The organism is Pseudomonas sp. MF09156, assembly GCF_059862305.1.
This window is the reverse complement of record NZ_JCBCUR010000001.1, coordinates 1,025,902-1,135,860: the sequence shown is the minus strand read 5'-3', so window position 1 is coordinate 1,135,860 and position 109,959 is coordinate 1,025,902. Positions and strand designations below refer to the sequence as shown.

110 protein-coding genes and 1 pseudogene (2 of these 111 cut by a window edge) are annotated in these 109,959 nt (G+C 62.0%); 46 read left to right on the top strand and 65 right to left on the bottom strand.

The features are described from left to right. The 10 genes from AC19YY_RS05490 to AC19YY_RS05445 all read right to left on the bottom strand — a co-directional run. On the bottom strand, nt 1 holds a 1-nt sliver of the coding sequence (locus AC19YY_RS05490) for an MFS transporter (RefSeq protein ID WP_170043192.1). Its footprint begins 1,151 nt before the window's first position; just 1 of its 1,152 coding nucleotides falls inside the window; its start codon straddles the left edge of the window (only 1 of its three bases is visible, at nt 1); the stop codon falls past the left edge of the window. A gap of 137 nt (nt 2-138) precedes the next feature. Beyond that, on the bottom strand, nt 139-801 hold the full coding sequence (locus AC19YY_RS05485) for a carboxymuconolactone decarboxylase family protein (RefSeq protein WP_169957020.1): 663 nt from the start codon (nt 799-801) through the stop codon (nt 139-141). 181 nt (nt 802-982) lie between these two features. After that, on the bottom strand, nt 983-2,218 hold the full coding sequence (codA, locus tag AC19YY_RS05480; RefSeq protein ID WP_169957021.1) for a cytosine deaminase: 1,236 nt from the start codon (nt 2,216-2,218) through the stop codon (nt 983-985). A 102-nt stretch (nt 2,219-2,320) separates the two neighbouring features. Then, on the bottom strand, nt 2,321-3,589 hold the full coding sequence (codB, locus tag AC19YY_RS05475) for a cytosine permease (RefSeq protein WP_169957022.1): 1,269 nt from the start codon (nt 3,587-3,589) through the stop codon (nt 2,321-2,323). A 182-nt stretch (nt 3,590-3,771) separates the two neighbouring features. Continuing rightward, nucleotides 3,772-4,395, bottom strand: coding sequence for an NUDIX hydrolase (locus AC19YY_RS05470; RefSeq protein WP_492634398.1), 624 nt, complete (start codon nt 4,393-4,395; stop codon nt 3,772-3,774). A gap of 67 nt (nt 4,396-4,462) precedes the next feature. Then, nucleotides 4,463-4,819 carry a 6-carboxytetrahydropterin synthase QueD gene (gene queD / locus AC19YY_RS05465; protein WP_003190259.1) on the bottom strand — a complete coding sequence of 119 codons (357 nt, stop codon included), beginning with the start codon at nt 4,817-4,819 and terminating at the stop codon, nt 4,463-4,465. Nucleotides 4,820-4,959: 140 nt separating this feature from the next. Then, complete coding sequence (locus AC19YY_RS05460; protein ID WP_500603924.1) at nt 4,960-5,355, bottom strand: hypothetical protein; 396 nt, start codon at nt 5,353-5,355, stop codon at nt 4,960-4,962. 301 nt (nt 5,356-5,656) lie between these two features. After that, complete coding sequence (locus AC19YY_RS05455) at nt 5,657-5,869, bottom strand: helix-turn-helix domain-containing protein (protein WP_169957024.1); 213 nt, start codon at nt 5,867-5,869, stop codon at nt 5,657-5,659. Nucleotides 5,870-5,872: 3 nt separating this feature from the next. Continuing rightward, entirely contained in the window at nt 5,873-6,454 is a 582-nt protein-coding gene (locus AC19YY_RS05450; protein ID WP_500603923.1) for a hypothetical protein, read from the bottom strand. Between the two features lie 91 nt (nt 6,455-6,545). Further along, a complete protein-coding gene (locus tag AC19YY_RS05445) occupies nt 6,546-7,625 on the bottom strand; it encodes a patatin-like phospholipase family protein (RefSeq protein ID WP_170043188.1) in 1,080 nt (359 codons plus the stop codon). 159 nt (nt 7,626-7,784) lie between these two features. Between AC19YY_RS05445 and AC19YY_RS05440 the strand changes: the two genes are divergently transcribed. From AC19YY_RS05440 to AC19YY_RS05410, 7 genes are all read left to right on the top strand, one after another. Continuing rightward, nucleotides 7,785-8,093, top strand: a complete 309-nt coding sequence (locus AC19YY_RS05440; RefSeq protein WP_169957027.1) for a PepSY domain-containing protein — start codon at nt 7,785-7,787, stop codon at nt 8,091-8,093. Then, nucleotides 8,093-8,407, top strand: coding sequence for a PepSY domain-containing protein (locus tag AC19YY_RS05435; protein WP_169957028.1), 315 nt, complete (start codon nt 8,093-8,095; stop codon nt 8,405-8,407). Before AC19YY_RS05440 ends, AC19YY_RS05435 begins: the two co-directional genes overlap by 1 nt. Then, nucleotides 8,407-9,075 (top strand): response regulator transcription factor, encoded by a 669-nt coding sequence (locus tag AC19YY_RS05430; protein ID WP_169957029.1) that lies wholly within the window; start codon nt 8,407-8,409, stop codon nt 9,073-9,075. The genes AC19YY_RS05435 and AC19YY_RS05430 overlap by 1 nt, the downstream gene beginning before the upstream one ends. After that, entirely contained in the window at nt 9,072-10,391 is a 1,320-nt protein-coding gene (locus tag AC19YY_RS05425; protein WP_500603922.1) for a sensor histidine kinase, read from the top strand. The genes AC19YY_RS05430 and AC19YY_RS05425 overlap by 4 nt, the downstream gene beginning before the upstream one ends. Before the next feature lie 203 nt (nt 10,392-10,594). Continuing rightward, nucleotides 10,595-11,548: a TAXI family TRAP transporter solute-binding subunit gene (locus AC19YY_RS05420; RefSeq protein WP_170043186.1), complete on the top strand. Its 954-nt coding sequence runs from the start codon at nt 10,595-10,597 to the stop codon at nt 11,546-11,548. 88 nt (nt 11,549-11,636) lie between these two features. Continuing rightward, nucleotides 11,637-13,664, top strand: coding sequence for a TRAP transporter permease (locus AC19YY_RS05415; RefSeq protein ID WP_500603921.1), 2,028 nt, complete (start codon nt 11,637-11,639; stop codon nt 13,662-13,664). Then, nucleotides 13,661-14,077, top strand: coding sequence for a DUF1850 domain-containing protein (locus AC19YY_RS05410; protein WP_172314225.1), 417 nt, complete (start codon nt 13,661-13,663; stop codon nt 14,075-14,077). The genes AC19YY_RS05415 and AC19YY_RS05410 overlap by 4 nt, the downstream gene beginning before the upstream one ends. Nucleotides 14,078-14,084: 7 nt before the next feature. On the opposite strand, the gene AC19YY_RS05405 is transcribed toward AC19YY_RS05410, so the two are convergent. Next, on the bottom strand, nt 14,085-16,232 hold the full coding sequence (locus tag AC19YY_RS05405) for a methyl-accepting chemotaxis protein (RefSeq protein WP_169957034.1): 2,148 nt from the start codon (nt 16,230-16,232) through the stop codon (nt 14,085-14,087). Between the two features lie 238 nt (nt 16,233-16,470). Between AC19YY_RS05405 and AC19YY_RS05400 the strand changes: the two genes are divergently transcribed. Both AC19YY_RS05400 and ctpM read left to right on the top strand, forming a co-directional pair. Then, nucleotides 16,471-17,790 (top strand): Na+/H+ antiporter family protein, encoded by a 1,320-nt coding sequence (locus tag AC19YY_RS05400; RefSeq protein WP_166647879.1) that lies wholly within the window; start codon nt 16,471-16,473, stop codon nt 17,788-17,790. Between the two features lie 91 nt (nt 17,791-17,881). Beyond that, complete coding sequence (ctpM, locus tag AC19YY_RS05395) at nt 17,882-19,561, top strand: methyl-accepting chemotaxis protein CtpM (protein WP_172314221.1); 1,680 nt, start codon at nt 17,882-17,884, stop codon at nt 19,559-19,561. A 338-nt stretch (nt 19,562-19,899) separates the two neighbouring features. Here ctpM and trhP read toward each other — a convergent pair whose 3' ends face one another. Beyond that, nucleotides 19,900-21,219: a prephenate-dependent tRNA uridine(34) hydroxylase TrhP gene (gene trhP / locus AC19YY_RS05390; RefSeq protein WP_170057902.1), complete on the bottom strand. Its 1,320-nt coding sequence runs from the start codon at nt 21,217-21,219 to the stop codon at nt 19,900-19,902. Nucleotides 21,220-21,381: 162 nt separating this feature from the next. Between trhP and AC19YY_RS05385 the strand changes: the two genes are divergently transcribed. Then, entirely contained in the window at nt 21,382-22,449 is a 1,068-nt protein-coding gene (locus tag AC19YY_RS05385; protein ID WP_169956214.1) for an AI-2E family transporter, read from the top strand. Here AC19YY_RS05385 and AC19YY_RS05380 read toward each other — a convergent pair. The 3 genes from AC19YY_RS05380 to AC19YY_RS05370 all read right to left on the bottom strand — a co-directional run bounded on the left by AC19YY_RS05380 (nt 22,446) and on the right by AC19YY_RS05370 (nt 23,508). Continuing rightward, entirely contained in the window at nt 22,446-22,625 is a 180-nt protein-coding gene (locus AC19YY_RS05380) for a hypothetical protein (RefSeq protein ID WP_169956212.1), read from the bottom strand. The genes AC19YY_RS05385 and AC19YY_RS05380 overlap by 4 nt on opposite strands. Before the next feature lie 109 nt (nt 22,626-22,734). Beyond that, nucleotides 22,735-22,929 carry a hypothetical protein gene (locus tag AC19YY_RS05375; RefSeq protein ID WP_029296627.1) on the bottom strand — a complete coding sequence of 65 codons (195 nt, stop codon included), beginning with the start codon at nt 22,927-22,929 and terminating at the stop codon, nt 22,735-22,737. Between the two features lie 231 nt (nt 22,930-23,160). Next, complete coding sequence (locus tag AC19YY_RS05370) at nt 23,161-23,508, bottom strand: hypothetical protein (RefSeq protein ID WP_169956210.1); 348 nt, start codon at nt 23,506-23,508, stop codon at nt 23,161-23,163. Between the two features lie 164 nt (nt 23,509-23,672). Between AC19YY_RS05370 and AC19YY_RS05365 the strand changes: the two genes are divergently transcribed. Beyond that, nucleotides 23,673-24,491, top strand: coding sequence for a shikimate 5-dehydrogenase (locus tag AC19YY_RS05365; protein WP_170057903.1), 819 nt, complete (start codon nt 23,673-23,675; stop codon nt 24,489-24,491). Between the two features lie 129 nt (nt 24,492-24,620). Here the strand turns inward: AC19YY_RS05365 and AC19YY_RS05360 are convergent, their stop codons facing one another. Continuing rightward, nucleotides 24,621-25,271 (bottom strand): YceH family protein, encoded by a 651-nt coding sequence (locus tag AC19YY_RS05360; RefSeq protein ID WP_169956206.1) that lies wholly within the window; start codon nt 25,269-25,271, stop codon nt 24,621-24,623. A 115-nt stretch (nt 25,272-25,386) separates the two neighbouring features. On the opposite strand from AC19YY_RS05360, the gene AC19YY_RS05355 reads away from it, so the two are divergent. After that, nucleotides 25,387-25,896 carry a DUF1993 domain-containing protein gene (locus AC19YY_RS05355; RefSeq protein WP_057439460.1) on the top strand — a complete coding sequence of 170 codons (510 nt, stop codon included), beginning with the start codon at nt 25,387-25,389 and terminating at the stop codon, nt 25,894-25,896. Nucleotides 25,897-26,056: 160 nt separating this feature from the next. On the opposite strand, the gene sstT is transcribed toward AC19YY_RS05355, so the two are convergent. Then, nucleotides 26,057-27,280, bottom strand: a complete 1,224-nt coding sequence (sstT, locus tag AC19YY_RS05350) for a serine/threonine transporter SstT (RefSeq protein ID WP_169956202.1) — start codon at nt 27,278-27,280, stop codon at nt 26,057-26,059. 209 nt (nt 27,281-27,489) lie between these two features. Between sstT and AC19YY_RS05345 the strand changes: the two genes are divergently transcribed. After that, on the top strand, nt 27,490-28,644 hold the full coding sequence (locus AC19YY_RS05345) for an MFS transporter (protein ID WP_170043180.1): 1,155 nt from the start codon (nt 27,490-27,492) through the stop codon (nt 28,642-28,644). Here AC19YY_RS05345 and nhaR read toward each other — a convergent pair. Further along, entirely contained in the window at nt 28,641-29,546 is a 906-nt protein-coding gene (nhaR, locus tag AC19YY_RS05340; protein WP_169956198.1) for a transcriptional activator NhaR, read from the bottom strand. The genes AC19YY_RS05345 and nhaR overlap by 4 nt on opposite strands. 148 nt (nt 29,547-29,694) lie before the next feature. Here nhaR and AC19YY_RS05335 point away from each other — a divergent pair, with 148 nt between their 5' ends. The 4 genes from AC19YY_RS05335 (at nt 29,695) to mnmH (ending at nt 32,954) form a co-directional block, all read left to right on the top strand. Next, nucleotides 29,695-29,946 (top strand): hypothetical protein, encoded by a 252-nt coding sequence (locus AC19YY_RS05335; protein WP_170043178.1) that lies wholly within the window; start codon nt 29,695-29,697, stop codon nt 29,944-29,946. A 29-nt stretch (nt 29,947-29,975) separates the two neighbouring features. Next, the gene (locus AC19YY_RS05330) at nt 29,976-30,725 is read left to right on the top strand and encodes a TerC family protein (RefSeq protein ID WP_057726241.1); all 750 of its coding nucleotides are present in this window, start codon (nt 29,976-29,978) and stop codon (nt 30,723-30,725) included. Between the two features lie 94 nt (nt 30,726-30,819). Next, entirely contained in the window at nt 30,820-31,854 is a 1,035-nt protein-coding gene (selD, locus tag AC19YY_RS05325) for a selenide, water dikinase SelD (protein ID WP_492634402.1), read from the top strand. Further along, nucleotides 31,854-32,954, top strand: coding sequence for a tRNA 2-selenouridine(34) synthase MnmH (gene mnmH, locus AC19YY_RS05320; RefSeq protein ID WP_492634403.1), 1,101 nt, complete (start codon nt 31,854-31,856; stop codon nt 32,952-32,954). Before selD ends, mnmH begins: the two co-directional genes overlap by 1 nt. A 117-nt stretch (nt 32,955-33,071) precedes the next feature. Here mnmH and AC19YY_RS05315 read toward each other — a convergent pair whose 3' ends face one another. After that, complete coding sequence (locus AC19YY_RS05315; RefSeq protein WP_170057907.1) at nt 33,072-34,127, bottom strand: permease; 1,056 nt, start codon at nt 34,125-34,127, stop codon at nt 33,072-33,074. A gap of 52 nt (nt 34,128-34,179) precedes the next feature. Then, complete coding sequence (locus AC19YY_RS05310) at nt 34,180-34,881, bottom strand: histidine phosphatase family protein (protein WP_170057908.1); 702 nt, start codon at nt 34,879-34,881, stop codon at nt 34,180-34,182. 255 nt (nt 34,882-35,136) lie between these two features. Here AC19YY_RS05310 and AC19YY_RS05305 point away from each other — a divergent pair, with 255 nt between their 5' ends. The 4 genes from AC19YY_RS05305 (at nt 35,137) to AC19YY_RS05290 (ending at nt 39,087) form a co-directional block, all read left to right on the top strand. Beyond that, nucleotides 35,137-35,835, top strand: coding sequence for a glutathione S-transferase N-terminal domain-containing protein (locus tag AC19YY_RS05305; RefSeq protein ID WP_172314209.1), 699 nt, complete (start codon nt 35,137-35,139; stop codon nt 35,833-35,835). 3 nt (nt 35,836-35,838) lie between these two features. After that, nucleotides 35,839-36,681 (top strand): PhzF family phenazine biosynthesis protein, encoded by an 843-nt coding sequence (locus AC19YY_RS05300; RefSeq protein ID WP_170057910.1) that lies wholly within the window; start codon nt 35,839-35,841, stop codon nt 36,679-36,681. Nucleotides 36,682-36,899: 218 nt separating this feature from the next. Beyond that, nucleotides 36,900-37,874: a porphobilinogen synthase gene (gene hemB, locus AC19YY_RS05295; protein ID WP_057959111.1), complete on the top strand. Its 975-nt coding sequence runs from the start codon at nt 36,900-36,902 to the stop codon at nt 37,872-37,874. 127 nt (nt 37,875-38,001) lie between these two features. Further along, nucleotides 38,002-39,087 carry a DUF1615 domain-containing protein gene (locus AC19YY_RS05290; protein WP_170057911.1) on the top strand — a complete coding sequence of 362 codons (1,086 nt, stop codon included), beginning with the start codon at nt 38,002-38,004 and terminating at the stop codon, nt 39,085-39,087. A gap of 2 nt (nt 39,088-39,089) precedes the next feature. Here AC19YY_RS05290 and AC19YY_RS05285 read toward each other — a convergent pair whose 3' ends face one another. Further along, the gene (locus AC19YY_RS05285) at nt 39,090-39,869 is read right to left on the bottom strand and encodes a DUF4349 domain-containing protein (protein ID WP_169956182.1); all 780 of its coding nucleotides are present in this window, start codon (nt 39,867-39,869) and stop codon (nt 39,090-39,092) included. 168 nt (nt 39,870-40,037) lie between these two features. Between AC19YY_RS05285 and AC19YY_RS05280 the strand changes: the two genes are divergently transcribed. Next, a complete protein-coding gene (locus AC19YY_RS05280; protein ID WP_169956181.1) occupies nt 40,038-40,448 on the top strand; it encodes a PaaI family thioesterase in 411 nt (136 codons plus the stop codon). Nucleotides 40,449-40,635: 187 nt separating this feature from the next. Here the strand turns inward: AC19YY_RS05280 and AC19YY_RS05275 are convergent, their stop codons facing one another. The 3 genes from AC19YY_RS05275 to AC19YY_RS05265 are packed head-to-tail and all read right to left on the bottom strand — an operon-like array spanning nt 40,636 to nt 43,221. Then, complete coding sequence (locus AC19YY_RS05275; protein WP_500603920.1) at nt 40,636-41,817, bottom strand: acetyl-CoA C-acetyltransferase; 1,182 nt, start codon at nt 41,815-41,817, stop codon at nt 40,636-40,638. A gap of 11 nt (nt 41,818-41,828) precedes the next feature. After that, nucleotides 41,829-42,488, bottom strand: a complete 660-nt coding sequence (locus AC19YY_RS05270) for a CoA transferase subunit B (RefSeq protein ID WP_027603173.1) — start codon at nt 42,486-42,488, stop codon at nt 41,829-41,831. A 34-nt stretch (nt 42,489-42,522) separates the two neighbouring features. After that, entirely contained in the window at nt 42,523-43,221 is a 699-nt protein-coding gene (locus tag AC19YY_RS05265) for a CoA transferase subunit A (RefSeq protein WP_048729618.1), read from the bottom strand. Between the two features lie 132 nt (nt 43,222-43,353). On the opposite strand from AC19YY_RS05265, the gene AC19YY_RS05260 reads away from it, so the two are divergent. Then, nucleotides 43,354-44,256, top strand: coding sequence for a LysR family transcriptional regulator (locus tag AC19YY_RS05260; RefSeq protein ID WP_169956177.1), 903 nt, complete (start codon nt 43,354-43,356; stop codon nt 44,254-44,256). 120 nt (nt 44,257-44,376) lie between these two features. Here the strand turns inward: AC19YY_RS05260 and AC19YY_RS05255 are convergent, their stop codons facing one another. Beyond that, nucleotides 44,377-44,706 (bottom strand): hypothetical protein, encoded by a 330-nt coding sequence (locus tag AC19YY_RS05255; RefSeq protein ID WP_029296579.1) that lies wholly within the window; start codon nt 44,704-44,706, stop codon nt 44,377-44,379. Between the two features lie 332 nt (nt 44,707-45,038). Between AC19YY_RS05255 and AC19YY_RS05250 the strand changes: the two genes are divergently transcribed. Further along, nucleotides 45,039-45,200, top strand: coding sequence for a hypothetical protein (locus AC19YY_RS05250; protein ID WP_169956119.1), 162 nt, complete (start codon nt 45,039-45,041; stop codon nt 45,198-45,200). A gap of 137 nt (nt 45,201-45,337) precedes the next feature. Here the strand turns inward: AC19YY_RS05250 and AC19YY_RS05245 are convergent, their stop codons facing one another. The 4 genes from AC19YY_RS05245 to AC19YY_RS05230 form a co-directional block, all read right to left on the bottom strand. Further along, a complete protein-coding gene (locus AC19YY_RS05245) occupies nt 45,338-45,778 on the bottom strand; it encodes a CBS domain-containing protein (RefSeq protein WP_169956176.1) in 441 nt (146 codons plus the stop codon). 124 nt (nt 45,779-45,902) lie between these two features. After that, nucleotides 45,903-47,852 carry a DNA topoisomerase III gene (locus tag AC19YY_RS05240; RefSeq protein WP_500603919.1) on the bottom strand — a complete coding sequence of 650 codons (1,950 nt, stop codon included), beginning with the start codon at nt 47,850-47,852 and terminating at the stop codon, nt 45,903-45,905. 229 nt (nt 47,853-48,081) lie between these two features. Further along, nucleotides 48,082-49,707 carry an MFS transporter gene (locus tag AC19YY_RS05235; RefSeq protein ID WP_170043170.1) on the bottom strand — a complete coding sequence of 542 codons (1,626 nt, stop codon included), beginning with the start codon at nt 49,705-49,707 and terminating at the stop codon, nt 48,082-48,084. Between the two features lie 94 nt (nt 49,708-49,801). Continuing rightward, nucleotides 49,802-51,448: a GMC family oxidoreductase gene (locus AC19YY_RS05230; protein WP_492634408.1), complete on the bottom strand. Its 1,647-nt coding sequence runs from the start codon at nt 51,446-51,448 to the stop codon at nt 49,802-49,804. 129 nt (nt 51,449-51,577) lie between these two features. Here AC19YY_RS05230 and AC19YY_RS05225 point away from each other — a divergent pair, with 129 nt between their 5' ends. Further along, nucleotides 51,578-52,465 (top strand): LysR family transcriptional regulator, encoded by an 888-nt coding sequence (locus AC19YY_RS05225; protein WP_169956169.1) that lies wholly within the window; start codon nt 51,578-51,580, stop codon nt 52,463-52,465. 145 nt (nt 52,466-52,610) lie between these two features. Here AC19YY_RS05225 and AC19YY_RS05220 read toward each other — a convergent pair whose 3' ends face one another. The 4 genes from AC19YY_RS05220 to AC19YY_RS05205 form a co-directional block, all read right to left on the bottom strand. Beyond that, entirely contained in the window at nt 52,611-54,470 is a 1,860-nt protein-coding gene (locus AC19YY_RS05220) for a DUF3857 domain-containing transglutaminase family protein (RefSeq protein WP_170043169.1), read from the bottom strand. A gap of 151 nt (nt 54,471-54,621) precedes the next feature. After that, the gene (locus tag AC19YY_RS05215; protein ID WP_500603918.1) at nt 54,622-55,719 is read right to left on the bottom strand and encodes a DNA alkylation repair protein; all 1,098 of its coding nucleotides are present in this window, start codon (nt 55,717-55,719) and stop codon (nt 54,622-54,624) included. A gap of 124 nt (nt 55,720-55,843) precedes the next feature. Continuing rightward, on the bottom strand, nt 55,844-57,190 hold the full coding sequence (locus AC19YY_RS05210) for a glutamine synthetase family protein (protein WP_500603917.1): 1,347 nt from the start codon (nt 57,188-57,190) through the stop codon (nt 55,844-55,846). Between the two features lie 22 nt (nt 57,191-57,212). Then, complete coding sequence (locus AC19YY_RS05205) at nt 57,213-57,770, bottom strand: helix-turn-helix domain-containing protein (protein WP_500603916.1); 558 nt, start codon at nt 57,768-57,770, stop codon at nt 57,213-57,215. A gap of 206 nt (nt 57,771-57,976) precedes the next feature. Here AC19YY_RS05205 and AC19YY_RS05200 point away from each other — a divergent pair, with 206 nt between their 5' ends. Next, the gene (locus AC19YY_RS05200; protein WP_070995670.1) at nt 57,977-58,282 is read left to right on the top strand and encodes an RcnB family protein; all 306 of its coding nucleotides are present in this window, start codon (nt 57,977-57,979) and stop codon (nt 58,280-58,282) included. Between the two features lie 175 nt (nt 58,283-58,457). Next, nucleotides 58,458-59,663 carry an MFS transporter gene (locus tag AC19YY_RS05195; protein WP_172314199.1) on the top strand — a complete coding sequence of 402 codons (1,206 nt, stop codon included), beginning with the start codon at nt 58,458-58,460 and terminating at the stop codon, nt 59,661-59,663. A gap of 129 nt (nt 59,664-59,792) precedes the next feature. Here the strand turns inward: AC19YY_RS05195 and AC19YY_RS05190 are convergent, their stop codons facing one another. The 3 genes from AC19YY_RS05190 to AC19YY_RS05180 form a co-directional block, all read right to left on the bottom strand. Continuing rightward, on the bottom strand, nt 59,793-60,041 hold the full coding sequence (locus tag AC19YY_RS05190; RefSeq protein ID WP_029296553.1) for a DUF1652 domain-containing protein: 249 nt from the start codon (nt 60,039-60,041) through the stop codon (nt 59,793-59,795). Nucleotides 60,042-60,052: 11 nt separating this feature from the next. Continuing rightward, a complete protein-coding gene (locus AC19YY_RS05185) occupies nt 60,053-60,304 on the bottom strand; it encodes a CsbD family protein (RefSeq protein WP_029296551.1) in 252 nt (83 codons plus the stop codon). A gap of 134 nt (nt 60,305-60,438) precedes the next feature. Beyond that, nucleotides 60,439-61,932: a PAS domain S-box protein gene (locus tag AC19YY_RS05180; protein WP_432755439.1), complete on the bottom strand. Its 1,494-nt coding sequence runs from the start codon at nt 61,930-61,932 to the stop codon at nt 60,439-60,441. 264 nt (nt 61,933-62,196) lie between these two features. Between AC19YY_RS05180 and AC19YY_RS05175 the strand changes: the two genes are divergently transcribed. Further along, nucleotides 62,197-63,165: a hypothetical protein gene (locus AC19YY_RS05175; protein ID WP_492634412.1), complete on the top strand. Its 969-nt coding sequence runs from the start codon at nt 62,197-62,199 to the stop codon at nt 63,163-63,165. An 87-nt stretch (nt 63,166-63,252) separates the two neighbouring features. Next, the gene (locus AC19YY_RS05170) at nt 63,253-63,873 is read left to right on the top strand and encodes a transglycosylase SLT domain-containing protein (protein ID WP_169956157.1); all 621 of its coding nucleotides are present in this window, start codon (nt 63,253-63,255) and stop codon (nt 63,871-63,873) included. A gap of 37 nt (nt 63,874-63,910) precedes the next feature. On the opposite strand, the gene AC19YY_RS05165 is transcribed toward AC19YY_RS05170, so the two are convergent. Beyond that, nucleotides 63,911-65,080 carry a hypothetical protein gene (locus AC19YY_RS05165; RefSeq protein WP_500603915.1) on the bottom strand — a complete coding sequence of 390 codons (1,170 nt, stop codon included), beginning with the start codon at nt 65,078-65,080 and terminating at the stop codon, nt 63,911-63,913. 14 nt (nt 65,081-65,094) lie between these two features. Next, nucleotides 65,095-65,982, bottom strand: a complete 888-nt coding sequence (locus AC19YY_RS05160) for a nitrilase family protein (protein WP_500603914.1) — start codon at nt 65,980-65,982, stop codon at nt 65,095-65,097. Between the two features lie 181 nt (nt 65,983-66,163). Here AC19YY_RS05160 and AC19YY_RS05155 point away from each other — a divergent pair, with 181 nt between their 5' ends. The 3 genes from AC19YY_RS05155 to AC19YY_RS05145 all read left to right on the top strand — a co-directional run bounded on the left by AC19YY_RS05155 (nt 66,164) and on the right by AC19YY_RS05145 (nt 68,695). Continuing rightward, nucleotides 66,164-66,508 carry an FKBP-type peptidyl-prolyl cis-trans isomerase gene (locus tag AC19YY_RS05155; protein ID WP_169956153.1) on the top strand — a complete coding sequence of 115 codons (345 nt, stop codon included), beginning with the start codon at nt 66,164-66,166 and terminating at the stop codon, nt 66,506-66,508. A 136-nt stretch (nt 66,509-66,644) separates the two neighbouring features. Further along, nucleotides 66,645-67,865, top strand: coding sequence for a putative DNA modification/repair radical SAM protein (locus AC19YY_RS05150; RefSeq protein ID WP_169956151.1), 1,221 nt, complete (start codon nt 66,645-66,647; stop codon nt 67,863-67,865). Further along, nucleotides 67,862-68,695 carry a TIGR03915 family putative DNA repair protein gene (locus AC19YY_RS05145; RefSeq protein WP_500603913.1) on the top strand — a complete coding sequence of 278 codons (834 nt, stop codon included), beginning with the start codon at nt 67,862-67,864 and terminating at the stop codon, nt 68,693-68,695. Before AC19YY_RS05150 ends, AC19YY_RS05145 begins: the two co-directional genes overlap by 4 nt. 204 nt (nt 68,696-68,899) lie before the next feature. Here AC19YY_RS05145 and AC19YY_RS05140 read toward each other — a convergent pair whose 3' ends face one another. The 7 genes from AC19YY_RS05140 to ctlX form a co-directional block, all read right to left on the bottom strand. Continuing rightward, nucleotides 68,900-69,397 (bottom strand): Lrp/AsnC family transcriptional regulator, encoded by a 498-nt coding sequence (locus AC19YY_RS05140; protein ID WP_029296543.1) that lies wholly within the window; start codon nt 69,395-69,397, stop codon nt 68,900-68,902. Nucleotides 69,398-69,411: 14 nt separating this feature from the next. Then, nucleotides 69,412-70,254 (bottom strand): ABC transporter ATP-binding protein, encoded by an 843-nt coding sequence (locus tag AC19YY_RS05135; RefSeq protein WP_262380948.1) that lies wholly within the window; start codon nt 70,252-70,254, stop codon nt 69,412-69,414. Between the two features lie 3 nt (nt 70,255-70,257). Then, a complete protein-coding gene (locus tag AC19YY_RS05130) occupies nt 70,258-70,971 on the bottom strand; it encodes an ABC transporter permease (protein WP_057439424.1) in 714 nt (237 codons plus the stop codon). Further along, the gene (locus AC19YY_RS05125) at nt 70,968-71,669 is read right to left on the bottom strand and encodes an ABC transporter permease (RefSeq protein WP_169956147.1); all 702 of its coding nucleotides are present in this window, start codon (nt 71,667-71,669) and stop codon (nt 70,968-70,970) included. Before AC19YY_RS05125 ends, AC19YY_RS05130 begins: the two co-directional genes overlap by 4 nt. Before the next feature lie 155 nt (nt 71,670-71,824). After that, on the bottom strand, nt 71,825-72,604 hold the full coding sequence (locus AC19YY_RS05120; RefSeq protein ID WP_169956145.1) for an ABC transporter substrate-binding protein: 780 nt from the start codon (nt 72,602-72,604) through the stop codon (nt 71,825-71,827). A gap of 257 nt (nt 72,605-72,861) precedes the next feature. Further along, nucleotides 72,862-73,908: an ornithine cyclodeaminase gene (gene ocd, locus AC19YY_RS05115; RefSeq protein WP_076962598.1), complete on the bottom strand. Its 1,047-nt coding sequence runs from the start codon at nt 73,906-73,908 to the stop codon at nt 72,862-72,864. Nucleotides 73,909-73,919: 11 nt separating this feature from the next. Next, nucleotides 73,920-74,846 (bottom strand): citrulline utilization hydrolase CtlX, encoded by a 927-nt coding sequence (gene ctlX, locus AC19YY_RS05110; RefSeq protein WP_500603912.1) that lies wholly within the window; start codon nt 74,844-74,846, stop codon nt 73,920-73,922. A 307-nt stretch (nt 74,847-75,153) separates the two neighbouring features. Between ctlX and AC19YY_RS05105 the strand changes: the two are divergent. After that, a pseudogene (locus AC19YY_RS05105) lies at nt 75,154-76,044 on the top strand (GNAT family acetyltransferase). Between the two features lie 134 nt (nt 76,045-76,178). Here the strand turns inward: AC19YY_RS05105 and AC19YY_RS05100 are convergent. From AC19YY_RS05100 to AC19YY_RS05080, 5 genes are all read right to left on the bottom strand, one after another. Continuing rightward, complete coding sequence (locus AC19YY_RS05100; protein ID WP_169956137.1) at nt 76,179-77,198, bottom strand: branched-chain amino acid aminotransferase; 1,020 nt, start codon at nt 77,196-77,198, stop codon at nt 76,179-76,181. A 230-nt stretch (nt 77,199-77,428) separates the two neighbouring features. Continuing rightward, nucleotides 77,429-78,808, bottom strand: a complete 1,380-nt coding sequence (gene lpdA, locus AC19YY_RS05095; RefSeq protein ID WP_170043155.1) for a dihydrolipoyl dehydrogenase — start codon at nt 78,806-78,808, stop codon at nt 77,429-77,431. A gap of 4 nt (nt 78,809-78,812) precedes the next feature. Then, nucleotides 78,813-80,078 (bottom strand): dihydrolipoamide acetyltransferase family protein, encoded by a 1,266-nt coding sequence (locus AC19YY_RS05090; RefSeq protein WP_169956133.1) that lies wholly within the window; start codon nt 80,076-80,078, stop codon nt 78,813-78,815. Then, on the bottom strand, nt 80,079-81,137 hold the full coding sequence (locus AC19YY_RS05085) for an alpha-ketoacid dehydrogenase subunit beta (protein ID WP_029296529.1): 1,059 nt from the start codon (nt 81,135-81,137) through the stop codon (nt 80,079-80,081). A gap of 1 nt (nt 81,138) precedes the next feature. Next, nucleotides 81,139-82,374 (bottom strand): 3-methyl-2-oxobutanoate dehydrogenase (2-methylpropanoyl-transferring) subunit alpha, encoded by a 1,236-nt coding sequence (locus AC19YY_RS05080; RefSeq protein ID WP_169956131.1) that lies wholly within the window; start codon nt 82,372-82,374, stop codon nt 81,139-81,141. 196 nt (nt 82,375-82,570) lie between these two features. On the opposite strand from AC19YY_RS05080, the gene bkdR reads away from it, so the two are divergent. Further along, nucleotides 82,571-83,059: a Bkd operon transcriptional regulator BkdR gene (gene bkdR, locus AC19YY_RS05075; protein ID WP_169956129.1), complete on the top strand. Its 489-nt coding sequence runs from the start codon at nt 82,571-82,573 to the stop codon at nt 83,057-83,059. An 81-nt stretch (nt 83,060-83,140) separates the two neighbouring features. Here bkdR and AC19YY_RS05070 read toward each other — a convergent pair whose 3' ends face one another. Continuing rightward, a complete protein-coding gene (locus tag AC19YY_RS05070) occupies nt 83,141-84,004 on the bottom strand; it encodes an MBL fold metallo-hydrolase (protein ID WP_492634418.1) in 864 nt (287 codons plus the stop codon). Nucleotides 84,005-84,173: 169 nt separating this feature from the next. Between AC19YY_RS05070 and AC19YY_RS05065 the strand changes: the two genes are divergently transcribed. From AC19YY_RS05065 to AC19YY_RS05045, 5 genes are all read left to right on the top strand, one after another. Then, nucleotides 84,174-85,418, top strand: coding sequence for an NAD(P)/FAD-dependent oxidoreductase (locus tag AC19YY_RS05065; protein WP_500603911.1), 1,245 nt, complete (start codon nt 84,174-84,176; stop codon nt 85,416-85,418). 9 nt (nt 85,419-85,427) lie between these two features. Further along, nucleotides 85,428-86,231 (top strand): sulfite exporter TauE/SafE family protein, encoded by an 804-nt coding sequence (locus AC19YY_RS05060; protein WP_170043151.1) that lies wholly within the window; start codon nt 85,428-85,430, stop codon nt 86,229-86,231. A gap of 154 nt (nt 86,232-86,385) precedes the next feature. Continuing rightward, complete coding sequence (locus AC19YY_RS05055; RefSeq protein WP_169956121.1) at nt 86,386-87,561, top strand: porin; 1,176 nt, start codon at nt 86,386-86,388, stop codon at nt 87,559-87,561. A 258-nt stretch (nt 87,562-87,819) separates the two neighbouring features. Next, entirely contained in the window at nt 87,820-88,983 is a 1,164-nt protein-coding gene (nosP, locus tag AC19YY_RS05050) for a nitric oxide-sensing protein NosP (protein WP_170043150.1), read from the top strand. Next, the gene (locus AC19YY_RS05045; RefSeq protein ID WP_169954426.1) at nt 88,952-91,213 is read left to right on the top strand and encodes a hybrid sensor histidine kinase/response regulator; all 2,262 of its coding nucleotides are present in this window, start codon (nt 88,952-88,954) and stop codon (nt 91,211-91,213) included. The genes nosP and AC19YY_RS05045 overlap by 32 nt, the downstream gene beginning before the upstream one ends. 131 nt (nt 91,214-91,344) lie before the next feature. Here the strand turns inward: AC19YY_RS05045 and AC19YY_RS05040 are convergent, their stop codons facing one another. Both AC19YY_RS05040 and AC19YY_RS05035 read right to left on the bottom strand, forming a co-directional pair. Next, nucleotides 91,345-92,010, bottom strand: a complete 666-nt coding sequence (locus AC19YY_RS05040) for a response regulator transcription factor (RefSeq protein WP_029296512.1) — start codon at nt 92,008-92,010, stop codon at nt 91,345-91,347. Between the two features lie 27 nt (nt 92,011-92,037). After that, nucleotides 92,038-92,592, bottom strand: coding sequence for a PQQ-dependent catabolism-associated CXXCW motif protein (locus tag AC19YY_RS05035; RefSeq protein WP_169954425.1), 555 nt, complete (start codon nt 92,590-92,592; stop codon nt 92,038-92,040). A 276-nt stretch (nt 92,593-92,868) separates the two neighbouring features. Here AC19YY_RS05035 and AC19YY_RS05030 point away from each other — a divergent pair, with 276 nt between their 5' ends. Continuing rightward, complete coding sequence (locus AC19YY_RS05030) at nt 92,869-93,495, top strand: response regulator (RefSeq protein ID WP_500603910.1); 627 nt, start codon at nt 92,869-92,871, stop codon at nt 93,493-93,495. Nucleotides 93,496-93,537: 42 nt separating this feature from the next. Here the strand turns inward: AC19YY_RS05030 and AC19YY_RS05025 are convergent, their stop codons facing one another. Together AC19YY_RS05025 and exaA are read right to left on the bottom strand one after the other, a co-directional pair. Then, nucleotides 93,538-94,185 (bottom strand): pentapeptide repeat-containing protein, encoded by a 648-nt coding sequence (locus AC19YY_RS05025; protein ID WP_169954423.1) that lies wholly within the window; start codon nt 94,183-94,185, stop codon nt 93,538-93,540. A gap of 86 nt (nt 94,186-94,271) precedes the next feature. Further along, nucleotides 94,272-96,164: a quinoprotein ethanol dehydrogenase gene (gene exaA / locus AC19YY_RS05020; RefSeq protein WP_169954422.1), complete on the bottom strand. Its 1,893-nt coding sequence runs from the start codon at nt 96,162-96,164 to the stop codon at nt 94,272-94,274. A gap of 254 nt (nt 96,165-96,418) precedes the next feature. Here exaA and pedF point away from each other — a divergent pair, with 254 nt between their 5' ends. Genes pedF through exaC form a run of 4 tightly spaced genes read left to right on the top strand, consistent with a single transcriptional unit; the run spans nt 96,419 to nt 100,110 of the window. Next, entirely contained in the window at nt 96,419-96,880 is a 462-nt protein-coding gene (gene pedF, locus AC19YY_RS05015; RefSeq protein ID WP_169954421.1) for a cytochrome c-550 PedF, read from the top strand. Between the two features lie 3 nt (nt 96,881-96,883). After that, a complete protein-coding gene (locus AC19YY_RS05010; RefSeq protein WP_169954420.1) occupies nt 96,884-97,639 on the top strand; it encodes a quinoprotein dehydrogenase-associated SoxYZ-like carrier in 756 nt (251 codons plus the stop codon). Next, nucleotides 97,636-98,562: a quinoprotein relay system zinc metallohydrolase 1 gene (locus AC19YY_RS05005; protein WP_500603909.1), complete on the top strand. Its 927-nt coding sequence runs from the start codon at nt 97,636-97,638 to the stop codon at nt 98,560-98,562. The genes AC19YY_RS05010 and AC19YY_RS05005 overlap by 4 nt, the downstream gene beginning before the upstream one ends. Before the next feature lie 27 nt (nt 98,563-98,589). Then, complete coding sequence (gene exaC, locus AC19YY_RS05000) at nt 98,590-100,110, top strand: acetaldehyde dehydrogenase ExaC (RefSeq protein ID WP_169954418.1); 1,521 nt, start codon at nt 98,590-98,592, stop codon at nt 100,108-100,110. 628 nt (nt 100,111-100,738) lie between these two features. Here the strand turns inward: exaC and AC19YY_RS04995 are convergent. From AC19YY_RS04995 to ccmA, 10 genes are all read right to left on the bottom strand, one after another. Then, nucleotides 100,739-101,134, bottom strand: coding sequence for a hypothetical protein (locus AC19YY_RS04995; protein ID WP_115127676.1), 396 nt, complete (start codon nt 101,132-101,134; stop codon nt 100,739-100,741). Nucleotides 101,135-101,150: 16 nt separating this feature from the next. Continuing rightward, nucleotides 101,151-102,344: a c-type cytochrome biogenesis protein CcmI gene (gene ccmI / locus AC19YY_RS04990; protein ID WP_500603908.1), complete on the bottom strand. Its 1,194-nt coding sequence runs from the start codon at nt 102,342-102,344 to the stop codon at nt 101,151-101,153. Next, the gene (locus AC19YY_RS04985; RefSeq protein ID WP_169955964.1) at nt 102,337-102,810 is read right to left on the bottom strand and encodes a cytochrome c-type biogenesis protein; all 474 of its coding nucleotides are present in this window, start codon (nt 102,808-102,810) and stop codon (nt 102,337-102,339) included. The genes ccmI and AC19YY_RS04985 overlap by 8 nt, the downstream gene beginning before the upstream one ends. After that, nucleotides 102,807-103,343 carry a DsbE family thiol:disulfide interchange protein gene (locus AC19YY_RS04980; RefSeq protein WP_169955962.1) on the bottom strand — a complete coding sequence of 179 codons (537 nt, stop codon included), beginning with the start codon at nt 103,341-103,343 and terminating at the stop codon, nt 102,807-102,809. Before AC19YY_RS04980 ends, AC19YY_RS04985 begins: the two co-directional genes overlap by 4 nt. Then, a complete protein-coding gene (locus tag AC19YY_RS04975; protein WP_500603907.1) occupies nt 103,340-105,328 on the bottom strand; it encodes a heme lyase CcmF/NrfE family subunit in 1,989 nt (662 codons plus the stop codon). Before AC19YY_RS04975 ends, AC19YY_RS04980 begins: the two co-directional genes overlap by 4 nt. 3 nt (nt 105,329-105,331) lie before the next feature. Continuing rightward, on the bottom strand, nt 105,332-105,787 hold the full coding sequence (ccmE, locus tag AC19YY_RS04970; RefSeq protein WP_169876558.1) for a cytochrome c maturation protein CcmE: 456 nt from the start codon (nt 105,785-105,787) through the stop codon (nt 105,332-105,334). Then, complete coding sequence (gene ccmD, locus AC19YY_RS04965) at nt 105,784-105,960, bottom strand: heme exporter protein CcmD (RefSeq protein ID WP_029292593.1); 177 nt, start codon at nt 105,958-105,960, stop codon at nt 105,784-105,786. Before ccmD ends, ccmE begins: the two co-directional genes overlap by 4 nt. Next, nucleotides 105,957-106,712 (bottom strand): heme ABC transporter permease, encoded by a 756-nt coding sequence (locus AC19YY_RS04960; protein ID WP_057438825.1) that lies wholly within the window; start codon nt 106,710-106,712, stop codon nt 105,957-105,959. The genes ccmD and AC19YY_RS04960 overlap by 4 nt, the downstream gene beginning before the upstream one ends. 85 nt (nt 106,713-106,797) lie before the next feature. After that, nucleotides 106,798-107,466 carry a heme exporter protein CcmB gene (ccmB, locus tag AC19YY_RS04955; RefSeq protein ID WP_029292588.1) on the bottom strand — a complete coding sequence of 223 codons (669 nt, stop codon included), beginning with the start codon at nt 107,464-107,466 and terminating at the stop codon, nt 106,798-106,800. Next, nucleotides 107,463-108,098 carry a cytochrome c biogenesis heme-transporting ATPase CcmA gene (gene ccmA, locus AC19YY_RS04950; protein WP_169955957.1) on the bottom strand — a complete coding sequence of 212 codons (636 nt, stop codon included), beginning with the start codon at nt 108,096-108,098 and terminating at the stop codon, nt 107,463-107,465. The genes ccmB and ccmA overlap by 4 nt, the downstream gene beginning before the upstream one ends. A 197-nt stretch (nt 108,099-108,295) precedes the next feature. On the opposite strand from ccmA, the gene fliK reads away from it, so the two are divergent. After that, entirely contained in the window at nt 108,296-109,867 is a 1,572-nt protein-coding gene (gene fliK / locus AC19YY_RS04945; protein ID WP_500603906.1) for a flagellar hook-length control protein FliK, read from the top strand. Further along, nucleotides 109,864-109,959, top strand: the beginning of a protein-coding gene (locus AC19YY_RS04940; protein WP_170056962.1) for an EscU/YscU/HrcU family type III secretion system export apparatus switch protein. Its footprint extends 234 nt past the window's final position; 96 of the gene's 330 nt are visible here — the first part of the coding sequence; the start codon lies at nt 109,864-109,866; its stop codon lies beyond the right edge, outside the window. The genes fliK and AC19YY_RS04940 overlap by 4 nt, the downstream gene beginning before the upstream one ends.

Here is a 109,959-nt window from a genome sequence, read left to right as displayed (position 1 = left end):
TGAAAGTCCTTGGTTTTTGCGTTCAGCGAACGATGTCCGGCGCGACATCCTTGCACATCAGGCCCTGTGGAGCGAGCCAGGTTCCCTTGGCGATCGCGAACTTTCCTGCAGCAGCAGCGGATACTGCTGGCCTTCGGGTCAGGTGGTTGCCGGCAGATACGCCCTGACTTGCACGACGTCGGCGCCGTCGACGCGCACCACGACCGTGCCACGGGGCGTCGTTTCCTGGCCGATGTAGCTCTCTACCATTACTCGGTCCGCAGCCGTGGCTTGCAGCGATAGCTTATGGGGTTTGCGCAGCAGCTTGCGAGCCTGGGCGTCCACCGGGAATGAGGGGTGGCCGCGGCGCACACTGTCGCAAAACGCTAGCGCCACGGCGCGGGGTGTCGGTGGTGGTGGCGAGGGCAGGTTGGCCCCGGCGAACAGCAGGTTGAGTTGATCGGCGGTGGCGACGGCGCGCGGGAAGCCGGTAAAGGCCGAGGCGACCAGCAGCAGTTCGGTCAACTCCCCAGGCGCCAAGCCTTGGGCCAGGCTGGTCTTGAAGTGCACGCTCAACGGTGGGCCGACCATGCCGGCGGCGACGATCGCGGCAAAAATCGCCGCTTCCTGCAGGCGCGGATCGAGGCCCGGGCGATCATGCAGATAGCCATACACCACGCCGACCGCCAATTCGCCCAGGGCCGGTGCGGTATGGAACAACGCATCCAGGCGTGCGCCGCCATCAGGTACCAGCTCAATGAACGTTTTGCGGCCTTCGCGGTAAAGCGTTTCAACGGGACTTTGCGGGGCAAGGGTCTTCATGGTGCATCCTCCGAGAAAATGAGGACGGCGTTTGCTCGACTGCGCACGGACTTCGGCCTGATGAAAACGTCCATCCAGGGGAACTAGGAGTGTAGGGCGAGTGGCTGTTTTTGCCAGGGTCATGCACACCAATGGTGCAGGTGGTGTGCGGTGTCGGCGATAGCGTGCGAATGGGGCTGACCTACATGAACTCCACCTGCGCAGGCTGGCGCTTGATCAGCACCTTGCCATTACGGATCGAATACAGCGCCAGGCCCTGGCTGCGAATCACTTCGTAGTCGCTGTTTGCCGACAGGATCAGCAGGTTGGCCGGCCGCCCGGGTTCCAGGCCGTAGCGGTCGCCCAGGGCCATGGCTTGGGCACTGTTGTCCGTGACAAGGTCCAGGGCTTTTTGCAGGTTGCTGTAGCCGAGCATATGGCAGATATGCAGCCCGGCTTCGAGCACTCGCAGGATATTGCCGTTGCCCAGTGGGTACCACGGATCGACGATGGAGTCCTGGCCGAAGCACACGTTCATGCCGGCTTCCAACAGCTCGTTGACCCGGGTCACGCCCCGGCGTTTCGGGAAGTTGTCGAAGCGGCCCTGCAAGTGAATGCTTTCGGTGGGGCAGGACACAAAGCTGATGCCAGAATGCCCCAGCAGACGAAACAGCTTGGCGCAGTAGGCATTGTCGTAGGAGCCCATGGCCGTGGTGTGGCTGGCCGTGACCCGGCTACCCATGTCGCGGCTGCGCGCTTCTTCGGCCAGCACTTCGAGAAAGCGCGAATGCGGGTCGTCGGTTTCATCGCAATGCACGTCCACCAGGCAGCCCGTACGTTCGGCCAGGTCCATGAGGAATTTGACCGAGCTGACCCCTTGGTCGCGGGTGTACTCAAAATGGGGAATGCCGCCCACCACATCGGCGCCCAGGCGAATGGCTTCTTCCATCAGTTCGCGGCCATTGCGGTAGGACTCGATGCCTTCCTGGGGAAACGCCACGATCTGCAGGTCGATCAGGTGGCCACTCTCCTGGCGCACTTCGAGCATGGCCTTGAGCGCCGTCAGGTCCGGATCGGTGACGTCGACGTGGGTGCGCACATGCTGGATACCATGGGCTGCCAGGGCCTGGATGGTCTGCTTGGCACGGGTCTTGGTGTCGGCCTGGGTGATGGTGGCCTTGCGCTCGCCCCAGCACTCGATCCCTTCGAACAGCGTGCCGCTCATGTTCCAGCGCGGCTCGCCGGCAGTGAGGGTGGCGTCGAGGTGGATATGCGGCTCGACAAACGGTGGCACTACCAGGTTGCCAGCGGCATCCAGGTCGTCCGGCCCCAGGGGCGGCGTGACGGTTTGTGGGGTAATGCTGGCGATCCGGCCATGTTCCAGGTGCAGATCATGCAGGCCTTCACGGTTGCGCAGGCGGGCGTTGATGATATGCATGGGCAAGTTCCTCTTGGGCAAACAGCAATCAGGCAGACAGCCGCCAGATCATCAGCGCGACGCCGATGTCCGACGGTCATTGGAGTGTCGGGGCTCTCAGGCTCATGCCTGGATGTCAGCCAATGGTACGCGCACCCGTAGGGCGGCAGTGAGTGCAATGTAGGTAGCGGCTGCCGCGATAATCCCCACCAGGGGCGCGACCCATGGCGAGCTGAACGCCAGCACCGTACCCACTGCATAGGCAATCAGCCCCGGCCAATTGAAGGCCGGCAAGCGCACGTCTGCCAGCCGAGGGTAGTGACCGCGATAGCGATAGAAGAAGTCGGCCATGATCACCCCGCCAATCGGTGGTATCACGGTGCCCAATAAAATCAGGTAGGGCACCAGCATGTCGTACATGCCCAGCAAGGCGAGCAGGGTGCCGATCAAGGCGCCGACCAGGGTTACGGTCTTGCGGCGTTTGGTGCGCAGCAGGTTGCAGCCGGCGACGGCGAAATTGTAGATGGTGTTGTCCTGGGTGCTCCAGATATTGAGCAGCAGCATGGCCATCGCCGCCATGGCGAAACCTTGCAGCAGCAATACTTCCACCACATCCGGTTGCTGATAGACGATGGCGCCGTAGGCACCGATCAGCACCATTAGGCCGTTGCCGACAAAAAAGCCGATCAGGCTGGCCAGTACCGCGACCTTGGCCGAGCGGGAAAAGCGCGTCCAGTTGGTGGCCTGGGTAGCACCGCTGACAAAGGTGCCGAACACCAGGGTAATGGCCGTAGACAGATCCAGCTCCGCGCTGGGCACCACCGCGAGCAAGCCTTGCAGCCCGCCGACTTTTACGGTGGCCACCCACATCGACAGCAACAGCAGCAGGCCCATGGCCGGGACGGCAATGTAGGAGAGGATTTCCAGCCCCCGGTAGCCCACGTAGGCCGTGGCGCAGAACACCAGGCCGAACAGCACCATCAGTGCCAGTACGCTGCCCTGGCCCAATTCGAAATATTTGCCCAGTACCACGGCCGCCGTGGCGGTACCCCAGGCGTACCAGCCAATCTGGGTGAACCCCAGGATCAGGTCACTTAATTTGCTACCCACTTCGCCAAAGCAGAAACGCCCCATCAGCACCGAGTTCAAGCCGCTCTTGAAGGCGATATAACCCAGGCCTGCGGCGTAGATACCCAATAGCAGGTTACCCAGGGCCACGACACCGAGCATCTGGGTAAAACTGAAGGCCACCCCCAGCTTGCCGCCAGCAAACATGGTTGCGGTAAAAAAAGTGAAGCCCAGCAACACCATGGCCGTGGAGCCAAGGCCCTTGCGTGCATGCATGGGCACTTCGCTGAGAGGGTAATCGTTGCCCGGTTCGTTCTGCGTCATGTGCCGTTCCCCTGTGAGTGACCCAGGGCTTGTTGCAGCGCCCGTGCCAAGTGGGGGCTGTGCAGGTTGCACAGTGTTCGGGCGCGGGGAAGGGCAGGAGGCTGGGATTGCTTGTTGGTTAGGCCCAGCCAGGCACAAAAGCGGTGCAGCGGTGATACAAGTTGGATCACCGTGCCAGGGTGTCAGTCGAACAGGGTCTGGCTGATTTCGCCGCGGTGAAAGGCGAAGGCTGCTGCAAGATCACTCTCGATGGTGCGCCCGCGTGATAGCGGTGGCAGGTCGTCGAGTCTGAAGAAACCAACGTCGGTGGTTTCAAAGCCTGCCACGGGGGCGGCCTGGTCGGTGCGTTCGCAGAGGAAGTACAACTTGTAGAAGTCGCGCACGTCGGGCCGGTACAGCCCCTTGGCTTTGTGGGTCACGCTGTACAGCGCCCGCGCGGTAACACTCAGCCCAGCTTCTTCACGAAGCTCCTTGACGATATTTTCTGCCGCCGATAAGCCGATATCGGCATAACCGCCCGGCAACGCCCAGCAGCCGTCCGTGGCTTCGCGCACCAGCAGGATCCGCTCGCCTTCAATCAGTGCGCCACGCACATCGATCATCGGCGTTGAGTAACGCTGGGCAAAATCCGAGACTAGTCCGGTAATGCGCTCCAGAGGCACTTGCCCCAACTGTGCGAGCATACTGTGGGCGATATGGGCGATCTCTTCGAGGCGTTCGCGCTCGAAGTCATCCGTGCAAAAGTGCAGCCCGGTAGAGGCCAATGCCTGCAAGCGCTTGGCCTGGGCCAGCCAGGTGGATTCCATGGTGGGCTTCCTTGGTGTACTTCAAGGCCTGGTTTTAATCGCTGTTGCCACCGAGCACAGCAGCGAATTACTCACCGCGATAAATACAGCCACTGGTGCAGGTCTCATGGATGCGAATAGCGCTGAGTTCCGGCAACAACGGCTTCAACTCATTCCAGATCCACTTGGCCAGCACTTCGCTGGTAGGGTTTTCCAGGCCGGGTATGTCGTTGAGGTAGTTGTGGTCGAGGCGCTCATAGAGCGGCTTGAAAATCGCCTTGATCTCCGAGAAATCACGGATCCAGCCGGTATGCGGGTCGAGGTCGCCGCTCAGGTGGATGGCCACCTTGAAGGAGTGACCATGCAGGCGCCCGCATTTATGGCCTTCGGGGACGTGAGGCAAGCGGTGGGCGGACTCGAAGGTGAACTCTTTGAAAATTTCCACGGTATGACCTGTAAGGCAGGAGTTTCTAGGGCGGTGTGCGATTGTCAGGGTCGGGTGAGCGCTTGATGGGCCCAGGCGACCGACGTGGCGCGCATTCTAACCTGTTTATCGGGCGACCTGGCGTGGTGTGTAAAGCACGGTTATTCCTGGGACCATAGCGTAGTACTGACCTTGACCCCATCCCCGCAGGCCAATGAACTCTGCGACCCGCGGCGCTCCAGTTCTGCGTGCGCACGAGCACACTGCACCTGGCCTTGGGCGGCTGCATTATCAATGCTGATATTGCCGGTGGTTTCGGACACCAGGTCGCCGTTTTTCTCCACCCGGATCAATGGCCGTTCGGGCTGGATTTCAAAGCGGCTTTTCGTCGGCTCGGTGTTCAGTGCCAGGTCGGTGGGGGCTGCCGGCAACTGGTCTTCGGTGACGCCATAGCGAGTGAGAAGCGAGAGATTGGGCAAGTCCTGCGCGTTTGCGTTGCCGGCCGCCAGAAGCAGGAACATGCCAAGGCTATACAGTTTTTTGCGATTAGAATGCATGGTTGTATCTTTCCAAAGTTGTTTCTTGATGGGCTGGATTGAAGAACAACTTGTTGTTATCGCAACCACGTTTAGGGCAGGGAGTATTCAACCAGAAAGATGAACCGTAGCGGTTGCCGAACTGCGTGCCTGGTTCATAAAACTTGAACGAGGAAGGGTCGTAACTGCTGTTACTACAGCCAGTAATCAGGGCGATAGTGAAGAGGCCCAGGAACTTTATGGGTGTCATAGGGGGGAGGTCCGCGTTAAATTGATCAGTATCTTACAGGGTTGCCCGCAAGCCAGGCAGCCCATTCCAGAGCTAGGCGTCTTCGCTCTCGAACTCCAGCAAGTCGCCTGGCTGGCAATCCAGGGCGATACACAGCTTGTTCAGGGTTTCGAGTTTGAAGCCTTTGATCTTTCCATTTTTCAATAGCGACAGATTGGCTTCGGTAATCCCAATGGCATCTGCCAGTTGGTTGGAGCGAATCTTTTTCTTCGCCATCATGACGTCCAATCGAATAATGATTGTCATGGGTTAGATGATGCTTTTGTTTTCATCGTCGATAACTTTTGATTCGGCCACTATCAATGAGAATGCGCACAGAAAGATGCCTTGTATGATTGCATAGATGGCTGCGGATGATACACCCACACTGAGGCTGAATGTGCGCTCGCCAGGCGGCATTTCAATCGCCAGGACCAAGCCTTGCAGGGTGGAAACAACCGGTGCCAGCAGCGGGGTAGCAATGAATAGGAGGCCCATCCACCACAGGATCTTGATATTGGCCTCGGTCCAGATGTGCCCCTTGGAAAGGCGCATGAAAAAGATCCCGGTCAGCACCAGCGCCAGCACTGTAAGGCTGATCGGCAGCATTTCCAGGGCCAGGACCAGGCCCATGATCCAGGGGGCCGGTTGGTAGCCAGGGGCTAACAGCGAAGGCATCTGCTCGCCGTAGGCATTGAGATACTCTGCCAGGGCGGTGGGATAGTCGAAGATCCAGTACAAAATCGGCGCGCCGAATTCGATCAGCGCGACCGACCACGCCAACAGTGCGGCAAACGCGCCTATGGACCGCAGCCGGGTGTTGGTGGAGACGGTATGCAGGTGATTGCTCATGGGTTGATCCATACGGGGTTGATGGAAGAATAATCCATGAATAATTATCGAATTACAATAATTTTTTGCGAAAAAAAACAGTGGCCGATGCTTAGAGTGCAATCAAACGCTCACCCAATCGACCGCTATCGGCCAGTTCAAGGAATTCATCGCCCAGCCGCTGGCTCTCATTCATCGCGGTTTGCCAGTACTGATTGCGCCGGGTGTCGTCCCCCATAAAGCGCTTGAAGTCGCTGCGATCCGGCAATTTGCCGTAGGGCAGGCGGGCCAGGTAGTCCCGTGAAGGGGCCACCAGCAATACATCGCGCAAACCCTGCGGACTGCTGCGCCGCCACGGCAGGCTCTTGTCGAACCAGCCGGGGATGACTCTGTCGGTGAAGTGCGGGTATAGCACAATGTCATCACCGTGGTAGGGCAGGTCGAGGTGGTAGTCCAGCAGGCCGCCATCGCGATAGGTGCCGGCACCGGCGCCCGGCAAGTCGCGCACGCCTTGCATCACCATGGGGATCGAGCCGGACGCCAGCAAGGCCTGGCGCAGGTTGCCCAGTTCCAGGTCGAGGAAGCGCGACGGGAAATCCTTGAGTGGGTGCAGCGGTGGGGCCTGGCGCGGGTCGTGGATGATCAGCCGCTCAAAGTGCCGCGACAGTCGCGCACGGCCGCGCAGGTTGTCGGCGATCACCGAAGACAGGCCCAGGCCCAGGCGCCCACGGTGGTCATCGGCGAGCAGGCCATGGCTTTTGACCACCACGATATTCAGGCGATAGTGCGGGTTATCCAGCAGCGTTGCATCGCGCCCGGCCAGCAAGTCATCGAGCATGCGCTGGCAGCTCTGGCTGACCTCGGCCATGGTCACGCCCTTGGCAAAACGTTGCTCGTTGTACAGGCGACCGAGGTCGAGCAGGCCTTGTACCGGGTCGGGCAGGCAGGCACTGGCAAAGCGCCAGGAGCCGATCGACGCGCCAATCAGCGCGCGCTCGCGGGGCGCGCGTGCCAGCCAGTCACCGAACAACGCCAGGTCCAGGCCCTGAATCCCCAAGGCCTTGGGGCCCCCGGCCGCGCCGGGCAGAATCCCCACGTCTTGAGGTTTGAGGCCGTGCTCGCGAATGCGTGTAAAGGCGCGCTGGCCAGCCTTGAGCGTCAGGGCTGGGAACTTGATGTGGATGGCCGTCATACCGATCTCTGTGCAGGCGAGCAGGGCAGTATAGGAAATTTCCCCAGGGGGCTGGCAAGGTGTTGTGGGACAATTGCCATAGTGGCAATTCAGTTTCAGTTAAGTTGCGCGTCGTACTGTGGGGGCCGTAGGTAAAACATTGTGAAATGGAGACTTGTCATGAAAAACCTCACAGCAATTGTCGCCGCCAGTATCATCGCCCTGACCACCGGCCTGGCCCAGGCGCGGGACCTGGGGCCGGATGAAGCGCTGAAATTGCGTGACGCTGGTACCATCCAGTCCTTCGAGAAGCTCAATGCCGCCGCCCTGGCCAAACATCCAGGTGGCACCGTGCATGAAACCGAACTGGAGCAGGAATACGGCAAATATATTTACCAGGTTGACCTGCGCGATGCCCAAGGCGTCGAGTGGGATGTGGAATTGGACGCTGTCACCGGGCAAGTCCTCAAGGATCATCAGGATACGTAATGAAGGTAAATCTACGCACCGGCAGTCGATTGGCGCTGGTGCTCCTGGCCTTTTGCTCGGTGGTGGCTGCCCGGGACCTCAACCAGGATGAAGCCCTGGAACTGCGCCAGCAGGGGGTGATCCTGTCCCTTGAACAACTGTTGCAGCAGGCCATGGCGCGGCATCCCGGCTCCCGGTTGCTGGAGGCCGAGCTTGAGAGCAAACACGGCAGCTATGTCTATGAAGTGGAACTGGTGACCACCGATGGCGTGGTCCGGGAAATCAAACTGGACGCGACCACTGGCGCACTGCTTAAAGACGAGGAAGATGACTGATGCGCCTGCTTCTGGTGGAAGACCACGTACCGTTGGCCGATGAACTGCTGGCCGGGCTCAAAGCCCAGGGTTATGCCGTGGATTGGCTGGCGGACGGGCGTGACGCGGTGTATCAGGGGCGCAGCGAGCCCTATGACCTGATCATCCTCGACCTGGGCCTGCCCGGCCTGCCTGGGCTTGAGGTGTTGAGCCAATGGCGCGCCGCCGCCCTGGCGACGCCGGTATTGATCCTCACCGCCCGCGACTCCTGGGCCGAGCGCATCGAAGGGCTCAAGGCCGGGGCCGACGATTACCTGAGCAAGCCGTTCCACCCCCAAGAGCTGTACCTGCGCATCCAGGCGTTGTTGCGCCGCTCCCATGGCCAGGCCAACCAGCCGACCTTGCAGGCGGCAGGCTTGCACCTGGATGAAGGCCGCCAGTGCGTGATGCGCGACGGTGCCGAGGTGCAACTGACCGCTGCCGAGTTTCGCCTGTTGCGTTACTTCATGTTGCATCCCGAACAGATCCTTTCCAAAAGCCACCTGGCCGAGCATTTGTATGACGGTGAGACCGAGCGCGACTCCAATGTCCTCGAGGTCCACGTCAACCATCTGCGGCGCAAGCTGGGGCGCAGCGTGATTGAAACCCGGCGCGGCCAGGGTTATCGCTTTGGCGCCAGCCCCGCGTGAGGTCGATCCAGCGGCGGTTGAGCCTGGGGCTGATCAGCGTGATGGTGATCGTCGGCCTGGTGCTGGCACAAACCAGCCTGTGGCTGTTTGAAATGGGTTTGCAGCGCTACCTGGAGTCGGGTTTGCGCAATGACAGCGAAAACCTGCTGGTGGCCCTGGTGCGCGGCCCTGGCGGCGTGCAACTGGATGAGCAGCGCTTGTCACCGGCCTATCAGCGGCCGTTTTCCGGGCACTATTTCCGTATCGACTTCAGCGACCACCACTGGCGCTCGCGCTCACTCTGGGACCAGGAACTGCCGCAACTGCCCCAGGCCGGCCTGCAGGGCAACCTGCAATTGGGCCCGGAAGGCCAGCAACTGTTGGTGCTGCGTTCGGACTACAAGCGTTTCGGCCAGTCGATCTCCATCAGCGTGGCCCAGGACTACACGCCCGTGCGGGAAAGTTTCCGCCTGATGCGCCAGGTCGGCCTGGTCCTCGGGCTGGCGGCGTTGCTGCTGATCCTGATCCTGCAACGGGTCACCGTGCGCCGGGCCTTGCGCCCGCTGGAAACCGCGCGTGAACAGATTGCGCAACTGCAACAAGGCCAACGCTCACAACTGGACACCCAGGTGCCAGTGGAGCTGGAGCCGCTGGTGGCGCAGATCAACCACCTGCTGGCCCACACCGAAGACAGCCTCAAGCGCTCGCGCAATGCCCTGGGCAACCTCGGGCATGCCCTGAAAACCCCCCTGGCGGTGCTGTTGAGCGTGGCCTCCAGCGAGCAGCTCAAGGACCAGCCGCAACTGGCCAAGCTGCTGCGCGACCAATTACAGCAGGTGCAGCAACGCCTCAACCGCGAACTCAATCGCGCGCGCCTTGCCGGTGAAACCCTGCCCGGTGCGTTGTTCGACTGCGACAGCGAATTGCCGGGCCTGCTGGCGACCCTGAACATGATTCACGGCGAGCACCTGGACCTGAGCTACCACGTTCGCCCCGGCCTGCAACTGCCGTGGGATCGCGAGGACTTGCTGGAGCTCTTGGGCAACCTGCTGGACAACGCCTGCAAATGGGCGGATGCCGAAGTGCGGGTGAGCATTGACGAGGCGCCCCACGGTTTTCAGTTGCGGGTCGAGGATGACGGGCCGGGGATTCCCGAGGCCCAGCGCACCCAGGTGTTCAGCCGCGGCACCCGCCTGGATGAACAGACCGATGGCCACGGCCTGGGGCTGGGGATCGTGCGCGATATCGTCGAGGTATGGGGTGGCACATTGCAGTTGCACGAGAGTGAGCTGGGCGGCCTCAAGGTGCTGATCGAGCTGCCCCGACGCCAGGTCTGATGGCACCTTGCTTCCGATCTGTAGGAATTTGCAACAAGGCTTTTCCTGTAACGCCTGGCTGGGACTATTTCGCTTATAACAGCCGCCTGGCTGGCCACGTCGAGCGGGTTTTCCCGCTCGCAACCCATGGCATATGTCAGAGCACTTGTCAGCCGGGCACTCGCTTGCTCGGCACCTAATAAGAAAGATAAAAGGTGACTCCCATGCGAATGACCAAGCGTTTGTGCGTGTTTGCTGCTGTCGCAGCCTTTGCCGCAAGTACGGCGGCACTCGCCGCTCCCACATTTATCAACGTGCTGACTGGCGGCACCAGCGGCGTGTATTACCCGATTGGCGTGGGCCTGTCGCAGCTCTACAGCAACGGCATCGAAGGGTCGAAGACCTCGGTGCAGGCCACCAAGGCTTCCGTGGAAAACCTCAACCTGCTGCAAGCCGGTCGGGGCGAGCTGGCCTTTGCCCTCGGTGACTCGGTAGCCGATGCCTGGAATGGCGTAGAGGACGCTGGCTTCAAGGCTCCGCTGCAAAAACTGCGGGCGGTTGCCGGTACCTATCCCAACTACATTCAGATCGTTGCCAGCCAGGAGTCCGGCATCACCACCCTGGCCGACCTGAAAAACAAGCGCATCTCCGTCGGCGCGCCGAAGTCCGGCACCGAGCTCAACGCCCGCGCAATCTTCAAGGCGGCTGGCCTGCGCTACGAAGACATGGCCAAGGTCGAGTTCCTGCCTTATGCCGAGTCTGTGGAGTTGATCAAGAACCGCCAGCTGGATGCCACCCTGCAGTCTTCGGGCCTGGGCATGGCGGCGATTCGTGACCTGGCGGCGACCCTGCCGGTCACCTTCGTTGCCATTCCTGCGGATGTCATCGCCAAGATCGGCAACGCGGCCTACCAGGCCGGCACGATCCCGGCGGGCACCTACGACGGTCAGGCCAGCGATGTATCGACGGTGGCCATCACCAACCTCCTGGTCAGCCATGACGGTGTGCCCGATGACGTGGCCTACCAGATGACCAAACTCATGTTCGACAACCTCGATCGCCTGGGCAATGCCCATTCGGCCGCCAAGGATATCCAGCTCGAAGGCGCGGCCAAGGGCCTGCCGATCCCGCTGCATCCAGGCGCCGAGCGCTTCTACAGGGAAGTGGGCGCCCTGTAGACCACGTGCCAGGGCTGCCAGTAAAGCCTGCGTACACCGTACGCCAGGTTTTATTGGCCTATCGACGTTGTAATGTGGGAGTGCCTCCATGAGTGAGCAAGACCAAAGCCTCGCCGCCAATCCCAGGGATTGGCCCCGAGCCCTGTTCTATGTCGCGCTGTTGTTTTCCACCTTCCAGATCATCACCGCCGCCTTCCACCCGGTTTCCAGCCAGATTCTGCGGGCCGTGCACGTGGGCTTCCTGTTACTGGTGGTGTTTATGTGTTTTCCGGCGCGGGGCAGGGCCCAGCCCTGGCAACCGCTGGCCTGGCTGCTGGGGCTGGCCGGGATGGCCACGGCGTTCTACCAGTGGTATTTCGAAGCCGACCTGATTCAACGCTCCGGCGACCTGACTGGCAGTGACATGCTCGTCGGCCTGCTGCTGATCGTGCTGGTATTTGAAGCTGCGCGACGGGTGATGGGCATCGCCCTGCCACTGATTTGTGCGCTGTTCCTGGCCTACGGCCTGTTCGGCCAGTACCTGCCGGGCGACTTGATGCACCGTGGCTACGCCATCGACCAGATCGTCAACCAACTGGCCTTTGGCACCGAGGGGCTGTATGGCACGCCGACCTATGTTTCAGCCACTTACATCTTCCTGTTCATCCTGTTCGGCGCATTCCTTGAACAGGCCGGGATGATCAAGCTGTTCACCGATTTCGCCATGGGCCTGTTCGGCCACAAGCTCGGTGGCCCGGCCAAGGTTTCGGTGGTGTCGTCGGCACTGATGGGCACCATCACCGGTTCGGGCGTGGCCAACGTGGTCACTACCGGCCAGTTCACCATCCCGTTGATGAAGCGCTTTGGCTACAAATCGGCGTTTGCCGGCGGCGTGGAAGCGACCTCGTCGATGGGCAGCCAGATCATGCCGCCGATCATGGGTGCAGTGGCGTTTATCATGGCCGAGACGATCAACGTGCCATTCTTCGAGGTGGCCAGGGCCGCGCTGATTCCGGCCTTGCTGTACTTCGGCTCGGTGTTCTGGATGGTTCACCTGGAAGCCCGGCGCTCCAACCTGTGTGGCCTGCCCAAGAGCGAATGCCCCAACCCCTGGGCGGCGGTCAAACAGCGCTGGTACTTGCTGATACCGCTGTTGGTGCTGATCTACCTGCTGTTCTCCGGGCGCACACCGTTGTTCTCGGGCATGGTCGGCCTGGCACTGACGTCCATCGTGATTCTTGGTTCGGCGATCATCCTGCGTGTTTCATCCAGGGTCATGCGCTTTGCCTTCTGGATTGCCCTGGGCGTGCTCTGCGCGGGGTTCTTCCGGCTGGGTATCGGCATGGTGTTCGGGGTGGTGGTGCTGCTGGTGGCGGTGTGCTGGTTTATCAAGGGCGGCCGCGACACCCTGGGCCTCTGCCTGCATGCGCTGGTCGAAGGCGCGCGCCATGCGGTGCCGGTGGGCATCGCCTGCGCCCTGGTGGGGGTGATCATCGGCGTGGTGTCGCTGACCGGGGTGGCCTCCACCTTTGCCGGCTATATCCTTGCCATCGGCCGGGACAGCCTGTTCCTGTCGCTGCTGCTCACCATGCTCACTTGCCTGGTGCTGGGCATGGGCATCCCGACCATTCCCAACTACATCATCACCAGTTCGATTGCCGCCCCGGCCTTGCTCGACCTGGGGGTGCCGCTGATTGTGTCGCACATGTTCGTGTTCTATTTCGGCATCATGGCGGACCTCACGCCACCGGTGGCGCTGGCCTGTTTCGCGGCGGCGCCGATTGCCCGGGCAAGCGGCCTGAACATCAGCCTGTGGGCGATCCGCATCGCGGTGGCCGGGTTTGTCGTGCCGTTCATGGCGGTGTACGAGCCGGCGTTGATGCTCCAGGGCGATAGTCTGCTGGCCACACTGTATGTGGTGGCCAAGGCGCTGCTGGCCATTGGCATCTGGGGCGCAGTGTTCACCGGTTACCTGCAGACCCGGCTCAGTGGGTGGGAACGCATGCTGGGCTTTGCCGCCGGTGCCAGCCTGATTCTGGCGACGCCGTTAAGCGATGAAATCGGCTTCGCCCTGGCCGTACTGTTGATCGCACAGCACTGCTGGCGTGCTCGCCGAGCTCAGGTGGCCACTGCGTGATCGGCCTGTGCCTGGGGTTGGCCGGCGCGGTCTGGGCACAAATCCCCACGCCAGCCTTCACCCTGGCCTGGACCCATACCGTTGAGAAAGTGCGCTGGGAGGAGGACTACCGCGTAACGCCCGAGGGATTGCTGCTGGGCGAGGCGCGGGTCAAGGGTTCCGGGGCAGGCATGGAAATCCCGCACGGCGCCGAACTGCGCGAGGGCAGTTGGCATTACCGGCGTCAGTTGCCGCCTGTGCAACCGTTACGTGTGGGGCGAGCCCCCGAGGCCGGGGATTATCAAGTGTGCTTCAACCAGCGCTGCCACTGGCTGAGTGCCTGGCTCGGCCCGCCACACGCGAGCCGACCGGCGCTGGAGCTGTGGGGGTGTGAGCTGGATGTTGCATCCAGCGCCAGGCCCCGCGCATTTTAAGGCGCCATCAGACTCGGAACTGGTCCATCAACCCCTGTTGCTGATTGGCCAGGCTGTTCAGCGTCTGGCTGACCCGCGCCGATTCATTGGCTTGTTCCGACAGCGACTCGGTCACGTCGCGAATCGTCGCCACGTTGCTGTTGATCTCCTCGGCCACCGCGCTTTGCTGTTCGGCGGCGCTGGCGATCTGCAGGTTCATGTCGCTGATCACAGTCACGGCGTCGCCGATCTGGCGCAATGCCGTGACGGCCTGGCCCACCTGCTCGACACTGCCCTGGGCCTGGCGGTGGCTGTTGTTCATGGAACTCACCACTTCCTGGGTGCCGTTTTGCAACTGTTCGATCACTTGGCGGGTTTCTTCCACCGACTCCTGGGTGCGCCGCGCGAGGTTGCGCACTTCGTCCGCCACCACCGCAAAACCGCGCCCGGCCTCACCGGCGCGGGCGGCTTCGATGGCGGCGTTGAGCGCCAACAGGTTGGTCTGTTCGGCAATCGCGCGGATCACTTCCAGCACTGAACCGATCTGCTCGCTATTGGCCGCCAGGCCTTCGACCTGGGCCATCGCCGTACTCATGTCGGCGGCCAGGTGGCCGATGCTGGTGGTGGTGCGGTCGATCACGGTCAGGCCTTCGCGGGTGGCCTGGTCGGCATCGCGGGCGGCTTGTGCTGCCTGGGCGGCGCTGCGCGCGACATCCTGGGCGGTGGCGCTCATTTCGTGGGAGGCGGTGGCCACCTGATCCACCTGGCGGTACTGCTGGTCCATGCCGGCGCTGGTCTGGCTGGCAATCGCCGCCGATTGGTCGGCGGTGCTGCGCGCGTCCTGTACCGAGCGTTTGACCTCGGCAATGATCGGTTGCAGTTTGTCGAGGAAGCGGTTGAACCAACTGGCCAACTCGCCCAGCTCATCGCGCTTGTCGTAGGCCAGGCGCCGGGTCAGGTCGCCTTCGCCGCTGGCGATATCCTCCAGCATACGGGCCACGCCGAGGATCGGCCGGGTCACGCTGCGGGCCATCAGCCACACCAACAGCAAGCCGACGATGGCGGCGAGCAGGCCCAGGCCCAGTTCCAGCAGGGTGCCTTTGGTGTTGTCGGCATCCAGCTCGGCCTTGAGGGCTTGCGCGGGGCCGATCAGGACTTGTTCCGGCACATCCAGCAACACGCCCCAGGACTTGCCATTGGGAATGGGCTGGAAGGGGGCCAGGACCTTGAGTTGATGATCGGTACGCAGGCTGTAGGTCTGGGTGCTGCTGGCCATGGCGCTGATCAGTTGCGCGCCGCTGGCGGTATCCACGCTGTCCAGGCGCTGGCTGAGCTTGCTGGCATCCGGGCTGTAGCCGGCGAGCAAACCCACCGGGCTGATGATGCTGACGTTGGTCTGGCCGTCATACAGTTTGCGGCTGGCGTTCTGGCTGACGGCCTGCAGGCTGTTGAGGTTGATGTCCACCGACAGCGAGGCGATGACTTTGCCATTGACCATGAGCGGGAACACGATGCTGGTCAGCAATACGTTGTGCCCGTCGATCACATAGAAGTACGGCTCGATCACACACGGCTTGAGCGTGCTGCGCGGGCAGGTGAACCAGGTGTTGGCCTTTTCGCCGCTGGGGCCGACGCTGGTGTCGGACATATCGCTTTCCGGCAGCGCCATCGAGGTCAGCGTGCCGGGTGTCGGCTGCGACCAGTACAGGGCAAAGCGTCCCTTTTCATTGCTGCCCAGCTCCGCCTGGCCGGCGAACAGCTCATCCTTGCCATCCAGGGCGTTGGCTTCAAAGACCAGGGACAGGCCCAGCAGGTCCGGGTTGGCTTGCAGGGCAGCCTTGACCTGGCGGGTCAGGTCCTCACGCAGGTCGAAGGCATCGAGAAAGCGCTTCTCGGCCTGTTCGCGCAAAAACAGCACCTGGCGCGAAAAACCATGGCCGTACTGATAGGCGTCCATAAATTGCTGGCGGATGCCCAGGGCCTGGACTTCACCCTGGGCTTCGATGCGCGATTGGGCCGCGACATTGAGCATCTGCGTACTGGAGGTCTGGACCCTTTGTGAGCTCTGGTCCATCCGATACAGCGACAGACCCACCAGCAGGGTCACGATCCCCAACAGACAAAGGCCGGCGAGGAGGGTGATTTTCCATTGAATGGACAGCTGCCTGAGCGACATGGAGATCCTTAACCTTTCGTTACGACAGAGATGATCCGTTGTATCGGCCGCGTGGTTTTTTTCTTTATTCATACGATCAATTGAATTCTGTTTGCGACGTCGTGCTTTGACATGACGCGCCGGCTGCTGCAAAGTGCGCGCCCTCTAATAAAACTCCCTTTCTGCGTGTGCCGTGGTCGCCATCTGGCCAGGGCGCCGGCGCGTGTTGTTTTTATGTTTCTGTCTTGAGGTAACCATGATTAACGCAGTAATCGCCGCGGTCGGTACCATGCTCGTGCTCAGCCTGTCCCGCGTGCATGTGGTCATCGCGATCATCGTCGGCGCGCTGGTCGGCGGCTTGACCGGCGGCCTGGGGATCGACGCGACGCTCAGCGCGTTCAACAGCGGCCTGGGCGGCGGTGCCACAGTGGCGCTGTCCTACGCGTTGCTCGGTGCTTTCGCCGTGGCGATTGCCAAGTCCGGCCTGGCCCACGCCCTGGCGGACAAGGCCCTGCTGCTGGTGGACCGCCAGGAGGCTACCGGCGGCAGTCACGTCAAATGGCTGCTGATCTGCCTGCTGGGGGCGGTGGCGATTGCCTCGCAGAACATCCTGCCGATCCATATCGCCTTTATCCCGTTGCTGGTGCCACCGCTGCTGTATGTACTGACCAAGTTGCAGATTGACCGGCGCCTGATCGCCTGCGTCATGACCTTCGGCCTGATCACCCCGTACATGTTCCTGCCGGTGGGCTTCGGCAACATCTTCCTCAACCAGATCCTGCTGGCCAACGTTGCCAAGAGCGGGGTGGATATCAGCCAGGTCAATGTCACCCATGCCATGGGCATCCCGGCGCTGGGCATGGTGTTCGGCCTGCTGGTGGCGGTGTTTATCAGCTACCGCAAAAAGCGCGTCTATGACCTGGAGAAAATCGAACGGGTCGAGCAAGTGGCGGTGCAATACAACCCGCTGACCCTGCTGGTGGCCGGGCTGGCCATTGCCTCGGCCTTTATTATCCAGTTGTGGCTGGACTCGATGATCATCGGCGCCCTGGCGGGTTTCCTGATCTTCTCGGTATCGGGCATCGTGCGCTGGCGCGACACCGATGACCTGTTCACCGAAGGCATGAAGATGATGGCGATGATCGGCTTCATCATGATCGCGTCTTCCGGGTTTGCCGAAGTGCTCAAGGCTACCGGCCAGGTACAGACGCTGGTGCAGGCCTCCGCCGCCTTCATCGGCCACAGCCGTGGCGTGGGGGCGCTGTTGATGCTGCTGGTGGGCCTGCTGGTGACCATGGGCATTGGCTCGTCATTCTCCACCGTGCCGATCCTTGCGGCGATTTTTGTGCCGCTGTGTGTGCAACTGGGGTTCAGCCCGCTGGCCATCGTCTGCATCGTCGGCACCGCCGGGGCCCTAGGCGATGCCGGCTCTCCCGCGTCGGACTCCACCCTGGGGCCGACCTCGGGTCTGAATATCGACGGCCAGCATCACCATATCTGGGACACCGTGGTCCCGACCTTCCTGCACTACAACCTGCCGTTGCTGGTGTTCGGCTGGTTTGCCGCGATGACCCTGTAACACCCCCTGTAGGAGTCGGCTTGCCGGCTCCTACAGTTTTTTCTCTGCGGGCCGTTAACCTCTTAACGTTGCCCTACAAGAGAGAAGATCCATGCGTCTGAGTCTGAAGGCCAAAGTCCTGTCCCTTGCCGTATTGCCGGTGTTGTTGTTCGCGGTGGTCATCAGCCTGACCACGGTGTGGATCCTCAAGGAACAGGCGCGCACCGAGGTGGCCGAAACCCGCCAGCGCCTGCTCAACAACGCCAAGGCCACCCTGCAAAGTTATGTCGAGGTGGCGATGACCACCATCAAGCCGCTGTACGACGCCGCAGCCCCTGGCGACACAGAGGCGCGGGCGCAGGTGGTCAAGTTGCTGTCCAACACCACCTACGGCAAGGACGGCTATTTCTTCGGCTACGACTCCGAAACCATCCGCCTGTTCAAGGGCAACAGCCCCGACGGCGTGGGCAAAAGCTTCAAGGACAACCGCGACCCCAACGGTGTCTACGTCAACCGCGACCTGGTGAAGGTCGGCAAGGACGGCAGCCACTACCTGCAATACAGCTCGACCCAGCCGGGGCAAACCGAACTGGTGCCCAAGCTCGGCTACACCGAATACCTGCCCAAGTGGGACATGGTGATCGGTACGTCAGTCAACCTCGACGGTATCGACGCCCTGGTCAGCGAGGTGGAAGCCAAGGTCAACGAGCGTATGGAAGGGGTGTTGTTGAGCATTATCGGTATTGCGGCGGTGCTGCTGTTGCTGATCGCAGCAGTGGGCATGCTGCTGGCCAATACCATCTTGCGTCCCTTGCACCTGATGAAGGCCAACCTCGACGACATCGCCGCCGGTGAAGGTGACTTGACGCGCCGCCTGGCAATCACCAGCCAGGACGAACTGGGTGAACTGGCGGGCTCGTTCAACCGGTTTGTCGACAAGATCCACGGCCTGGTGCGCCAGATCACCGACATGACTTCGCAACTGACCGGCCTGGTCAGCCAGGTGTCCGAGCAGGCCCATCGTTCGGAGCAGGCCATGGAGCGCCAGCGCCAGGAAACCGACCAGGTGGCAACCGCGATCAATGAAATGTCATCCGCCGCCCATGAAGTGGCGCGCAGTGCCCAGGGCGCGGCGGTGGCGGCGCAGCAGACCGACGCCGAAGGCCAGGCCGCCAAGCGTGTGGTGGATGGCAGCATCGCGCAGATTCATGCGCTGGTGAATGACATCCGCAGCAGTGGCGTGTCCCTGGACAGCCTGCAACAGGACGTGTCGTCGATTGTCAGTGTGCTTGGGGTGATCCGTTCGATTGCCGAGCAAACCAACCTGCTGGCCCTCAACGCCGCCATTGAAGCGGCCCGTGCCGGTGAAGCCGGGCGTGGGTTTGCGGTGGTGGCCGATGAAGTCCGCGCGCTGGCCAGCCGCACTCAACAAAGTACCCAGGAAATCCAGGGCATGATCGACCGCCTGCAAAAAGGCACCGAGGCGGCCGTGGAATCCATGCGCCGCTCCAGCGATGCCGGCGACGGCACTTCGGCCCAGGCCAATGAAGCCGGGGCGTCCCTCGATACCATGGCGCAGCTGATCGGCACCATTAACACCATGAACGCGCAGATCGCCAGCGCCGCTGAAGAGCAAACCGCCGTGGCCGAAGAGATCAACCGCAGCGTGCATCAGATTGCCGTGGCGGTGGACAGCGTGGCGGACGAGACCCAACAGGGCGCGCAGACCTCCCGCAGCCTGGCGGAACTGGGGCAGCGGTTGGGACAGTTGGTGGGGCAGTTCAGGATCTGACCTGGTAATTGGGGTGCTGGTTCTGGCCTCATCGCAGGCAAGCCAGCTCCTACATTTGAATGTATTCACAGTTCAAAATGGGGGAGTTGGTGGGGCAGTTCAGGGTGTGACCTGGCGATTGCGGTGCTGGTTCTGGCCTCATCGCAGGCAAGCCAGCTCCTACATTTGAATGTATTCACAGTTCAAAATGTGGGGGTTGGTGGGGCAGTTCAGGATCTGACCTGGCGATTGCGGTGCTGGTTCTGGCCCCATCGCGGGCAAGCCCGCTCCCACATTTGATCGGTGAACACGGTCAAAATGTGGGAGCGGGCTTGCCCGCGATGAGGCCCTAACAGCCGCTACACATCCCGCATCAACAACCCAAACCCGATATCCATCTCCAACGGCACCGGCACATACACCGTATGCCCATCCCCCGGCGCCACCTCGATCGCCTCACCCTTGGCGTTATGCATCATCCCCAAATCAAAGTGGAAATTCCCCGCCGGGGTCATCAACTCCAGGTGATTGCCCACGGCAAAGCGGTTCTTCACCTTGACCTCGGCCAGTTCCCCGCGCCGTTCGCCGGTCAATTCCCCGACAAACTGCTGTTGTTCCGAGACGGAGCTGCCGTTCTGGTAGTTCTGGTACTCGTCGTGCACATGGCGGCGCAGGAAACCTTCGGTGTAGCCGCGCTGGGCCAGGGACTCAAGGTTGGTCATCAAGCCCCGGTCGAACGTGCGCCCGGCCACTGCATCATCAATGGCCTGGCGGTACACCTGGGTGGTGCGCGCCACATAAAAGTGGGATTTGGTGCGGCCTTCGATCTTCAGCGAGTGCACGCCCATCTGCGTCAGGCGCTCGACGTGCTGCACCGCCCGCAGGTCCTTGGCGTTCATGATGTAAGTGCCGTGCTCGTCCTCGAAAGCCGGCATCTGCTCATCCGGGCGATTGGCCTCTTGCAGCAGGAACACCTGGTCGGTGGGCGCGCCAAGGCCCAGGGTCGGCTCGGGTTGATACTGCTGGACGATATCACCCACGGTGTTTTCGACCGCCGGGGTGGCCTGGTATTTCCAGCGGCAGGCGTTGGTGCAGGTGCCCTGGTTTGCATCGCGCTTATTCATGTAGCCGGACAACAGGCAGCGCCCGGAATAGGCCATGCACAGTGCGCCATGCACAAACACTTCCAGCTCCATGGCCGGCACGTGCTGGCGGATCTCGGCGATTTCTTCCAGAGACAGCTCCCGCGACAGGATGATCCGGCAGATGCCTTGCTGCTGCCAGAACTCGACGCTGGCCCAGTTCACCGTATTGGCCTGTACCGACAGGTGGATCGGCATCTGCGGGAAGTGCCGGCGCACCAGCATGATCAGGCCCGGGTCGGACATGATCAGCGCGTCCGGGCCCATGGCGATCACCGGTTCCAGGTCCTTGAGAAAGGTTTTGAGCTTGGCGTTGTGCGGCGCAATGTTGACCACCACATAAAAGCGCTTGCCCTGGGCCTGCGCCTCGGCGATGCCCAGGGCCAGGTTGGCGTGGTCGAACTCGTTGTTGCGCACCCGCAAGCTGTAGCGCGGCTGGCCGGCGTAGACCGCGTCGGCACCGTAGGCAAAGGCGTAGCGCATGTTTTTCAGGGTGCCGGCAGGGGCGAGCAATTCGGGGGCAAGGACAGGGAGCATGGGGATTTGGGTCGCAAAAGGGCGGCAGGGTAGCCGAGCCGGGGCGGGCGCTTATTGATCTGGGTCTACGCTGTAGAAATAAAGATGGCACTCGTGCGACGCCCGGCGGACTAAGCAACAGGGCGCGCTGGGCGCCCGGCGTTTTTCTGGTACGGATCGGACATGAACCAAACGAATCTGCAATTCAAAACCCTGCTGTTGCTGCTGGTCATCGTGACCCTCGCATTCTTCTGGATCCTGTTGCCGTTCTATGGCGCAGTGTTCTGGGCGGTCATCCTGGGGATCATCTTTGCGCCCATGCAGCGCCGCCTGCAGCTCAAGTTTGGCTGGAACCGCAACCTGACGTCGTTGTGTACCCTGATGGTGTGCCTGGTGATCGCGATCTTGCCGGTGATCATCACCAGCGCCTTGCTGGTGCAGGAGGGGGCGACGCTGTACAAGAACGTCGAAAGCGGCAAATTGGATGTGGCCGGTTACATCGAACAATTCAAGAACTTCCTGCCACCGTACTTCCAGCACCTGCTGGACCGCTTCGGCATGGGCAACCTGGAAGGGCTGCGCGAGAAAATCGTCAAGGGCGCGATGCAGGGCAGCCAGTTCTTTGCCAGCCAGGCGTTCAGCTTTGGCCAGGGCACCTTTGATTTCCTGGTGAGCTTTTTCATCATGCTGTACTTGCTGTTCTTCCTGCTGCGCGACGGCCCCGACCTGGTGCGCAAAGTGCGCACGGCGGTGCCGCTGGCCGAGCCGCAGAAGCGTCGCCTGCAACTGAAGTTCAACCGCGTGGTGCGCGCGACCGTAAAGGGCAATGTGCTGGTGGCGGTGACCCAGGGCGCGTTGGGCGGCCTGATCTTCTGGTTCCTGGATATCCCCAGCGCGTTGCTCTGGGCGGTATTGATGGCGTTTCTGTCGTTGCTGCCGGCCGTGGGCGCGGGGATCGTGTGGGGGCCGGTGGCCGCTTATTTCCTGCTCAGCGGTTCAATCTGGCAGGGGGTGGTGCTGGCCTTGTTCGGGGTGTTTGTGATCGGCCTGGTGGACAACGTGCTGCGCCCGATCCTGGTGGGCAAGGACACCAAAATGCCGGATTACCTGATCCTGATCTCGACCCTGGGCGGCCTGTCGATCTTCGGCCTCAATGGCTTTGTCATCGGGCCGTTGATTGCCGCGCTGTTTATCTCCAGCTGGGCGCTGTTTGTCGAGACCAAACCGCGGGTGCGGCTGCCATTGCCCTAGGCTGAGAAGCAATGGGCCATCTTGCGTGACAGGGCTTGGGCATCGGGTAGTGAAGTCAGTGGGCCGCTGATGGCTTCACCGTCGCGTACCAGGTACCAGCAGGCGAGCAAACCCAGTTCCCGCAGGGGGCCGGGGACGGCACTGCCGATGACGGACATGATCTGGATAGTGGGCATATCTACCTCCATTGCTGATGGAAGTCACCTTACGGCGGCCAGGCGGCGAGGGAAAATCACCCTGCTCGATAGTCAACATCACTGCGACCGAGACTGCGCCGGCAGGGGTTCAGTCAACCACCTGGTCCAGCATGTGCAGCACTTCCTGCTCATTGAGCAGGCCCTTGTGGACCAGGTTTTCTGCCAGCAGCGAGAGAAACTTGGCGCTGCGATGGCCCTCCAGGTGCTTGAGTTCGGTCAAGGCGCTGTAGACCTTGCTCGAAGTGCAGAGGCCGGCGGTACGGTGCGGGTTTTGTGTGGGCATGCTGGGTCGTCCTTGTTGTTATGACCTGTTATGGGGGACAGTTTCGATAGTGAGAGTGCCGCGTGACACAAACATGACAGCGCGCCCCCCGGTTGGGCAAGTGCACTTTGGCCTTAATAATGTCGGATTTAACAGTCGGCGTTGTCTCGATAGCGACCTTGGCGAGATTTATTCAGACCTGGCAGCCCATAAAAAAGCCCCGCCTGGAGGGCGAGGCTTTTTCTGCTGGGCTTACCAGCCGCGCCCGTAATAGCCGCGGGGCGGGCCGTAATAACCGCGTGGTGGCCCGTAATACACCGGCGCCGGGCGGTAATACACCGGCTGCTGCACATACACCGGCGCCGGCTGGTAATAGACCGGTGGCGGGGCGGCATACACCGGCTGCGGTTGGTAATACACCGGTTGTTGCTGCACATATACCGGCCGATCATGGCTGGCGATCACTGAGCCCACAACGGCGGCACCGACAACCGCACCCAATACGGCCGGGCCACCCCAACCGCCACCATGGGCGCAGGCTTGGCCGGCTACAGCGAGTGCCCCGATCAGCAAGGCGATCCTGGGGATTTTACGAATCATGGTCTTTCCTCGGTTGGCCCCTGCGCTTGTGGTCTGCAATCAATAGACTCAAGGATTGTCGCGGGGATACTTTTAAGACAACGTATTTCAGGAAAACAGCACTACCACTAGGTAAAGGTTGTGTAAGGTCTGTACCGATTTGCTTACTTGAAGAGGCGTTACTGATGCTGATGAACCCTAACAAGGATACCCAGCTGTGCATGTCGTTGTCGGCCCGGCCAGGCAATTTCGGCCTGCGATTTCATAACCATTTGTATGAGCAGTTGGGGCTGAACTTCTACTACAAGGCCTTCAGCAGCCAAGACCTGAACGGCGCCGTGGCCGGCATCCGGGCCTTGGGTATCCGTGGCTGCGGGGTGTCGATGCCGTTCAAGGAGGCCTGTATCGAGTTGGTGGACGAACTCGACGACTCGGCTCGCGCCATCGCCTCGATCAACACCATCGTCAACACCGCCGGGCACCTCAAGGCCTACAACACCGACTACATCGCCATCGAGCAACTCCTGCAAAAGCACGCGGTGCCCAAGGACTCGACCTTCGCCCTGCACGGCAGCGGCGGCATGGCCAAGGCCGTGGCCAGCGCCTTGCGTGATGGTGGCTATGCCAATGGGCTGATCGTTGCGCGCAATGAAACGGCGGGCCGGGCCCTGGCGCACAACCTGGGGTATGAGTGGCAGGCGACATTGGGCAAGGCGCGCCCGCAGATGTTGGTCAACGTGACGCCGATCGGTATGACCGGCGGCGCCCAGGCGCAGGACCTGGCGTTCGAAGCCGACGCGATTGATGCGGCCGACACGGTGTTCGATGTAGTGGCGATCCCCGCCGAAACACCGTTGATCGTGCGGGGAAGGGCCCAGGGCAAGCGGGTAATTACCGGCCTGGAAGTGATTGCGATCCAGGCCCTGGAGCAGTTCGTGCTGTACACCGGCATCCGGCCGACCGACGAACAGTTCCAGAAGGCGGTGAATTTCGCCCGCCAGTAAAAAATCTCAAAAACACTGCGGGCCCATGTAGGAGCGGGCTTGCCCGCGATGGCGGAGTGTCAGTCAACTATGTGTTAACTGATCCACCGCTATCGCGGGCAAGCCCGCTCCCACAGGGGGACGCGGTGTTTATTCGAGACGGGACAGGCGCTCTTCCAGCGCCGCAATCCGCGCCTCCAGCTCTTCGATGCGTTCCAGAGGAACCCCGCTGCCAGCGCTGCTGCGCTCCACCGGGCTGCCACGGGCGGCCAGGATCGCCTCGATATCCGCCGGGTCGCCCAGGGAGTGGGTGTAGCGGTCTTCGCGCTGGCCGGCCTGCTTGGGTACCAGCACCGCCAGATCGCGAGCGATCAGGCGTTCCAGTTGGTGCACCACCTGCTCGGCATCTTCAAAGTCATGCATGCGCCCGCTGCGGGTCAGCAATTCGTTGACCGTCTGCGGGCCGCGCAGGAATAGCAGGCCAGTCAGAATCACCTGCGCCGGCACCAGTTCCAGGGCCTTGTCTACGCGGTGTTCCCAGCGGTCGGCGCGACTGCCCATCACCAGTTTGGTAAAGCCACGGCCTTCCAGGGCGCGCAGGCTCTGGCCGACCTGGCCCTGGCTGAGGTTCATCACCGGTTCGCGGCTGGTTTTCTGGTTGCAGGCCAGGACCAGGGCATTGAGGGTCAGCGGGTAGGTTTCCGGGTTGGTGGCCTGCTTCTCGATCAGGCAGCCCAGAACGCGGATTTCCGTGCTGTTCAGGCGTGGCTCGGAGGAGGTGGTGTCGTGCTCGGCGGTCATCGCGCTTTCCCTATGCAGTGAGCCCACTAGCCTAATCCCGAAAAAATAAAAGACAAGCAGCGCTCATGTCTATAATCGCGGCTGTTCAAACCCTGTCACCACTGTCGAGACTGTCATGACTATTTCCCTGTATGCCGCTTCCCTTCCGGTCTTCAAGCAAATGCTCAACGCCCTGAGCGATGTGCTGAACAAGGCCGAGGCCCACGCCACCGCCAAGAACATCGACCCGAACGCCTTGCTGCAGGCGCGTCTGTTCCCGGACATGTTCCCGCTGGTACGCCAGGTGCAGATCGCCGTGGATTTTGCCAAGGGTGTTTCCGCGCGCCTGGCCGAGATTGAAGTACCGAAATACGAAGACACCGAAGTCACCTTCGCCGACCTGCAAGCGCTGATCGCCAAGGTCCTGGCCTTCATCGACACCATTACCCCGGCGCAGATCGACGGCAAGGAAGGCATCGAGATCGTCACCCGCCCAGGCACCCCTAAAGAGAAGCGCTTCAGCGGCCAGTCCTACCTGCTGACCTATGGTCTGCCGCAGTTCTTCTTCCACGTCACCACCGCCTACGCGTTGCTGCGTCATAACGGTGTGGAAGTGGGCAAGCGTGACTACATGGGCGCGTTCTAAGCCCTGAGTAACACTGCAAAAACAAATGTGGGAGCGGGCTTGTGTGGGAGCTGGCTTGTCGGATCGCCGCATCGCTGCGATAGCATCACCTCGGTATCACTGATAGACCGAGGTGATGCTATCGCAGGCAAGCCAGCTCCTACTTGCTTGCCGGGTTGTGTCAGGCCGGGTTCTTGTCTTCGTGGCCCAGGCACGCCGCTGCGGTGAATAGCACGTCGGTAGACGAATTCAGCGCGGTTTCCGCCGAATCCTGCAACACCCCGATAATGAAGCCCACGGCCACCACTTGCATGGCGATTTCACTCGGAATGCCGAACAGGCTGCACGCCAGTGGAATCAGCAACAGCGAACCCCCGGCCACACCCGACGCGCCACAGGCACAGATCGCCGCCACCACGCTGAGCAGCACGGCGGTCGGCAGGTCGACCGCGATGCCCAGGGTATGCACGGCGGCCAGGGTCAGCACGGTGATGGTGATGGCGGCGCCGGCCATGTTGATGGTCGCACCCAACGGGATCGATACCGAATAGGTGTCTTCGTGCAGGCCCAGGCGCTCACTCAACGCCAGGTTGACCGGGATGTTGGCCGCGGAGCTGCGGGTGAAGAAGGCGGTGATCCCGCTTTCACGCAGGCACAGCAGCACCAGCGGGTAGGGGTTGCGACGCAATTTCCAGAACACGATCGCCGGGTTGACCACCAGGGCCACGAACAGCATGCAGCCGATCAGCACCAGCAACAGGTGCGCATAACCGAGCAGCGCATCAAAGCCAGAAGCGGCCAGGGTCGAGGCCACCAGGCCGAAAATCCCCAGCGGTGCGAAGCGAATCACCACGCGCACGATCAGCGTGACGCCGTTGGACAGGTCGTCCAGCACGGTACGGGTGGTTTCCCCGGCATGACGGATCGCGATGCCCATGCCGATGGCCCACGCCAGGATCCCGATAAAGTTGGCGTTCATCAACGCGCTGACGGGGTTGTCCACCACGCTGAGCAACAGGCTCTGCATCACTTCGCCGATCCCGCCGGGAGCGCTGATGGCCACGTCATGGGTGCTGAGCACCAGGCTCGACGGGAACAGGGTGCTTGCAATCACCGCGACCACCGCCGCCGAAAAGGTACCCAGCAGGTACAGGAACAGAATCGGCCGGATATGGGTTTCCTGGCCATGCTTGTGGTTGGCAATCGAGGCCATCACCAGCACAAACACCAGGATGGGCGCCACGGCCTTGAGCGCCGAGACAAATACCTTGCCGATGAACGCGGTGGACAGGGCAGCACTGGGCGACAGCAGGGCTAGCAAGATGCCAGCAACCAGGCCGATGACAATTTGGGTCACCAGGCTGACGCGCAGCAGGCGTTGAAGCAGCGAAGGAGCAGCAGTCATAAGAGTGTCTCTAGTTTTTTTAATGTGTGCAGCGCTATGCAGGGCGCGAAGTCTAACATGCTGTAGGAAACATCCCGTTTGCTGCGGCATTCAGTCGCCAAGGCCGTGTGTGCCCCGGTCACATTCTGTTAAGATTCGCCATCCTCTTCTTATCTCTCTGTCAGCGGGCCCTTGGGTCAGCGCTGGCGTCGCCGTTTCTGGAGTTGTGCATGTTGTTGCCCATCCTGCTGCTGTCCGCAGCCGGTTTTACGGTGTTGACCACCGAATTTGTCATCGTGGGCCTGTTGCCCTCCATCGCCCGTGATTTGGATGTGAGCGTGTCCCAGGCTGGTCTGCTGGTGACCCTGTTTGCCTTCACCGTAGCCGCGTTCGGGCCGTTCCTCACCGCGTATTTCGCACGCTTTGAGCGCAAGCGCCTGTTTATCAGCATTCTGTTGATGTTCGGCGCGGCCAACACCCTGGCGGCGCTGGCGCCGAATATCTGGGTAATGGCCGTGGCCCGCCTGATTCCGGCCCTCGGATTGCCGGTGTTCTGGGCCCTGGCCAGCGAGACGGCGGTGGACATCGTCGGGCCGGACTACGCTGGCCGGGCGATTGCCAAGATCGGCTTCGGCATCGTCTGCGCCACGGTCTTCGGCATCCCGGTGGGTACGCTGATCTCCGATATGTTCGGCTGGCGCAGCGCCTTCGGCATTCTCGCCGGGGTGGCGGTGCTCAAGGCATTGCTGCTGTTGATTTACCTGCCGGCGACCACAGTGAAGAAGGACGCGGTGACCCTGCGTTCGCAGTTCAAGATCCTGCGCAACCCGTTGATGCAGGGCCACGTACTGCTGTCGATCCTGGTATTTAGCGGCATGTTCACTGCCTATACCTACCTGGCCGACATTCTCGAGCGCCTGGCCGGCTTCGATGGCACGCTGGTGGGCTGGTGCCTGATGGGCTTTGGCGCCGTGGGGCTGATCGGCAATTCCCTGGGCGGACGCATGGTCGACAAGCATCCGCTGATCGCCTCCATGGTGTTCTGCGGCTTTATGATTGCCGGCATGGTGGCGCTGGTACCGGCGATCCACTCCACCCTCGGCCTGGCTGCGGCCATGGGTATCTGGGGCGTGACCCAGGCGGCGCTGTTTTTGGTCAGCCATGTGCGCTTGATGAAGGCGGCGCCCCATGCGCCGGCATTTGCCGCGTCCTTGAACATTGCCGGGGCCAACCTGGGCATTGGCCTGGGCGCGATGGTCGGCGGGCGGGTGATCGACACCTTGGGCCTGGGCAGCCTGGGGTTCGCCGCGTCGGGTTTTATCCTGCTGTCGATTCTCCTGGCCCTGTGGCTGATGACCGCCAAGACCCGGGTCGCCTGCGCCTAGGCGGGCAACGCGGTAAACAGTTCGCGGCGAGCACCTTCGGTAATCGCCACGATGCCGGGGTGCTTGACCTTGCGTTCCACCGAGATGGCATAGAACGACTCGGTGACCGCGTCCGTCTGGCCAATCAATGCCACGCCGTATTGGCGCAGCACTTCCTCGGCAATCACGCTGGGGGCAATGAAAATCCCGCTGCCGGACTGGCCGAAGGCCTGCATCAAGGCGCTGTCGTCGAACTCACCGATGATTTTCGGGCGGATCTGCTGCTCGGCGAACCAGCGCTGCAAACGGCTGCGCACTACGGTTTCGGCACCGGGAATCAATAGTGGCGCACCGTGCAGGCACTGTGGGAAATCACCACCGTGCAGGTCCGCCAACGCCTGGGTGGCGAAGAAACTGATGCCGCATTCCCCAAGCTTCTGGCTGTAGCCCTTGATGTCCAGGTGCGTCGGCATCGGGCTGTCGGAGATCACCAGGTCCAGACGCTGGATCGCCAGGTCGGCCAGCAGGCGTTCGAGTTTGTCTTCACGGCAGGTAATGCGCAGTGGCTCGCTCAACTCCATGGTCGGCGCGATCAGGCGATAGACGATGGACTTGGGCACCACGTCCGCCACGCCAACGCGAAACACAATCTGCTGTTCATTGGGCTGGGCGCGCAACATCGCTTCCAGCTCATTGCCGGTCTGGAACATCTGCTCGGCATAGGGCAGGGCCTGGCGCCCAGCCTCGGTCAGCTCCAGTTGGCGGCCGACTCGTTGAAACAGTGCGATACCAAATGTCTGCTCCAACAGGCTGATTTGCCCGCTGATGGTCTGCGGCGTGAGGTTCAGTTGCTCGCAGGCACGCACGATGCTGCCGGTCTTGGCGACTACCCAGAAGTAGTGCAGTTGTCGGTAATTGAGCATCAGGCGCCTCGGTTGCAGAGTGTTACTTCGTGTAAACCGAAGTATAAGCGAAAAAAATACGAATTTTCCTGAAGTGTTCGCTTCCTTAGAATGCCTCGCTATCGCGGGCCCAATGCTTGGGTCCAACGGTTCTAACGAGGAATACATCATGAAATTCAATTCCCTGGGCGCGGCGTCGTTGCTTGCGCTTTCATTAGTGGTGCTCAGTGGTTGCGACCAGGTCGAGAAGAGCACCCAGCAGGTGCTGGGCAAAGCCAGCGAAGCGGCCAAGCAGGCCATTGATGACACCCATAAAGCCGCCGAACAGGCGTTGAGCGAAGCGACCCAGGGTTTGATTGCCCCCAAGGAAGACGAGCAAGAGCAGGATTCCAAGCCTGAGCCAGATTCCAAAGAAGCTTAATTTCCCGTACACCCAGTCAGGACTGACCTATGGATTACCTTTTACAGCTGGCCGCCAGCCCCACCGCCTGGGTGGCCCTGGCGACGCTGATCGTCATGGAAATCGTGCTGGGGATCGACAACCTGATCTTCATCTCGATCCTCACCAACAAGCTGCCGGAGCAACACCGGGCCAAGGCACGGCGCATCGGCATCAGCATGGCGCTGATACTGCGCCTGGGCCTGTTGAGCACCATCGCGTTTATCGTGCAACTGACGGCGCCGGTGTTTGAAGTGTTCGGCCAGGCGTTTTCGTGGAAGGACATGATCCTGATCGCCGGTGGCCTGTTCCTGGTGTGGAAGGCGACGACCGAGATCCACCACAGCATGGACCCTGAGCCCGAAGAGAAAGCCAGCGTCGGCAATACCGTGGCGATCGGCTTTGCCGCGGCCATCGGGCAGATCCTGTTGCTTGACCTGGTGTTCTCCATCGACAGCATCATCACCGCCGTTGGCATGACCGAGCATTTGCCGATCATGATCATTGCCGTGGTGACCTCGGTGATCGTGATGCTGGTGGCGGCTGAACCCCTGGCCAAGTTCATCAACGACAACCCGACTGTGGTCATGCTGGCCCTGGGCTTCTTGATCATGATCGGCATGACCTTGATCGCCGAAGGCTTCGGTGCCCATGTGCCTAAAGGCTACGTGTATGCGGCCATGGCTTTCTCGGCTGCCATCGAGTGCCTGAACATCGCGCGGCGCAATCGCCACAAGCGTTTGCTCGCTGCCCGCCAGTAACCGCTGGAACCCAAAGGCCGGCTGCGCTCACATGAGCCCAGCCGGCTTTTTGCTGTCTGTTAGAATCCCCGCACTTGATAGCTTGAGGTCCACCATGAACGAGCCGATTCGCCTGACCCAGTACAGCCACGGTGCCGGATGTGGCTGCAAGATTTCGCCGCAGGTGCTGGAAGTGATCCTCGCCGGCAGCGGTGCGCAGAACCTCGACCCCAAGCTCTGGGTGGGCAATGCCTCGCGGGACGACGCGGCGGTGTACGCCATCGACGACGAGCGCGGGGTGGTGTCCACCACTGACTTTTTCATGCCGATCGTCGACGACCCCTTCGATTTCGGGCGCATAGCCGCCACCAACGCCATCAGCGATATCTACGCCATGGGCGGCGATCCGTTGATGGCTATCGCGATTCTCGGCTGGCCAGTCAACGTGCTGGCCCCGGAAATCGCCCGCGAAGTGATTCGCGGTGGCCGCGCGGTGTGCGACGCAGCGGGCATCCCCCTGGCCGGTGGCCATTCCATCGACGCCCCGGAGCCGATCTTCGGCCTAGCCGTCACCGGGCTGGTGCACAAACGCCATATGAAGCGCAACGACACCGCCACCGCTGGCTGCCGTTTGTACCTGACCAAACCCCTGGGCATCGGCATCCTTACCACCGCCGAGAAGAAGGGCAAGCTGCGGCAGGCGGATATCGGCCTGGCGCGGGACTGGATGTGCACCCTCAACAAGCCCGGCAGCCGCTTCGGCAAGCTGGCCGGGGTCAGCGCCATGACCGACGTGACCGGTTTCGGCCTGCTCGGGCACCTGGTGGAAATGGCTGACGGCAGTGGTTTGACTGCCCTTATCGAATACGAAAAAGTCCCACGCCTGCCGGGGGTGGAGTACTACCTGGACCAGGGCTGCGTGCCCGGTGGCACCCTGCGCAATTTCGACAGCTACGCCAGCCAGTTGGGCCGTATCAATGAACTGCACAAACGTGTGCTGTGCGACCCGCAAACCAGTGGCGGGCTGCTGGTGGCGGTCACGCTCGAGGGCGAAGCCGAGTTTCTGGCGGCAGCTGCCGAACTGGGCTTGAACCTGGCGCCGATTGGCCAGTTGGTTGAGCGACAGAGCAACGCGGTAGAGGTGTCTTGATGCCCATCGACATTACCGATTACCGCGATATCTTTCTCAACGACCGGCCGATGATGGACACCCGCGCACCGGTCGAATTCGTCAAGGGCGCGTTCCCCGGTGTGGTCAACCTGCCGTTGATGAACGATGACGAACGCCAGCGGGTGGGCACTTGTTATAAGCAGCAGGGGCAGCAGGCGGCGATTGTGCTGGGGCACCAACTGGTCAGCGGCGCCGTTTTGCAGGAGCGATTGGCGCGCTGGACCGCGTTTGCCCAGGCCAACCCTGACGGTTACCTGTATTGCTTCCGTGGCGGCTTGCGTTCGCACTTGGTGCAGAAGGTGCTCAAGGACGAAGCGGGGATCGACTATCCCCGGGTCGGCGGTGGCTACAAGGCCATGCGTACCTTCTTGCTGGAGACTGTGGAGCAGGCGGTCGAGCAGTGTGACTTTGTCCTGCTGGGTGGCCTGACGGGCAGTGGCAAGACCGAGGTGCTCCATCAGTTGCGCAATGGCCTGGACCTGGAGGGTCATGCCAATCACCGGGGCTCCAGCTTTGGCAAGCGCGCCACGGGCCAGCCATCGAATATCGACTTTGAAAACCGCCTGGCGGTGGACGTGTTGAAAAAACGTGCGCAAGGGATCGAGCAGTTCGTGCTTGAAGATGAAAGCCGCATGATTGGTAGCTGCGCCTTGCCGCTGAACCTGCACCGGGGCATGCAGGCGTACCCGATGGTATGGCTGGAAGAAAGCCTGGAAAACCGCGTCGAGCGGGTCTTGCGCGACTATGTCATCGACCTGTGCGCGCAGTTCGAGGCCGAGTTTGGCGAAGCGGGCTTCAGCCTGTTCGCCGAGCGTCTGGTGCAGAGCCTGGCCAATATCCACAAGCGCCTGGGCGGCGAACGCTACCAGCGCTTGCACGGGCTGATGCAGGACGCCCTGGCCGAGCAGGCCCGCTCGGGGAACGTGGATTTACACCGCGGCTGGATTGTCGGGCTGCGTGAATACTACGACCCGATGTACGCGTTCCAGCGTGAGAAGAAGGGCGCGCGGATCGAGTTTGCCGGGGAGCGGGGGGCGGTGCTGGAGTATCTGCGCGAGCGTGGTGCCCGGCGCGGGTGATTGGCTGGTTTTCGGGCCTCATCGCAGGCAAGCCAGCTCCTACATTTTGAATGTATTCACAGTTCCAAATGTGGGAGCTGGCTTGCCTGCGATAAGGCCCTGACAGTCAGCCCCTCCCTACAGGACGACCACCGCCACCAACCCACACACCACGCCCATCAGCATGGTCAACCCGGCCACCGTCACCAGCACCCGCGTGTCGAAATCCTTGCGCAGCATCAACAGCGACGGCAGGCTCACGCTCGGCAGGGTCATCAGCAGTGCCACTGCGGGCCCGGTGCCGAGCCCCAGGGCCATCATGGTCTGTACGATCGGGATTTCGGCGGCAGTCGGAATCACAAACAGGGTGCCGACAATCGCCAGCGGCACCAGCCACAGCAGGCTGTCGGCCATCGCCCCGTCCACATGGGGAAACAACCACACCCGCGCCGCGCCCAACAGCAACACCGCGAGGATGTAGATCGGGATGGTGCTCCAGAACAACTGCCACAAGGTGCGCAGCCAGCGGCTGAGGAAGGGTTGGGTCTCGGCGCCGCTGACGTCGGCCACGGCCTCCAGCGCCACCTGTGGCACCTGCTCGGGGCGGGCGATACGTTGGGCGATCAGGGCGACGCCGATCACCAGTACGACCCCGGCCACCAGCCGCAGCGCGGCAAAATCCCAGCCCAGCACAAAGCCCATGAACACCAGGGTCGCGGGGTTGAGCACCGGGTTGGCCATCCAGAACGCCAGGGCGGCGCCCACCGATACTTGCTGGCGACGCATGCCGGCGGCCACCGGCGCGGCGCAGCAACTGCACATCATGCCCGGCAGGGCGAACAGCCCGCCACGCACCGTGGAGCCCAGCCCGGCGCGGCCGAACAGGCGCAACAGCCAGTCCCGTGGAATCAATACTTGCAGCAACGAACCGAGAATTACCGCCAGCACGGCGGCTTTCCAGATCGCCAGGAAATACACCTGGGCATAGGCCAGGGCCGCCGCCAATGGCGAGCCTTGCTGGTCATTGAGGATCGAGTTGCCGATGCTGTGGCTGTCCGCCGCGACGAACGCCTTGAAGTAGTAGGGTGACCACTTCACGTAATACAGGCCGACGCAGGCCACCAACAGGAACAGCGCCGGCTTCCACCAGAAGGACCAGCCGCGTACAGGGCTGGCAGAGGTGAGGTTAGACATGGTCAAGATCCGCAGATAAGTCGATAGCGACGCATCATACGCGGTCCCGGTGTCAGGTGTCGGCGGCTACGTGCGTCGCATCCGGGCAGGTCTGCAAGCCGTTATCCAGCCCTTGCTTGTAGTTGCGGCTGAGCAGGCTGGCCTTGCCGTTCTGCCAGGTCAGGGTCAACACGTACAAGGTGTCGAAATCGCCGCCGGACCAGTCTTCGGTGATGGTGTACTTCTCGCCGACCGCTTCGCTCGCGACCTTGTTGATCAATTCCGGCAGGTAGCCGTGGGACCAGGCGGTATAGATGGTGGAGTTGTGGTACTTGTCCTCCATCAACTCGTCAGCCAGATCGCTGGTGTCGTTGGCCGAAAACTCGATGTTCACCGGCAGCCCGAGTTTGATCGCGCTGGGGCTGATGGTCATCAATGGGCGAATGTAGCTGTAGGAATTGTCGAACTCGCCTTCCTCGACATTGCGCGTCGGGTTGGCCGCGAATACAAAATCGGCGGCGCCGAATTTTTCTGGCAATACGGTGGCCAGGTTCATCGCGCGGTTGAGGCCCTGGCAATTGAGTTGGCCCAGGCCGCCCACGGGCTTCTCGCCATGGCGCAGGAACACCAGGGTCTGCACGCCGTTCTTCGGCTCGGCGCTGCTTTCGCGGGCTTCAAAGGCCAGCATCAAGGCGCCACCGACAAACAGTGTCGGCACCAGGAAATAAGCACATTTTCTAAAACGTTTGCCAATGCACAAAGGCTTGATAGTCATTAGGGTTCGAGTCTTCAGTGCGTCGGATCAAGGCTGGAAGGCCCAGCCACAGCGACGCTCCAAGCATCGTGCGGTTTTCCGTGACAGATATGGCGGTATGCCTCCATTCAACCGTTCAAGCGCTTCTAAGAGTGCGTCAGGGCGTTTTGGTTCGCTTGGTACAGGAGATTAGCCGGCGGATGTTGCGAATTGAAGACCGATGCAAGCGTGCCGCCGGATGGCTATCATGGGTTTTTCTCACCTTGGGGTATATCGATGATTTCAGCTGCAGCGTTTCCGATTATTACCAAATGGCCAGCCCAGCACCCCGAGCGCCTGCAGCTGTACTCGTTGCCGACGCCCAATGGGGTCAAGGTCTCGATCATGCTCGAAGAGGTGGGCCTGGCGTATGAGGCGCACAAAGTCAGCTTCGACACCCAGGACCAGCTCTCGCCAGAGTTTCTGTCCCTGAACCCCAACAACAAGATCCCGGCGATCATCGACCCCAGCGGCCCGGGCGGTGAACCGCTGGCGTTGTTCGAGTCGGGGGCGATCCTGGTCTACCTGGCGGAGAAAACCGCGCAACTGCTGCCCCAGGCACCCGCCGCGCGCTACGAAACCCTGCAATGGCTGATGTTCCAGATGGCCGGGATCGGGCCGATGTTCGGCCAGGTTGGCTTCTTCAATAAATTTGCCGGCAAGGCCTACGAAGACAAGCGCCCTCGTGATCGCTATGCGGCTGAAGCCCGGCGCCTGCTGGACGTCCTGGAAAAACGCCTGCTGGGCCGCAGTTGGATCATGGGCGATGAGTACACCATCGCCGATATCGCGACCTTTCCCTGGATCCGCAACCTGATTGGCTTCTATGAGTCGGGCGATCTGGTGGGCATCAGTGACTTCCCCAATGTGCTGCGCGCGCTGGATGGCTTTGTCGCCCGGCCGGCGGTGATCCGTGGCCTGAATATTCCGAGCTGACCCATGCCGACTTTCGATTTCAAGCAACTGGACGTATTCAGCAGCGTGGCCCTCAAGGGCAACCCGCTGGCAGTGGTGCTGGGCGCCGATAGCCTCAGTGACCAGCAGATGGCCGACTTCGCCAAGTGGACCAACCTCAGCGAAACCACGTTCCTGCTGCAACCGCGCGACCCGCGTGCGGATTACCGGGTGCGTATTTTTACCACCGTGCAGGAGCTGCCGTTCGCCGGTCACCCAACCCTGGGCAGTTGCCAGGCGTGGCTGCAAGCCGGTGGTGTGCCCCGGGGCAGCGAAATCATCCAGGAGTGCGAGATTGGCCTGGTGCGCATCCGTCGCCAGGGCGAGGAGCTGGCGTTTATCGCGCCGCCGTTGCTGCGCTCAGGGCCGTTGGATGCCGAGCTGCTGGAGCGTGTACGCCTGGCGCTTAACCTTGAGCCTGAGGCGATTGTGCGCAGCCAATGGGTCGATAACGGCGCCGGCTGGCTGGCGTTGATGTTGCCGGATCGCCAGGCAGTGCTGGACTTGCAGCCGGACTATTCAAAACTGCTCGGGCTGGCGGTGGGCGTGGTTGCCCCGTGCGATCCGACACGCGATGACGTCGATGCGCAGTTCGAGGTGCGTGCGTTTATTGCCGGTGACGGTGCACCCGAGGACCCGGCCACCGGCAGCCTGAATGCGGGCGTCGCGCAATGGCTGCTGAGTGCGGGCCTGGCCCCCCGCCAGTATGTGGTCAGCCAGGGCACGGCCATTGGCCGCGCCGGGCGTATCCGGGTGCAGCAGCAGGGCGATGAGATCTGGATCGGCGGCGCCGTCTCCCTGTGTATCGAAGGGCGCCTGACCCTGTAACGCCGAAAAGCACCTGTGGGGAACGGGCCAGCCCGGTCGCAGCAGGTCACTCGTTGCTGCTGCTTGTTCCGCCTGGGCGCATTGTTACGTGAACGGCAAAACACCGTTATGGCCGCCGTATTTGTGCTCTCGGTCAATCCAGGCATAAGCTTTCGCCTTTAAGCTAGCGGCCTTGCCACTTGCCCTGGCGTTTTTTGTAGGAAATTGTAGGAAAACCCATGTCCAGTCAGTTCCCCGAAGCCCGTTCCCGCCGTCTGCGCCGTTCCCCCGAGCTGCGCAGCCTGTTCCAGGAAACCGAATTCACCCTCAATGACCTGGTATTGCCGATCTTCGTCGAAGAAGAAATCGACGATTTCGTGCCGATTACCAGCATGCCCGGTGTGATGCGCATCCCCGAATCGAAACTGGCCAGTGAAATCGAGCGTTTTGCCCGCGCCGGGATCAAGTCGGTGATGACATTCGGCGTGTCCCATCACCTGGACGCCAGCGGTAGCGATACCTGGAACGAGCGTGGGTTGGTGTCGCGCATGTCGGCGATCTGCAAGGACGCAGTGCCGGAAATGATCGTGATGTCTGACACCTGCTTCTGCGAATACACCGACCACGGTCATTGCGGCGTGATGCACGGCAATGAAGTGGACAACGACCGCACCCTGGCCAACCTGGGCAAGCAAGCGGTGGCGGCAGCCCGTGCCGGTGCCGATGTGATCGCGCCGTCGGCCGCGATGGACGGCCAGGTCCAGGCCATTCGCCGGGCCCTGGACGCGGCCGGGTTCAGCCATATCCCGATCATGGCGTACTCCACCAAATTCGCTTCGGCCCTGTATGGCCCGTTCCGCGAGGCGGGTGGCAGTGCACTGAAGGGCGACCGCAAAAGCTACCAGATGAACCCGATGAACCGCCGCGAAGCCGTGCGCGAATCCTTGCTCGATGAGCAGGAAGGGGCCGACTCGCTGATGGTCAAGCCGGCCGGTGCGTACCTGGACATCATCCGTGACATCCGCGAAGCCTCGCGCTTGCCAGTGGCGGCGTACCAGGTCAGCGGCGAATACGCGATGATCAAGTTCGGTGCCCAGGCCGGTGCCATCGACGAAGCCCGTGTGGTGCGCGAAACCCTGGGTTCGATCAAGCGTGCCGGTGCGGACCTGATCTTCACCTACTTTGCGATGGACCTGGCGCTCGCCGGTATCTGATCCCGGCGCTTGCCGTACTGTGGGGGCCGGCTTGAGGATGCCATCGCGGGCAAGCCCGCTCCTACAGGGATGGGTGTGGGTTTGTGAGATAGTGGGTGCTTTCAGCGACTCACAGGAAACCCCCCGCATGTTTTCATCCCGGCTGACTCTGTGCCTGGCCGCCTTACTGGTGCTGGCCGGTTGTTCGACCCAACGCAGCCAGCAGCTCCCCGAGCGCAGCGAGGCCGAGGTCAAGGCGCAGATCGTGCGACTGATGCCGGCCAAGGTGCCGGATCGCGCCGGTTGGGCTCAGGATATCTACACGGCACTCGACAGCCAGAAAATCTACCCCAGCACCGAGAATATCTGTGCGGTGCTGGCGGTCACCGAGCAAGAGTCCACCTATCAGGTTGACCCGCCGGTGCCGAACATGGGCAAGATCGCCCAGGATGAAATCCTCAAGCGCGCGGCCAGGGTGCATGTGCCGGCAGTGCTGGTGCGCACCGCGCTGCAACTGCGCTCGCCCACGGGCAAGTCCTACGCCGAACGCCTGAACGCCGCGCGAACCGAGAAGGACCTGAGTGGGATCTTTGACGACTTTATCGGCACCGTGCCGTTGGGCCGTACCTTGTTTGGCAGTTTCAACCCAGTGCATACCGCAGGCCCGATGCAGGTGAGCATTGCCTTCGCCGAGCAGCAGGCGCGCAATTATCCTTACACCGTAGACGGGAGCATTCGCCGCGAAGTGTTCACCCGGCGTGGCGGCATGTACTTCGGCATTGCCCATTTGCTGGGTTATCCGGTGAGCTACGAGCAGCCGCTGTACCGCTTTGCCGACTTCAACGCCGGTTGGTACGCCAGCCGCAATGCCGCGTTCCAGGCCGCAGTCAGCCGCGCTTCCGGTACCCGCCTGGCGCTGGATGGCGATTTGATCCGCTATGGCTCGATCATGCCCGGCACCACGGAGTTGGCGGTGCGCTCACTGGGCAAGAAGCTGGACATGCGCAACCCGAGCATTCGCAGCCAGTTGGAGCAGGGCGATCGCCTGGACTTTGAACAGACCACCCTGTACCAGCGGGTATTTGCCCTGGCCGAAAAAGCCGAAGGCAAGCCGCTGCCACGGGCGATCCTGCCGGGGATTGTGCTCAAGAGCCCGAAGATCACCCGCAACCTCACCACGGCCTGGTTCGCCAAGCGCGTGGATGAGCGTTACCAGCGCTGCATGAAGCGTTGAGGTCAGGGGCGGCGCTTGACTAGCTTGCGCCACAGCCAGACCCACAGCCACAACACCGGGAACGCGAGGATCACGAACGGTAGCACGTAGCTGGAGCGTTCCAGGGCATCGGCGGTGCCGTCGACCAGGTTGTCGCCCAGGTTGCCGAACATCCGCGCAAAACGTGATTGCTGATGCTCGCCGTCGGATGGACTGAAGTTCAGGGTCACGCGGTTGGTGTCCAGGCGCCGCTGCTGGCCGGCGGCGATCTGCGCCAACTCCTGTAGCTCGTTTTCGATGGCAGCCTGTTCCTTGGTGAGGGTGATCAGGTCGCCCACGGTGATGTCCTTGCGTGCGGCCAGTTCATCCAGGCGCTTTTGCTGGGCCTGCAAACGTTGCTGGCGGCGGCGCACATCGGCCACTGCGTCGGCCAGGTCTTCGGCGCTGGTGATGCGCTGGCCCAGTTGCCCGCCCTCGGCCGCCATCTTCACCAAGGGTTCGACCCCGCTGGGGGCGATGCGCAACACGATCATGCCGCCGTCGCTGTTTTCTTCGATACGCAGGATATTGCAGGCGCCGAACTGTGCCGACTCGCAGGCTTGGCGGGTGGCCTGCATGCGCGGCGCGAGCAGGGCCAGCGGCATCGCCAGACTCAACTCGTGTTCATAGGCCAGCAGCGCGCCGGCCCGGCCCTGTTCACCATTGATTGGCGTGCCTTCGGAATATTCCTTGGGCGAACAGCCGCCGAGCAGTAGGGCGGCCAATAACATTAACGCAGTAGATCTGCCTTCCAGGTGGCGCATTACGGTTCCTTCAAGTGTGCGGGATAAATGCGCGGCGATTAAAGCCGGTTTGCCCGGCGAACGCAAAGCAAGCGCAGGCTTATCGGCCCAGATTTCCCCGGTTGATCATGCTGGCCGCATCGAGCGATGCAGGTTAAACCTCATGCCCGGTCACAAGGAAGATCCACCATGACGAACGTCCCTGAAGGTTTTGCTCCCTTAACCCGCAGCAGCCCGCTCCTGGATCTACTGGGCCCGGTGTATTGCCGTGGTGAGGGCCTACGGCTGCAATTGGGCCTGCGCGCCGACAACCGCCATGCCAATGGGCGCGGTACGGTGCACGGTGGTGTATTGGCAACCCTGGCGGATGTCGGCATGGGCTACGCCATGGCGTTTTCCAGCGACCCACCGGTGCCGTTGATTACCGCCAGCATGACCCTTGATTATCTGGGGGCGGTGCAGGTCGGCGAGTGGATCGAGGTGCAGCTGGAGCATCACAAGCGCGGGCGGCAGATGGCGTTTGCCACGGTCAGCTTGCAGGTGGGGGAGAAGGTGGTGGTGCGGGCCAATGCGGTGTTCGCCGTGCCGCAATCCAATTGACGATAGAGATCTAATGTAGGAGCTGGCTTGCCTGCGATAGCGGTGGGGCAGTCACCGGTAGCATTGACTGTTACACCGCTATCGCAGGCAAGCCAGCTCCTACATTGGACGGTGTTCGCCAATCAAAATAGGCAAAAAAAGGCCCGGCTTTTCGTGGAGCCGGGCCTTTTTCGTGTTGCTCGTTGAATCAGTCGCGCTCAAGGGCCAATGCCACGCCCTGGCCGCCGCCGATGCACAAGGTCGCGAGGCCTTTCTTGGCATCGCGCTTGAGCATTTCATGCAGCAGGGTCACCAGCACCCGACAGCCTGATGCGCCAATCGGATGGCCGATGGCAATCGCGCCGCCGTTGACGTTGACCTTGGCCGCGTCCCACTCCAGTTCCTTGCCCACTGCCAGCGCTTGCGCGGCGAAGGCTTCGTTGGCTTCGATCAGGTCCAGGTCGGCCAACTGCCAGCCGGCCTTGTCCAGGCAGCGACGGGTTGCAGACACCGGGCCAATGCCCATGATCGCCGGGTCGACGCCCGCGTTGGCGTAGCTGGCGATACGCGCCAGCACCGGCAGGCCGAGAGCCTTGGCTTTATCGGCACTCATCAGCAGCACGGCGGCGGCGCCGTCATTGAGGCTCGACGCGTTACCGGCGGTGACGCTGCCGTCTTTCTTGAAGGCGGGCTTGAGCTTGCCCAGGGACTCGGCGGTGGTACCGGCGCGGGGTTGTTCGTCCACGCTAAAGGCAATCGGGTCGCCCTTGCGCTGGGGAATCAGGATCGGCGTGATTTCATCGGCAAAGCGCCCGGCTTCAATCGCCGCGGCCGCTTTTTGCTGGGAGGCGGCGGCGAAGGCATCCTGAGCTTCACGGCTGATGCCGTACTTGTCCACCAGGTTCTCGGCGGTGATGCCCATGTGATAGTCGTTGAACGCATCCCACAGGCCGTCGGTGATCATGCTGTCGACCATCTTCGCGTGCCCCATGCGCAGGCCGGTGCGGGCCGCGGGCAGCACGTAAGGGGCCAGGCTCATGTTTTCCATGCCGCCGGCGATGATCACTTCGGCATCACCGCAACGGATGGCCTGAGCGCCCAGGTGCAAGGCCTTGAGGCCCGAGCCGCAGACCTTGTTCAAGGTCAGGCTCGGCACCGCGTGGGGCAGCCCGGCGAGGATCGACGCCTGGCGCGCCGGGTTCTGGCCGGAGCCTGCGGTCAGCACTTGGCCGAGGATCACTTCGTCCACTTGTGCAGGGTCCAGGCCGGTCTGCTCCAGCAGGCGGCGGATCACGGCGGCGCCCAGTTCCGGTGCCGGGATGCCGGCCAGGACCCCTTGAAAGCTGCCCACGGCGGTGCGGGTGGCAGCAACAATCACGACGTCTTGCATGGAATCTGTCCTCACTGGAAGTGCATTTCTGGAACGTGGTCCGGGACGATCAGTTTACCGGCGGTCTTGCTCACAATCTCTTCCACGCTGACGCCAGGTGCGCGTTCCTTGAGGACGAAAGCGCCATTTTCGATTTCCAGGTAGGCCAAGTCCGTCAGCACGCGCTTGATACAGTTGGCACCGGTCAGCGGCAGGCTGCATTGGCTGAGCAACTTGGACTCACCGTCCTTGGAGGCGTGAGTCATGATCACGATGATGTTTTCTGCACCGGCCACCAGGTCCATGGCGCCGCCCATGCCCTTGACCAGCTTGCCGGGGATCATCCACGAGGCGATGTTGCCGTGCACGTCCACTTCAAAGGCGCCGAGCACCGTGAGGTCAACGTGGCCGCCGCGAATCATCGCGAAGGATTCGGCCGAGGAGAAGATCGACGCGCCGATACGTGCGGTGACGGTCTGCTTGCCGGCGTTGATCATGTCGGCATCGATGGTGTCTTCGGTAGGAAACGGTCCCATGCCCAGCAGGCCGTTTTCCGATTGCAGCATCACTTCCATGCCTTCGGGAATGTAGTTGGCCACCAGGGTCGGGATGCCGATGCCGAGGTTGACGTAGAAGCCGTCCTGCATTTCGCGGGCGACGCGTTGAGCCATTTGTTCGCGGGTAAGAGCCATTTTATGAGTCCTTATTGTTCGGGCTGGAGGCAGATTATTTGCGGACAGTGCGCTGTTCGATGCGCTTCTCGAAGGTGCCGCAGATAATCCGGTCGACGTAGATGCCAGGGGTGTGGATCTGCGCCGGGTCCAGCTCGCCCGGTTCGACGATTTCCTCGACTTCGACCACCGTGATCTTGCCGGCGGTGGCGGCCAGCGGGTTGAAGTTCTGGGCGGTGTGGCGGTAGATCACGTTGCCGAAATGGTCGGCTTTCCAACCTTTGACGATGGCGAAGTCGCCGGTGATGGATTCTTCCATCAGGTATGGGCGCCCGTTGAATTCACGGGTTTCCTTGCCTTCGGCGACGGGCGTGCCAACACCTGTGGCGGTAAAGAACGCTGGAATGCCGGCGCCGCCTGCGCGCATTTTTTCCGCGAGGGTGCCCTGGGGCGTGAGCACCACTTCGATTTCACCGCTGAGCAGTTGCTTCTCGAACAGGGCGTTTTCACCGACGTAGGAGGCGATGACCTTGCGGATCTGTTTTTCTTCGAGCAATACACCCAGGCCGAAGCCGTCGACGCCGCAGTTGTTGGAAACTACCGTGAGGTCGCGGGTGCCTTTGCGCTTGATTTCGGCGATGAGGTTTTCTGGGATGCCGCACAGGCCAAAACCACCGGAGAGTACGGTCATGCCGTCTTCCAGGCCTGCCAGCGCTTCTTCATAGGACGCCACGCGTTTATCGAAACCTGCCATATGCACCTCTTTTATTGTTTGTGGTCCAGCCAGTGAACCGAGTGTTGCGCCGGGGGATTGATTTGTTAAGTTGTTTTTTAAGGTTGATTGATTTAAAAAACAGCACAATTATCCGGCCATTGGAGCAGCGTCATGACAGTTAAACAGATGCGGGCCTTCCTTGCCGTGGCCCAGACCTTGAGTTTTGCCGCCGCCTGTGAGCGCCTGCATTTGTCCCAGTCGGCCTTGAGCCTGACTATCAAAGGCCTGGAGGAAGGCCTGGGCGGGCGGCTGTTCAGCCGTAATACGCGCAACGTCGCGCTGACCCCGGAAGGCGAATCCCTGCTGCCCCTGGCCCGGCGCTTGATTGCCGACTGGGACAATGCCGAGGATGAACTACGCCAGCGCTTCACCCTGCAGCGCGGGCGAGTGACGGTGGCGGCTATGCCGTCGTTTGCCGGCAACCTGCTGCCGCCGATCCTGAAGATCTTTCGCGCGCGGTTTCCCCAGGTCAATGTCACGGTGCACGACCTGATCAACGAACAGGTCCTGGAAATGGTCCGCGATCGCCAGGTCGAGTTGGGTGTGGCATTTGAACCTTCATCGGGATCGTCGTTGGCCTTTACCCCGCTGTACCTGGACCGCTTTGTCGCGGTAGTGCCCGGTGACTCAACGCTGGCACACATGACCGAGATCGATTGGAAAACCCTGCTGGCACAACCCTTCATTACCTTGCAGCGGCCTTCGACGGTAAGGGTGATGTTGGAAGAGCACCTGGGTGCCTTGCAGATGAAGCTGCCGGTGGCATTGGAAAGCCATCAATTGGCGACGGTGGGCAAGATGGTCGCCAGCGGCCTGGGCGTCAGCGCCGTGCCAGCATTGTGCGCGCAGCAGATGGAAGAGGCAGGTGCCCGTTGCATCACCTTGTGTGATCCCGTGATCGAGCGGCCGATTGGGGTGCTGACCAAGCCAGGACATGAGCTGTCGGCGGCGGCGCAGGCACTGTTTGATATCTTCAGGGGCGAAGCGCAGAAGGGGCGATTCCCGGGGATTTAAGTCAACACAAACAAATGTGGGAGCTGGCTTGCCAGCGATAGCTATCTAACATTCAACAACTCTGTTGATCGTTAAACGGTTATCCCAGGCAAACCAGCTCCCACAAAGGTCTAGTTATTCTTAGTAGTAGCGGTCAATCACTTTAACTTGCGAGTTGTCCTTGAACGACTCCCAGGCATTGTTAAGTGTATCGAAGACCTGCTCGATAAAGTTGCGATCGGCAGCGGCCTTTTTACCGACATAACCCTGGCCGCGGCGGTACATCTTCAGGCGCGCCGCCAGTTCACGGTTATTGCGGTCGAACTCGGCTTCTTCGGTATGGGGCGCCAGGCAGTCAATTTGCACTTCGCCCGATTTACCAATCCACAGGATATGGTCGTCGAGTGTGTCTTTCTGCGCTGCGAACATCTCAGCCAATTCATCGATAGTTGGTTGGTTGTTCAGATTCATGTGTAAGCCCCTTGACCAGTTGGCGATCTTCAGTTGATTCGTTAATCCACGTTAGTTGTCTCCGGTTGCGAAAACCGGGCGTCAGAAACGGTCTGCCAAATACGGGCAGGGTCTTGAACCTGATGCATGTAGTGTTTCTGATGAACTGCTACGCAATGGTTTCATAACGAAGACAAGCAGCATTTGAGCTTCTTGTACCGATCCTTTCGGGCCGGTCAGCTTCATCAATCTGCCTTGTGGGCAGTGCACATCCGGAAAAACAGCTCGGCGGTCAGACGAGCTTGTTCAAAACGCGTGTTACCAACGCTCCCGATCCGGGAGACGCTTGAATCATGCAAGGTCAAAATGGTTACGTCAACGGTTATGTAGTGATTATTTTTGATCACTACATATTTTTTGCAGAAGAGAGGGCGGTCTGGGAAAAGGTGACTTGGGCGTCATTTTTTGTGCCGGGGAGTCGGGGTAAGCATGGCGATGCTGGACCCTTCCAGTGATCTAATGTGGGAGCGGGCTTGCTCGCGATAGCGGTGGATCAGTCAGTAATTTTTTTGACTGATCCACCGCTATCGCGAGCAAGCCCGCTCCCACATAAGCCTGTGTTCACATTGGCTTCGAGGTGTTTTGGTAAATGCTATTCGCCGCGGATGTACTGTTCCAATTGCTGGATAAGGGCAGCCTGTTCAGCGATGGCTTCCTTGACCAGGTCGCCGATGGACAGCAGGCCCAGCAGTTCTCCGCCTTCCACCACGGGCAGGTGGCGCAGGTGGCCGTCAGTCATGATACCCATGCAGTCTTCGACGCTTTTGTGGGTATCCACGGTGATTGCCGGTGAACTCATCACCTGGTGGACCTGTGTGCTCGTCGAGGACAGTCCATGGAGAATCAGTTTACGCGCGTAGTCGCGCTCACTGATGATGCCAACGACCTTGTCGTCCTTGACCACCGGCAAAGCGCCGACGTTCTTCGCTGCCATCACCACCAGCGCCTCAAACACGGTGTGGTTCCACTGGATGGTATGGACTTCCTGATTCTTCTGGTCCTTGGACTTGAGCAACTGTGCGACGGTTTTCATGGTGGCCACCCCGGTTTTGTTATTAGGCAGTTCCTACAGAATCCTAGACCGCTGGCGCCAGAGCAAGACCTAAAGCGGCGTATATCCGCTTGAAAAGCGTCATTACCCGACTTTTTTCGGTATTTCAGCCCTTGTTTGCCGGTTTTGCCGCCCGTTTCGGGCTGGCGCCGGCCTTGCGTTTGGCCGGCTTGCGTTTGTTTTTCCAGGGGGTGGCGCCACGGCCTGCCGGGCTGGCCGGGCCGCTGATGGTCATTTGCATACCATTGCAGCGGGCCACTTGCTTGCTCATCCAGGCTGCCTGCTTGGCGACAAACTCTTCCAGGCTCATCTCACCGCTTTGCACCATGTCCAGGGCCTGCTCCCAGATGGCGGTGGTGCCGGGATCGGCAATCGCCCTGGGTACCGCGTCGATAAGGCTGAAGGCCGCCGGTGTGGCAGACAGTGCCTTGCCGTTTTTCACCAGGTAACCACGGTCCAGCAGGCCCTGGATGATTCCGGCCCGCGTCGCCTCGGTGCCGATGCCGGTGGTGTCCTTGAGCTTTTGCTTGAGCAACGGGTCCTCCACCAGTTTGGCGACGTTCTTCATCGCCTTGATCAGGTCGCCTTCGGTGAAAGGCTTGGGCGGTTGGGTCCACAGGTCCTTGAGGTTGACCTTCGCCACTGCATAATCCTGGCCCTGCACCAACGCTGGCAAAGGCTGTGGCGCCGGCGCCTCGCGGCCCTTGCTGGGCGCCAGGGCTTCGGGCAAGGCGCGCTTCCAGCCCGGCTCCACCACCACTTTGCCTACCGCGCGCAGGGCTTCACCGGCACAGTCGAAATCCGCCTGGGTGCGGTCGTACTCGTGGTTGGGCAGGAACTGCGCCAGGTAACGGGCGCGGACCAGGGTGTAGACGGCGCGGTGCTTGCCGGTCAGTTGCGCGAGGTCCTTGCCGGCACCGGTGGGGATGATGCCGTGGTGGGCGCTGACCTTGGCGTCGTTCCAGGCACGGGAGCGGCGTTGCGCATCGAGGTGTGGCATCAGCGCATTTACCGCCGGGTCGGCGCGGCCCAGTGCCGCGAGAATAGTCGCCGCGTCGCCATGCTGGCTCACGGGCAGGTAGCCGCAGTCGCTGCGTGGGTAGGTGATGACCTTGTGGGTTTCGTAGAGGGACTGGGCGATATCCAGGGTTTCCTGGGCGCCGAGGCCGAGCTTCTTCGAGCAGATCTCCTGCAGCGTGCCCAGGTCAAAGGGCAGCGGTGCCACTTCGCGCATGCGTTCGGTGCGCAGCTTCACCAGGCGCGCGCTGGCTGCGTTGCTCATCGCCGTTGCCGCCTGCTGTGCCCGCTCCGGATTGAGGCAGCGGCCCTGATCGTCACAGAGATCGTCGGCGGCGCGCCATTGCGCGATAAAGCGCATCTGCTGGTCCAGCAGTTCGACGTCGATTGCCCAGTAAGCCACCGGGACGAAGTCGGCAATGCTGCGGTCGCGGTCCACCACCAGGCGCAGGGTCGGGGTTTGCACCCGGCCCACTGGCAATACGCCCTGATAGCCGGACTGGCGGCCGAGCAGGGTAAACAGGCGACTCATGTTCATGCCGATCAGCCAGTCGGCACGGGAGCGGCCCAGGGCCGAATGGTAGAGGCTGAAGGTGTCTGCGCCAGGCTTCAACGAGGCCAGGGCCTTGCGGATCGAGGCATCATCCAGAGCCGACAGCCACAGGCGCTGGATCGGCCCGCGATAGCGGCAATGCTCCACCAGCTCCCGGGCGATCATCTCGCCCTCGCGGTCGGCATCGGTGGCAATCACCAATTCCCGGGCTTCCCCGAGCAGGCGCTTGACCGCCTTGTACTGGTTGGCGGTCTTGGGCTTGACCGTCATCTTCCATTTTTCCGGGACGATGGGCAGGTCGGCCAGCACCCAGCGCTTGTACTTGGCGTCGTAGGCATCGGGCGGGGCGGTTTCCAGCAGGTGGCCGATGCACCAGGTGACGGTGACGTCGGTTCCCAGCCAGCAACCGTCGCCCCGGCGCCGGGCGCCGAGCACGGCCGCGATATCCTTGGCCTGGGAGGGTTTTTCACAGAGGAACAGCCGCATGCTCAGCCCATTCGTTACATAGTTGAATGGAGAGCAGGATGGGCAAAAGAAGGGAATTGAGCAACCTTTATCTGTATGGATATACAGCAATTTGTGTGGGCGCCGGCAAACCAATGTGGGAGCGGGCTTGCCCGCGATGACGGTGTGCCAGTCACTGCATTCATTGACTGACCTACCGCCATCGCGAGCAAGCCCGCTCCCACAAGGGATCTACAGGCTTTGCGGGATATTAGTTTTTATCCAGATCCACATTCTTGGTTTCCTTCAGGCACAGCAGCCCGACGATCAGGCTCACCCCGGTAATCACCACCGGGTACCACAGCCCGTAGAAAATATCGCCGGTGTACACCACCAGGGCAAACGACACGGTTGGCAGGAACCCGCCAAACCAGCCGTTACCGATGTGGTAGGGCAGCGACATGGACGTGTAGCGGATGCGCGTCGGGAACAGTTCCACCATCAGCGCGGCCAGCGGGCCGTAGCACATCGCGGCGATCAGGATCAGGGCGACGATCAGCACCACCACCATGGTTTTGTTGACCTGGGCCACGTCCGCCGATTTCGGGTAGCCAGCCAGGGTCACGGCGCCGCGCAGGGCGTCTTCGTCGTAGCCGTCGATGCGCACATCGCCGATGCTCACTTGCACGGCGCTGCCGGCAGGTGCGGCTTCGCTGCTGTAGGGCAGGCCCTGTTTGACCAGGAAGGTCTTGACCTTGTCGCATGGGCTGTCAAAGCGCGCCTTGCCCACCGGGTCGAACTGGAAGGTGCAGGTGGCCGGGTCCGCCAGTACGGTGATCGGGGCCTGGCGGCTGGCCTGGTCCATGGCCGGGTTGGTGTAGTGGGCCAGGCCCTTGAAGATCGGGAAGTACAGGGCGGTGGCCAGCAGCAGGCCAACCATCAGCACCGGCTTGCGCCCCCATTTGTCCGAGAGCCAGCCGAAGAAGATAAAGAACGGCGCGCCAATCACCACGCTGATGATCAGCAGCATATTGGCCAGGGCCGGGTCCATCTTCAGGAACTGGGTCAGGAAGAACAGCACGTAGAACTGCGCGGCGTAGAAGGTCACGGCCTGGCCGGCGTTGATGCTGAACAGTGCAATCAACACCACCTTGAGGTTTTCCCAGTTGCCGAACGACTCGCGGATCGGCGCCTTGCTGGCCTTGCCTTCCTCTTTCATTTTCAGGAACGCGGGCGATTCGTGCAGGCTCATGCGGATCCAGGTGGAAATCCCCAGCAGCACGATGGACAGCAGGAACGGCAGGCGCCAGCCCCAGACTTCAAACTGATCGCCTGTGAAGTAACGGCAGGCCAGCACCACCAGCAACGACAGCAGCAGGCCGAGGGTGGCGGTGGATTGAATCCAACTGGTATGGAAGCCGCGTTTGCCGGCCGGGGCGTGCTCGGCGACATAGGTCGCGGCGCCACCGTATTCACCGCCCAGGGCCAGGCCCTGGAGCATGCGCAGCACCACGAGGATGATCGGCGCAGCGATGCCGATGCTGGCGTAGGTGGGCAACAGGCCTACGCAGAAAGTCGCCACGCCCATCAGGATGATGGTGGCGAGGAAGGTGTACTTGCGCCCGATCATGTCCCCCAGGCGGCCGAATACCAGCGCGCCGAACGGCCGCACCACAAAACCGGCGGCAAAGGCCATCAAGGCGAAGATAAAGGCCGTGGTGTCGTTGACCCCGGCAAAGAATTGCTTGCTGATCACCGCCGCGAGGGCGCCATAGAGGAAAAAGTCATACCACTCGAACACCGTCCCCAGGGACGAGGCGAAGATGACCTTTTGCGACTCCTTGCTGGAGACAGTGGCGCCAGGAGTGGCGTCCAGGGGTTGAGCACGTTCTGACATGGGGTAGCCCTCACAGTGATTATTTATTGTTGTTCCACTGTCGGCGCCAACTTCAGCGCCGCTCTTGCCCTGTAGGCTTGCCGGCTTCTACAGGTCATGCCGGTGTTGTCTGTTCTCTTTCGGGGGTGAGGTTCCTTGTTGGCGGGGACAGGATCAGTTGCGCGGCTTTTTCCGCGATCATCAACGTGGGTGAGCAGGTGTTGCCGGAGGTGATACGCGGCATGATCGAGGCATCGGCGATGCGCAGGCCCGGCACGCCGTGCACGCGCAATTGGGCATCGACCACCGCGTCCTTATCCTGGCCCATGCGGCAGGTGCCGACCGGGTGAAAGATCGTGGTGCCGATCCGCGCTGCGGCTTCCTGCAATTGTTCGTCGCTCTGCAACGCCTCACCGGGCAGGTATTCCACCGGGTTGAAGGGGCGCAGGGCCTGGGCGCCGACAATGCGCCGGGTCAGGCGGATGGCTGCGGCGGCCACGCGCAAGTCTTCGGGATGGCTCAGGTAGTTGGGCTGGATCAGGGGCGGCGCCGCCGGATCGGCCGAGCGGATATCAATGCGTCCGCGACTCTGTGGGCGCAAGTCGCAGACCGACGCGGTAAACGCCGGGAACGCGTGCAGCGGTTCGCCAAAGCGCTCCAGCGACAGCGGCTGCACGTGGTATTCGAGGTTGGCCGAAGTCTGTTCCGGTCCCGAGCGGGCGAAGGCGCCGAGTTGGCTGGGGGCCATGGACAGCGGGCCGCTGCGGTCATACAGGTATTGCAGGCCCATGCCCATCTTGCCCCACACGGAGCCGGCGATCTGGTTCAGGGTGCGGGCGTTTTCCAGCTTGTAGATCAGCCGCAGTTGCAGGTGATCTTGCAGGTTGCCGCCGACTCCTGGCAGTTCGTGCCGTACCTCGATGCCCAAGGGCTTGAGGATGCTCGAAGGGCCGATCCCGGAGCGCTGCAGGATGCCGGGCGAACCCACGGCACCGGCGCACAGGATGATTTCCTTGCGCGCTTGCCACGTCACCGCTTGCCCTTGCTGGCGGCCCGCCACTGCACTGGCGCGGCCGTTTTCCAGGAGTACGCGGTCGACTTCCACGCCAGTGAGCACCGTGAGGTTGGCGCGCTGGCGGATGGGCTTGAGAAACGCCTTGGCCGCATTCCAGCGCACGCCGCCTTTCTGGTTGACCTGGAAGTAGCCACACCCCTCGTTATCGCCCTGGTTGAAGTCGTCGATGCTGGCGATGCCGTTCTGCTTGGCGGCTTCGCGGAAGGCGTCGAGGATCGGCCAGTGCAGGCGCTGTTGTTCCACGCGCCATTCGCCGCTGTCGCCATGCAGCGGCGAGGCACCGGCAAAATGGTTTTCGCTTTGTTTAAACAGCGGCAATACATCGTCCCAAGCCCAGCCGGGATTGCCTTCGGCGGCCCAACCGTCGTAGTCATTGGCCTGGCCGCGCATGTAGATCATGCCGTTGATCGACGAGCAACCGCCCAACACCTTGCCCCGCGGATAGCTCAACGCACGGCCTTGCAGGCCAGACTGGGCCTCGGTCTTGAAGCACCAGTCGGTGCGCGGGTTGCCGATGCAGAACAGGTAGCCGACGGGGATATGGATCCAGGGATAGTTGTCGCGCCCGCCCGCTTCAAGCAGCAACACGCGATGGGCAGGGTTGGCGGACAGTCGGTTGGCCAGCAGGCAGCCCGCAGGGCCGGCGCCTACCACCACGTAATCGTATTGCGCAGGTGCAATAGTCATCTGGGGTCTCGCTTGTTTTTCTTATTGGCTCCATCCTAGTTGTTAGTTTTCGTCTTAAAAATGTTAGTTTTTACCCAGCTGCTGTGCGTTTTTAAACAGCGCTGCGCTCATGGCCGAGAGGGGGGTGACATGTTCGACTGGAATGACCTGCGGTATTTTCTTGAGTTGCAGCGCAGCGGGCGCCTGCTCACCGCCGCCCAGCGCCTGAAAACCACGCATGCGACCGTAGCCCGGCACATCGAGGCCATCGAGAAAAGCCTCGGCACTGCGCTGTTTGTGCAGCACGCCCAGGGTTATGAACTGACGCCGTCGGGCGAAGCGCTGCTCAAGCATGCCGAAGCCATGGAGAACGTGGCGCTGCTGGCCGAAGAAGAACTGACCCATTCCGCCGCGCCCCTGGGCAAGATTCGCCTGGGGGTGGCCGAAGGCTTGGGCGTGATGTTTCTCGCCAGCCGCATGGGTGGCCTGTTCGAGCGTTATCCGGGGCTGGAAGTGGAACTGGTGGCGGTGCCGCGCTTTGTCAGCATCCTCAACCGTGAGGCCGAGATCAGCATCCACCTGGAGCGGCCCAGCGTCGATCAACTGGTCACGCGCAAACTCACCGACTACCGCCTGGCCCTCTACGCCAGCCGCAGCTACCTGGCGCGCACGCCAGCCATCGAGAAACGCGAAGACCTGGCCGCCCATGCCTGGATCGATTATGTCGACGACCTGTTGTTCAGCCAGGAATTGAAATTCCTCAGCAGCTTTTGCCGCAACCCCAGGGTGGTATTCCACAGCACCAGCGTGATCGCCCAGCACCAGGCGGCGCGCTCAGGGCTGGGGATTGCGGTGTTGCCATGCTTTATGGCCGCCGGCGACCCGGACTTGGTGCCGCTGTTGCCGGAGGAGGGCATCCAGCGCAGCTACTGGATCAGCTCCCGGCGCGAACTGCACAAGTCGGTGCGGTTGCGGGTGTTGTGGGATTACGTGGTGGAGTTGTGCGCCAAGGAGCAGGGGCTGCTGTTGGGCGAGTAGCGAAGGGCAAGGGGGCTTTACAGAGATCAAATGTGGGAGCTGTCGAGCCCCTGCGAGGCTGCGATGGCGGCAGGTCAGTCAACATCAATGCTGGCAGTACCGCCGTCATCGCAGCCTCGCAGGGCGAGACAGCTCCCACACAGGCTTAGAGTTTTACCGTCTGGTGCACCTGTTCACCACACGCACGGGCATCGTTGATCATCTTTTCAAACGGCGCACTGACGATTTCATCATGGCTCAACCAGCGCACTTTCTGGGTCAGCCGGTAGTGGTAGCGCAAGCCATCCTTGAGCGGTTCGCCATCGAGTTCCAGGTCATACCAGGGCGAGCTGATCTTGCAGCCCTGAACCGGCTTGTCCATCTTCCCGCCGGTCAAGGTAAAGGTGTAGTCGACGGTGTCCGGATTGCCCAGGTACAGGTCGCCCCGTTGCCCGTTGCGGCGGTAGTTGAGCAGGCCGTCCCACTTCTCCTTGAGCGACTGGTCGGTGTAGACGTAGCCTTCGTCGAGTTTTTCCAGGGCGCGCAGGTCAGTCATGCTGGCCTTGACCGTGTAGCTGTCGGGCTGCACAAACCCGGTGGGTTGGCGGGTGACCTGGCAATCGCTGATCTCGCGGCCAAAGTTGTCGCAGATATTCTGGTCGGTGGCGGTGGCGCCCTGTTCGCGGTCAGCCATGCTCAATTGCATCAGCGTCAGGCGGCTGAAGGTGACGCTGGCGCGGGTCGTGCCGTTGCCCTGCTTGTCGTAATGCACCTGCTTGTCCAGGCGGATGCTGGTGTCAGGGCGCGCCAGGGGGATGTGTTCCTCGCGTACCTGGCCCTGTGCATCGTTGACCAGCACCCAGCGATCCTGGATGTCGGGCATGGTCTGGCCCGGGGCGAACACCGGGTTGGTCGGGTCCAGCCACCACACCTGGCCGGCCACTTCGGCGCGCACGATCGCATGGTTGGGCGCGCCAGTGCCCGGCACCAGCAGTGAATCCACCACATCCCCACGGCTGACCCAGGCGGTCTCGGCCTTGATCCCGCTGGCCTTGAGCATGGCGGTCAGGAGAATCGCCAGGTCCTTGCAGTCGCCGTAACCGTGCTGTTCGATCTCTGCCAGGTTAAACGGCACATAGCCGCGATCCGTGGCGCGCCAGTCGCCCAGGTAGCGGTAGTGATCGTTGATGTGCTGCATCAGCCCGGCCACTTGTTGGGCCGGGGCCAGGCCCTTCACCGCCGCCACGGCAGCGGCACTGGCGGCCGGCAGGTTGGCCGCGAGGATCTGGTTGTAGCGCTGGGCAAAGCCGCCAAAGTGCTTTTGTACATCGAGGCTGCTGCCCACTTCGATCCGGGGGATCACCCGCATATAGGCGTGGCCCGATTCGTTGATGTAGTTGAGATAGCTCGGCGCTTTTTGCTCGATGTCCAGGGTCTTGCGATTGACCGACGGGGTGATGGTGAAGCCATCCATCGACTCGGCGCGCCACTCGATGGGCCGTTCGGCGGTGAAGCGCGCCTTGAGCCGATCGCGGCGGGCGTTGCTGGGGCCAAACTGCAGGGCGTAGTGGAATTCGGTCATCAGCGGCTTGGCCGGGTGATGTTCGCGCACGGTGTAGCGGATCTGTGTGCCGACCCGCAGGTTGGGGAAGGCCAGGGACGTTTGCTTGAGGCGGGAAAACCCCTGGTCGGGGTTGGGCGCGGTGCGCGTATCGATCTGCGCCTCGTCCAGCGCCTGGGGCTTGCCGCCGGGCTGGGTGGACTCGGCGTGCAGCACTTCAAAACCATCGCCTTCGGCGTAGTTGAAGTCGATTCGCGACAATATCTCCCGGCCACTGGGCTGGAGAATGGTGTAGTGATAGGTGGTGGTGCAATCGGTGCTGGCGTCACGGTTGAAGTGGCAGTGCAGCTCGGATTCGTTGGCAAGTGCAGCTTCGGCCATGGGTTGCAACGCGGCATGGGCGGTGTGCGAAACAAGCCCCAGACTGGCGCATATCAAAGGGCGGTAAAACGAGAAACGGTGCATGGGCGCCTCAGGTGGAACGTTGACACAGATACCCTGGCGGGTACCGAGAAGGCAGCAGATGATAATGGATCGCAACACCAAAGGCTAGCATTGTAGGACAATAAATATCGCCGAAAGGCCCGAGATAGAGCCTTCGGATGAGTAGGAAGGGTCAGTCGATCAGCTCAAAGCCGGTGCTGCCCAAGCGTTCGCCGTTCACCAGTACATGCACGGTGTGCTGGCCGGGGTAGTGCTTGCGCGTAGTCATGTCGCGGATGTGTTGGCCACGCAGCACGGTATGCCGTTCACCCGCGCCGAGGGTAAACGCCTTGAGCTTGAACACTTTGGCGGCGCTATGGCCGGCGCTTTTTACGTAGTCGATGGCGTAGTCCACCACCAGTTTTTGTGGGGCACTGGCCAGGGATTCGAGGGTGAACGACAGATTGATCCGCTCACCCAGGCGAATCACCGCCGGCTCGACCTTGAACTGGTGGATCTTCACCTCGGCCCGCGCGCCTGCGCCGATGATCGTCAGCGCGCGGGTGTTGCCTTGCTTGATCAGGCTGCGCAGGGCGTGGCGGGCGATCCAGGCGGTGTGGGGGTTGTCCAGGGACCAGCTCTCGATCACCTGCAGCACCCAGTCGGGATGATCCTTAGTGATGTCGTTGAGGTGGTTGGCCACGGATTTGCGCACATACAGGCTGCTGTCGGCCTTGAGGTTCTCCAGGATCGATGCGCACAGGCGCGGGTCGGCCTGCACCTGGGCCAGGCGAAACGACCACGGCAACCTCGGCCGCGAGCCCTCGCTGGCGAGGCGGCGTACGTGTTCATTGTCATCCAGCGACCACTGCTGCATCACCGCCAGGGTGCGCTCGAAGTCCTTGAGCAGAAAAGCCCGCACGGCAAATTCGGCAGAGCCAAAGGTGGTGAAGTACTTGAGTGCCGCCATCGAGCGCTGGAAGTCATCCAGGCCATAGCTGGCCACATAGTGCCCGAGGAACAGGCTGACAAAACCGCTGTTCAGGCGCGGGGCCAGGGCATACAGATGCTTGAGGGTGTGCGCATAGTCCAGGGGGATCACCGCGTGCAGGCTTTCACTGACGCGGGCCATGCGCTGCATCACCGACAACCCGTCCAGGTCGCGCCTGGCGTGCTTGAGAAATCCCTTGGCATCGAATGACGGGTACACCGCGCTCATCTCATCGGCGATGTGCTGCAGGCGTTCGAGGTTGAAGATTTCCTTGAGGGCAGGGGTGCTTTGCTCGGTCATGGGGAGTCCGCAGGAGAGGGCGTTCGTCGGGCTTTTTCAAGGTAACACCTTGCTCAAGGCCGCGAAGCTCAAAATGTGGGAGCAGGCAAGCTATTCCCACAAGGGGGGGCAGGGTGCTCGGTATTTACAGATACCAGCGATATTCCCGCGCATTGATCTCCTGCTGGAAAGCCAGGTGATCCTGGCGTTTGTTTTCGCAGTAGACGTCGACAAACTCCGCGCCCAAGCCCTCGCGCAGCGCAGGTTGCTGTTGCATGGCGCGCACGGCCTCGAGCATTTCCAGGGGGAAGTCGTGGCCGCTGTCGCGGTCCTCGTTCAGCGGTGCGATAGGTTCGCGCGCCGCCTCCAGGCCATGTTCAAGCCCGACCAGGATTGCCGCCAGCACCAGGTATGGATTGGCGTCGGCACTGGCCAGCCGATGTTCGATTCGCAGGTTGCGCGGGTCGGACTCGGGAATGCGCACGCAGGCATCGCGGTCTTCATAACCCCAACAGGCCTTGGTAGCGGCATTGACCGTACCGCCCAGGCGGCGGAAGGCGTTGTGGTTGGGTGAGAAAATCGGCATGCAATGGGGCAGCAGTTCCAGGCAACCCGCCACCGCGTGGCGCAACGGTTGCTGCTGGTGCGCCGCCAGCAGGTTGTTGCCGGCAGCATCGTACAGGCTGACATGCGCATGCATGCCACTGCCCGGATGTTGCAGGTAGGGCTTGGCCATGAAACTGGCGCGATAGCCATGCTTGAGCGCCACGCCACGGGTGCTGCGGCAGAACAGCGCGGCCCAGTCCGCGGCGCGCAGGCCGTCGTCGAGGTGGCCGAAGTTGATTTCAAACTGGCCGGGGCCCAACTCGGCAGTGATCACCGTAATGTCGATCCCTTGGGCCTGGGCGGTCTGCACCATGTCATCGAGTACCGGGGCGAAACGCGACAGCCGCTCGATGTGCAGGGTCGGTTGGTCATCGGGGTCGTCGCTCAACGGGTCGCGGGCAAATTGCGGCAGGCCGTCGGCCAGTTTCCGGTCGAACAGGTAGAACTCCAGCTCGAACGCCACCACCGGGTGAATGCCCTTGCGGTGCAGGCGTTCCAGGACTTTGGCCAGTACTTCCCGGGGCTCGAATTCGATGGGCGCCTCGGTGCCGTCAGAGGTGATCAGCATCTGCCCCAGGGGCTGCGCTTCCCAGCTCACCGGCTTGAGCGTGCCGGGCACCAGGCGGCGGTTGGCGTCGGGGTCGCCGTCGTGGAAGCAATAGTCGCCGATCTTGAACAAACCGCCCTGGGCGCCCAGCAGTACCGCGTTCTGCGGCAGCTTCAGGGGGCTGCCGGCGGCGACTTTTTCCAACATTTCAACCGGGTAGCGCTTGCCGTAGAACCGCCCTGGGATGTCCAGGCAAATCAGGTCGACATAACGTACATCCGGATGGTTCTGGCGAAAGGTCCGCACTTCGGCCAGTAACGTGGAGGAATGGCTTTTCACGGGTGACGCTCCTTGGTGTGCCTCAGTTATAGACCCACAGCACGCGGGCCGGCAGGTCGGTCAGGTTGCCATAGCGGCAGTGGGCGAAACTGGCCAGGTGAAAGCTGTCACCGGGGCCGAGGGTGACCGCCTCGGCCTCGCCCTCGACCCACAGCGTCAGGTGGCCTTCCAGCACAAAACCGGCCTGTTCGGCGCGGTCGCTCATGGTCTGTTCGCCACTGTTGGCGCCGGGTTCGAGCAGGCTGTCGAGGATCGAAAACGCCCCTTGCATGCTCGGCGAGACGAGGATGTCGGTGATGCCATTGGCGTAATACACCGTGCGCCGCTCGTTGGGGCGCGTGACCCAGTCCACCGCCTTGGGCTTGGACAGGCTGTAGAAATAAGTCGTGGGCACATCGAGGGCATGGCTGATGGCAGTCAGGTCCGCTACGGTGGGGCGCGATAACCCCCGCTCGACCTGGGACAGGAACCCCACGGAACGCTCGATCTTCTGTGCCAGTTGGGCCAGGGTGAGCTTTTTGTACTTGCGCAGGTCGTGAATCAGGATCGCCAGGGCGTCCAGTTCTTCTTGTTTGTCCATGGGGATTTCGTGAAATTCTTATCTAAAAATTTCATGAAAAATTACAGGATTAATTTCACCAGCGCAATAGGCGGTCCAGTGTAGGAGCCGGCTTGCCATCCACCGCGGGATTTTCCGGCAGGCAATCGGTGCCTGGATTGCCGGTGAATGATTGCCCAGCCCTGCTGTCGGAACCTGGGTACACATCATTTATTGAAGGAATGCCCATGAAAGCAACGTCCCTGATTGCCAGCCTGCTGGTTGCCGCCAGCCTGTCCGCCACCAGCCTTACCGTGCAGGCCGAGGACAATCCGCAGAAAACCGTGGAGCCTTCAAACATCAATACCCGAGACTTGAAAGTGGGAGACCGTGCGCCGGATATCCTGGTGCGCAAGGAATCGGCCCTTGCAGACTGGAAAAAGCGCGGGCTCAAAGCCCCCCATGACGACAGCCAGTGGGCGCGGGTCAATGACCGTTATGTGCTGGTGAAAATCACCAATGGCACCATTCTCGATATCACCCCTGCCAAGTAACCGGGTTGGGGGAAGGGGCCCGCGCCCTTCTTCCCCCTTTGCGCTGCGCATTTAAAAATTGCATGCACGAATGCATAAAAACAGTCTTTTTTGCCGCTCATCCTGAGTTAAGGTAGCTGCGCTTCGCGCCCGTCATGGCGTGTGCAACGACTCCTTTTCAGGAAACGAGAGCAGGATGCTGAACACAATAAAAAACTACCCCCGCAGTGTGAACCTGCTGCTGTCGGCCACGCTGGTACTGACCCTGGCCAAGGCGATCACCTTTCCCTATATGGTGATCTACCTGTCCAGCCACTTTGCCCTGGGCATCAGCCAGGTGGGCCTGGTGATCGGCAGTTCGCTGATCGTCGGCTCCCTGTTGAGCGTGTATGGCGGTTTCCTTGTGGACCGGGTCAACAGCTACCGGCTGTTGCTGGGCCTGAGCCTGTTGTTCGTCCTCGGGTTTGTCGGCACGCTGCTGGCCCGCGAGCTGTGGCTGTTCTATAGCTGCCTGATCCTGATCAACCTGGCGTATGCGGTGATCGACGTCGCGGTCAAGGCCGGTTTTGCCAGCCTGTTGCCTGTCGACGCGCGCAGCGAAGTGTTTTCCATCAAGTACACCCTGACCAATATCGGCTACGCGGTAGGGCCGTTTTTAGGGGCGATGGTGGCCAAGGTCGACATGAGCCTGCCATTTGTCTTGTCGGTGCTGCTGGGGCTGGGTTTCTTCCTGCTGTACTGGCGTTGGGGCGACCGCAGCCTGGCCACGGTCGACGCCGCGCAAAAGCCGGTGCCCTTCATCGCGGTGGGCCGGGTGTTGCTGCGCGATCATCGCCTGGTGTGCTTCACCCTCGGTGGCCTGCTCAGCGCCGTGGTGTTCGGGCAGTTCACGGCCTACCTGTCGCAATACCTGGTGACCACCTCGGACGCCGAATACACCTACACCGTAATCAGCGCCATCCTGACCACCAACGCCCTGTTGGTGATTGCCCTGCAATACGTGATTGGCCGGCAGATCAGCCACCGTCACTTGAGCCGCTGGCTGCTCCTGGGGCTGGCGATGTTCATGGTGGGGGTGATCGGCTTTGCGCTGTCCACCAGCGTGTGGTGGTGGGTGGTGTCGATGGCGATCTTTACCGTGGGGGAAATCATCGTATTCCCCGCCGAGTACATGTTTATCGACCGCATCGCCCCGGACCACCTGCGCGGCATGTACTACGGTGCGCAAAACCTCTCCAACCTCGGCGCGGCGCTGGGGCCGGTATTGTGCGGGCTGGTACTCGCCAGCCTGCCGGCGCACTACATGTTCTACATGCTGGCGGGGTTTATCGTGGCTGGGGGGCTGTTCTACTTTATCGGGGCGTCGTTAAAGCCGCGCCCTGACATCACACCACCTGGGTAAACGTCTGCGGCCCTGTGGGAGCGGGCTTGCCCGCGATTGCGGCCTGTCAGTAAATGCATCTTTGACTGAGCCGCCGCCATCGCGGGCAAGCCCGCTCCCACAGGGGATAGTGCCTACAAGGGGGTGGGGTCAGATGGAGATGGCACCGCCCACGGTGTTGCTGTGCAATTCGTAGCGCAATTCTTCGACCATCGTCGCGACGTCCTGCGGGGTCTTGAGCTTGTTCACGCTGATCCCGGTGACCACCAGGTCCACGCGCCCACTCTCGGCATCAAACACCTTCAACGTCAGTGACGAATCGCGGCACAGGGTGAACTCGCAAGTCAGTGGCAACAAGGCTTCTTCGATGCAATTACGCAGTTGGGACAAGGTAAACATGCCGGCCCCCATTAACGACGACGCAGCAACAGGCCCAGGACCAGACCCACGCCCGCGACGATTGCCACGGTGGCCAGCGGCTTGCGTTGGGCAAAGTCACCGACATTGTCCAGCACATCGCCATAGGTCTGTTGCAGTTGGCCGGCCGCCTGGCGCGCTACGCCCTGGGCCTGGAGTTGTTCGTCATCGGTCATGTCGCCAAGAAAGTCCTGGGCCTTGCCGACGGCCTTTTCCACGCGGCCTTTGATTTGTTCACTTTTCATGATGTCTCCTTCAAGGGCAACAATCGCCATGGCACAGAGCGTCAAACCCTGTGGCTACCCTTCAAGGTTAAGCAGCCCATCCCCTCGCAATAAGGCGAATTTGCACTGGTAGGGCTAGTGCATTTGCACTTGCTTCATGGTTTTTTTACCCGTCGCTCGCCGGCAAACAGCCCTCGTTCCCGCGCCCATACAATCGCGGCGCTGCGGCTGTGTACGTTGAGCTTGGAGTACACCGTTGCCACATGATTGCGCACGGTGTTGGGCGCCAGCTTCAGGCGCGAGGCGATTTCCTTGTCGGCCAGGCCTTCACAGATCAACCCCAGTACATCGCGCTCACGAGCGGTCAGGTCGGTGAAGGCGATGTTCGGCTGGTTGGGGCTGTTGACGCTCTTGGCGTTGGCCAGTTTTTCGATCAGGGTCTGGCTGAACCAGGAGGCGTCCTTCATCACTTCCTCGATGGCCGACACCAACTCCAGCTCCGAGCGTTTGCGCTCGGTGATGTTCATCATCACCAGCAGGTAACAGGCGGTGTCCTGGATGGTTACGGTGTCGGCCGACACCACGCAGTCAATCACCTCATTGCCTTTTTTGCGGATCTTCAGGTCCTGGCCTTCGAGGCTGCCGGCCTTTTCCAGGGTGGCGAACAACTGCGTGCAGGCCTCGCTGCTGTCGATAAAGTTGATATCGCTGATGGATTTGCCGATCAACTCTTCGCTGGTGTAGCCGGTGATGGTCATGAACGCATCGTTGACGTCCACCACCTGCTGATTGCCCGCGTCGCACACCAGGGTTGGCACCGGCGTCAGGCGGAACGACTTGGCAAACCGCTCCTCGCTCTGGCGCAGGGCGGTTTCGGCCTTGCGCCGGGGCTCAAGGTCAGTGAAGGAAAACAGCATGCATTCCTCATCGTTCATATCCAGCGGCTGGCCGGCGACAATCACCAGCTTGCTGCCGCCTTCGGGCAGCTTCAGCTCGGCTTGCATCTGCGGGATGGTCGCACCTTCGCCCAGGCGCTGGATTGCCAGCTCCTTGCGCTCGGCCTGTTCCAGCACGTCCAGTTCGTACACCGAACGGCCGATCACCTGGTCGCGGTTGTAGCCGGTCATTTCGAGGAAGCCCTGGTTGACCTTGATATAGCGCAAGTCACTCAGGCGGCAGATCACTGCCGGCGCCGGGTTGGCGTTGAAGGTCTTTTCAAAGCGCTGCTCGGCGCTGGCCCATTCGGTGGCATCGCTCAAGATCAGCACCAGCAATTCCGGCTTGCCGGCGCTGTCGGTGAGCGCCAGGCTGCGCAGACGATGGACCCAGGTACGGTCGGTGTCGGCGATGGGCGTGACTTCGACCACCACATCGCTGAACTCTTCGCCGTTGGCCACCCGGCTCAGGGGATAGGCCTCCAGGGGCAGCGGGTGATTGTTGCGGTAGCGCAGGGCAAAGCGCTCGGCGTATTCGGCGGTGTTGGCCCCCAGCCCGGCGATGTCATCCAGGCCATGCATGGCCAGCGCGGCTTCGTTGGCCCACAGAATGCTCTGGTCGATCTCGGCGAGAATCACCCCATCGGACAGGCCGGAAATGATCTGCTGCAATTGGCGGCGATTGGTTTCTTGGGCGAGGACGGCCTGGCTCATGGTTTCTCCAAAAAAATCCGCGTAGGAGCCGGCTTGCCGGCGATGAGGCCCCAAGCTTCATCGCACGCCTTACGGCCGTCTTCGCCGGCAAGCCGGCTCCTACAGGTGGTGTGTGTGGAGTACGACAACTGGCCTTGAGCATAGTGCAGACCGATTCAGCTTGGCGGGGTGCGAATGCACCAGTTGCCCTAGTGCAATTGTGCCGAGACCGCAACCTCCGGCCTCGACACACTGACGGCCTACTCACTTGTCCAAGGAACGATCATGACCACTTTGTATGAAACCAACCGCTCGCCTTTTCGAGTGTCCTGGGGCTCGGTACTGGCCGGTAGTGCAATTGCCCTGGTGACCTACCTGGTGCTGAGCGTGCTGGGCACCGCCATCGGCGCCAGTGCAGTCGACCCCATGGCGGCGGGTAACCCGCTGAGCGGTTTTGGCACCGGTGCCGGGATCTGGCTGTTTGTCTCCACACTGTTGGCGATTGGCGTGGGCGCCTTCGTCGCCGGCCGCACCGCCCCGGATCGCGGCGGCCTGCACGGCGTCCTGAGCTGGACCATCACCACCTTGCTCACCACCTGGCTGCTGGCGGCATTGGCCACCAGCGTGGTCGGCGCAGCGGGCAATGTGGTCGGCAAAGGCCTGTCGGCGGCCGGCAGCGGAATTGCTGCGGTAGCCCCCGGCATCAGCGACAGCGTCAAGCAGCAGTTGAACGAGAAGGGCATCAGCCTGGATTGGGACAGCTTGCAGGGCGAACTCGACACCTTGCTCAAACAAAGCGGCAAGGCTGAACTGGATCCGGCCAATGTCGAACAAAAAGCCGACCAGGCAGCGGCAGACGGCCAGCAAGCGGCTACTGATGCCGCCACCAACCCGGCCCAGGCTGCGACTGAGCTCAAGCAATGGTTCGAACGCGTCAAAGCTTCGGGTGAGCCTGCGTTGAATGCAGCGGACAAAGAGGCGCTGGTCAACATCGTCGCTGCCCGCACCGGCAAGAGCCAGGCCGAGGCTAGCCAGATCGTCGAAAACTATGCCCAGGCGTATCAGCAGGCCGTGCAGAAAGTCGAAGAACTGAAAGCCCAAGCCGAACAAAAGGCTCGTGAAGCTGGCGAAGTGGCGGCCAAGCAACTGTCCCGCGCGGCGTGGAGCACTTTGTTGATGTTGGTACTGGGCGCCGCATTGAGCTTTGGCATCGGTCGCCTGGCCATTTCGACCCGTAAAGTGCCCGTGGCTTGATCAAGGTCCATTGATGTCGTAACCACAACACCTTGCGTGAGCGCGTAAACTGTCGGCTTTTTTACGCGCTCATGCAAAGGTACGCTTTTGACCCCGCTAAAAACCACAGCCCTCCTGCTATTCACCACCCTGTTGGCGGCGTGCGGCACTTCACCGCCACGCACCCCTGACGACATCTGCGGCATCTTCCGCGAAAAGGACGACTGGTACGACGCGGCCAAAGTCACCCAGAAGCGCTGGGGTGTGCCGATCCAGGTGCCGTTCGCCATCATGTATCAGGAATCGGGCTTCCGGCAGAACGCCAAGACCCCGCGCAAGTACCTGCTATGGATCATTCCCTGGGGCCGCGTCAGCACCGCAGCCGGCTACGCCCAGGCCAAGGATGAAGTGTGGGGCGACTACCAGAAAAGCACCGGCCGCAACTGGGCCAGCCGCCAGGACTTCGACGATGCCATCGACTTTGTCGGCTGGTACATGGACAAGACCGCCAGCATCAACGGCGTATACAAATACGACGCCTATGGCCAATACCTCAACTACCACGAAGGCTGGGGCGGCTACCGTAACCGCACCTACGCCAGCAAGGCGTGGCTGTTGCCGGTAGCCGGCAAGGTCAAGGCCCGCTCCGATCTGTATGCGCGCCAGTATGCGGGGTGCAAGGCGGATCTGGAGCGGGGGTTCTGGGGGCGGTTCTGGCGCTGGTTGTGAGGCCAGCGGGTCAGGCTCATGAGCCTGACCCGCGTGTTTACGCGATCAGCCTGCCAACGATGAGCACAATCAATAAGGTGCTCAGCGCCATCGAGATCACATTGCCGATATACGGATGAATGTATGCCGGCAGCCGGCCCGCAATGGCACAGGCCAGCGGTGGTGCAATCAGCGCGCCGAGCAACGCGCTCGAACCGACCACCATCCAACTTCCGCCATGGGTCAACACCGCCGCCGGTACGACCGACACCAGCGGCACATAGGTGGGATACCAACCGCGCTTGATCCACTGACTGCGCCAGATCAGCACGCCCAATGCCGATGTCAGCGCCTGGGCACCGATCAGTTGCAGCACCAGTCCCGAACCATAGGCAGCGCTCAATGGGTTCAAGGCATACGCCAGCAGGACCCCCGCCAGCAGGCCAAGGCTGGCCCACTCATTGCCGAAGAACGGCGCTTCGGAAAAGTCCGCCAAGACCCTGCGCAAACTCCAGCCCAGGCCATAGGTTGGCGGCTTGAGCGGCAACGGTTTGTCCGTGGCGATAAAGTCCGAACGCACCAGAATCGGAACGCGACGACAAACGACAAAGGCCATCACACTGCCCGCCGCCATGCCCAGTACGTTGCCAATCACCACCGGTAACTCCAGCGGTACACAGACAAAATTGACAATCAGCAAGCACATCGGCGTGACCAACAGCGCACCCAGCAACGCGCCGTTGAGGGTGACCTTCCAGCCGCCACCAAACATCAGCACCATCGCCGCCGGCAGGGAAACAAACGCGGCGAAGGTGGGCTGCCAGGTGTCCGCAGTGAGCGTCCACCCCCACAACAGATTGCTCAACAGCAGGCCCAGCAGGGAACTGGTCACCAGCCACGGCCACAGCCCACTGCCGTAGCAAATCGCAAAACCCTGCCAGCGCCTGCCGGTGCGGCTGGCCCACCAGGCCAGGTACGCACCCGCCAGCAACCCGAGGGAGGCCAGTTCATGCTTGTAGAAGGCTACCTCGCTGATATCCCCCAATACCCAGCGCAGCCAGGCGATTGGCTCGGGTAAGCCTGCCACCATATCGCCGTAGCCGGGCCAGGAGCCCTGATGTGTGAGGGCCGTCCAGAGGATCAGCAAGGCACTGATGAACACCAATGCGATGATCGCCTTATCGACTTGAGATCGCGCGGTCCCGGGCTTGATGAATAGATTTTCCATGACCCACCCTCCCTTCAGCGTGGCAGGGCAGGGTGATGGGAATAGCCGAGCATCTGATCGTACAGATCATGGCGCCGGTCACGGTGCAGGTCGTTGAGGCTGTTCCAGATCGGCGCACTGCGGGCGCTGGTCAGGTCGATATCGGCGAACAGGATTTCCTGGCGGTTGGCCGACGCCACCTTGCCGATAGGCCAGCCATTGGTCCCGGCGATCAGCGAACACCCCAGGTAGCGCGCATCGCGCTCCTCACCGATACGGCTGGCAGCGGCGATAAACACGTTATTGACATGGGCGGCGGTCATGGTCAGGTACGACGCCATGCATTTGCCGGCCTCGTCGAACAGCGGCGGCGGCGTCCACACCCAGTTGTTGAGGCTGCAAATGATATCGGCGCCTTGCTGGCTAAGGATCCGTGACACTTCCGGGAACCAGATATCCCAGCAGATCAACAGGCCAATGCGCCCGATAGGCGTTTCAAATACCGGAAAACCCAGGTTGCCGGGGGTGAACCACAACTTTTCCAGGTTCCACAAATGGGCCTTGCGATACTTACCGATCAACCCATCCGGGCCCAGCAGTACTGCGGTATTGAACAACTGCCGGCCATCGATCTCATTCAGGCCCGCCACCAGATACACCTGATGGGTGGCGGCAAACGCCATCCAGGCCTGCACACTGCTCCCGCCGGGAATGGCCTCGGCATGCTCGAATGCGTCCTGGCGGCTGCGGAAGAAGTAACCGCAGTTCGACAACTCCGGCAGCACGATCAGATTAGCCCCACCACCGACCGCCTCCGCGGCCAAGGCCAGGCTGCGCTGAAGATTGTCTTCGCGGTTGTCCAGACCGACCTGGGGATCGAACTGCACCACAGCGACACGGACGGGGCTTGTTGATTCGTTCATTGGGGGTGACCTCTTATTTTTATACAACCGGGGTGGTTGGTTTTTTATAAGAGGGGAAAAAATGGACAGGGTTAAGTCAGGCGCTTCTGGCTGGGGTGTAGTCTGGATCCTTTAGAGGGCACTTGCCAAAGACGCTGGATTCTGGGAAAAAGCCCGCCAGTGTGAACCCAACGAGACCCCCATGAGCACCGAAGAACTGCAAATCACCGACATCCGCCAAGGCGACGGCAAAACCGTGGTCAAGGGTGCGCTGATCACCACCCAATACACCGGCACCCTGGAAGACGGCACGGTGTTTGATTCGTCCTGGGAGCGGGGCAAACCGTTTCAGTGTGTGATCGGTAGCGGTCGAGTTATTAAAGGCTGGGACCAGGGCCTTATGGGGATGAAGGTCGGTGGCGTGCGCAAGCTGTTTGTGCCGGCGCATCTGGCTTATGGCGAGCGGACGATGGGCGCGCACATAAAGCCCCATAGCAATCTGCATTTCGAGATTGAGTTGCTGGAAGTGCTGACGCGCGACGATTGACGGCCTGACACCACGCAACCGTAGGAGCCGGCTTGCTTGCTCCTACGGTGATTTGTTCTACCGTTCGCCTGTCTCCCCTTGAATGGCGGGTGCTGCTCCTGATACTGTACAAAAACACAGTATTGGGTGGCCCGCCATGCAGTTGATCGAAAAACTCAGCATCCTCGCCGATGCCGCCAAGTACGACGCGTCCTGCGCCAGCAGCGGGGCGCCCAAGCGCACCTCCGAGGGCAAGGCCGGGCTGGGGTCGAGCGATGGCATGGGCATCTGCCACAGCTACACGCCCGACGGGCGCTGTGTGTCGTTGCTCAAGGTGCTGCTGACCAATTTCTGCCTCTACGACTGCCAATACTGTGTCAACCGCCGCTCCAGCGACGTGCCCCGTGCACGGTTCAGCCCGGAGGAGGTGGTGAGCCTGACCCTGGACTTCTACCGGCGCAATTGCGTCAGCGGGCTGTTTCTCAGCTCGGGGATCATCCGTTCGGCGGACTACACCATGGAGCAATTGGTGCGGGTCGCCAAGTTGCTGCGTGAGGAGCATGACTTTCGCGGTTATATCCACCTCAAGACCATCCCCGAAGCCGATCCTGCGTTGATTGCCGAGGCCGGGCGGTATGCCGATCGCTTGAGCGTGAACATCGAATTGCCCACTGATAAAAGCCTGCAGATCCTCGCGCCGGAGAAGCAGATCGGTTCGATCAAGCAGGCGATGCAGACGATTTTCACCGGTGAGCAAACCGTGCTCAACGAGCCACGGGCACCGCGTTTCGCCCCGGCCGGGCAAAGCACCCAGATGATTGTCGGCGCCGATGACACGGACGACAGCACCATCCTCCACGGGGCCGAGGCGTTGTATGGCAACTTCAAGCTGCGCCGGGTGTATTACTCGGCCTTCAGCCCGATTCCCAATAGCCCGAAAAGCGTGCCTCTGGCGGCGCCGCCATTGATGCGCGAGCACCGGTTGTACCAGGCGGATTTCCTGCTGCGCAGTTACGGGTTTCGCGCCAATGAGTTGTTCGCGGGGCCGGGGGATCTGGCGCTGGACATCGATCCCAAGCTGGCCTGGGCCCTGGAACATCGCGAGGTGTTCCCGCTGGACCTGAACCGCGCCGAGGCGACGTTGATCGCACGTATCCCGGGGATTGGCCTGCGCACCACCGAGCGCCTGGTGGAGCTGCGCCGGCAACGCAAGATCCGTTTTGAAGACCTGGCACGCATGCGCTGTGTGTTGAGCAAGGCCAAGCCGTTTTTCATCACCAGCGACTACCACCCCCAGCAAGCAGAAAGCACCAGCGTGCTGCTGCGCGAGCAACTGCGCGACCGCCCGCAACCGCAACAGATGGGGTTGTGGGGATGATCAGCCTGGAATGCGACAACCTGTTCAGCACCTGGCGCGAGCAGGCGCGCTGGCTGCTCAGTCATCAGATCGACCCCAGCCATGTGTGTTGGGGCGAAGCGGAAGTGGCGGACCTGTTCGCCACCGATGAGCACTACCCCCCGCACAATGGCCCGTTCCAGGCGCGCATTCCCAAGGCCCTGCTGGAGCTGCTGGAAAGCGCCGCCTGTTACCACGGCGAACAGCGCTGGAGCCTGTTGTATGAAGTGCTGTGGCGCGTCAGCCATGGTGACCGCACGGCGATGATGGCGGGGGATCAACTGGGCAGCGAGCTGCAGCGACGGATCAAGCAGGTACGGCGTGAGGCCCATCACCTGCATGCGTTTGTACGTTTTATTGCCCTGCCGCAAGCCGCGGGACCGCAACTGCCGGAGTATGTGGCGTGGCACGAGCCGGCCCACGACATTCTGCACAGTGCCAGCCAGCACTTTGTCGGGCGCATGGGCCGCCATCGCTGGATGATCGCGACGCCCCTGGATGGGGTGTATTACGACGGTGAGCAGTTGATCCATCAACGCCAGTGCCCGGAGCAATGGCAGCAGTTGGCGCAGAATGTCGAAGATCCGCACAGTGCCATGTGGCTGACCTATTACAGCCATATCTTCAACCCGGCGCGGTTGAATCCTAAGGTCATGGAAGGGCACCTGCCGAGCCGGTTCTGGAAGAATTTGCCGGAGGGCAAGTTGATACCGGGGTTGATCAGCGAGGCGCGGACGGGCAAGCAGCGGGATGGGCAGGCGAAGCTGATTGGTGAGCGCCCTGGTAAGCGGATTTCAGGCGGGCAGGGTTAAAACGTGTGGGAAGCATATGGGAAGCATATAGGAAGCATATGGCGGGCTGGCTTGTGTGGGAGCTGGCTTGCCTGCGATAGCATCACCTCGGTATAGCTGATAGACCGAGGCGTCTGCATCGCAGGCAAGCCAGCTCCCACACAGGCCAGCCCCCACACCAGCCCACCCCCCACATCTGATCTGCATCGTGTGAGGCGATGGGGTTCAGGCCAGCTCAGTCGCGGTGTTTTTCACCACCGCCAGCTCTGGATGGGCCACCAGTTTGTCGATGTGCAGCTCGTCATTGTTCAACCAGGTTTCCGTCAGCACGCGGTAGTGCTCCATGTCCCGGCAGCGCATGCGCAGGCTGTAGTCGAAGGGGCCGCTGATCAGTTGGCATTCGAACACCTGCGGGCAGGCCTTGACGCAAGCTTCGAAGGCTTTTTGCGCCGAGCGCCCACTTTGGTTGGACAGGGCCACCAGCACCAGCAACGACAACCCCGGCGAGACCATCTGCACATCGATGATCGCGCCATAGCCGCGGATCACCCCGCGCCGTTCCAGCTTGCGCACCCGTTCCAGGCAGGGCCTGGGCGTCAGGTGCACCAGCGAAGACAGCTTCTCGTAGGTGATGCGCCCCTGATGGCGCAGTACATCGATGATGGCTTCATCGATGCGATCCAGCGCAGGGGAGGAATGGGGTCCGTTGGCCTTGGTATCCATGGTCGATTCTGTGTTCACTTCAAGCGGTTGGAGAGAAATTGCTGCAAGCGTTCGCTGTTGGGATGGTCGAGGATCTCGGCGCTGCCTTGTTCTTCGACGCGGCCCTGATGCAGGAACAGCACCTGGCTGGACACTTGCCGGGCAAAGCCCATTTCGTGGGTGACCATGAGCATGGTACGACCTTCCTCTGCCAACGTCTGTATGACTTTTAGGACTTCCCCTACAAGCTCTGGGTCGAGTGCCGAGGTCGGTTCGTCGAACAGGATAATCTCCGGCTCCATGGCCAGGGCCCGGGCGATGGCCACGCGCTGTTGCTGGCCACCGGAGAGAAACGCCGGGTATTGGTCGGCGACCCGGCCCGGCAGGCCCACTTTATCCAGGTACATCCGCGCGCGTTTTTCTGCCTCGGCGCCACTCACGCCCAACACCCGGCGCGGCGCCATGCAGATGTTTTCCAGCACGGTCATGTGGCTCCACAGGTTGAAGTGCTGGAACACCATGGCCAGGCGCGTGCGCAGGTTCTGCAGTTGCGCCTGGTGCGGCGCCTGCACGCCTGCGCGGCCCGGGCGCATTTCAATGCTGATGCCGTCCAGGGTGATCACCCCGGCGTCGGGTTGTTCGAGGAAGTTGATGCAGCGCAGCATGGTGCTTTTGCCGGAGCCGCTGGCGCCGATCAGGCTGATCACATCGCCCTTGCTGGCGTTGAGCGAAACACCCTTGAGCACTTCATGGTCGCCATAGCTTTTATGCAGGTCTTCGACCTTGAGTTTGACGTTGGCGCCGGCCGCCACCACGCTCGGGCGGGGCGCGGCAACGTGGGTGGGATGAGCGGCCAGGGCCTGTGCGGACTGATTCATGGGTTAGCCTCGGGTCGGGACAAGAAAGCGCATCCAGCGTCGTTCGGCCAGTCGGAACAGGCCCACCAATGCAAAGGACAGCAGCATGTACAGCAGCGCGGCAATGCCGAAGGCCTGGAACGTGAGGAACGTTTCGGCGTTGGCGTCGCGGGCCACCTTGAGGATATCGGCGATGGTTGCGGTAAACGCCAGGGACGTGGCGTGCAGCATCAGGATCATTTCGTTGCTGTAGGCCGGCAACGCGCGGCGCAGCGCGGCGGGAATCACCACGAACAGGTTCATCCGCCAGCCGTGCAAGCCGTAGGCCCGTGCTGCTTCAATCTCGCCGTGGGGAATATTGCGAATGGCCCCGGCGAAGATCTCCACGGTGTAGGCGCAGGTGTTGAGCACAAAGGCCAGCAGGGTGCAGTTCAACGCATTGCGGAAAAACTGGTTGAGCAGGGCGTTGTCCTGCACCACCTCCAGGCTGTACAGGCCGGTGTAGCAAATCAGCAACTGGATATACAGCGGCGTGCCGCGAAACAGGTAGGTGTAGACCTCCACCGGCCAGCGTAGCCAGAAGTGCTCGCTGACGCGGGCAATTGCCAATGGGATTGACAGGAAAAACCCGAGGATCACCGACACAATAAACAGCCACAAGGTCATGGCCACCCCGGAAAACCCCGAGCCATCGGTCCACAGATACGCCAGGCCATATTGCTGGATCAGTTCAATCATCGCGCCACCCCTTTGATGCCAACGTTGTAGCGCCGTTCCAGGCGCTTGAAGATGCGGTTGGAAAGGGTGGTGATCACCAGGTACACCAGGCCCGCGAGGATCAGGAAGTACAACGGGTCGTTGGTGGTCTTGCCGGCGTTCTGCGCGGCCTTGACCAGGTCTGCCAGGCCGATGATCGACACCAGCGCTGTGGACTTGAGCAGCACCAGCCAGTTATTGCCCAGCCCCGGTAACGCAAACCGCATCAACTGCGGGAACATTACCAGCCGAAAGCGCTGCCAGCGGCTCAAGCCGTAGGCGGTTGCCGCCTCCAGTTGGCCCACCGGCACACTGAGCATGGCGCCGCGAAAATTCTCGGTGAAATACGCACCGTAGATAAAGCCCAGGGTGATCACGCCTGCGGTGAATGGATCGATTTCGAAGTAATTCCAGCCGAGCATCTCGGTCAGGTCGTTGAGCCACAGTTGCAGGCTGTAGAAGATCAGCAGGATCAGCACCAGGTCCGGCACGCTGCGGATCAAGGTGGTGTAGAGCGTGGCCGGGATGCGCAACAGCTTGTGGCTGGACAGCTTGGCACCTGCGGCGATCAAGCCCAGGGTCAGGCTCAGGACCAGCGCGAGGAACGCCAGCTTGATGGTCATCCAGGCACCCTGGGCCAACAGCGGGCCGAAGCCTTGCAGGTTGAGGAGTTCATTCATGAAGGGAGATCTCGATGGGCACGGTTTCCCTTTGTAGGAGCAAGGTTGCTCGCGAAAATCGTCAACGATGACCGGGTAAAACGGGTACCCGGTGGCGATCTTGAGTTTTTCGCGAGCAAGCTCGCTCCTACAGGGGGAGAGGCTATCTGCTGACGTTATTCGTGATAGATATCTTCGTCACCGAAGTATTTCTTCTGGATCAGCGAGTAAGTGCCATCAGCCTGGATGGCCGCGATGCCCTTGTTGATCAGTGCCAGCAACTCCTGGTCGTTCTTGCGCAGGCCCATGGCGATGTCCAGCGGCAAGGTCGGGTCCTTGAAGGCCGGGCCGGACTGGTAGTCGGCGCCTTCAGGCTTGGACAAGAAGTTGAGCTGGGCTTCGAGCTTGTCGGTCAGCGTCGCGTCGAGGCGGCCGTTTTGCAGGTCGGCGTAGTTCTGGTCCTGGGACTGATACGCCTTGACCTGGGCACCGAGCTTGGCCAGGTGAGCACGGGCGTAGGCTTCTTGCAGCGAGCCCTGGAGCACACCCACCTGTTTGCCCTTGAGGGATTCTGGGGTGTCGCCGAAGCCTGCACCCTTGCGGGTGATCACTGAGGTGGGGCTGAGGAACAGACGGTCACTGAAGTCGATCTGTTTTTGCCGGGCCGGGGTCACGGCCATCGAGGACATAATGGCGTCGAACTTGCGCGCACGCAGTGCCGGGATCATGCCGTCGAATTCGTTGTGGACCCAGGTGCATTTGACTTCAAGCTTGGCGCAGATGGCGTTGCCCAACTCAATGTCGAAACCTTGCAGGCTGCCGTCGGCGGCCACGGATTCAAAGGGTGGGTACTCGGGGAACACGCCGAAACGGATTTCTTTCCATTCCTGGGCCTGGACGGCGGTGGCGCACAAAGGCAGGAGCAGCGCGGCGACGAGTGATCGGAGCGGAGTCATGGTGTTTTCCCTATATTTTGTAATTGATGTCAGGGCAGTAGAAAGGGTGCGGCATGCATTCATTTGCTGACTCTTTGGTCGCGCTCAGAATGCTTCATGATGGTGCGTTTTTTGTGTCGTTTACCTAGGCGTTGGCACGCGGAATACGCTGTTAAAACACCGGTTGCAGCAGAATCGGCTGCAACACCCTGTATATCGGCTTTTCAAATCAGGATTTACGGCCCGCCGCTCGCGCAAAGCGGCAGGCCAGAGCGGTTTCAGGCGCGCTTTTTGTGCTGTGCGACCGGTTGCTGGGCCAGGCGTGCGAACAGGTCCTTGGGGTCGGCCAGGTCCGGCACCAGTTCCAGCTCGCTGCCCACGTCCAGGGCCTTGGCCACATCCAGCACATAACGCAGGGCCGAGTAGTCTTCGAGGGCAAAACCCACCGAGTCGAACAGGGTGACCTGGCGCGCGTTTTCCCGGCCCGGCTTCTGGCCGTTGATCACTTGCCACAGCTCGGTGACCGGCGAGTCCTCGGGCATATGCTGGATTTCGCCTTCGATACGGCTTTGCGGTTCGTACTCGACGATCACCCGCGCGCGCTCGACAATGCGCCGGTCCAGCTCGGTCTTGCCGGGGCAGTCGCCGCCGACGGCATTAAGGTGCATGCCGGGCTCGATCATGTCGTCGGTAAGGATGGTGGCGTAGGCCTTGTCGGCAGTGACGGTGGTGACGATATCGGCGCCTTTCACTGCCTCGGCAACGCTTGCGGCCAGGGTCACTTTGATCGCCGGGAAAGCCTTGAGGTTGTTCGCCAGCTTGTGCATGGCCTTGGAATCGATATCGAACAGGCGGATCTCATTGATGCCCAGCAAGGCATGGAACGCCAGGGCCTGGAATTCACTTTGCGAGCCATTGCCGATCAACGCCATGCTGCGGCTGTTGTCCCGTGCCAGGTAGCGCGCGACCAGGGCCGAAGTGGCGGCAGTGCGGATCGCCGTGGTCAGGGTCATCTCGCTGAGCAGCACCGGCTTGCCGGTGTCCACATCTCCCAGGGCGCCGAACGCCATGACCGTGAGCATGCCGCTCTGGGTATTTTTCGGGTGGCCGTTGACGTATTTGAAGGCATACAGCGAAGCATCCGAGACCGGCATCAGCTCGATCACACCCTCGGGCGAGTGGTTGGCCAGGCGCGCGCATTTTTCGAAGTCATTCCAGCGCAGGTAGTCGGCGCGGATGTACTCGGCCATCTCCGTGATGCAGGTTTGCAGGCCTTTTTGCGATACCAGGTAGCTGAGGTCGTTGACGTCGATATAACGGGTCATGGAAAAACTCCTTATTGGAATGAGGCGCGGGCCGGAAGATGCACTTCGGCCAACATGCAGCGGGCACTGCCGCCGCCGATGCGTTCGATGTTGTCGATATTCACCACGACTGGGTGGGTGTGGCGCTCCACATGCTGGCGCTGCGCCGGCTTGAGCGAGTGCCAGGCGCTGGCGGACATCACCAGCAGCGGCTGGCCGTCGCGGTCGTGGAGTTCCAGCATGTTGCCGGCGAAGGCTTCCAACTGGTCGAAGTCCAGGGCCAGGATGTCTTTGCCGGTGTCGCGCAGGGAGCGTTCCAGGCCTTGGCGTTCGTGGGCTTCGGGCAGTGCGTCCAGGCACGCCACCGACAGGTCGCGGCCGACGCTCATCATCACGTTGCTGTGGTAGATCGGTGCGTGATGGCGGTCGACGGCGTGGAAGGCGCAGACCTGATAGTCCAGGCGCTCGGCGAACTGGCGCAGCGCATCGCGATGGGTGCGCCCGGAGTGACAGGCGTAGCTGATGCGGTGCTGGCGGTCGAGGACCATGCTGCCGGTGCCTTCGAGGAACATGTTCTGTTGTTCCAGGTGGCTGAAATCAATGGTGTGCTTGATCGTGAAGCGCTGCTCCAGCACTTGCAGCACACCTTTGTTGCGTTCCAGGCGACGGTTCTGGCCTTCCATCGGGTACAGCACCAGGCTGCCGTCGGCGTGGCTGCTCCACCAGTTGTTGGGGAAGATCGAATCCGGGGTATGGGGTGCGGGCGTGTCCTGCACCACCAACACTTCCACGCCATGCTCGCGCAGGGTGGCGACGTAACCGTCGAACTCTTGCAGCGCTTTGTGCTGTGCGGCCACCGGGTCGACGGGCGCGCGCTGGAAGCGGTTGTTAATCGCGGTGTCCGGGTTAAAGGCAAAGTGCGCCGGGCGGATCATCAGGACGGTATTGGTGGTTTGCATGGGGGCACGGGTCCATGGGGTTGGGCATTGCGGCTATTTTGTGCGCTCTGGCCGCAGAATCCCGGCTGAAACAGGGGAGCGGCCCAGCCGGGAAAGCTGAAAAGAGGGGTGTGGCAGCCGAATCGGCTGTCAGGGGTGCTCAAACCTGTAGGAGCCGGCTTGTGTGGGAGCTGGCTTGCCTGCGATAGCATCACCGCGGTGTGGCGGACACACCGAGGTGCCTGCATCGCGGGCAAGCCCGGCTCCCACACAAGCCCACACATGGGTATTGTGGTGGCTGTCATTACGTCGCCCGTCAGGAGGAGTCATGTCTACCGCCGTCCGCCTCGCCCAACCCACCGATGCCGAAGGCATCAGCCAAGTCATCCTGGCGGCCCTGCACAGCAGCAACGCCGGCGACTACCCGGCGGACGTGATTGCGCGGGTGGCGAGCAACTTCACGCCAGAGGCGGTGCTGCAATTGCTCACGCGGCGTACCGTGCTGGTTGCACTCCAGGATCAGGCAATCGTCGCTACCGCCGCCTTGGACGCCAATGTGGTGCGTTCGGTGTTCGTCAACCCGGCGCTGCAAGGGCAGGGCATCGGCCGCCAACTGATGGTCGATATCGAACAGCGGGCCCGTGAGGCTGGGGTCACGGTATTGAGCGTACCGTCGTCCCTCACCGCCGAGCCGTTTTATACCAAGCTGGGTTTCCAGACCGTGCGCGATGTGTACCACGGCAACGAGCGCACCCTGGTGATGGAGAAGGTATTGTCGTCCCGCCACCCCATCGGGATTTACCGCGACCGCCTGCATCGTGCCCAGGTAGCGGCGCTCTAGCAGTTGGCGTTTGGCTACGACACCCCGCATAACCGGCCGGAACTGGCGATTGATAGAAAGCTTGCGGTGGAGGACGGGCTGTTTTTTGTCGCCACCCACGGCAAGACCGTGATCGGCACCTTGATGGCAGGCTACGACGGGCATCGTGGTTGGTTGTATTCGGTGGCCGTGCATCCGGACTATCGCCGGCAAGGTCTGGGCGCGTCGCTGGTGCGCCATGGGGAACAGGCGTTGATCGCCCTGGGCTGCCTGAAGATCAACCTGCAGATCAATCTGGGCAACGAGACAGTGGTGGGGTTCTACGAGGCGCTGGGGTATGGCGTGGAGCCGAGGATCAGCATGGGCAAGAAGATTGCGCAGAACCTGCCCAAGTCCTGAAACCACCGCAAAACAAATGTGGGAGCTGGCTTGCCTGCGATAGCGATATGTCAGTCACCAATGCGTTGACTGACAGTCCGCTATCGCAGGCAAGCCAGCTCCCACACAAGCCAGCGCCTACAATCAGGGTCGGCTTAGACCTTGACGATCCAGCCGGCCGGCGCTTCAACGTCGCCGGACTGCACGCCAGTCAGCTCTTTGTAGAGCTTCTGGGTCACCGGGCCGACGTCTTTTTCGCTGTAGAACACGTGCAGCTTGTCTTTGTACTCGATCCCGCCGATCGGCGTGATCACCGCTGCGGTACCGCAGGCGCCGGCTTCCTTGAAGTCTGCCAGTTTGTCGATCAGCACGTCGCCTTCGACCACTTCCAGGCCCAGGCGGGTCTTGGCCAGTTCGATCAGCGACAGGCGGGTGATGCCCGGCAGCACCGATGGCGAGTTCGGGGTGACGAACTTGTTGTCGTGGGTGATCCCGAAGAAGTTGGCCGAACCGACTTCTTCGATTTTCGAGTGGGTGGCCGGGTCCAGGTAGATGCAGTCGGCAAAGTTGGCTTTTTTCGCCAGGGAGCCGGGCATCAGGCTGGCCGCGTAGTTGCCACCGACCTTGGCGGCACCGGTGCCGTTCGGCGCGGCGCGGTCATAGCCGGAGATCAGGAAGTTGTGCGGGGTCAGGCCGCCCTTGAAGTAGGCGCCGACCGGGATGCAGAAGATCGAGAAGATGAACTCGGGCGCGGTGCGCACGCCGATGTTGTCACCGGTGCCGATCACGAACGGGCGCAGGTACAGCGCGCCGCCGGTGCCGTACGGCGGGATGAAACGCTCGTTGGCGCGGACCACTTCCTTGCACGCCTCGATGAAGGCTTCGGTCGGCACTTGCGGCATCAGCAGGCGGGCGCAGCTGCGTTGCATGCGGGCGGCGTTCTGGTCCGGGCGGAACAGGTTGATCGAACCGTCCTTGCAGCGATAGGCCTTCAGGCCTTCAAAACACTGCTGGCCATAGTGCAGGGCGGTGGAGCCCTCGCTGATGTGCAGCACGTTGTCTTCGGTCAGGGTGCCTTCTTGCCAGGCGCCGTCTTTCCAGGTCTGGAGGAAACGCTTGTCGGTCTTGATGTAGTCAAAACCCAATTTGTCCCAATTGATGCTTTCGTTACCCATGACACCCTCTATCTTTTTTCAACCGCCTGGTCGAAGGCAGGCTTTCGGTTTATTTCTGGATGGGCGCAACAATACTTCATTCTTGGCCTGTGTGGGAGCGGGTGGGGGGACCATTGAGCATCTGTTTTGGCTGATCCACCGCTATCGCCGGCAAGCCGGCTCCTACATTTGGTCGGCGTAACGCGCTCGATTGTAGGAGCCGGCTTGCCGGCGATAGCATCACCACGGTTTTACAGGTGCAACGCATGCCCCAACGCCCGCAGCGCCGCTTCCTGCACCGCTTCACCCAGGGTCGGGTGGGCATGAATGGTGCCCGCCACATCCTCCAGGCGTGCACCCATTTCCAGGCTCAGGCCAAAGGCCGTGGACAGCTCGGACACGCCGACCCCCACCGCCTGCCAGCCGACAATCAGGTGATTGTCGCGACGTGCCACCACCCGCACGAAGCCGGTCTTGGACTCCAGGGTCATGGCCCGGCCATTGGCCGCAAACGGGAAGCTCGAGACGATACAGTCCAGGCCTGCGGCCTTGGCTTCGTCCGGGGTCTTGCCGACCACCACCAGTTCCGGGTCGGTAAAGCACACCGCCGGGATCGCCGCCGGGTTGAATTCGCGGGATTTACCGCTGATCAGCTCGGCCACCATCTCGCCCTGGGCCATGGCCCGGTGTGCCAGCATCGGCTCGCCGCTCAGGTCGCCGATGGCCCACACATTGCGCATGCTGGTCTGGCAGCGGCTGTCGATCTTGATCGCCGCGCCATTCATCGCCAGGTTCAAGGCTTCCAGGTTCCAGCCCTGGGTGTTGGGTTTGCGACCAACGGCGACCAGTACCTGATCGGTCTCCAGGGCCAGGGTGCCGCCCTCCGGATCGCGTACTTGCAGGCTGCCGCCTTCAAAGCCAGTCACGCTGTGCTTGAGGTACAACTTGACCCCCAATTGCTTGAGGGATTCGGCCACAGGTTGCGTCAGCTCGGCGTCGTAGGCTGGCAGGATGCGGTCCTGGGCTTCGACCACGCTGACCTCGGCACCGAGCTTGCGATAGGCAATCCCCAGTTCCAGGCCGATGTAACCGCCACCGACCACGATCAAGCGTTTTGGCACACGGCTCGGCGCCAAGGCTTCGGTGGACGAGATGATCGGCCCGCCAATCGGCAGCATCGGCAGGTTGACGCTTTTCGAGCCAGTGGCCAGCAGCAGGTGCTCGCACTGGATACGTTGGTCACCCACGTCCACGGTCTTGCCGTCGACGATCTTGGCCCAGCCGTGGATCACCTGCACTTTGTGCTTTTTCAGCAGTGCGGCAACCCCGGTGGTCAGGCGGTCGACGATCCCGTCTTTCCACTCGACGCTCTTGCGGATGTCCAGGGTTGGCACATCCACGTCGATACCCAGGGCCGAACCCTGGCTCAGGTGCACGGTTTGCTGGAACTGTTCGGCGACGTGGATCAGCGCCTTGGACGGAATGCAGCCGATATTCAGGCAGGTGCCGCCCAACGCCTGGCCTTCTACCAGGATGGTCGGGATGCCCAGTTGGCCGGCGCGAATCGCCGCCACATAACCGCCGGGGCCGCCGCCGATAATCAGCAGGGTGGTCTGTAATGTCTGAGTCATGCCCTTACTCCAGGAACAGGCTGGCGGGTTGTTCGAGCAGGCCACGGATGGCCTGGATGAATTGCGCCGCGTCCATGCCATCGACCACCCGGTGATCGAAGGAGCTGGAGAGGTTCATCATCTTGCGGATCACGATCTGCCCCTTGATCACCATTGGCCGCTCGACGATGCGGTTGACACCCACAATCGCCACTTCCGGCAGGTTCAGCACCGGAGTGCTGACAATCCCGCCCAACGCGCCGAGGCTGGTCAGGGTGATGGTCGAGCCCGAGAGCTCGTCACGGCTGGCCTTGCCATTGCGCGCGGCAGTGGCCAGGCGAGTGATTTCTTCGGCGGTGCCCCACAGGCTGCGGGCCTCGGCGTGACGCACCACCGGCACCATCAGGCCGACATCGCTCTGGGTGGCAACGCCCACATGCACCGCGCCAAGGCGGGTGATGACTTGGGCTTCGTCGTCATAACGCGCGTTGATCTGTGGGAAATCGCGCAAGGCCACGACCATCGCGCGCACCAGGAACGGCAACAACGTCAGCTTGCCGCGGCTGGCGCCGTGTTTTTCATTGAGGTGTACGCGCAAGTCGTCCAGGGCCGTCACGTCGATCTCTTCGACGTAGCTGAAATGCGCAGCGCGGCGCGTGGCATCCTGCATGCGCTGGGCGATCTTGCGGCGCATGCCGATCACCGGGATCTGCTCTTCGTCATTGCGCTCGGCATACGGGTTGGCGCCGACCGAGGCGCGGGTGTTGCCCTGTTGCAGATAGGCATCGAGGTCTTCATGCAGAATGCGCCCGGCCGGGCCCGAGCCCTGCACCAGACGCAGCTGGATCCCGGCGTCCAGCGCGTGCTTGCGCACGGCGGGGGAGGCCAGCGGGCGCTCATTGGCGTCCCGGGCCACCGGAGCCTGGGCCGCTACCACCGGCTTGGCGGCCGGTTTGCTTTCAGCCACCGGCGCCTTGATTTCGGCTTTCGGGGCCGGCGCGGCTTCTTCAACCACGGCCGACAACGCCGACTCCCGGGTATTGCCCGCGCCTTCGACTTCAATGCTGATCAGGATACTGCCCACCGCCATGACTTCACCCGGCTCACCGCCCAGTGAGATCACCTTGCCGTGGACCGGCGAGGGAATATCCACCATCGCCTTGTCGGTCATCACATCCGCCAGCACCTGGTCTTCCACGACCATGTCGCCGACCTTGACGTGCCAGACCGACAATTCCACTTCTGCGATGCCTTCGCCAATGTCCGGCATCTTGATAACGTGCGTGCCCATTCAGACCTCCATGACCCGTTGCAAAGCCGCGCCCACACGGGTCGGGCCAGGGAAATACGCCCACTCTTGTGCGTGGGGGTAGGGGGTGTCCCAACCGGTCACACGCTCGATAGGCGCTTCCAGGTAATGGAAGCAGTGCTCTTGCACCAAAGACACCAACTCGGCACCAAAACCGCAGGTACGGGTGGCTTCATGCACCACCACGCAACGGCCGGTTTTTTTCACCGACTTGACGATGGTTTCCAGGTCCAGCGGCCACAGGCTGCGCAGGTCGATGACTTCGGCATCGATCCCGGTTTCTTCGGCGGCCACTTGTGACACATAAACAGTGGTGCCGTAGGTCAGCACCGTGACGGCCGAGCCTGGGCGCACGATGGCGGCTACATCCAGCGGTACGGTGTAGTAACCGTCCGGCACCTGGGCTTGCGGGTGCTTGGACCACGGGGTCACCGGGCGGTCGTGGTGGCCGTCGAACGGGCCGTTATACAGGCGCTTGGGCTCGAGGAAGATCACCGGGTCATCGTTTTCGATGGAGGCGATCAGCAGGCCCTTGGCGTCATAGGGGTTGGACGGCATCACCGTGCGCAGGCCGCAGACCTGGGTGAACACCGCTTCGATACTCTGGCTGTGAGTCTGCCCACCGTAGATGCCGCCGCCGCAAGGCATGCGCATGGTCAACGGCGCGGTGAACTGGCCAGCCGAGCGGTAACGCAGGCGCGCCGCTTCCGAGATGATCTGGTCGGTGGCCGGGTACACGTAGTCGGCGAACTGAATCTCGGCCACCGGGCGCAGGCCATAGGCGCCCATGCCCACGGCCACGCCGACGATGCCGCTTTCGGAGATCGGTGCGTCAAACACCCGCGAGGTGCCGTACTTGGTCTGCAAGCCTTCGGTGCAACGGAACACGCCGCCGAAGTAACCGACGTCCTGGCCGAACACCACCACATTGTCGTCGCGCTCAAGCATCACATCCATGGCCGAGCGCAGGGCCTGGATCATGGTCATGGTGGTCGTGGTCATGGCGGTTTCCAGCTCGATTTTATTGTTGTGATCGTTCATGTCAGATCCCCAACTCTTGACGCTGGCGCTTCAAGTGCTCCGGCATCTCTTTATAAACGTCTTCGAACATGCTCGCGGCGCTTGGAATCTGGCCACCGGCCAGGGTGCCGTACTGTTCGGCTTCTTTTTGCGCGCTGAGCACTTCGGCTTCAAGCTGTGCACTGACCGTGGCGTGTTCCTCTTCGGACCACTGGCCAATCTTGATCAGGTGCTGCTTGAGGCGGGCAATCGGGTCGCCCAGGGGGAAGTGGCTCCAGTCATCGGCAGGCCGGTATTTGGACGGGTCATCGGAGGTGGAGTGCGGGCCGGCGCGGTAGGTGACCCATTCGATCAGGGTCGGGCCGAGGTTGCGGCGGGCGCGTTCGGCAGCCCAGGCAGAGGCGGCGTACACCGCGATGAAGTCGTTGCCGTCGACCCGCAGGGAGGCGATGCCGCAGCCCACGCCGCGTCCGGCGAAGGTGGTGGCTTCACCACCGGCGATGGCCTGGAAGGTGGAGATCGCCCACTGGTTGTTGACCACGTTGAGGATCACCGGCGCGCGGTATACGTGGGCGAAGGTCAGGGCGGTGTGGAAGTCTGATTCAGCGGTGGCGCCATCGCCAATCCACGCCGAGGCGATCTTGGTATCGCCCTTGATCGCCGAGGCCATGCCCCAACCCACGCCCTGTACGAATTGGGTGGCGAGGTTGCCGGAAATGGTGAAGAAGCCATAGTCCTTGACCGAATACATGATCGGCAACTGGCGGCCCTTGAGCGGGTCGCGCTCGTTGGACAGCAGTTGGCAGATCAGGTCGACCAGCGGCACTTCGCGGGCCATCAGGATGCTTTGCTGGCGGTAGGTGGGGAAGCACATGTCGTCGATGTTCAAGGCCAGGGCCTGGGCGCTGCCGATGGCTTCTTCGCCAAGGCTTTGCATGTAGAACGACATCTTTTTCTGACGCTGGGCGACCACCATGCGGTTGTCGAAGATCCGCGTCTTGAGCATGGCACGCATGCCACGGCGCAAAATCTCTACCGGCACACCTTCAGCCCATGGGCCCAGGGCCTGGCCCTGGTCGTCGAGCACGCGGATCAGGCCCTTGGCCAGGTCGGCGGTGTCGGCGGGTTCTACGTCTACGGCGGGTTTGCGCACCGTACCGGCGTCGGTCAGGCGCAGGTAGGTAAAGTCGGTCTTGCAACCAGGACGGCCCGAGGGTTCGGGAACGTGCAGGCGCAGCGGTTCGTAATGCTGGGTCATGGCTTTCTACGCTCGATCTTGTGAATTTCTTGTAGTGGGCGCGCTTAGCTGACAGTCATTCCCCGGGTAGGAGAAATCTTGTCCTACAACAATCATAGGCCGGGCCGCGGAGAATATTTATCTCTGTTTGGTTGCGCCTGAGATCATTTGAGGATAAAAAATCTGCATAAACATAATAAACAGGTGGTTTTGTCTCATGCGCAAGCTGGACCGTATCGATATCGGGATTCTCAACAGCCTCCAGGAGAACGCCCGCATCACCAACGCCGACCTCGCACGCTCGGTCAACCTGTCGCCCACGCCGTGTTTCAACCGGGTCAAGGCGATGGAGGAATTGGGCTTGATCCGTGACCAGGTCACGCTGCTGGATGCCGATTTGCTGGGGCTGCACGTCAACGTGTTTATCCACGTCAGCCTCGAGAAACAGAACGAGGAAGCCCTGCAGCAGTTCGAGGGCGCGATTTCCGACCGGCCGGAGGTGATGGAGTGCTACCTGATGGCCGGCGACCCGGACTACCTGATCCGGGTGCTGGTGCCGACCATCCAGTCGCTGGAGCGCTTTATGATGGATTTCCTGACCAAGGTGCCGGGGGTGGCGAACATCCGCTCCAGCTTTGCGCTCAAGCAAGTGCGCTACAAGACCGCGCTGCCTCTGCCGGCCAATGGCATCAACCTGGGCTCCTGACGCAAACCGTTGTAGGAGCCGGCTTGCCGGCGATGACGGTGGATCAGGCAGGCCACCATCGCCGGCAAGCCAGCTCCTGCATCAAAGCTGGTTGAGGGGGATCTTCAGGTAGGTCACGCCATTGTCTTCCGCCGGCGGCATATTGCCCGCCCGCACATTCACCTGGATCGCCGGCAGCAACAGGGTCGGCATTCCAAGCCCGGCGTCGCGCTGGGTGCGCATCTGCACAAACGCCGCCTCGTCCACCCCGTCATGCACATGAATATTGCCCGCGCGCTGTTCGGCCACGGTGGTCAGGCATTTGGCCGCGCGGCCTTCAGGCGGATAGTCGTGGCACACATACAGGCGCGTCTCGCCGGGAAAGGCCAGCAACGTGCGCATCGAGGCATATAACTGGCGTGCATCGCCGCCGGGGAAGTCGCAGCGGGCGGTGCCGACGTCAGGCATGAACAGGGTGTCGCCCACCAGGATCATCTGGTCGTCGATCAGGTAGGCCATGTCCGCCGGAGTGTGCCCAGGCACGTGCAGGGCCTGGGCCTTGAGGTTGCCGATGTGGAAGATCTCGTCGGGAGCAAACAGATGGTCGAACTGCGACCCGTCGGCCCGGAACTCCGGCTCCAGGTTGAACAGGTTCTTGAACACATCCTGGACTTTGCTGATGGACTGGCCAATTGCAATCTTGCCGCCCAATTGCCGGCGCAGGTAGGGCGCGGCGGACAGGTGATCGGCGTGGGCGTGGGTTTCCAGCAGCCATTGCACCTTTAGGCCTCGTTCACGGACGAAGGCAATCACTTTGTCGGCCTGGGTCGTGTCGGTACGCCCCGAGGCCGGGTCGTAGTTGAGCACTGAATCGACGATGGCACAGGGGCTGCCGGGCGTTTCATAGACGACGTAGGTGTAGGTTGACGATGCCTCGTCCAGAAAGGATTGAATCAACGCGGGCATGACGGTGTCCTGGGTAGCTGATAGCAGCTTACATTCGAGGTGATTTCCACATAGGCTTGCGAGCTTAGTGAAACAAACGACCCGAAGCAAAGGATCGATTCTGAACGGGGCGTGACGCCAAACGGCAACGACCCTTGTGTGCATTGTTGAAATAAGAAAGGCCAGGACTATGAACGACCAACACTGGGGACCGACCATCAGTGGCGACATCGTGGTCATCGGCGGCGGCTCGGCAGGCATCGGCCTGCTGGCCAGCCTGCTCAAGCGCGACCCGCAACTCAATATCATCCTGATCGAACCCAGCGCCGAACATTACTACCAGCCCGCCTGGACCCTGGTGGGCGGCGGCGCCCATGACATCCGCAAGACCATGCGCCCCATGGCCCGGGTATTGCCCGATGGCGTGACCTGGGTGCAGGCGGCGGTCAGCCAGTTGCTGCCCGACGAACAGGCCCTGGTGCTCGACAGCGGCCAGCGCGTGACGTGGAACAACCTCGTCGTCTGCCCCGGCCTGCGCCTGGCCTGGGAGAAAATCGAAGGCCTGGAGCAGACCCTGGGCCACAACGGCGTTACCTCCAACTACAGCTACCAGCACGCGCCCTACACCTGGCAACTGGTGCAACAACTCAAGGGCGGCAAGGCGATCTTTACCCAGCCGGCCATGCCGATCAAATGCGCCGGCGCGCCGCAAAAGGCCATGTACCTGTCTTGCGATCATTGGCTCAAGCAGGGTGACCTGAACAACATCGACGTCGAATTCAACCTGGCCGGTGCCGCGCTGTTTGGTGTGGCGACCTTTGTGCCGCCGTTGATGAACTATGTCGAGAAATACGGCGCGCAGTTGGCCTTCAACTCCAACCTGATCAAGGTTGATGGCCCGGCGCGCAAGGCCTGGTTCGAGGTCAAGGACGCCGCAGGCAACATCAGCATCGAGGAGAAATCCTTCGACATGCTGCACGTCGTGCCGCCACAAGTGGCCCCGGATTTTATCCGCCACAGCCCACTGGCCGACGCCGCTGGCTGGTGCGAGGTCGACCCCCACAGCCTGCAACAGGTGCGTTACCCGCATATCTTCGCCCTGGGCGACGTGTGCTCCACCAGCAATGCCAAGACGGCTGCCGCGGTGCGCAAGCAAATCGTGGTGGTGGCCGAGAACCTGCTGGCCCTGCGCAAACAGGCGCCGTTGCCGCTCAAGTACGACGGTTATGGCTCCTGCCCACTGACGGTGGAGAAGGGCAAGGTGGTGCTGGCCGAGTTCGGTTATGGCGGCCGATTACTGCCGACCTTTGCCCTCGACCCGACGGTGGCGCGGCGTTCGGCGTGGTTCTTGAAGGCGACGCTGCTGCCGTGGTTCTACTGGAACGGCATGCTCAAGGGCCGCGAATGGCTGACCCGTCTGGCCAAGGTGGAGTGAGAGAACCCTATGCTGCTGGCAAGTTTTTTGGGTGTGTTGATGGGCCTGGTCATGGGGTTGACCGGGGCCGGGGGCGGGATTCTCGGTGTGCCGGCGTTGGTCCTGGGGCTGGGCTTGACCATGACCGAAGCGGCGCCGGTGTCGTTGTTTGCGGTCGGCGCGGCAGCGGCAGTTGGAGCGCTTGATGGCTTGCGCCATGGCCTGGTGCGTTACCGCGCGGCGCTGTTGATCGCGTTGCTCGGCGCGCTGTTTTCGCCGTTGGGGGTGTTTTTTGCCCATCAGTTGCCGGACAAGATCCTGATGGGCCTGTTCAGCGCGCTGATGGTGCTGGTGGCATGGCGCATGCTGCGGCGCGAGAAAGTCGAGGCCGGCCCCAGCGACCATGGCGCCGCGTCCTGGGGGCAAAAAAACTGCATGCTCGATCAGCAGACCGGGCGTTTTTCCTGGACCGCCAAATGCACCGCGACCCTGGCCGCCCTGGGCGCTGTAACCGGCGCAGTATCGGGCCTGCTGGGCGTAGGCGGCGGTTTTCTGATCGTGCCGGCGTTCAAGCAACTGACCGACGTGCAGATGCGCGGGATTGTCGCCACCTCGCTGATGGTGATCAGCCTGATCTCGCTGATTGGCGTGGTCGGTGCGTTCCATGCCGGGGTGGTGATCGACACCCTCGGCTGGGTATTTATTGGCGCCAGCATCGTCGGCATGCTTGCTGGCCGGCGCCTGGGCTCGCGGGTCCCGGCGCGGGCCCTGCAAATCGGTTTTGCCAGCCTGTGTGTCGTGGTGGCAGGCGGGATGTTGTTCAACGCCCTTTGACCCCAACCCCGCGCCTACTGGTGTAAGCCTTAAGTGGCGGGCCCTCGGCGCCCTCCAAAGCACCGCGCATCCCCCTCCAAGGCAGCGTTTAACCGCGCTGCCCGGCTTTCGATAATCGCCTCCGACACCCAGACCCCCGTCGCCGGAGCGCGCCATGCATAACAATAAGAACTTCCCCCGTCGTTTGTTGCCAGCCTTTATCGCCAGCCTCGGCTTGAGCTCGCTGGCCCAGGCCGAGATCGTGCTGTACGACAAGGACGAGACCACCTTCTCCACCGATGGCTATATCAACGCCTTCTACGTCAACAGCGACGTGGACCGTGCCGGCGAGCAGTACGACCGGCGCCAGTCGCGGGTGAAGATGGGGTTTTTGCCCAACTACCTGGGCTTCAACATGGGCAAGCAGGTCGATGACCTCAAGCTCGGCGCCCGTGCTTCGTTCTGGGTGACCATCAACGACAGTGAAACCAACGGCACTGACACCGCCATCGACGTGCGCCAGTTCTACGGCACCGTGGCCAACCCCGAGTGGGGCGAAGTGCTGATCGGCAAGGACTTCGGTCTGTTCGCCCGCTCCAACATCCTGCTCGACGAACTGCTCGCAGGTTACGGCCAGGTCAGCGACAGCCTGGGCCTGGTGGACGGCGGCGGGGTGTCGTTCGGCAACATCGGTAGCGGCTACCCGTACCCGTTCCCCACCTCGCAGATCACCTACCGCACCCCGGTAATGGAAGGCCTGCGGGTGGCCGTGGGCATCATGGACCCGGTCGACACCAACGACAGCAGCGCGCTGGGCAAGGCCTACCAGAAGAACCCGCGCACCGAGAGCGAGATCACCTACCAGTTCGACGTGGGCGGGGCGAAGATCTACAGCTGGCTCAACGGCAGCTACCAGACCTCGGACAACACCGACTCCAGCGTCGAGTCGGTGACCTCCAAGGGCCTGGGCTATGGCGTGCAGGCGAAGATGGGCGGCTTGTCGCTTACCGGTTCCGGCTTCCAGGCCAAGGGCATCAACCCCTTCTTTACCAACAACGCCGGGGAAGCCACCTTGCGCAATGTCGACAGCAACGGCTACCTGTTGCAGGGCTCCTACAAACTGGGCAAGAACCGCCTGGCGCTGTCCTACGGCAAGACCAAGGACGATGGCAACGGCGTGGTCGGCAGCGGTGCCGACTACCAAACCCGTGGCATTGCCCTGTTCCATGACATCAACGACAACCTGAAGCTGGTGGCCGAGTACAACCAGTTCGAAATCACCGGCCACGACACCAGTGCGCAGAATGAAGATACCGATACCTTTGCGGTGGGGGCGGTGCTGACCTGGTAATGACCTGGAATACGGTCAAACGTGTGGGAGCTGGCTTATGTGGGAGCTGGCTTGCCTGCGATGCTTGCGACTCGGTGGATCAGTTACACCGCGGTGATGCAATCGCAGGCAAGCCAGCTCCCACACAAAGCCTGTTCCCACAGAGATTCATCTGTTGCTCGGTGGCTCTCATCCCATCGAAGCCCCGACCCAGTACCCAAGTAGCATAGGTCGCCACCCCGCGCGTTCGTACACTTGAGCTTCAACGGGGAGATGACCATGCAGCAGGTGCACAGCGAAGGCGTAGTCACAGCCATGTCCCAGGCCAGCGAGGCGCGGCAGGTGGCCGATGAGCTGGCGCGCCAGTTGTTGCACCCGTACCTGGGTTTCGTGCTGTTCTTCTGCTCTGCCACCTACGACCTGCAAGCCCTCGGCCAGGCCCTGCAACACAGTTTCGGTGGTGTTCGTGTGGTGGGTTGCACCAGTGCCGGCGAGATCACACCCCAGGGGTACGGGCGCAATTGCGTGACGGCGGTGGGGTTTGACCACGCGCACTTTTCCATCGCCACCGAGCTGATCGACCAGGTCGAGCACTTCAGCCTGATCGACGCGCAACAAATGGTCGAACGCCTGGTGGGCGGCTGTCGCAGCAACACCCTGGCGCCGATCAAGGGCAACAGCTTTGCCCTGACCCTGCTCGATGGCCTGTCCAGCCGTGAAGAAATGGTCCTCGCCGCCCTGAGCGCGGCGCTTGGTGATATCCCCCATTTTGGCGGTTCGGCCGGCGATGACAACCACCTGACCCACACCCACGTGTATTTCGACGGCGCCTTTCACAGCGGCGCGGCGGTGGTGGTGCTGGTCAATACCTGGCTGGATTTCGAGGTGTTCACCACCCACCACATCCTGCCCTTGGCACAGAAGCTGGTGGTGACAGGGGCGGACAGCGCCTCGCGACGGGTCTTTGAATTGAACGCCGAACCTGCCGCCGAGGAATACGCGCGGCATATCGGCGTGGCCGTGGCGCAACTTGATCACCGGATCTTCGCCGCCCACCCGTTGGCGGTGCGCGTCAATGATCAGTACTACGTGCGGGCGATCCAGCAGGTCCACGACGACTTGAGCTTGAGTTTCTACTGCGCGGTGGAAAACGGCATCGTCCTCACCGCCATGACCCCGGGGCCGATCCTGCCCAACCTGCAGACCCTGTTCGACGGCCTGCAAGCGCGCCTTGGCGACTTGCTGCTGACCATTGGCTGCGACTGTTTCCTGCGGCGCCTGGAGCTCGAAGAGCACGGCGCCCTGGAGCCGATCGGCGCCTTTTTGCGCGAGCAACGGGTGATGGGGTTCAACACCTACGGAGAACAGTTCAATGGCATGCACATCAACCAGACCTTTACCGGGGTCGCCATTGCCCGTGGTCGAACCCCTGGACAGCGCTGAACTGCACGCGCAGATCCGCGCCCTGCAGCAGGACAATCGCAAGCTGGCGCGGATCAACGCCGCGCTGATCGAGCGCGTCGAGTCCGGCGCGACCCGTGGCAACGACCCCTATGCGGCGTTCCAGCATTCGGTGGTGCTGGCCGAGCAGGTGCGCGAACGTACCGATGCGCTCAACCAGGCGATGGCCGAACTCAAGGCCAGCAACCATCTGCTGCGCGAGGCGCGGCTGCGGGCGGAAACCGCGCACCAGCATTTGATCGATGCCATCGAGAGCATTTCCGATGCCTTTGTGCTGTTCGACCAACACCAGCACATCGTGTTGTTCAACAGCCGCTTCCAGGGATTTTGGAGCAATAGCCCGGTGCAGATTGTCGCGGGCATGGGCCTGCGCGAGGTCAAGCGGTTGATGACGGTCAACGGCCTGTTCACCGAAGAAGCCCATGGGCATGCCGATGAAACCCTGTTTTACCGCCTGGATAACGGCCGTTGGCTGCAAGTTAGCGAAAGGCCGACCCAGGACGGCGGGCGGGTGATTCTGTTTACCGACATCACCGACGTCAAACTGGCGGAAACCTTGCGCCGTGAACAGGCCGTCGCGCAGAAATCCCAGGAAAGCGAACGCTGGATCCGCCTGATCACTGACCATGTGCCGGCGTTGATTGCCTACCTCAATGCCGACCTGGTCTACGAGTTCACCAACAAGGTCTACGAGCAATGGTATTGCTGGGCGCAGGGCGCGATGCTCGGCAAAAGCCTGCGCCAGGCCCACAGCGAACAGCATTACCAGCGCCTGGAAGCCTACGTGGCGCAGGCGCTGGCTGGGGAGAGCGTGACCTTTGAGTTCGCCGAAACCAACATCAACCACCAGGAGCGCTACATGCTGCGCTCCTATGTGCCCAATCGCCTGGCCAGTGGCGAGGTGGTGGGGATCTTTGTGCTGATCCGCGACATCACCGAACGCCGGCGCACCGCCGAGGCCCTGCACCAGGCGTATCAGAACCTGGAGCTGCGGGTACGCGAGCGCACGGCCGAGCTGACCTCGCTCAACGACCAGCTGTTGCAGGAAATCGACGAGCGCCGCCGCGTGGAGTCGCGCCTGCGCGAAGCCAAGCTGGAAGCCGAGCAGGCCAACCTGTCGAAAACCAAGTTTCTGGCGGCGGTCAGCCATGACCTGCTGCAACCGCTGAATGCCGCCCGCCTGTTTACCGGGGCCTTGCTGGAACGCCGTGACCCGGTGGCCAACGAAACGTTGGTGCGCAACGTCAGCAATTCCCTGGAAGATGTGGAAAACCTGCTGGGCACCCTGGTGGATATTTCCAAGCTCGATGCCGGGGTGATCAAGGCCGATATCGCGCCATTTGCCTTGAGCGAACTGCTGGACAACCTCGCCGCCGAATACACCCAAGTGGCGCGCAGCGAAGGCTTGCAGCTGCACTTTATTGGCTGCTCGGCCCTGGTGCGCAGCGATATCCAGTTGCTTGCGCGGATCTTGCGCAACCTGTTGAGCAATGCCATTCGCTACACCTACGGCGGGCGCGTGGTGCTGGGTTGCCGGCGTGAGCATCAGCGTTTGTCGATCCAGGTCTGGGACACTGGTATGGGCATCGCCGAGGAGCGCCTGGAGGAGATTTTCCAGGAGTTCAAGCGCGGCGATGTGCAACGTCCCGACCAGGATCGCGGGCTGGGCCTGGGCCTGGCGATTGTGGAGAAAATCGCCAGGATTCTCGGGCATCGGATCAGCGTGCGCTCATGGCCGGGCCGGGGTTCGATGTTCAGTGTGGAGGTGCCGTTGAGCAGCACCGCACCCAGGGTCTTGCCTATGCCGGTGATGAGCGAGCCGATGCTCGAGCGCTTGCAGGGTGCGCGGGTGTGGGTGCTGGATAACGACGCGGCGATCTGCGCCGGCATGCGCACTTTACTGGAGGGTTGGGGCTGCCAGGTGGTGACGGCCTTGTCCGAGCAGGACCTGGCACGCCAGGTGGACAACTACCATGCCCAGGCGGACTTGCTGATTGCTGATTACCACCTGGATGACGAACAGAATGGCGTGGACGCGGTGGCCAGGATCAATGCGCGGCGGGCCAGTGCGATTCCGGCGATGATGATCACCGCCAACTATAGCAACGAGCTGAAACTGCAGATCCGCGAGCTGGGGCACACCTTGATGCACAAGCCGGTGCGGCCGATGAAACTCAAGACTGCCATGAGCCACCTCTTGGGCCGCCCCTGACACAATCTCGATCAAAAATGTGGGAGCGGGCTTGCTCGCGAATGCGGTGGGTCAGTCAATACATTCATTACTGACCCACCGCATTCGCGAGCAAGCCCGCTCCCACATTTTGATCTCAGTCGTCAGGAAAATCAGCGCCGCAGGTAGGAGCCGAAGTCGATATCTCCAGCGCTCAAGATCGCCTGCACCCGGTTATGTACATTCAACTTGCGCAGGATCGCCGACACATGGGCCTTCACCGTGGTCTCGGCAATTTCCAGGGTGTAGGCAATCTGCTTGTTCGACTCGCCCTTGGTCATGCGTTCCAGCACCAGCAGCTGTTTGCGCGTGAGGGCCTGGAGCAGTTCCGGGGCGAAGGCCGGGTTGTCGTGCATGCGCCGCTGGCCGGGGTTTTTCTGGGTGCGGATGATGTCCGGCGGCAGGTACACGTTGCCATTGAGGATCTGCTGGATCGCCTCGGTCATCTGCGCCCGTGGCGAGGACTTGGTGATAAAGCCGACCGCCCCGTAGGTAATGGCCTGCAGCACGATCTGCTTGTCCTGCTCGGCCGAGACGATCACCACCGGAATCGTCGGTGCTTCGTTGCGCAGGTTGATCAGGCCGTTGAGGCCGTGCATGCCGGGCATGTTCAGGTCCAGCAGGATCAGGTCGAGGTCGTCATGCTCCTGGGTCAGGGCCAGGGCGCTGTCCAGGTCGGCGGTTTCCATCACTTCGCTACCGGCAAAACCGTCGCTGATGACGTTATGGATCGCTTCGCGAAACAGCGGGTGATCGTCGGCAATCAGAATTTTATACATGGCCGTTCACCTTTTTATTGTGGTTTTTCAGGGGGCAAGCTCAAAGGGCTCAGGGTGTGCTGCGGCGACTGGCAGCTTGGCTGCCTCCCACGCGTCCAGGCCATCGCGATACCAATACACAGCGCTATAGCCCAAGGCATTGGCCCGTTTTACCGCGTTCCAACTCAACCAGCAATCTGAGCGGCAGTAGAACACCAACGGGTGTGCAAGGTTACCGCCGCTGTAGGTATACAGGTGGCGGGCAAAGTAGCTTTGCCATTCTGGCGTCAGCTCCCCATCGCCGGTATTGGCCAGCCAATGGCTGCCGGGCAGGTTGGCGTGGGGCTGGTCTTCGATGAACTGGCCGTGCAGCCATTGTCGGCGGTAGACGTCGATCAGCACCGGGCGCGGTTGTTGCGCCAGCAGCGCTTGCAGGGCAGGGGTGTCGACGATGGTCGCGCCCGGCAGGTGCGCAGGCGTGGGGCTGCGATAGAGGTTGATGCGGTAGCCGTCGCTGGAAAACAGCGCAGTGGGCGGCTGGGCAGCCGCCAGCAGCGGGGTCAGCGACAGCACGGCAACCAGGGTCAGTCGGGCGGGCAGCATGGCAGGTACGATCCTTATAGTTATGCGCCCATTACATGCCAGTCGCGCTGCCTTGGGAATGCGACGATAGACAGCAAAACCAGTACCAAAGTAGTAATTCACCGCGTGCCCGGGGGCTCTAGCATGCAAGGCAACGATCATCCCCGGGAGTTGTACGATCATGCGAATCCTCAAGGCGCTGCTCTTGCCGTTTTTGCTGATTGTCAGCCTGATCGGCGTGGACAAGCTCCACGGCCCGCGCCCGGCGCCGCTGCTGGTGATGCCGGCACATGCCTCATGAATATCCTGTTGGTCGACAAACACGCCGTGGTGCGCCTGGGCTACAGCAGCCTGTTGCGGGCGCGGCTACCGGGCGTGGAAGTGCGCGAGGCGGGCAGTGGCGAAGAGGCGCTGGCGCGGGTGCAGGAGGCGGTGCCGAACCTGGTGATCACCGGTTTTGGCCTGCCGGGCATCAGTGGCCTGGAGACCACCCGCCGCCTGCGCCAGCGCCTGCCGCAATTGCGCGTGCTGTTTTTCAGCCAGCATCAGGAACTGCCCCTGGTACGCCAGGCCCTGGAGGTCGGCGCTGCGGGTTACATCACCAAGGGCGCGACGCCTGCGGTGATGAACGAGGCGGTGCAGCGCATTCTCGACGGCCACACCTATATCGAACAGGCCCTGGCCACCGAGCTGGCCTATCACCCGGTCGATCACCGCCTGCAGGGCATGACCGCCCGCGAGTTGGAGATCTTCCTGATGCTCGCCAAGGGCACGCCCACCCGGGCTATTGCTGATCAACTGAGCATCAGCAGCAAGACCGTGTCCAATCACCTGACCTTGCTCAAGAGCAAATTGCAGGTCAGCTCCCATGCGGAGTTAGTGCATGTGGGGATTGATATGGGCGTGGTGCGGGCGGCGGGATAAATCGCACCTCTGTAGGCGCCGACAAGCCGGCGCCTACACAGGTTAACGGTCCCAAGTGGTGGGGCAGTCCTTGCAGCCCTCCATATTCGCATCCTGGAAGTTTGCATAGTGCTGGCGGGTGCCGGTGAGGGTGGCCTGTTCCAGATTGCTTTCACCGAACTTGGCTTCTTGCAGGTTGGCATCGCTGAGGTCCGCACCTTGCAGGTCGGCTTTGCTCAGCCAGGTCATTTCCAGGTCCGCGGCACGCAGGTTGGCCTTGTGCAGCTTGGCCCCCGACAGCCGCGCAAATTGCAGGTAGGCGGCGCTGAGGTTGGCGTTTTCGAACTGTGCACCCTGGGCGAACATGCCCCAGCCTTGCACGGCCATCAAGGTGGCACCGCTGAAATCCGCCAGGCGCAGGTTGGCTTGTTGCAGGCTGGCGCGGGTCAGGTTGGCGCCTTGCAGTTGGGCTTTTTCCAGGTTGGCCAGGTCGAGGTTGGCGTGGCGCAGGTCGGCCTCGCGCAGGTCGGCACCGGCCAGGTTCATTTTGCTCAAATCCTCGTTACGCAAGTTGGCGCCCTTGAGGTTGGCGCCGGGGCATTGGCTGTGGGGGGCGATGGTGCAGCCGTTGATGACCAGGGGTTGGTCGTCGCCATCGTCGGCGTAGGCCAGGGGGAGGGACAGCAGAAGTAAGAGGGGCAGGTAGTTCATGGCGGGGATCTCGTGGTGGCCGTTGGGGCGCGGAGCGCCCTGGGAAGCATTCCCACGCAGAGCGTGGGAACGATCATCAACGGGGGTTATTTTTGCGCGGTCTTGTTATCCCAGCTCGGGATCTTGAACACCCAGAATGACCCGCCTTGCGCCACCGGCTTGGTCAGCTCGGCCATGTCGCCGCCCCACAACGGCACCGCGCCGCCGTAGCCAACCGTCACGCCGATGTACTGCTCGCCGTCCTGTTCCCAGGTGATCGGCGGGGAGACGATGCCGCTGCCGGTCTGGAACTTCCACAGCTCCTTGCCGGTTTTCGCGTCGAAGGCCTTGAAGAAGCCATCGCCAGTGCCGGTGAACACCAGGTTGCCCTTGGTCGCCAGCACGCCGGCCCACAATGGCAGGGCTTCCTTGTGTTCCCATACCACCTTGCCGGTGGTCGGGTTCATCGCGCGCAGGGTGCCGACGTGGTCGTCATACATGCGCTTGATGCGGAACCCCATGCCCAGGTACGCCGAGCCCTTCTTGTAGTTGACCTCTTCGGTCCAGTATTCCTCTTTCCACTGGTTGCCCGGAATGTAGAACAGGCCGGTGTCCTGGCTGTAGGCCATGGGGTTCCAGTTCTTGCCACCGAGGAACGGCGGCGAGACTTCCACCGATTTGCCCTTGGTTTCACCCGGCAGCGGCTTGGCCGGACGCTGGCCTTCGTTTTCCACGGGGCGGCCGGTCTTCAGGTCGATATGGCTGGCCCAGGTGATGTTGTCGACAAACGGGAAGGCGTTCTGCAGCTTGCCGTTGTTGCGGTCGACCACGTAGAAGAAGCCGTTGCGGTCGGCGTGGCCGGTGGCCTTGACCACTTTGCCGTCCTTGTCCTTGTAGTCGAACAGCACCAGCTCGTTGTTGCCGGAGAAGTCCCAGGCATCGTTTGGCGTGTGCTGGTAGAACCACTTCACTTCGCCGGTGCTTGGATCGACACCCACTTGGCCGGAGGTGTAGAGGCTGTCGAAGTCGTGGGGGTTGCCGTCCTTGGAGGTGCGCGCCCAGGTGTTCCACGGCCCTGGGTTGCCGGCGCCGACGATGATGGTGTTGGTTTCGGCATCGAAACTGGCGCTCTGCCAAGGGGCGCCGCCGCCGTGGCTCCAGGCCTCGACCTTGCCGGTTTCGGTGGTTGGATCATCCGGCCAGGACGGTGCTTTCACATCGCCGGTGGTGGTGCTGTCCTTGCCATTGAGGCGGCCCATGTGGCCTTCGACAAACGGGCGCATCCACACTTCTTCGCCGGTGTCCGGGTCGCGGGCAAACAGCTGGCCGACCACGCCGAATTCATCACCGGAGCTGCCGTGGATCAGCAGGACCTTGCCGGTGACCTTGTCTTTGATCAGCACCGGGGCGCCGGTCATGGTGTAGCCGGCGGCGTGGTCGCCGAATTTCTTGTTCCACACCACTTTGCCGGTGTTTTTATCGAGGGCGATCAGGCGTGCATCGAGGGTGCCGAAGTAGATCTTGTCGCCAAAGATCGCCGCCCCGCGGTTGACCACGTCACAGCACGGGCGAATGTTGTCGGGCAGGCGGTGGTTGTAGGTCCACAGGCGCTTGCCGGTCTTGGCGTCGAGGGCGAATACCCGGGAGTAGGAGCCGGTGACATACACCACGCCGTCGTTGACGATGGCCTGGGATTCCTGGCCGCGTTGCTTCTCGTCACCGAACGAGTAGGACCAGGCCGGTGTGAGCTTGAAAACGTTCTTGTCGTTGACCTGGGCCAGGGGGCTCCAGCGCTGGGCGTTGGTGCCCATGCCGTATTGCAGCACGTCCTTGGTGGTCAGGTGGTCGTTGGCAATGTCTTCCCAGGTGACGTTGCGCGTCTGCTTGGCAGGTTCGGCAGCGGCGAAGCTCGCCGCACTCAAGGACAGGCTGCCGACCAGCAGGAAAGCCTGCACGGCAAGGCTCAGCGGCGAGAGGGCGGGTAGCGATCTTATTGTCATGGTTGCAGTTCCCAGTGGAGGTTTTGGCCTGCACAGGTTGCTGGCTGGATGGGGCACAGGGATACGGAAAATATCCCGGTGTAGCCGGGACAATTTCCCGAACCGCATCTGATTTAGCAGGGGCCCGCAAGCCTTACTACGAAGGGAGTAGAACCCGGCCACCAAAGCAGCATACGGGCCCTGGCGAGGCGTTCCTATGATGGTTGCCATAGCCTCTGTAGAGAGGTTTTGCGTGCAATCCTGAGGGGACAATAATGACAACAAAACGCAACGCCTTGCTGGTTGCCGGCCTGTTGGCCGGGGTGATCGGCGCAGGCTCCGCCTGGGCCCATGGCAACGTCACACCCACTGCCGTGGAAACCAAGGGACTGACGCCGGTCAAGGATGCCGGCGTGACGCTGGATGCGGACGGCTGGGCGGCGGTGAACCCATATCGCCAGTCGCCGGAACATGACAAGGCCGTGGAAGTCGGCGCCTCGGCCTATAACCAGAACTGCGCCGCGTGCCATGGCCTGGAAGCCAAGTCCGGCGGGATCGCGCCGGACCTGCGCATGCTCGATGAGGGCGATGCCGGGGACGAGTGGTTCGTCGAACGGGTGCGCCACGGTGCCGTGCGCGATGGCCGGGTGTACATGCCTAAAATGGCCGACTACCTGAGCCAGGAAGCCTTATGGGCGGTACGCACTTATCTTGATAGCGTGCACGTCGAGGAGTAAGCCATGGGCTGGCGCGCACGTTGGCTGTTGGCTTGTTGGTTGCCAGTGGCCGCCTACGGGATGGACCCCGGCAAAGACCCGGTGCCATCGGTGATGTGGAGCTATTTTCACCAGCAGTTGCTCGGCAATGCGCCGTTTGTCTTTGATGAGCGGGTCCAACTGCTGGCGCCGCCCTTTGCCGAAGATGCGCGGCAGGTGCCGCTGGAAATCGATGCCCGCGCCTTCAAGGGCGAGGTAGTGAAGATCATCGCCTGGGCCGAACTCAATCCACTGCCGAAAATCGTCGACTTCCAGCCGGGCGAGGGCGTGTTGCCCTGGCTGGCGATTCGTATCCGCATCGAACAGGCTACGCCGTTGCGCGCGGCCGTGTTGACCAAAGATGGCCTGTGGCATGTGGGCTCGACCCTGATCGACGCCGCCGGCGGTGGCTGCACCGCGCCCAGCGTGGTGCGCAGCCAGCCGGGTTGGGAAGAGCACCTGGGAGAAGTGTTGGGCGGTCGCTACCCGCGCGCGGATTTCAGCCGGCTGCGCCTGCAAGTGGCGCATCCGATGGACAATGGCATGGTCAGCGGCATCCCGGAGTTCTACATCAACCACGCCGAGCTGCGCGACGCCCAGGACCGGGTGTTGGCGCGCCTGGAGCTGTTCGCGGCGGTCAGCGAGAACCCCGACCTGGCGTTTGACCTGCAAGGAGCGGGGCCGGTGCGCCTACTGTTGCGCGACACCAGCGGCAGCGAGTTTTCCGGAGCCATCCCATGAAGTGGCTATGGCTGCTGTTGTTCGGCCTGAGCCTGCCCGCGCTGGCCGACCTCGACTACGCCCTCAAGCCCCGGCAGATCGCTGCCGACACCTGGCTGCTGGAAGGCAGCACCGACAATTTCGCCAGGGCCAACGGCGGCAATATCGTCAATACCGCCTTTATCGTGACCCAGGCCGGGGTAGTGGTTATCGACACCGGGCCGTCCCGGCGCTACGGCGAGGCGATGCGCCAGGCAATTGCCACGGTCACCGACAAACCGGTGATCCAGGTCTTGCTGACCCATCACCACCCCGACCATGTACTGGGCAACCAGGCGTTCAAGGATGTGCCCATCGGCGCGTTGGCAGGCACCACCACGCTGCTGCGCGAGCAGGGCGATGGCATGGCGGAAAATATGTACCGCATGGTCGGCGACTGGATGCGTGGCACTGAAGTGCTGCTGCCCAGCCAGACGCTGAGCCCCGGCGTGCAGACCTTTGGCGGGCACTCCTTGCGCCTGCTGAGCCTGAGCGGCCATACCGGCGCCGACCTGGCGATTTTCGACGAGACCAGCGGCGTGCTGTTTGCCGGCGACCTGGTGTTTTACCAGCGCGCCCTGACCACCCCCAATACCCCCGGCCTTGCAGTATGGCTGGCGGATATCGCCACCTTGCAAGGCCTGCCCTGCAAGCTCATCGTGCCCGGCCACGGCCCCGTGGCCAGCGACGCCCAGCCCTTTGCACAAATGCGTGACTACCTGGGCTGGCTCGACCAGCTCATGGCTACCGGTGCCGCCAACGGCAGTGCCATGGGCGAGATGATCCGCAGCCCCATCCCCGAACGTTTTGCGGCCATCAGCCTGAGCCGCTACGAACTGATCCGCAGTGTCAGCCACCTGTATCCGCGCTATGAACGCGCCCAGATGCAACGGATAGATCAATAACAACATCCCCCCGAAAGAGGCCTCATCATGATCTACGCACAACCTGGCACCCCCGGCGCCATCGTCACCTTCAAGCCACGCTACGGCAACTTTATCGGTGGCGAGTTTGTGGCCCCGGTCAACGGTGAATACTTCACCAACACCTCGCCGGTCACCGGCGAAGTGATTGCCCAGTTCCCGCGCTCCAGCGCCGCCGATATCGACAAGGCGCTGGACGCCGCGCATGCCGCCGCCGATGCCTGGGGCAAGACCTCGGCCCAGGATCGTTCCCTGGTACTGCTGAAAATTGCCGACCGTATCGAGCAGCACCTGGAAGTGTTGGCCGTGACCGAGACCTGGGACAACGGCAAGGCCGTGCGCGAGACCCTGAATGCCGACGTGCCATTGGCCGCCGACCACTTCCGTTATTTCGCTGGCTGCATCCGCGCCCAGGAGGGCGGCGCTGCCGAGATCAACGAACTGACCACCGCTTATCACTTCCACGAACCCCTGGGTGTGGTCGGGCAGATCATCCCGTGGAACTTCCCGTTGTTGATGGCCGCCTGGAAACTCGCACCGGCCCTGGCCGCTGGCAACTGCATCGTGCTCAAGCCGGCCGAGCAGACGCCGCTGTCGATCATGGTGTTTGCCGAGCTGATCGCCGACCTGTTGCCGGCCGGCGTGCTGAACATCGTCCAGGGCTTTGGCCGCGAAGCCGGCGAGGCTCTGGCCACCAGCAAGCGCATCGCCAAGATCGCCTTTACCGGCTCCACCCCGGTAGGCGCGCACATCATGCATGCGGCGGCCGAGAACATTATTCCGTCTACCGTCGAGCTGGGCGGCAAGTCGCCCAATATCTTCTTTGAAGACATCATGCAGGCGGAACCGGCCTTTATCGAGAAAGCCGCCGAGGGCCTGGTGCTGGCGTTCTTCAACCAGGGCGAGGTCTGCACCTGCCCGTCGCGGGCGCTGGTGCAGGAGTCGATCTACGAGCCGTTCATGGCCGAGGTCATGAAGAAGATCGTCAAGATCAAGCGCGGCAACCCGCTGGACACCGAAACCATGGTCGGCGCCCAGGCGTCCGAGCAGCAGTACGACAAGATCCTCTCGTACCTGACCATTGCCCAGGAAGAGGGCGCCGAACTGCTGGCCGGTGGCGCCGCCGAACACCTGGAGGGCGACCTGTCCAGCGGCTATTACATCCAGCCGACCCTGCTCAAGGGCCACAACAAAATGCGCGTGTTCCAGGAAGAAATCTTCGGCCCGGTGGTGGGCGTGACCACCTTCAAGGACGAAGCCGAAGCCCTGGCGATTGCCAACGACAGCGAATTTGGCCTCGGTGCCGGGCTGTGGACCCGCGACATCAACCGCGCCTACCGCATGGGCCGGGCGATCAAGGCCGGGCGCGTGTGGACCAACTGCTACCACCTGTACCCGGCGCACGCCGCGTTTGGCGGCTACAAAAAATCCGGCGTGGGCCGTGAGAACCACAAGATGATGCTCGACCATTACCAGCAGACCAAGAACCTGCTGGTGAGCTATGACATCAACCCGCTGGGGTTTTTCTGATCGCCTGATTGAACTGCCAGCTTCCACCCTTTGATGGGCAGATATCAGCCTCCCTGCTTGAAATGCAATCAAGTGTGGGAGCTGGCTTGTCGGATCGCTGCGATAGCGGTGTATCAGTCGATAAATGTATTGGCTGATACACCGTCATCGCAGGCAAGCCAGCTCCTACAGGGGAATGCAGCTTCGCGCTCTGGCTTTGCTGTTGCTCTGCTTTTGATCTGGCTTTTGATCTTGATCTCAGGCGCCCCGTCAAACCACGCTGGCCGCAGGCAGGTATTGCGCAGTGGGCACCCCGGCATGGATGCCGGGGTAGCCGCGACACGGCCAGGGATGGCCGATCGCGGCGGGCCCACGGAGCAATGCCTGACTGCGGGCATGCCGAGCCTAGGCGAGGCACCGAGTGGTGGGGCAAAAGCGCTTTGGTTACTTTCGCGCTCTTCGAAAGTGACCCGCCGTAAGGGCGGAACCAATAGCCGCCGTAACCGCAGCAACGGATATGTACACATACCCAATAACCAAAAAAAGCGAGTTGTGTAGATACCTATGCGGCGACCCGACAAGCCAGCTCCCACATTTGGATTGGATTTCAAGTCATAAAAAAAGGCGACCGTGTGAAGGTCGCCTTAGATCATTTTGCGTACTGCTTGCTCAACCCAGGCGGTACACCCTGCACATTTGTCTCTTCCCAGGGCCCATTCGGGCTGATGGAGCGGCTCCAGCCGTTGCTCCAGCGGTAATAGGTGCGCTGGCGGTAGAAGGTGTCCGGTTGTTCGTCCAGCACGTACACCTGCATCTTGCCGTCCCAGTGGCTGGCAGCGCCGGGGGGTGGGGCGAAGGTCGGGGACTTGCTCGGCAAGGGCTTGGCGGGGGCGGTGACCGGGCCGGAAGGTTTGGTTACCGGCTGGGTCGAGGGGCCCGACGGTGGAATGGTCGGGCCCGTAGGGGCAGGAGGTGGCCGATGGACCGCGCAAGCGCTCAAGCCCAAGACCAGGCTGAGCAGGGTGATACGAGCGATGGCGGTCATGGGGATTTCCTCGAAATTATTTATCCGGACTGTCGATGGTCAACTGCTGGGTCGCGGTGGTGCTGCTGGCCAGGGGTTGACTGCGGCCGATCCACTCGCCGGCAGTCGGTTGACCGGCCCGTGAGATGCGCGCAACCAGTTGGACTTCGGGAAAGTTGGACAGTTTCAACTGCGGCATCATCGCATCGGCATCGCCCAGTTCGACGGTCACCGGCAGGTCGGCCACGGTCACGCGCTTGGCGGCCAGTGGCGCCGGCGGGCCTGAAACGGCGCGGGCGAAGATGAATACGCTGTCAGTCGGCAGGGCGCGGGCTTTGACGTCGGCCGCCAGGTCCACGCGCACTTTCATCACTGCGGTCTTGGCCGTTGGCGCGACGGCAGCGCCGCCCTCTTTCAACTTCTCGGCCGCACGGTCGATGCCGCCTTGCAGCGCTGCGCGGGAGTTGTCTTTCTCCGGCAACAAGGCCAACAGACGATTCCAGTAGTCGATAGCTTCCTGGTAACGCTGCCCTTCAAAGGCGGCGATGCCCAGCAGGCCGAGGCTGGTGACTTCTTTCGGATCGAGCTTCAGCGCTTCGTCGGTCAAGGCATGAAGCTGCGGCGACCATTGTTTGTTGTTGGCAAAGTACTGCGCCTGGGCCCACTGCCCGAGCAATTCCGGCTGGCGGCCAGCCAGGGCCACGGCGCGCTCGAAGACCTTGGCCGCATCCGCCGAGCGGTCCTGGGCCATGTAGGCGCGCCCCAGGAAGTACAGGCCCTCGGCCGAATCCGGTTGCGCTGCCGCCGCCCGTTCCAGGCGCTGGGTCATGTCGGCAAGGGACACCGGCGGCTGGGCGAATTCGCGGGTCAGTTCAACCTTGTCGATGGCCCCGTAATGCAGGTACAGCCCCAGGCCCAACACCGGCACCAGCACCGCGGCCAGCAACGGCAGCGGCTTGCCCAGGCGCGATTCGCGGGGTTTTTCCACGCCTTCGGTATCGGCCAGCAATTCACGGGCGGCTTCGGCGCGGCCGGTATCGAGCTGCGCGGCGTTGAGCACGCCTTCGCTTTGTTGGGTTTGCAGTTCGGCGACACGTTCCTGATACAGCGCGACGTTCAGCGCGGTGCGGTCTTCTTCACGCTGGGCGCGACGTACGCGCAACACCGGGATCAGCAGGAAACTCAAGGCAACCAGGAGCAGCAGGCCAGCTGCGAGCCAGAAATCAATCATCAGTTTTTTTGTCCAGCAGTTGGTCGAGGCGTTGGCGCTCTTGGGCAGATAGCGCATCAGAACCATCGGTAGGCGCCGCACGGCGACGGCGGACGATCACGGCCATGACCACCAGGCCACCCAGCAACAGGGCAGCGGGGCCAAACCAGAGCAAGGCGGTCTTGCCGGTCAGCGCCGGCTTGTAGCGGACAAAATCACCGTAGCGATCGACCATGAAGTCGATGATCTGCTGGTTGTCCTTGCCCTCGCCCAGCATGCGGAAGATTTCCTTGCGCAGGTCGGCGGCAATCGGCGCGTTGGAATCGGCGATGTCCTGGTTCTGGCACTTGGGGCAGCGCAGCTCCTTGGTCAGCTCGCGAAAACGCTCGCGGTCGCCATCGCGGGCAAATTCATAGGTGTCGATGGCGGCATGGGCCACGCCCACCAGGCCCAGGGCCAGTACTGCGGCGGTCAACCAGCGCTTCATGGCTTGGCCTCATCCACCAGGGCCTGGTACTTGGCCGCCAGTTGTTCGCGCCAGACCACTTCGTCGATCACCCCGACGAACTTGTCGCGGATCACACCCTTGGCGTCGATAAAGAAGGTTTCCGGGGCACCGTAGACGCCGAGGTTCAGGCCCAGGTTGCCGTCTTCATCACGCACGTCCAACTGGTACGGGTTGTGGAACTCCGCGAGCCACTTCAGGGCCGCCGCATTGTCGTCCTTGTAGTTGATGCCGTAGATCACCACGCCATTCTCGGCCAGCTTGTTGAGCACCGGATGCTCTACGCGGCACGAGATGCACCAGGTGGCCCACACGTTGACCAGGGCCGGTTTGCCAATCAGGTCTGCCTGGGTCAGGGTTTTATCGCCCTGCACCGTGGGCAGCGAGAACGCCGGGAACGGCTTGCCGATCATCGCCGACGGCAGCTCGGCCGGGTCCAGATACAGGCCGCGATACAAAAACACCGCGACCAGCAGAAACAGCGCCAGCGGCAATACCATCAACCAACGCTTCATACCGCTGCTCCCTGCATGCCGAGGGCTTCACGCACCCGGCTCTTGACCTTGACCCGGTAACGCCGGTCCATCGCTGCCAGCAATCCGCCAAAACCGGTCAGCAGGCCGCCGAACCAGATCCAGCGCACAAACGGCTTGACGTGGACCCGCACGGCCCAGGCACCCTCGCCCAGGGGTTCGCCCAGGGCCACATACAGGTCACGGGTGAACCCGGCGTCGATCCCGGCTTCGGTCATCATCGAGCTTTGTACGGTGTACAGGCGTTTTTCCGGGTGCAGCACGGAAACCTGCTTGCCGTTGCGCAGCACACGCACGGTGCCTTTGTCGGAGGTGAAATTCGGCCCTTCGAAGTGCTTGGCGCCTTCAAAGACGAACTGGTAGCCGGCCAGGTCCATGGACTCGCCAGGGGCCAGGCGCAGGTCGCGCTCGGCGCTGTTCTGGCTGGACAACACCACGCCCAGGACGCACACGGCGATGCCGATGTGCGCGATCTGCATGCCCCAGTAACTGCGGGTCAGGGTTGGCAGGCCCTTGATCAGGCCCTTGTGCCGGGTCTTGTCGAAGATATCGCGCACACCGGCCAGCAACACCCAGGCCGCGAGCATGAAGGTGGCGAGCACTGCCCAGTTGAAGTCGCCGTAGGCAATCCCGGCAATCACCGACAAGGCGGCACTGCCCAGCAGCACTGGGATCAACATGCCCAGCAGCCATTTGACCGGGGTGTCTTTCCAGCGCACCAGCACGCCAATGGCCATCACCACCATCAGCAGGCCCATCAGCGGGATGAACAATGCGTTGAAGTACGGCGGGCCGACCGACAGCTTGGCGCCGGTCAGGGCATCGAGTACCAGGGGGTACAGGGTACCCAGCAGGATCATCGAGGCAGCAACGATCAACACCAGGTTGTTGCCCAGCAGCAGGGTTTCCCGCGACCACAGGTTGAAGCCCACGTGGCTCTTGACCACCGGTGCGCGCAGGGCGAACAGAGTCAGCGAGCCGCCCACCACGCAGAGCAGGAAGATCAGGATAAACACGCCGCGCTCAGGGTCGGCAGCGAATGCGTGCACCGAGGTCAGCACGCCGGAACGCACGAGGAACGTGCCCAGCAGGCTCAGGGAGAAGGCGGCAATGGCCAGCAACACGGTCCAGCTCTTGAACACGCCGCGTTTTTCGGTGACGGCCAGGGAGTGGATCAGTGCCGTGCCCACCAGCCAGGGCATGAAGGAGGCGTTTTCCACCGGGTCCCAGAACCACCAGCCGCCCCAGCCGAGTTCGTAATAGGCCCACCACGAGCCCAGGGTGATGCCGATGCCGAGGAAGGCCCAGGCGACGATGGTCCAGGGCCGCGACCAGCGCGCCCAGGCCGCGTCGAGGCGCCCGCCGAGCAAGGCGGCGATGGCAAAGGCGAAGGCCACGGAGAAGCCCACATAGCCCATGTAGAGCATCGGCGGGTGGACGATCAGGCCGATATCCTGCAGCAACGGGTTGAGGTCGCGACCGTCCATGGGAATCTGCGGCAGGATCCGCTCGAACGGGTTGGAGGTCATGATCAGGAACAGTAAAAAGCCGATGCTGATCATGCCCATCACCGCCAACACCCGCGCCAGCATGACTTGCGGCAACTGCCGGGAGAACACCGACACGGCAAAGGTCCAGCCGCCGAGGATCAGCGCCCACAGCAGCAGGGAGCCTTCGTGGGCACCCCACACGGCGCTGAACTTGTAGTACCAGGGCAAGGCGCTGTTGGAGTTACTGGCCACATAGGCGACGGAAAAATCGTCGGTCATGAAGGCATAGGTCAGGCAACCGAAGGCGAACGCCAGGAACGCGAACTGGCCCCAGGCGGCGGGTTGCGCCAGGCTCATCCACAGCCGGTCGCCGCGCCAGGCGCCCAGCAGCGGGACGATGGCCTGGACGATGGCAAAGCACAGGGCGAGGATCATCGCCAACTGGCCCAACTCGGGAATAAACAATGTAGAGGTCATCGCTTAACCCTCCTTGGCTGGGGTTGGCGCGGATTGGCCGCTGTCTTTGAGGGCCTTGGTCACTTCCGGCGGCATGTATTTTTCATCGTGCTTGGCCAGCACTTCATCGGCTACCACCACGCCCTGGGCGTTGATCTTGCCCAGGGCCACGATGCCCTGCCCTTCGCGAAACAGGTCCGGGAGGATGCCGCGGTAGGTGATGGTCACGGATTTGTTGAAGTCGGTGACCACGAAGGTCACGTCCAGGGAGTCGCCGGAGCGCTTCAGGGAGCCGGCCTCGACCATGCCACCGGCGCGGATCCGCGTGTCTTGCGGCGCCTCGCCATTGGCGATCTGGGTCGGGGTATAGAACAGGTTGATGTTCTGCTGCAAGGCGCTCAAGGCCAGGCCCACGGCAATGCCGACGCCCACCAGGATGGCAAGGATGATCAACAGACGCTTTCTACGCAGCGGATTCACTTATCGGTCTCCCGGCGCAGACGACGCGCCTCTTGTTGCAGGTAACGCTTGCGGGCCAGGATCGGCGCAACGACGTTGAGGGCCAGGACGGCCAGGCTGATGCCATAGGCGGTCCAGACGTACAGGCCGTGGTGGCCCATGGCGAGAAAATCACTGAAAGAGGCGAAACTCATCCACGGGCTCCCAGGCTGTTTTGCACTTCGACCTTGACCCAACTGGTACGGGCCTCACGCTTGAGCACTTCGAGGCGCATGCGCATCAGCAGCACCGCCCCGAAGAAGCAGTAGAAGCCCAGGACCATCAGCAGCAGCGGCGCCCACATTTCCACGGGCATCGCCGGTTTTTCGGTGAGGGTGAAAGTGGCGCCCTGATGCAGGGTGTTCCACCACTCCACCGAGTACTTGATGATCGGGATATTGATCACGCCGACAATCGCCAGCACCGCGCAGGCCTTGGCCGCGCTGTCACGATTGCTGATCGCGTTGCCCAGGGCAATCAGCCCGAAGTACAGAAACAGCAGGATCAACATGGACGTTAGTCGCGCATCCCAGACCCACCACGAACCCCAGGTCGGCTTGCCCCAGATCGCCCCGGTCAGCAGTGCAACCGCCGTCATCCACGCACCGATGGGCGCCGCGCATTGCAGGGCGACGTCGGCCAGCTTCATCTTCCACACCAGCCCGACAATGCCGCACACCGCCAGCATCACGTAGCAGGACTGGGCCAGCAGCGCGGCGGGCACGTGGATATAGATGATGCGAAAGCTGTTGCCCTGCTGGTAATCGGGCGGAGCGAAGGCCAGGCCCCAGACCAGGCCGATACCGATCAGCAGGAAGGCGGCGACGGCGAGCCAGGGCAGCATTTTGCCGCTGATGCCATAGAACCACTTGGGCGAGCCGAGCTTGTGAAACCAGGTCCAGTTCATTGCTGTTTCCATCACGGTTGCTTCTTGTCGTTGCAAGAAGCTTAGGGTCTTTACTGACGCAGTGAAAACACCGGGTCAGACCTCATTATTCGCCGACGCTGATTTTCAGGCCGGCCGCTATAGCAAAGGGTGTCAGGGTTACCGCCAGGGCGGTCAGGCTGCCAAGCCACAAGAGGTAACCGGTCGCCGGCATTCCCATGAGCGCGGCCTGCAAGGCGCCGCTGCCCAGGATCAACACCGGGATATACAAAGGCAAAATCAGCAAGGCCAGCAACAGCCCCCCACGTTTCAGGCCCACGGTCAGTGCCGCACCCACCGCCCCCAGCAGGCTCAGCACCGGGGTGCCAAGCAACAACGAGGCCAGCAATACCGGCAGGCATTCGGAAGGCAGTCCCAACATCATCGCCAGCAGCGGCGCGAGCAGGACCAGCGCCAGGCCGGAGAAGGCCCAGTGTGCCAGTACCTTGGCCAGTACCAGAAGAGGCAGGGGGTGCGACGAAAGGACCCACTGTTCAAGGGAACCATCTTCGAAATCACTGCGAAACAGCCCGTCCAGCGAGAGCAGGACGGACAAAAGGGCCGCGACCCACACCAGTCCCGGAGACAAGGTTTGCAACAGTTTAGTCTCGGGGCCGACCGCCAAAGGGAACAACGCGATGACAATCGCGAAGAACACCAGCGGGTTGGCCAACTCCGCCGGGCGGCGACACAGCAAGCGGGCTTCACGGGCGACCAACAGGGCAAACACACTCATACCGACCACCGGCCCAAGTCCAGGTCGCGGTAACCGGCAGGCATACGGGTCAAGGTGTGGTGGGTGGTGAGGACCACCATGCCGCCTTGCTCGCAATGCCGGGCCAGGTGTTCTTCGAGTTGCGCTACGCCCTGTTTGTCGAGGGCCGTGAAGGGTTCGTCGAGGATCCACAGCGGCGGGCCCTCCAGATACAGGCGGGCCAGGGCCACCCGGCGTTGTTGGCCGGCTGACAGGGTATGACAGGGGACGTCTTCGAAGCCCTTGAGGCCCACGGCGGCCAGGGCCTGCCAGATAGATGCGCGCGGGGCCGGATGATGCAGGGCGCTGAGCCAACTGAGGTTTTCTTCGGCCGTCAGCACATCCTTGATCCCGGCGGCGTGGCCGATCCACACCAGGTTGCGCGCCAGCTCCGTGCGTTGTTCGTGCAGTGGCTTGCCGTTAAGGCGCACCTGGCCTGCCGTCGGCTGCATCAACCCGGCCAGCAGGCGCAGCAAACTGGTCTTGCCGCTGCCGTTGGGCCCACTGATCTGCACCATATCGCCGCCCGCCAGACGCAGTTCGAGGTGTTCGAACAGCATCCGCAGGTCTCGCTCACAGGCAAGCGCAACGGCTTCAAGTAGTGGACTGGTCACAAGATCGCGGGCCTTTACGGTTCAAGTCGGCGGCGGAACGGCCGTTAAAGAGATGCACAATAACTGCATTGGCGGCCTGTTTTAGAGAGCTGGATCAATCAGTTGTGATGTTTTTGACACGCTCTTTGCAGACGGGCGGCATTATACATGCGATGCCCTACTCTAAAGAGGGCAATTTCCTTGAGACGGCGGCCACGATGACCGGTGACATCAACCTTCCAACCCTGCCCCCAGCCCCGGCCACCGGGCCCAGGCCTGCGCCTGCGGTGGGTGAACTGCTGAAACTGCTGGAGCCTCAGGCAGGGTTGATCGACGCCGGAAAAACCGTGAACGCCGAGGTGCTGGCGCTCAAGCAAGGCGGTGAAGCCTTTCAGCTATTGCTCAAGCTGACCCTCGAAGGTGGCCGGCAAACCCTGGTGCAGGCCGCCAGCAGCCAGCCGCTGCCCCTGGGCAGCAACGTGGCGGTGAGCCAGACGGCGTCGGGCGACCTGGCGATCAGCCTGCAACAGGCGCTCAGCGCCAATGTCGCGGCCCTGACCCGCATCGACACCACTCAATTGCCGGTGGGCAGCTTGCTGCAAGCCAAGGTGCTGACCTCGCAGATGCTACCCCAGGGCGCCGGGCAGCCGGCGCTGTACCGCTCGCTGGTGTCGGTGCTCAACAGCGCCCTGAGTGGCACCACCCTGACCCTGGAAAGCCCGCAGCCGCTACGCGTCGCCAGCTTGTTGAGTGCCGTGGTGCAAGGCGCGCAGACCCTGGATTTCGTGCCCCTGAGCGGGCTGCGCGATCAACTGGCGGTCAGCCAGCAACTGGCCGCCCAGCAAAGCCGCCAGGGCTCGCTGGAGGGCCTGCTCAATGCCTTGAAGAACCTGCCCGATGACACCTCGGCGCAGTTGCGCGCCGCCGTCGACCGCTTGCAGGCCGGGCTGCCGGATGTGGCGCAGGTCAGCAATCCCAAGGTGCTGGCACAACTGCTGTACAACAGCGGCGTATTCCTCGAAGCCAAGCTGCTGGCCGGGCAAAACCCGCAAGTGCCGCCGCTGGATATGAAGGGCAGCCTGCTGCGCCTGGTCAACGAATTGCTACCCGCCCTGCCCGCCAGCACCAACCTCAATGCAATCCTGGCCGCCAATACCCTGGCGCAGATGCTGCCCAGTTTTGTCCGCAGCCCGCTGGGCACCCTCGGCCAAGTGGGCGCCCGCACCGCGCCGGGCGGCTTCCCATTGCCAGAGCGCCTGCTGCAGCGCCTGGACGGTGAAAACAGCCTGGAAAACCTGTTGCGCCTGGCCGCCGGCGCCATCTCACGCTTGCAGAGCCATCAACTGTCGAGCCTGGAACAAAGCGGCACCACCGCCGATGGCCGCCTGCAAACCACCTGGCAACTGGAAATCCCCATGCGCACCTTGCAAGACATCGTGCCGCTGCAGGTCAAGTTCCAGCGCGAAGAACCGCCGCCGGACAAGGACGAGCCGGAGCGCAAGATCGAACGCGATGCGAAAAAGATGCTGTGGCGCGTGGAGCTGGCCTTCGACATGGAGCCCCTGGGCCCGTTGCAGGTCCAGGCACAATTGAGCCAGGGCAAACTGTCCAGCCAGTTGTGGGCCACCCGCCCGTTCACCGCCAGCCTGATCGAAAGCCACCTGGGCAGCCTGCGCGAACGCCTGGTGTCATCGGGCCTCAACGTCGGCGACCTCGACTGCCACCTCGGCACCCCACCCCGTGGGCCGAAGACCGGGCTGGAACAACGCTGGGTGGATGAAACCGCATGAAGAGCCCCAACCCACCGCGCCAGGCCATCGCCCTCAAATACGACGGCAAAGCCGCCCCCGCCCTGACCGCCAAAGGTGACGACGCCCTGGCC

What these genes read in the sequence shown, in the direction of transcription:
- AC19YY_RS05485 (WP_169957020.1), bottom strand. Translation starts at nt 801, where the DNA reads ATGAAGACCCTTGCCCCGCAAAGTCCCGTTGAAACGCTTTACCGCGAA.
- codA (WP_169957021.1), bottom strand. Translation starts at nt 2,218, where the DNA reads ATGCATATCATCAACGCCCGCCTGCGCAACCGTGAAGGCCTGCATGAT.
- codB (WP_169957022.1), bottom strand. Translation starts at nt 3,589, where the DNA reads ATGACGCAGAACGAACCGGGCAACGATTACCCTCTCAGCGAAGTGCCC.
- AC19YY_RS05470 (WP_492634398.1), bottom strand. Translation starts at nt 4,395, where the DNA reads ATGGAATCCACCTGGCTGGCCCAGGCCAAGCGCTTGCAGGCATTGGCC.
- AC19YY_RS05460 (WP_500603924.1), bottom strand. Translation starts at nt 5,355, where the DNA reads ATGCATTCTAATCGCAAAAAACTGTATAGCCTTGGCATGTTCCTGCTT.
- AC19YY_RS05455 (WP_169957024.1), bottom strand. Translation starts at nt 5,869, where the DNA reads ATGACAATCATTATTCGATTGGACGTCATGATGGCGAAGAAAAAGATT.
- AC19YY_RS05450 (WP_500603923.1), bottom strand. Translation starts at nt 6,454, where the DNA reads ATGAGCAATCACCTGCATACCGTCTCCACCAACACCCGGCTGCGGTCC.
- AC19YY_RS05445 (WP_170043188.1), bottom strand. Translation starts at nt 7,625, where the DNA reads ATGACGGCCATCCACATCAAGTTCCCAGCCCTGACGCTCAAGGCTGGC.
- AC19YY_RS05440 (WP_169957027.1), top strand. Translation starts at nt 7,785, where the DNA reads ATGAAAAACCTCACAGCAATTGTCGCCGCCAGTATCATCGCCCTGACC.
- AC19YY_RS05435 (WP_169957028.1), top strand. Translation starts at nt 8,093, where the DNA reads ATGAAGGTAAATCTACGCACCGGCAGTCGATTGGCGCTGGTGCTCCTG.
- AC19YY_RS05430 (WP_169957029.1), top strand. Translation starts at nt 8,407, where the DNA reads ATGCGCCTGCTTCTGGTGGAAGACCACGTACCGTTGGCCGATGAACTG.
- AC19YY_RS05420 (WP_170043186.1), top strand. Translation starts at nt 10,595, where the DNA reads ATGCGAATGACCAAGCGTTTGTGCGTGTTTGCTGCTGTCGCAGCCTTT.
- AC19YY_RS05415 (WP_500603921.1), top strand. Translation starts at nt 11,637, where the DNA reads ATGAGTGAGCAAGACCAAAGCCTCGCCGCCAATCCCAGGGATTGGCCC.
- AC19YY_RS05405 (WP_169957034.1), bottom strand. Translation starts at nt 16,232, where the DNA reads ATGTCGCTCAGGCAGCTGTCCATTCAATGGAAAATCACCCTCCTCGCC.
- ctpM (WP_172314221.1), top strand. Translation starts at nt 17,882, where the DNA reads ATGCGTCTGAGTCTGAAGGCCAAAGTCCTGTCCCTTGCCGTATTGCCG.
- trhP (WP_170057902.1), bottom strand. Translation starts at nt 21,219, where the DNA reads ATGCTCCCTGTCCTTGCCCCCGAATTGCTCGCCCCTGCCGGCACCCTG.
- AC19YY_RS05385 (WP_169956214.1), top strand. Translation starts at nt 21,382, where the DNA reads ATGAACCAAACGAATCTGCAATTCAAAACCCTGCTGTTGCTGCTGGTC.
- AC19YY_RS05380 (WP_169956212.1), bottom strand. Translation starts at nt 22,625, where the DNA reads ATGCCCACTATCCAGATCATGTCCGTCATCGGCAGTGCCGTCCCCGGC.
- AC19YY_RS05375 (WP_029296627.1), bottom strand. Translation starts at nt 22,929, where the DNA reads ATGCCCACACAAAACCCGCACCGTACCGCCGGCCTCTGCACTTCGAGC.
- AC19YY_RS05370 (WP_169956210.1), bottom strand. Translation starts at nt 23,508, where the DNA reads ATGATTCGTAAAATCCCCAGGATCGCCTTGCTGATCGGGGCACTCGCT.
- AC19YY_RS05365 (WP_170057903.1), top strand. Translation starts at nt 23,673, where the DNA reads ATGCTGATGAACCCTAACAAGGATACCCAGCTGTGCATGTCGTTGTCG.
- AC19YY_RS05360 (WP_169956206.1), bottom strand. Translation starts at nt 25,271, where the DNA reads ATGACCGCCGAGCACGACACCACCTCCTCCGAGCCACGCCTGAACAGC.
- AC19YY_RS05355 (WP_057439460.1), top strand. Translation starts at nt 25,387, where the DNA reads ATGACTATTTCCCTGTATGCCGCTTCCCTTCCGGTCTTCAAGCAAATG.
- sstT (WP_169956202.1), bottom strand. Translation starts at nt 27,280, where the DNA reads ATGACTGCTGCTCCTTCGCTGCTTCAACGCCTGCTGCGCGTCAGCCTG.
- AC19YY_RS05345 (WP_170043180.1), top strand. Translation starts at nt 27,490, where the DNA reads ATGTTGTTGCCCATCCTGCTGCTGTCCGCAGCCGGTTTTACGGTGTTG.
- nhaR (WP_169956198.1), bottom strand. Translation starts at nt 29,546, where the DNA reads ATGCTCAATTACCGACAACTGCACTACTTCTGGGTAGTCGCCAAGACC.
- AC19YY_RS05335 (WP_170043178.1), top strand. Translation starts at nt 29,695, where the DNA reads ATGAAATTCAATTCCCTGGGCGCGGCGTCGTTGCTTGCGCTTTCATTA.
- AC19YY_RS05330 (WP_057726241.1), top strand. Translation starts at nt 29,976, where the DNA reads ATGGATTACCTTTTACAGCTGGCCGCCAGCCCCACCGCCTGGGTGGCC.
- selD (WP_492634402.1), top strand. Translation starts at nt 30,820, where the DNA reads ATGAACGAGCCGATTCGCCTGACCCAGTACAGCCACGGTGCCGGATGT.
- mnmH (WP_492634403.1), top strand. Translation starts at nt 31,854, where the DNA reads ATGCCCATCGACATTACCGATTACCGCGATATCTTTCTCAACGACCGG.
- AC19YY_RS05315 (WP_170057907.1), bottom strand. Translation starts at nt 34,127, where the DNA reads ATGTCTAACCTCACCTCTGCCAGCCCTGTACGCGGCTGGTCCTTCTGG.
- AC19YY_RS05310 (WP_170057908.1), bottom strand. Translation starts at nt 34,881, where the DNA reads ATGACTATCAAGCCTTTGTGCATTGGCAAACGTTTTAGAAAATGTGCT.
- AC19YY_RS05305 (WP_172314209.1), top strand. Translation starts at nt 35,137, where the DNA reads ATGATTTCAGCTGCAGCGTTTCCGATTATTACCAAATGGCCAGCCCAG.
- AC19YY_RS05300 (WP_170057910.1), top strand. Translation starts at nt 35,839, where the DNA reads ATGCCGACTTTCGATTTCAAGCAACTGGACGTATTCAGCAGCGTGGCC.
- hemB (WP_057959111.1), top strand. Translation starts at nt 36,900, where the DNA reads ATGTCCAGTCAGTTCCCCGAAGCCCGTTCCCGCCGTCTGCGCCGTTCC.
- AC19YY_RS05290 (WP_170057911.1), top strand. Translation starts at nt 38,002, where the DNA reads ATGTTTTCATCCCGGCTGACTCTGTGCCTGGCCGCCTTACTGGTGCTG.
- AC19YY_RS05285 (WP_169956182.1), bottom strand. Translation starts at nt 39,869, where the DNA reads ATGCGCCACCTGGAAGGCAGATCTACTGCGTTAATGTTATTGGCCGCC.
- AC19YY_RS05280 (WP_169956181.1), top strand. Translation starts at nt 40,038, where the DNA reads ATGACGAACGTCCCTGAAGGTTTTGCTCCCTTAACCCGCAGCAGCCCG.
- AC19YY_RS05275 (WP_500603920.1), bottom strand. Translation starts at nt 41,817, where the DNA reads ATGCAAGACGTCGTGATTGTTGCTGCCACCCGCACCGCCGTGGGCAGC.
- AC19YY_RS05270 (WP_027603173.1), bottom strand. Translation starts at nt 42,488, where the DNA reads ATGGCTCTTACCCGCGAACAAATGGCTCAACGCGTCGCCCGCGAAATG.
- AC19YY_RS05265 (WP_048729618.1), bottom strand. Translation starts at nt 43,221, where the DNA reads ATGGCAGGTTTCGATAAACGCGTGGCGTCCTATGAAGAAGCGCTGGCA.
- AC19YY_RS05260 (WP_169956177.1), top strand. Translation starts at nt 43,354, where the DNA reads ATGACAGTTAAACAGATGCGGGCCTTCCTTGCCGTGGCCCAGACCTTG.
- AC19YY_RS05255 (WP_029296579.1), bottom strand. Translation starts at nt 44,706, where the DNA reads ATGAATCTGAACAACCAACCAACTATCGATGAATTGGCTGAGATGTTC.
- AC19YY_RS05250 (WP_169956119.1), top strand. Translation starts at nt 45,039, where the DNA reads ATGCAAGGTCAAAATGGTTACGTCAACGGTTATGTAGTGATTATTTTT.
- AC19YY_RS05245 (WP_169956176.1), bottom strand. Translation starts at nt 45,778, where the DNA reads ATGAAAACCGTCGCACAGTTGCTCAAGTCCAAGGACCAGAAGAATCAG.
- AC19YY_RS05240 (WP_500603919.1), bottom strand. Translation starts at nt 47,852, where the DNA reads ATGCGGCTGTTCCTCTGTGAAAAACCCTCCCAGGCCAAGGATATCGCG.
- AC19YY_RS05235 (WP_170043170.1), bottom strand. Translation starts at nt 49,707, where the DNA reads ATGTCAGAACGTGCTCAACCCCTGGACGCCACTCCTGGCGCCACTGTC.
- AC19YY_RS05230 (WP_492634408.1), bottom strand. Translation starts at nt 51,448, where the DNA reads ATGACTATTGCACCTGCGCAATACGATTACGTGGTGGTAGGCGCCGGC.
- AC19YY_RS05225 (WP_169956169.1), top strand. Translation starts at nt 51,578, where the DNA reads ATGTTCGACTGGAATGACCTGCGGTATTTTCTTGAGTTGCAGCGCAGC.
- AC19YY_RS05220 (WP_170043169.1), bottom strand. Translation starts at nt 54,470, where the DNA reads ATGCACCGTTTCTCGTTTTACCGCCCTTTGATATGCGCCAGTCTGGGG.
- AC19YY_RS05215 (WP_500603918.1), bottom strand. Translation starts at nt 55,719, where the DNA reads ATGACCGAGCAAAGCACCCCTGCCCTCAAGGAAATCTTCAACCTCGAA.
- AC19YY_RS05205 (WP_500603916.1), bottom strand. Translation starts at nt 57,770, where the DNA reads ATGGACAAACAAGAAGAACTGGACGCCCTGGCGATCCTGATTCACGAC.
- AC19YY_RS05200 (WP_070995670.1), top strand. Translation starts at nt 57,977, where the DNA reads ATGAAAGCAACGTCCCTGATTGCCAGCCTGCTGGTTGCCGCCAGCCTG.
- AC19YY_RS05195 (WP_172314199.1), top strand. Translation starts at nt 58,458, where the DNA reads ATGCTGAACACAATAAAAAACTACCCCCGCAGTGTGAACCTGCTGCTG.
- AC19YY_RS05190 (WP_029296553.1), bottom strand. Translation starts at nt 60,041, where the DNA reads ATGTTTACCTTGTCCCAACTGCGTAATTGCATCGAAGAAGCCTTGTTG.
- AC19YY_RS05185 (WP_029296551.1), bottom strand. Translation starts at nt 60,304, where the DNA reads ATGAAAAGTGAACAAATCAAAGGCCGCGTGGAAAAGGCCGTCGGCAAG.
- AC19YY_RS05180 (WP_432755439.1), bottom strand. Translation starts at nt 61,932, where the DNA reads ATGAGCCAGGCCGTCCTCGCCCAAGAAACCAATCGCCGCCAATTGCAG.
- AC19YY_RS05175 (WP_492634412.1), top strand. Translation starts at nt 62,197, where the DNA reads ATGACCACTTTGTATGAAACCAACCGCTCGCCTTTTCGAGTGTCCTGG.
- AC19YY_RS05165 (WP_500603915.1), bottom strand. Translation starts at nt 65,080, where the DNA reads ATGGAAAATCTATTCATCAAGCCCGGGACCGCGCGATCTCAAGTCGAT.
- AC19YY_RS05160 (WP_500603914.1), bottom strand. Translation starts at nt 65,982, where the DNA reads ATGAACGAATCAACAAGCCCCGTCCGTGTCGCTGTGGTGCAGTTCGAT.
- AC19YY_RS05155 (WP_169956153.1), top strand. Translation starts at nt 66,164, where the DNA reads ATGAGCACCGAAGAACTGCAAATCACCGACATCCGCCAAGGCGACGGC.
- AC19YY_RS05150 (WP_169956151.1), top strand. Translation starts at nt 66,645, where the DNA reads ATGCAGTTGATCGAAAAACTCAGCATCCTCGCCGATGCCGCCAAGTAC.
- AC19YY_RS05145 (WP_500603913.1), top strand. Translation starts at nt 67,862, where the DNA reads ATGATCAGCCTGGAATGCGACAACCTGTTCAGCACCTGGCGCGAGCAG.
- AC19YY_RS05140 (WP_029296543.1), bottom strand. Translation starts at nt 69,397, where the DNA reads ATGGATACCAAGGCCAACGGACCCCATTCCTCCCCTGCGCTGGATCGC.
- AC19YY_RS05135 (WP_262380948.1), bottom strand. Translation starts at nt 70,254, where the DNA reads ATGAATCAGTCCGCACAGGCCCTGGCCGCTCATCCCACCCACGTTGCC.
- AC19YY_RS05130 (WP_057439424.1), bottom strand. Translation starts at nt 70,971, where the DNA reads ATGATTGAACTGATCCAGCAATATGGCCTGGCGTATCTGTGGACCGAT.
- AC19YY_RS05125 (WP_169956147.1), bottom strand. Translation starts at nt 71,669, where the DNA reads ATGAATGAACTCCTCAACCTGCAAGGCTTCGGCCCGCTGTTGGCCCAG.
- AC19YY_RS05120 (WP_169956145.1), bottom strand. Translation starts at nt 72,604, where the DNA reads ATGACTCCGCTCCGATCACTCGTCGCCGCGCTGCTCCTGCCTTTGTGC.
- ocd (WP_076962598.1), bottom strand. Translation starts at nt 73,908, where the DNA reads ATGACCCGTTATATCGACGTCAACGACCTCAGCTACCTGGTATCGCAA.
- ctlX (WP_500603912.1), bottom strand. Translation starts at nt 74,846, where the DNA reads ATGCAAACCACCAATACCGTCCTGATGATCCGCCCGGCGCACTTTGCC.
- AC19YY_RS05100 (WP_169956137.1), bottom strand. Translation starts at nt 77,198, where the DNA reads ATGGGTAACGAAAGCATCAATTGGGACAAATTGGGTTTTGACTACATC.
- lpdA (WP_170043155.1), bottom strand. Translation starts at nt 78,808, where the DNA reads ATGACTCAGACATTACAGACCACCCTGCTGATTATCGGCGGCGGCCCC.
- AC19YY_RS05090 (WP_169956133.1), bottom strand. Translation starts at nt 80,078, where the DNA reads ATGGGCACGCACGTTATCAAGATGCCGGACATTGGCGAAGGCATCGCA.
- AC19YY_RS05085 (WP_029296529.1), bottom strand. Translation starts at nt 81,137, where the DNA reads ATGAACGATCACAACAATAAAATCGAGCTGGAAACCGCCATGACCACG.
- AC19YY_RS05080 (WP_169956131.1), bottom strand. Translation starts at nt 82,374, where the DNA reads ATGACCCAGCATTACGAACCGCTGCGCCTGCACGTTCCCGAACCCTCG.
- bkdR (WP_169956129.1), top strand. Translation starts at nt 82,571, where the DNA reads ATGCGCAAGCTGGACCGTATCGATATCGGGATTCTCAACAGCCTCCAG.
- AC19YY_RS05070 (WP_492634418.1), bottom strand. Translation starts at nt 84,004, where the DNA reads ATGCCCGCGTTGATTCAATCCTTTCTGGACGAGGCATCGTCAACCTAC.
- AC19YY_RS05065 (WP_500603911.1), top strand. Translation starts at nt 84,174, where the DNA reads ATGAACGACCAACACTGGGGACCGACCATCAGTGGCGACATCGTGGTC.
- AC19YY_RS05060 (WP_170043151.1), top strand. Translation starts at nt 85,428, where the DNA reads ATGCTGCTGGCAAGTTTTTTGGGTGTGTTGATGGGCCTGGTCATGGGG.
- AC19YY_RS05055 (WP_169956121.1), top strand. Translation starts at nt 86,386, where the DNA reads ATGCATAACAATAAGAACTTCCCCCGTCGTTTGTTGCCAGCCTTTATC.
- nosP (WP_170043150.1), top strand. Translation starts at nt 87,820, where the DNA reads ATGCAGCAGGTGCACAGCGAAGGCGTAGTCACAGCCATGTCCCAGGCC.
- AC19YY_RS05040 (WP_029296512.1), bottom strand. Translation starts at nt 92,010, where the DNA reads ATGTATAAAATTCTGATTGCCGACGATCACCCGCTGTTTCGCGAAGCG.
- AC19YY_RS05035 (WP_169954425.1), bottom strand. Translation starts at nt 92,592, where the DNA reads ATGCTGCCCGCCCGACTGACCCTGGTTGCCGTGCTGTCGCTGACCCCG.
- AC19YY_RS05030 (WP_500603910.1), top strand. Translation starts at nt 92,869, where the DNA reads ATGAATATCCTGTTGGTCGACAAACACGCCGTGGTGCGCCTGGGCTAC.
- AC19YY_RS05025 (WP_169954423.1), bottom strand. Translation starts at nt 94,185, where the DNA reads ATGAACTACCTGCCCCTCTTACTTCTGCTGTCCCTCCCCCTGGCCTAC.
- exaA (WP_169954422.1), bottom strand. Translation starts at nt 96,164, where the DNA reads ATGACAATAAGATCGCTACCCGCCCTCTCGCCGCTGAGCCTTGCCGTG.
- pedF (WP_169954421.1), top strand. Translation starts at nt 96,419, where the DNA reads ATGACAACAAAACGCAACGCCTTGCTGGTTGCCGGCCTGTTGGCCGGG.
- AC19YY_RS05010 (WP_169954420.1), top strand. Translation starts at nt 96,884, where the DNA reads ATGGGCTGGCGCGCACGTTGGCTGTTGGCTTGTTGGTTGCCAGTGGCC.
- AC19YY_RS05005 (WP_500603909.1), top strand. Translation starts at nt 97,636, where the DNA reads ATGAAGTGGCTATGGCTGCTGTTGTTCGGCCTGAGCCTGCCCGCGCTG.
- exaC (WP_169954418.1), top strand. Translation starts at nt 98,590, where the DNA reads ATGATCTACGCACAACCTGGCACCCCCGGCGCCATCGTCACCTTCAAG.
- AC19YY_RS04995 (WP_115127676.1), bottom strand. Translation starts at nt 101,134, where the DNA reads ATGACCGCCATCGCTCGTATCACCCTGCTCAGCCTGGTCTTGGGCTTG.
- ccmI (WP_500603908.1), bottom strand. Translation starts at nt 102,344, where the DNA reads ATGATTGATTTCTGGCTCGCAGCTGGCCTGCTGCTCCTGGTTGCCTTG.
- AC19YY_RS04985 (WP_169955964.1), bottom strand. Translation starts at nt 102,810, where the DNA reads ATGAAGCGCTGGTTGACCGCCGCAGTACTGGCCCTGGGCCTGGTGGGC.
- AC19YY_RS04980 (WP_169955962.1), bottom strand. Translation starts at nt 103,343, where the DNA reads ATGAAGCGTTGGTTGATGGTATTGCCGCTGGCGCTGTTTCTGCTGGTC.
- AC19YY_RS04975 (WP_500603907.1), bottom strand. Translation starts at nt 105,328, where the DNA reads ATGACCTCTACATTGTTTATTCCCGAGTTGGGCCAGTTGGCGATGATC.
- ccmD (WP_029292593.1), bottom strand. Translation starts at nt 105,960, where the DNA reads ATGAGTTTCGCCTCTTTCAGTGATTTTCTCGCCATGGGCCACCACGGC.
- AC19YY_RS04960 (WP_057438825.1), bottom strand. Translation starts at nt 106,712, where the DNA reads ATGAACTGGACCTGGTTTCACAAGCTCGGCTCGCCCAAGTGGTTCTAT.
- ccmB (WP_029292588.1), bottom strand. Translation starts at nt 107,466, where the DNA reads ATGAGTGTGTTTGCCCTGTTGGTCGCCCGTGAAGCCCGCTTGCTGTGT.
- fliK (WP_500603906.1), top strand. Translation starts at nt 108,296, where the DNA reads ATGACCGGTGACATCAACCTTCCAACCCTGCCCCCAGCCCCGGCCACC.